The organism is Noviherbaspirillum sp. L7-7A, from assembly GCF_019052805.1.
Lineage (GTDB): Bacteria > Pseudomonadota > Gammaproteobacteria > Burkholderiales > Burkholderiaceae_D > Noviherbaspirillum_A.
The window spans coordinates 168,312-283,654 of the sequence record NZ_JAHQRJ010000002.1 but is presented as its reverse complement, the minus strand read 5'-3'; the positions used below and the strand labels follow the sequence as shown (position 1 = coordinate 283,654).

The following is a 115,343-nucleotide window of genomic DNA, read 5'->3' as shown; positions in this document are numbered from 1 at the left end:
GCGTGATTGATGGGGAAAACTCATTTTCTGGCTACTGTGAAGCAAGTGATCTAGCTGAAACCTCAGGGGAAGTAGGATTGCCTCTGAGTCCAGAGGTCGCATCTGCAGATAACGAAACGGGCAAACAGGACATTCGTGCATTGGGCATCCCCGAGCAGCACGAAATGGGTACCGCAGTTCAAGATGTTCCCAAAGACCCTGTCTCAGATTACAAGAAACAAAAGCAGGCAGACCGTAACAGCAAAAACCTTGCACAACTGCGCCAAACAGCCAAGCCGGCAGAATTCCTGGAGCTTCTTTCTTCCTCGAAGGCCAAAAAACAAGCTGGCAGTGGCTTGTCGGCTTATCTCGGCGCAGGAAATGACCTGCGGGCGTTAGTGAAGGCCAAAGCAACTGGAAACGGTTTACATTTAGATGCTGCTGCGTCCGACGCAATGAAAGAAGTTATACAGCAGAAGGCGTATCTGGTTTTTCAAAAGCTGATACAGCGCGCAGTTGAGAGCGGCACGCTACATTGTCTTGCCACGATCGATGCCAAATACTTCATTCTCGAATCAATGATCGAAAAAGCTTTTCCAGAAGCGGATATCAATGAGCGCTTACCTACTACCTATGTTGAAAGACGAACCACGAGTGCAGGGACAGTGCTGATTATTCCCGTGGCTACAACGACATATGGCTAATCAATCTACGCGGTCTTCGGCCAGGTGAGATGGCCACATGAGGGGCAAGATGCCCGGCGTGACTGCATGGATCGACTCGTTGCGCGAAGCCTTCGGCAAGGAAATGATCGACAGACTGAAAGCGGACTTAGCAAAAATCTTGTAAAACACTGCAACCGGCCAATTGCAGTCGCTCGATGCAGAGAGACAGAAACAGCTAACGTTTAAAAGGTGGGCATTCAGACTTTATATGTTCTTGAGAAAGTTTGTCAGTAGAGCGTTAACGGTTGACGCACGCTCGCGTTGAATCCAATGCCCGGCGCCTTTAATCAGGTGACAACCTCGCATGCCGGGCAACACCTCTGGCAGTTTTTTCAGACGTGCCTCGCTGCCTGGGAATCGCATTACATCATCGCGCGTTCCGGCGATGAAGAGGGACGGTTGGCGGATCACAGTCCCTTTCCACGCGGCGAGCAACTCAGTGGACCAACGCATCGCGCGATACCAGTTTAGACCTCCACGAAAACCAGTGCGACGAAATTCGCCGGCCACGTAGGAAATGTCTTCAGCCGATACCCATTCTGGCAAGCTTTCCGGCTCCACAGTGGCGTCCAGGAAACCCGCACCGGGTGGCAAAACACCCGCAACGACGCGGCCAGGGCCGTCACCTGACATACTGAAGGTTATGCGCCGGATTGTTGCTTCAATGTCGGCTTCGAGTTCGGCTTCCGCTACGCCCGGCGTTTGGAAATACTGCATGTAGAATGTGCTTATGCCTTGGCGCTCTAACGCCGTCAGCAAGTCTACGCCAGATGGGGGGCTGTAGGGGACGCTCATGCCCGCGACAGCGCGAAAAATGTCCGGCCGCAGCAGTGCGGCATGCCACGCGACCGGCGCGCCCCAATCGTGGCCTACAATCACCGCCTCGCGCTCGCCTAGGGACTTTATGAGGTCCACCATGTCAGCTACATGATGGAGCATGGTGTAGGATTGCGGGTCAGTCGGTGCGTCGGTTCCTCCATAACCGCGCATGTCGGGCGCCGCGGCTCGCCATCCGGCGTCAGCCAGTGCCTTCATCTGGTAACGCCATGAATGCCAGCTCTCCGGGAATCCATGGCATAGGAGTACCAGCGGGCCATTGCCCTGCATAGCCACACGCATCCGGATGCCGTTGACCTCCAACGTTTGCAGCGTAGTTTCACTCATCAGTTGCTTCCTAGGTGCCATCATTCCACCCGGCGAGAAGCGCCTGCAGCTTGGGCACCGCCCCTTTGCCCTTCAGGCCATTAGCCTTGATCAAAGCCATTCGAGCCTCATCGTCAGGTGCCACGCCGCGCATCATCACGGCTGCGCCGTTCAGACGGCATTGCTTTAACCAAGATTGCATTGCCAAGTCGCTGTTCCAGCGCCCCAGGTTGGCCAGTGTCACAAGCCACATGCGTAGCCAGTCGGTCGGAAGTTCCGGGCTTGGCACCACGGCGCACATGGCATTCTGTTGAGCCCGATCACTGAAGTGGCTCTCGACGTAAGCGATTACGGCCCCGCTAAACGTGGGTTGGCAGGTACGCACCATGAACAGATTTATTATGTCATCGTCGAAAACCGGCAGCTTCGGCGGCATCTGGATCGCACCGGCGCTGCAGTCCACGTACAACGTGTCTGAATCGGCGGGCACTGTCCCCCGGTCTAACACCATTTGCCCCGGCTCTAGCGTCTGTACACGGCCGAGCCGCACGACATTGCGGATCCTGCGAAGTTGTGCAAGTTCGCCTCGCGACATGGTGGCGCAGCGGAAGGTACTGGGGGTGATACCGAGATCGAAGCGCAGCAGCGCACCTCGGGCCTCAAGGCAATCGAACAAATGCCCTATGGATTCGGCCTCGGCGATTGCATCGAACTGATTTGCTACGTACCCCATGTTGTGCTCGAAATTCTCGAGTCCCGGTTGGAAGTTTGCCCTATCGAAGTACCAGGCATCGCGCGGCATTACCCAGCGAATGCGTTCGGGTGGCACACTATGCTCCAGTAGCCAGAGACAAGCGTCAATACCAGTCTTGCCCGAACCGACTACCGTGTAAGCAGCATACGGGCGACTGATAAATGGCAGTTGATTCACAGAAACGCAGTGCACGCCGTTGTCCACTGCGTACTTCGGTGGATGCGTAGCTGGTACCTCGGTGCGTGCATGCCGGCCGTCGACAAGCTTGCGTCGCACGGTAACCTCAGATACTTTTCCGGTAGTGAGCGACATGACTTGATGCCCACCATCGCTGCTGGCGGTGTACTCGCTCATTGGCAACCAGCGTACGCGACCCGAGGGCAGAAAGCGGTCGCGCATGACCTGGTCGAAATACGCCAAGACTTCCGCACCGGAGGCAAGCCTGTACATTCCGACATTGGGGCCACCCTTATCTTTAGTGCCGCTACCGAGTTCGCGCGAGGCCACGCCATACCACTCGGCCGGCTGATGCAGGCGCACGAAGGGGTATGCGACGTTCCAGTGTCCACCAGGGCGGTGATTGCGGTCAACGATCATCACCGTGGCGTCGAGGTTCTCGGTGAGCAGCGTGTCGACAAAGGCCATAGCGGTGGCGCCGGCACCGACAACAAGATAGTCTGTTTCGTTAGGGCTGGAAATCATTTGCTTCGGCTCCAGTGGTGTGAATTAACGCCATGGGATGCTGGAACGCTCCCATGCTCCGGTTGCAGCTTCCTTAAAAGAGACCATGAACGTGTTCAACTGCAAATTGAAGCACTCAACTCAGACTTTTTAACTTAAAGTATAGGCACCATTTTGGTGCCTCATATTCCTCAACCGAATAAACGCACATCAAATGCATATCAAAATGTGAGCAGACTAACTACATGCCTTGCATCTTTATACATCGTCGCTATACGGAAAATCCCTGAGCTATCTCAATAGCTCACTGCTTTCGCAATTGATAATCTGAAAATCGACTGCCGGATTATTGGTTTGTTGGGGGTTGGTATGGAATCAACCGGATTTATTGTCAGCCATACTTATCGACCGCTGACCTCGCTACAGTCCTTACCAAGCCCTCGCGGCATTCCCGTTTTTGGCAATGCCCGCCAAATCGTTCCTGAAAAGATGCATCAGCAACTCGAGGAATGGAGCCATGTTTTTGGTGATCGTTATAGGATTAAATTGGGATCGCGGCAAGTTCTCGTTTGTTCCAATCCGGACGATATTGCTACCGTGCTTAAAGACAGGCCCAGCCGGTTTCGCAGATCAACCCGGATTGAAATGGTCGCCAAGGAATTGCAGATGGCAGGCGTGTTTGCCGCCCACGGGGAGGATTGGCGTCGTCAACGTGCATTGGTCATGCAAGCATTCAACCCTATCCATGTCAAATCCTATTTTCCCTCTTTGCAAAACGTTGCTGAAAGGTTCCGAAAGCGACTAGCAAGGCAGGCAGATACGGGGATCCCGTTTGAACTGGAGCCGGATTTGATGCGCTACACGGTAGACGTCACTGCAGGATTGGCTTTTGGCACTGACATGAATACGATTGCATCGAACGGTGAGATTGTTCAAGAGCATCTGAGCGATATTTTTCGTATGCTACAGAAGCGTTTGTTTGCTCCGTTTCCGTATTGGCATTGGTTCAAGTTACCGGAGGACCGTGCCCTTGACCGTAGTGTCCAGAAAGTAGGCGAAACAATTGCCACCTTTGTCCACGAAGCGCATGAGCGGATGGCTAAGAACCCAACCCTTTATGAGCAACCCGAAAATCTGCTCGAAGCAATGATAGCTGCGCGGGACGAGGATAATGCGAAGCTTTCCCAGTCGGATCTGACCGGTAATGTCATGACTATGCTCCTTGCCGGTGAGGATACAACTGCTCACACGTTGGCATGGACGATTTACCTGCTTCATCAGCATCCAGATGTCTTTTTGCGCATTCGGCAAGAGGCCGACGATGTGATGGGGACCAATGCCATAGCTTCGAGCCATGAGCAGCTTAGGGAAATGGATTTTATTGAAGCGTGCATCAACGAGTCCATGCGTCTACGGCCCGTTGCCCCAGTCATTGCGGCAGAGGCTACTCTGGACACCGAAGTTGCCAACGTTTCCGTACCTAAAGGCACGATGGTGTTACTGTTGTCCCGGGTTGGTGCCACAGATAAGCGACATTTTTCAAATGCTTTAAATTTTTATCCGGGTCGCTGGTTATTGCCGGCATCTGATGAAAACAATCGTAAAGTGTGTTTCCCATTTGGGGCAGGGCCTCGGCTGTGTCCCGGACGATTTCTGGCATTGGAGGAAATGAAGATAGTGATCTCTCTCATCGCCAAGAACTTCGATATTAAAAATCTTGACACGCTGGACGGCGGTCCTGTCCAAGAGCGAATGCGATTTACCATGGCACCCAACGAGTTATGCTTGACTCTGCGCCATCGAACCCAAAGCCTACGCTAGCTTTTAACCATGAAGTTCGTATATCTGTTCCAGACTGATAGCGGACGTTGCCCCTGTGCAACAAAGGGCGCATGACGGCCAGAAGCGGACAATTCGACATTGTCGTCTAGGCACCTTAAATAGATTTCGATCTTTGTCGAGGTCCGATATCTATCATAGATAAAGATGCCTATACTGAATTCTTTTTTATCGGCAAAAAATGAGTCTCTGGGTTAGATTATTGGTGATTTTGCCGTTCCTAGTATTTGGCGGGATTTCTCTTTTCTTTGTGATACAAGGCGACTATAAGGCGGCCGCGGGCGGATTGGTCATAGCAGCATTAATTTCTCCGCTGCTGATTGAGGTAATTTGGCCTGGCAAATATGGATTGCGAAAGCCAGATGATGAAGTATCAGACAATTTCCTTAATCGATTAAGGCAGTTCCGCATCGACCATCCCGGTGCGGACGGCACGTTCTTCCTACTGATATTCGCGTTTCTTGGCGTCGCTCTGCTCGCCGGGGCTCTTGCTCGGCTCACTCATTCACTCGGTATCCGATAGCTATTATTCTGCCACCGGAAGATTTGAAGACGGCCCTCGATAGGTCAGTTTTGGGTCGATTTTTCTCGTTTGCCGTGCTACCGCGACTGTCTGCTTCCGAAAATTAGAAATTAGACCGCACAGCGGACTTTCCAGATATCAGCTTGACCGGCTGGTTAGAGTCGAATAGAGAAATTCGAAGACTCGACGAAGCGTAGAGGAAATGGCACCTCGCTGTTGCTCGACGCCGACCGATCTCATAAACTTGAGATCGGCCGCCGATGCTCGTCGCTGTCATGAGGACTCCAGACGCACCTTGGCATTGCATTACACGCCGGAAATCGTCCTACTGACTTACAGACGACGATGCGCCTCAGCCCGCGCATGCGTCTGCGTCCGCGTCTATCGCCATTTCACGACAGGGCGGCACAACAGAAATAAAATCTCGCTCTTTAGCAGTCGCTACGACGCATTTTAAGGCGGATATCAGTCTTTAAGATCTGCTGGCACTTTTCCGCCGTTTGCAGCCAACTTGTTCATCACTTGGCGGTGAAGCCAGATATTCATAGAAGCCGAATCGTTAGTGTCGCCGCTATAACCCAGCTCGCCGGCAAGCTCCTTGCGTGCTTGCAAACTGCTGTCAAGGCCAAGCAACTTTAGCAGGTCCACGATGGAGGTGCGCCAGTTGAGCGTTTGTCCTGCTGACTGCGCCATTCCATTCAAAATTTGCTCGACATCGACTTCGGGCATGCTTTGCGTCGGCGTGGCAGCCGGTGCGGGAGTAGTTGGCGCAGCGTTAGTGCTCGTTGTACTGGAAGACGGTGCCACGGGCGCATTGGCCTGAGCGACTGCCGGATGCGACGAAGGAAAGATCTTGTGGAATATATTGCTGAGTATGCCCATATCCGCCTCTATTCAAAAAGTTGAAGTCGTGTCACCGAAACAGTGTGCTTCGGATTCACCTGTCTTTTCATGATCTGCCGATCAACCTACCATCGGCCTATCAAATTGACAAGTTATGAGCAGCAACGTTCAAAAACATTCCTGGCAATCTTGTTTCTGAACGATAACGTAAAGACGCGCAGCACTGATATCGTTCACAGTTCAGCGCTCATGAGGCTGCAGTCGGCCAGAACCCTACCATTATAGGAACTGCTCAGACCTAAACTTGCCGCTCGGCGAGCCGCTATGATTATCCGTTTTCAACGGCATCCAAACTGGGAGCGGACCTTCGTCGCTATCCTCTAAACGGGGAAAATCGGCCAAAACCAGCCATCCATACTTACCTCTGGAAAATCCGCAATCCCGGCGAAAGCAGCTGGTCAGTTTTGGCACTGAGGATTTCGATGGCCGCTAGGTTTGCCCTTGCCTCAAACCGCATCCGGCTGCATGACCAGCGCTGCTAGCCGGAAAGCATCAAGTACGGCACAGGCAGAATCTACATTACAGATGTGCGGCCACGGCGCTAGGTCAATCTGGAAGCGCCGTGCGCTCTCGACCTGCGGCACCAAGTAGACGTCAGCAATCGTCGGCGCGTGGCCGAAGCAGAAATCTCCGCGCTTCTTATCAGCCCCCAGCAGCGCCTCCAACGCATCGAAGCCAGCAGTGATCCAAGTCGCACACCATGCATTGACCGCCGCATCATCGCATCCAAGTTGATGGCGCAGGTATTCGAGGATGCGGCGATTATTGATTGGATGGATGTCACAGCCAATGATTGCTGCCATGGCGCGTACATGGGCGCGATCGTCCGCATTTGCAGGTAGCAAAGCCGGCGTAGGATAGCGCTCTTCCAGCCATTCGATGATTGCGGGCGACTGAGTCAGCACTTTGCTGTCATGCGCCAGCACTGGCACCATGGATTGAGGATTGATTTCCTTAAATTGTGCCTCGAAGTGCTGCTCGGTGCGAAGGTTCACTGGCAGGTATTCAGTCTCCAAGCCCTTCAGCCGCAACGCGATGCGCAGCCGGTGGGAACTGCCGCTGCGAAAAAAACTGTAGAGTTTCATATGAACTCCACTGTTCATTGAGGTGCAGCGATATGTAGCACGATCTCGCCGACGCCAGCGATCTTGCCGTCAATGCGGTCGCCTGCCACCACCGCGCCCACACCTTCGGGCGTGCCAGTGAAGATGAGGTCGCCGGGCTGCAGGTGATAAAACTTTGACAGGTCGGAAATCAACTCCCGAATGTCCCAGATTAGCATCTTCAGGTCGGACTTTTGGCGTGGCTCGCCGTTGACCGTCAATGCAAGTTCCCCTTGGTCTAGTACAACGGCTGGCATTGGTACCACCTCGGAAACCACTGAGGATTGCTCGACATCCTTGCCCAAGTCCCATGGACGGCCCTTGTCACGCGCGGCCAGTTGCAGGTCACGGCGGGTCATGTCCAGCCCACAGGCATAGCCATAGATCAGCTTATGGGCATCGGCCTCGGCGACACGAAAGCCCGGCGCGCCGATGACCACGACCAGTTCCATCTCGTAGTGGTAATTCCCGGTTTCTGGCGGGTATTCGACAGTAGCGCCTGATTGCACCAACGTCTGCGGCGCCTTGGTGAAATAGAAAGGACGTTCCGCAGCCTTATCCACCGGCTTGCCCATTTCCACCGCATGAGCGTGATAATTACGGCCGACAAAAAACAGGCGGTTAATTGGCAGGCGCTCGCTGTTGCCCCGCACGGGCAGCGATAGGACGGCGGGCGGATTCCAGAGATACGTGACTTGGCTCATTATTTTTCCTCAAAGTGGGTTTAGTCGCGGCCTTAAAATACGCCTAGCTTGCGATGCAGCGGCGTCTCGTCGGCAATAAAGAAGAAGGCAGGTGCGTCGATGGATGTATTGCGCAAGGTCACAGCGCTGTAACCGGGCGCGCAGCAAGTGTCGGCCTCAGTTATTACATTGGATTGGTCTTCGATGCGAACTTCTGCACCGCCTTCGATTAAGTGAAACATTATTGCCGGCGAGCGCACCGGCAACTTGAGGGTCTGACCGGGACGCAACATCAGTGCGTAGTAGCCAAGGATGTGCTGCGCGTCGTCACCGGTCTCTGGGTTGACGTAAGTGACCTGCACCGCCTCGAGTTCTGGTTGGTCGACAGCGAGCGCCTCCAGCGCGGCGCGTGCCTCCCCCCATGGATAGCGAAGCATTGGATAAGACTTATTGCGGCGCTGGAAAAACGGTGCCGGAAGCAAGCCGCCGTGAGCGCAGATCCTGTCACCGCGGCTAGTCTTGACAGCTTGGCGCTCACCGTCGACGTGGTACGACGCCTCCATGTAATACACGAGCGGCAGATCCAGCACGTCGAGCCATATCACAGGCTGGTCGCCGTCGTGACCATGTTCATGCCATAGACCGGTCGGCGTGAGAATCAGGTCGCCCCGACTCATCGGACATTTTTCCCCGTCTACTGTCGTGTAAGCGCCTTCGCCCTCGACAATCATGCGTACTGCATTGGGGGTGTGACGATGTGCGGGTGCCCACTCCCCTGGCAGCAGTAGTTGCATGCCGAGGTACATTGCGGGACTGGCCTGCATCTTTTCCAAGCCATGACCAGGATTGGCCAGTACGAGCACCCGTCGTTCAGCTTTTTCGATCGGCGTCAGGTCGCCCGCCTTCAATAACAGAGGCCTTATCGCTTTGTATGACCAGAAGGTGGCTTGGGTTTTGGCAGATGGCCTGCCAGGCGGCAGCATTGCGCGCAGGCTGGGCCACAACGGAACCAGATTCTGTTGAGTAAGGGCTTCGCGGTAGTCTGCGGGCAGGTCTGCAAGGCGACCGAGTTCGTGCATGATGTTATCTCCAGAATACGAATGCAGGTCTAAGATTCAAACTCAGGTAACGAGGCAGGTTTCCACTTTCCAACCGTACAGCCAATCCATCGCGTCGTAAAACCGCTCAGGCGTACGGCCTTTCCACAGGTCGTTGCGCACCAGACGCTCCACGCCCTTGGCGTGGAAGATGCGGCCCATCTCGCGCGCCGACAGCACGATGCGGGCGGTGCGGGATACACGCGAGCGCTGATACAAGTCAAAGGCTTTGGCAAAGTCATTGTTGCGGACACGTAGCGCCTCGCCCAGTGTCACCGCATCCTCGAGCGCCATGCAGGCGCCTTGTGCCAGGTACTGCAACGTTGGATGTGCGGCGTCACCCAGCAGCGTGGCACGGCCGAATGTCCATTGCTCGATCGGCTCACGGTCGGCGGTGGCCCACCGCTTCCAATCCTTGGGCAGATCAATTAACTGGCGAGCGCGTGGACAAATCCCTGCAAAATAGCTCTGCACTTCTTCGCGACTACCTTCGCGCACACTCCACTCTTCCTTCTCGCGGCTGTGAAACGTGACGACTACGTTGTACTGTTCCCCACCGCGCAGTGGGTAGTGCACCAGGTGGCAGTCTGGACCGACCCAGATACTGGCTGCGTTCCATCGTAGATCGGCTGGAAAGTCATTTTTGTCGACTACAGCGCGATAGACGACGTGTCCGGACACGCGCGCATCATCGCCGACGTACTGGTGGCGCACCGCAGACTTGACGCCATCGGCACCAATGAGCGCGATGCCGCGGTGCTTGCCGCCCTTAGTGTCATGCACCGTGACACCGTCATCGTCCTGGTCGACGCCTTGCACAGTGGTCGAAGTCAGGACTTCCACCAGACCGGTCTCCTGTGCGCCTTCGAGCAGCGACCTATGCACGTCCGCGCGATGAATCACGGCGTAAGGATTGCCAAAGCGCTGGCGAAAGGCTTCGCCAGTCGGGATGCGGCCGACCAGCGTCTCGTCGAGCGCATCATGCATCACCATCTCATCGGTGTAGACGGCACGGCTACGCGCTTTTTCGCCAATGCCCAAGGCATCAAACGCTGCAAAGGCGTTCGGCCCGAGCTGGATGCCGGCCCCAATCTCGCCGAGCTGGGGCGCCTGTTCAAGCACCTTGACTGAAAAACCCTGGCGAACCAGGGCGAGCGCAGCTGCCAAGCCACCGATACCACCACCGGCAACAAGGATGGGAAGCGAATCAGATTTGAGGTTCATATTGTCCCCGCATGCCGGATAGGGCCGGCTAGATAAGTAAATGAAGAATTGCCGCTTTGCAAATTAATGCACGTTTGTTTGTCCGCCGTAATGGTGGAAACATGCACTAATCTCGACGACACAGGCAGCATCGTTAGCCAAGAAACACGCCCTGCCGCGTCAGTGCTTCTTGGAGTTTGCTGGTCTCTATGTCATGAACCGAAATATTGGCTTCCAGCGCTAGCGCAGCCGCCGTTCCTGCCGCTTCTCCCATGACGAAACATGCGCCGGTTACGCGTGCGGCGGACTGTCCGTCGTGCGTCATGGATGCGCAGCGGCCGGCAACCAGCAAATTCGACACCCGGTTTGTAGTGGTCCGGCGTGGAAGCAGCATGCGATACGGCAATTGGTTGTATCCACATGATTCTGGGATTGGTGGCCATTCCCAAACTACATTCCCCGCAACATGCTTTTCCAGCGGCCAGCCATTTACGCCAATACTGTCCTCAAATCGCGCACACCCAAGCACATCGTCTGCGGTTAACATGTATTCGCCTACCATGCGGCGGGTTTCCCGGATGCCCAACTGCGGTGGAATATCCAGCACGTAAGCCTCTTCAAAGCCGGGAATTTGCTCGCGCAGGAATCGCAAGTAATCCACGATCTGGCGGCGGCCTTCTATTTCGCCCGCGCTTAGCGCCTTTGCATCTGTACCATCAATGGCAGAGCCGTCAGATGCAGTTAGCTGCGTCACGTTCACTCGCCATTCATAAGGATTCTTCATCGGGCGCACTACTGCACCGTGCCGCGGAAACTGGTAGGCACCGCTTGCCTGTACCTCTTCCATCTTTTTGGGAATGGTGCGCCATGCCTCTCCCGCTTTTTCCGCGTCCACTTTCCCAACCTTGAACATCAAGGTCGGATAAAGCATTTCACCTACAGTATTGCCTTTTTCGTACTCGACACCGGACCAGTGCACTATGTCAGCGTCACCGGAGCAGTCAATAAAGGTGCGGCCCTGTACGGCAACCCGTCCGGATTTGGTCTCAAGGAGCAAGGAGTCAATGTCGCCGTCGTCGGTCATCGTCACGCCGGTGCCGAGCGCATGAAATAGCAGGTTAACGCCAGCATCGAGCAACAACGCATCGGCAGCGCACTTGAATGCCGACATGTCATAGGCCTGTGCACAGATCTTCCCTAAGACCACATGTGGAGGATTCAGGCCATCCAAGGCTTGGATTCGCTCAAGCAAGTCGCTTGCAACGCCGTGTACCACCTGCTTGATTTCTCCAAACACGTTTGCATGAAGACCACAGAAGTTAGTCACTCCGGCAGCCGTACCCATGCCACCTAGAAAACCGTAGCGCTCAATCAAAAGTACCGCGGCGCCGTTTCTAGCAGCAGTTGTCGCAGCGGCGAGCCCCGCCGGGCCGCCGCCTAATACCACAACATCGTATTCCCCAAAGATGGTTATCTTGCGGGCAGGTTCTTGCACTTCAGTGCGGAAGGAGTCGTGCGGCATGATGCACCCTTTGAGTAACAGTTAATCCAATGTGATGTTGTTCGCCTTGATCACCGGTTGCCAGCGTGCCAAATCGGACTGTACGGTAGCGCGGAACTCTGCAGGGGTTCCTCCGACCGGTTCCATAAACTGCATTTTCAGTTTCTGTTTTATGTCCTCGGAGTTCACAATTTGAGCAATTTCCGTTTGTAACTTCGTCACAATCGCAGCGGGCGTTTTTGCTGGCGCAACAAATCCGATCCATGCATCTCCTTGGATGTCTTGCACTCCGGCTTCGGCCAATGTGGGCAAGTCTGGAAGCACAGTGGAACGTTTTGCCGTGGCAACGGCCACTGCTTTCAGTTTCCCTGCACGCACATGCGGCATGACGGCCGCTGCAGGCAGCACGGCCATTTGGGTCTCGCCGGAGAGAATCGCGGTAACAGCTTGTGCGGAACCGGGATAAGGGACGTGTACGATTTCTGTCCCGCTGCGAGAGGCGAGCGCGGCCATTGCCAGATGCGAGATACTCCCCGTTCCCATTGACGAGTAATTGTATTTACCTGGATTGCTGCGCAACTTTGCAAGAAGCGCGGATACATCATTGACGCTTGTCTGCTGTGATACAACCAGCACGCTCGGCTGGGTGGCGGCAATGGTCACAGGCTCGAGATCGGTCTGAGGGTTATACGGCAATTTCTTAAAAAGCAAAGTGTTTGCTGCAAGCGGCCCAGAGATCGTCACACCAATCGTGTAGCCATCCGGAGCTGCCTTAGCTACGGCATCGGTACCAATATTGCCTGCGGCGCCAGCTTTGTTTTCTACAATCACCGGCTTGCCGATACGTTGGGCCAATTTATCCGAGACTAGGCGAGCAACAATATCCGGCGTTGAAGCAGGCGCAAATGCGACGATGACGCGAACTGGTTTGGTAGGCCAATCTTCTGCAGCCGCAACTCCAGAGGTTATAAGTAAGGAAGTAGCAACGACGCTTCCTGTGATCTGCTTGAGTTTCATGCGGGTGTCTCCTGGAATGGGAATTGATCAGGACTGAAGGATCGAAATTCTGCCGATCGGCGTCATCAGCCTCTGTAGAAAAGCCGTCCAGCAGCTTGGCTGTGAGGCATGGCTGCATCATAGTTGATCTAATTTGCACCTAGTTGCGCTATATTGGAGCCTCAGTTATCGCGATTTGGAATAGATATGGACGTGCTATTAAACTTGCGTGCCTTTCTGGCCGCAGCCCGACATAAAAGCTTTTCTGAGGCCGCACGACAGCTACATGTCGTCCCCTCCGTAGTGGCCAAGCGAGTGAACGATCTGGAATCGACTACTGGAACACAGTTGTTCAATCGCACGACGCGCAATGTGACCCTGACTGAGGCGGGCCAAAAATTTCATCCCAGCGCCACTGCCCTGGTTGCCGAATTTGATGAAGTGATTTCGAGCCTAAAGCGCAATGAAGGCAAGCTTGAAGGACATATTCGCCTTAAAGCTCCAACTTCATTGACGGTGCTATATCTGGCTGACGTTTTTAGCAGCTTCCAGCACAAACATGAACGCATTACGATGGAAGTGCTGCTGGTCGACCGTTCGGTCAATCCAATTGAAGAAGGATTCGACGTTGTCATCACCGGTCTTTCGGAAAGTTACGAGGGCGTCATTGATATACCGTTATGTCCCCTACGTCAGATAGTCTGCGCAGCGCCGACCTATCTTGAGGGCCGGGCCGTTCCTGAACACCCACGCGAGTTAGCCGATCATGATTGTCTGGTGTTCAAACCAAAGGGAGCAACTTGGCAATTCGAAAGTAGCCGTGGACCAATCAGTATCGATGTTCCTCAAAGACTTATTGCTAATGACACATCAGTGTTGTTTGCGGCCGCCTGTGCCGGCAATGGGATCGCAGTGCTTCCAACATACGTTGCCAAGGATGCATTGAACAGCTTTACGCTGTTGCCTTTGCTGCAAGATTACCAACTTCAGCCTACCTGGCTCAAAGCGCTTGTACCGCGTAGACGCCAGGGCTTGGCTCGTATCGAGGCTGTAATCAGTTGGCTGAGGCTACACCTTGAGGACGTGCCGCATTGGGACAAGCGTTGAAGCGCATTTTGGCATCTTCGCAAGCAAAATAATCTACTGGTAAAAATAATCTAGGAATAAAAATGCCCTCGTCATTCCACGAGGGCAATCCATTTCTATTTCATTTGCAGATTAGGAACATGTGTAGCTGGAGGCGAGGTTCACATCGCCACTGACATAGGTTGCCTTCTGTGGATACACGCAGAGCGGCCGGCTTTTCTGTACCGGATTAGCCGTTGTTACTGCAGTCTTAATGTCAAATCGGCTCGGTGCAGTTGCCTTTTCAACCCAGTCAGTAAGCAATGCATAGAGCTGTGCATCGGTAGGCAATGGCGGATTGGCATTCGGATTAGCGGATCCATTAATCAGCCCATGGTGCATGCCCGGTACCGTGTAGAAACGGTAGAAGGATTGGATCGCGTTGATGCCGCCCATTTTAGTGGCGACCTGATTGTAGTAATTGATTGAACCGCCTACTTTCATCAGTGGATCAGCCAAGCCATGATACATGACCAGTTTCCCGCCGCGATCGCGGAATGCCGACAGGTCTGGATTGTCGGTATTGATATTCGCAAAAGCAGCCTGTAGCGCAAGTCCACGGTCTTGGGCATTGGCGAGTTGGCTGTAGGTTAGGGTCTTCCACCGATCAACGCCATTGCCGGTGGCGTTAATAAAGTCAGGTGTCGCATAGGCCGGATCTTGTAATTCCAGAGCGACTTGTGCAGAACTTGTAGTAGTCGTACCCGGAATAAAACTAGAGAGATCCGCTCCGCGCGGTGGTCCATAGAATCGCTGGCCAGTAGCCAACGTGGTATTGAACCCGTTGTCTGCAGCGGGAGAAGGCACACTGCCATTATCGGTTTGCCCATACCAAATCTTATTGAATGCATTCGCCTGGGGCGGGGTGACGCAATCCGCTGTAGAGTTAGTGCCGCCATTAGCCACGCAAAGTACGCTGGTGTCTGTTGTTGGGTCATATCGGCATTGGGCAGGATCGGGGACATAGCCCAAATGCTGGCCACCAACTACATCGCAGGCGTTGACCGCAGCATTTGATACCAGACGTTGCTGCCCTGCAGTGAGCCGAACATCTCCCAAGTCGACATGCATCACCACTTGCGGCTGTACATGACTCGTGGTGAACCGCGTCCAGTGAATAGCCGGCGCACCCGCCAGGATACCGTCGAAGTCGTCAGGGAATGCCTGCGCTTCCTTCAGCGCTTGGCGGCCACCGGTAGAGAAGCCGTTGAAGTAAGCGTATTTGGCATCCTTGCCGTAATACGCTTTAGTCAGGGCTTTGGTCTTAATAGCCATTTCGTGAATGCTGCGTTCGGAAAAGTCTTTCCACAGCGCTGTATTGATGGTGCCGTCCGGGTTCATCGCAAATGAGCCACTGTTTGCGGTATTGGCGTGACCGGTGTCAGTCGACGCCGATACCGCTCCCTCGATACCGGCCGTCGCTGCTGGAGAGGTAGAACCCGACGCGCCGCCCAGCGCGGTGAGCGAACCCTGGTTGCCGCCAGCCCAGCCACCGTTGCCTTTCACATGAATCCGGTTATTCCAATTGGCCGGTGTTGGCAACCAGACTTCGATGCCAATACCTGGTGAGGTCGATGGCGCGTTCGCCGGACCTGGATTGCCAGGGCCAACGTTGAGCTTGACCATGCAAAGATCGTCTCCGGCAATCGGCGTAGTGGCTGTTGCGGTCCCGGATAGCAGTAAAGGATCACCTTTCTTGAAAGCCTTGACCATCAACACCGTAGTATTGGCATCGGGTTTAAATCCGGCTTTCAAGGAATCGTCACAAACCAGAGTGGATTGTGCGGCAACAACATTCTGTTGGCCGCTGTTATTGCTGTCATTATTATCACTTCCACAGCCTGCTAGCGCAGCTATGCCGGCAATGGCAGCAATATTGACTACAAAACCTCTACCGGGTGTATTTCTCACAGTGTTTTTCATCTAAGTCTCCTCACTTTTTAGCTATGCTGAGCTGGGTGTAGAACGGGTCCTTTAAAAAGGTGTTTGGATGATAGCTGATCGAAATCGTGATTATTTAAGCTATATCGGAGCCTCAGTTTTTGCGATTTGGAATAAGTGAAGAGGTACTAAGCAGTCTTGTTACGATGTGTTTGAGAAGTGCCGATTTTGGATAACTAGCGGACCTTTCAGCAGTTCGATTTAATGTCTGTGAAGGGTCGATCTTTCCCTTTCGCCAAGCAACCGCGACAGTCTGCTTTCGAATCGGAAGTAAGTCGTAAGCTTAGTTTCCTAGACCCCAGTGTCGGGCTGCGCTCAAAAAGGGAACCGGCTGGGTTGTGTCATCGGCCGGCTAAAACAACATGCGTGACTGTCGATAGATAAGAATTTTCAGAAGGCATCGGTCATCTCGAGTTTTATTTGGCGAGCCCGGCGCAGAATGGGATTCCTTTCACTCCTGTGAGGAGACCGTCATGGAAACGTCTATTTCTCTTAGCCACTCAACAGTTCCTTGGAACAAAGGCAGGTTGATCGGCCAAAAATTACCATTGAAGTTGAAGGACATCTGGGCTATTCGTATCCGGCTGCAACTCGCTCAGCATGTTCGTGATCTTGCCTTGTTCAACCTTGCGATTGACAGTAAGCTGCGCGGCTGTGACCTAGTGCAGCTGCGCATTCAAGACATTGCGCTTGGCAGCCGTGTTCTGCCTCGCGCTATCGTGATGCAGCAAAAGACCCACCGTCCTGTGCAATTCGAAATCACGGAACAAACGCGGACGTCCATAGCTGCCTGGATCGAGAGAGCCCGTCTGACGCCTAAAGACTTTTTATTCCCGAGCCGGGTAACCGATTGCGGCCATATCACTACCCGTCAATATGCACGGATTGTGGCTGCCTGGGTCGAATCGATTGGCTTAAACCGCGCTGCGTACGGAACACATACAATGCAACGCACGAAGGCAACGTTGATTTACCGCCAAACGAAGAACCTGCGTGCCGTGCAGCTATTGTTGGGGCACTCAAAAATGGAGAGCACGGTGCGTTATCTCGGCATTGAGGTGGACGACGCACTGGAAATTGCAGAGAGGATCGAAGTTTAGTAGCGCGAGGGTGTTTCCGTAGCGGCGTTCCAGTGCAGCAAACTGCACAGGGGAGGGCGCCGCTTCCGCAGACTGTAAGCCGACGTTTGCTTTACGTCAACAAAGAGCGTATGTCGGCCAAAAGCAGCCAGTAACCTTTGTGAGACCAGCGTCTGCTTTCGCCGTATTACGGACCTTTAAGCAAAGTTAGCGAACACCTATTATTTATGTGTGTATATAATTTTCTCGCCCGCATTCGTTACCTTTCAACAATTCCATTGCTAACTCGATAGCTTGTCAGTTGGCAATAAAATGTGGTCACATAAGCCTTATACGGGTTTTACAAGCAGGGCAGTCACACCGACAGCTTCTAAAGATGATGTGCGGTCTCAATTCATAATTTGAGGCCGTACATGGCACCAACGCCGGTAGTGAAGCGAGTTGTCTTTCCATCTCCTGTGGCATGCATACCGCTCACTGTTTTGAACCAACAAGGTGACGGCGTTTTCCGCTATTCGTTGCGAAAGTGAAACTTGTTACAAAATGTAATTTACTTTACTCTACGAAACGTTGACAATAATTTATCTTTTCTTAACGAACTTAAGGCAGTCGCGAAAGCCATGAGAATTGCCATACTCGACTTCCACTTAAGCGAAGCCAAGTCTATCTGCGAAGTCTTAAGTAGCGTCGGCCATGAATGTGACCCGCTTACTTCCAGTACAGATCTGTTAAGTCTACTTCATGACCAGCCCTATGATGCGTTGGTGATAGGCCTACAGCACCCCGAAGAACAACAGGACCTGGTCAGGGCAGTGCGTAAGCAAGCGTCGGCAGCCATGCCCATTCTGATTATTACCAGTTCCACGAGCGAAGATGACATCATTGCCACCCTCGACGCCGGCGCCAACGATTACATGTTCAGGCCAACCCGACGCAGGGATCTCATTACCAGAGTCTTAGTACTGTTGCGTCGCGCATACCCATCGCAGATCGATAATGAAAAACTGGAAATCGGCCCCTATATCTTCGAGCCACGCCGAGGTCGACTCATTGCGATGGGCAAGCCAGTGGACGTCACCAGAAAAGAGTTTGATTTGGCACTGCTGTTTCTGCGTAACCTTGGCCGGCCGCTTTCAAGGGCACTCATCCTGGAGACAGTCTGGGCAGGACATTCGCAGGCAATCTCGCGCACGATGGACACCCATGTATCTCGCGTACGTAATAAGTTGAACTTAATTCCAAGATATAGCTATCGCCTTTCGCCCGTGTACGGCTATGGATATCGGCTGGACGAGATCAAACCAACGTAACGATAACGAGCAGGAGGACGGGCAGTCTGAAGGTGATTAGGTGACTGTGCTGACGCTCACGTTGCGCGTAGCTAAACGCCAGTTTTTAGCCCTACGATGGGGCTCACATACTGCTACCGAAGCTTGCCCGGAACACTCCATCGCAGCGGCTATGCCGATAAAAACCGCTATTTCATACTGATCGACATTTTCCTCGCTTGATACAGAGTGCACTGTTCGGCCAAATGAGGTGAGGGCAGGGAAGGCAACGCAGTGAAGGCCGAATTTAACAGCTCGAACAAGCGCTTCGGCCGCGTCTAGATAACCGTGTTCTCTGCTGGAATAAAATACTGGGCAGTTGGCAAGGGCAACAGGAACGCCGCAGTGGATTAAGAAGAAGTTGAAATATTAAATGTGTTCGTAAGGTGACGCAAATCATGCCGGTGTAAGTGATGCTTGCGTGTGAGATGGTACGATGATCAAAAGATAGGTATGTCGTCGATCAATGAGGAAAAACACCTAGTGACCGAACTTTATCACCTGACCGTCCACATCGGACACCTGCGCATGTTGCCGCGCGGGGAAGTCGACGATTCCAGCATCCAGGCAGTGAGCAAATGGATCCGGAATGGCACGGAAACGAACTCGATCTTTCCCGGGTACACGTTCGCCTACAAGCCGGCTGGTGCCAATCTGGTATCCCATCACCTCCATAACGGCCAGCGCGTGCTTTCCTCTGTCGTCGGTGTCGATGATCAGGCGCAGCAACTGGTCAAGACCGTGGCGGCGGAGCTGGCCCCGTACTGGCACGAGGAGACCCTGCCCCTGCCTTTTTGTGCCGTCTTCTTCGATGCCGACTTCAATCGCAGCCGGACAGAGCACAAGCTCTGGTTTGGCGATTACGAGCGGGTGGCTGCCTGGGCCTGGATTGAAAAACGGGCCGAGATCGGCGACCAGCAATGAAGCTGGCCAAGCCCATCGAGATTCCAGTCGATATTAGTTTCGAAGACCTCCAGTTGTCGCGGGATCCGGTGACCGGAGTGGTTGCATTCGATCTGGAACCGATTGAACGGGTATGCGAAGCCAACGACATTGATGCCGATACCTTTCTCACGGATGACAACATCGGCGCACTGTTAAGTGCTTGGTACCAGGCGCACCGCGCAAGCGGTGGCGCACCCGACTCAGTACAGGAGCAACTTCTGGCCGAAGTAGAAGCCGAAGAGGAGTTCGGTCGGATTAATGTGCAAGAGGGGCCGGGAACGCTTCAGTAAGGACAGGAGCATTGTTTCCCGCTGACTGAGGCTGGCAGGCTCAGTCGGATTTGGGGAATAGTGGATAATAGGCGCCGATTTAGACTGACCCACGTTGTGGAATGTAGCGCCGGTCTAATCTGAGTTGAACTGTGCCGATTGCAGATCTATTCATATTCCACCCCCATATCTCGAAAATCAGACTGAAGCTAGGTGCTTTCCACCGGCAAAAGCAACCCGGTCTAGCCGGAGACGCTCAATGGTTTGTTTAGCACGTAGGCTGAACTGTGCCGTGGGCGAACGGTTAATCGGAGCGGGAACAATTTCTTGCAATTAATCCACCTGTCGGCAGTTCGTCCTGTCAACTACTTGCTGCCACATTTCTGCAGCTCCTACCCGGTAAAACACAGCGCTAGACAAGCCACACGCAAAACGTTGGCAGGGCTGTGAAACCAAGGATGGCGGCACCTGGAAATCGTGTTACGCAAGGCCTGCACGAAGGATACCGCGTCGATCGGCTCGGTGTATGTAATCGCTATCTTAGTTCGCCTTGGGCCCGGTTCTATGTTTCCAGAAACACCACAGTACCGCTTCAATAGTGTAACGTTTGGCGCGTATAGAATTGACTATTGCACTGCGGGAATGATTTGGCGCTGTATATTTGGAACGTTGCAGCCAATACCGCTATGTGCTTGTGTATAAATTATTAATGCATGTGGTGCCTTAGAAGTACGCCGCATCGTGAATGAGCAAAGTTCGACAATAAATTTTATGATCGCCACATCTCAGCTTTTCTCGTTTCGCCAAAAAGTTGGTTTCCTACGCAGTCATGGCCGCTCGCTGGCGCCCTGGCCGGTAGCCTGTGGCGCACTTATGACAGGCCTTTGGCTTTGGGCGGTACCCTCGATTTATCAGGAAAAAAACCATATCCGGGAGCGCGCCTATATCATGGCCGCAGCGCAAGCCCAGACCTACGCGGACCAGATCGAGAGAACAATTGGCCAACTGGATTACATCCTGTTGAGCCTAAAGTTTCAGTGGCAAAAAAATGGTGGCGTCTTGAACCTGGAAGAACAGGTCAATGCTGGTCTCGTACCCAAGGCGGCTAAAATTTCCGTGACCGTTCTCGACCGCACGGGCGTACCCGTCACCACAACTAACCCCAAGATTAAAGCCAGGCAAAGCGTGGCGTTGCTCGAGTATTTTAGGCTTCATGCAGCCAGTCCAAGTCAGGACCTGGCGATTTCCAAAACGGTACGCAGCGCCCTAACTGGCCGGGAGGTGCTCCTGTTGTCACGCAGGCTCAACGGAGACAAAGGCGCCTTTGCCGGTGTCATCGTACTTGCCGTTGAGCCGGCCACTGTTATTTCGTTTGTAGATGAAACCAAGCTGGGCAACGATGATTTCGTTGCCGTTCGGAGTACTGATGGCGACCTTTTTTCCGTCAAAACGAAAAGGGGTGTGCAAGCGCAATCCCAGAGCCTCTCCGCTAAAACGGTTTTTGATACGCCAAATGGGAAGATGTATCGCCCTGCATCGTTCTTTGCGGACGGCAAGGCGCGTATTGTTGCGTGGAATGCTGTTGGCAACTATCCCATCGTGACCATCGTCGGGCTGGCTGAGGCGAATATTGAGGCGGATTACGAGCAACGATATCGACAAATACTTTCCATCGCGACGAGTGGGAGCCTGGCCCTCTTTCTCGTTGCTGCCGCTGGCATGCGCCAAGCCGCCTTCCGTATCTGGAAGGCGCAATACGCCCGCGAGGTTCACGAGGCTTACCGCACTGCGACGGAGAATGCCAGAGAAGGCTTTTATATTCTGAGGCCACTGTATGGCCAAGACAAGGACATCACTGACTTCCTGATCGAGGATTGCAACGAGCAGGGCGCTGCCTATCGTGGCTTGCCGAAAGAAAGCCTGATCGGTAAGCGCTTGTCGGTAATGCTACCAATGCTCTTCGAAAGCCACATGCTGGCTGCCTGCCGGGAAGCTATGAACACCGGTTTTATTGAGGATGAAATGCTGGTGCCGCAGCATGGCACACGTGCGGCGCAATGGCTGCAGCGGCGGCTGGTCCGAACCGGCGCCGGCCTTGCAGTGACACTCAGAGACATTACTGACATCAAGCGTCATGAAGAAGCCCTTGTTCAGTCTGCGAATGTCGACCCGTTAACCTCCCTGCGAAACCGCTACTGGCTGATCAATTACCTGCCTGCAGCGGTTGATCTTGCCCGGGACAGTCAGAAAGTCTTTGCCATCCTGTTTGTGGATCTGGATGACTTCAAGAATATCAACGATACCCTGGGCCATGCCGTTGGCGACGAACTGCTCAAGGCAGCAGCATCGCGTCTGAAAGCGGCGATCCGTCCGGATGACAAGGTTGCCCGCCTTGGTGGAGATGAATTCACCATTATTGTCGAGTCAGCACAATCGCGCAACGAAGTGGCCACGATAGCCGAGCGGATTATCAGCACCCTACAGAGTCCTTTTGTCCTTGGCGACGGAGACCGACAGTATTACGTCCACGCTTCGATTGGCATTAGCATGTTCCCCGAGAACGGCACTGACGGGCAGTCGCTGCTCAAACATGCCGACATTGCGATGTACGCGGCCAAGGAGTCGCAAAAGGGAAGCTACCGCTTCTTCGAGGCGAGCTTAGAGCGTCGCCTGGTTACCCGGATCAACAGGGAAGCAGAATTGAAGATCGCCATCGAGCGACGTGAACTTGTCCTGCACTACCAGCCAAAGGTGAGGAGCGATACTGGCGAGATTACTGGCATGGAAGCACTCGTGCGGTGGAATCATCCCGAGTTGGGCTGCCTGCCGCCAATTGAATTTATCCCGCTAGCCGAAAAGGCTGGCCTGATTGTCCGACTCGGAAATGAAGTCGTCCGCATGGCTTGCGAGCAGGTGGCGCTTTGGCAGGAACAAGGCTTAGCAGTCGTACCCGTCGCGATTAATGTATCGGCGCAGCAAATCAACGCAGGGAATATCAGTACGGTCTTGGCCAATGCGTTGCGAGCGGCTGGGATCGGTGCCGGGTTGATCGAGGTGGAAATCACCGAGTCAGCAACGGTCACGGAAGGGGGCGGGGCAGTTGCTGAGCTTGCGGCGATCCAGGAAGCCGAGACCAAACTGTACGTTGACGACTTTGGAACCGGTTACTCGTCCTTGGCGCAATTAAAGCGTCTGGATATGGATGGACTGAAGGTCGACCGCGCTTTTACCGCCCAGTTGTTGGATGGCCCAGACGAAGCAGCGTTATTCAAGGCGATTGTCTCAATGGCCCATGCATTGCGAATGCGAGTAGTTGCTGAGGGTGTCGAAACCGCCGAACAAATGGCTGCGCTGCAAGCCTTATCCTGCGATGAGCTTCAAGGCTATTTCATCTCAAGGCCAATGCCAGCCGCGGATGCAGCGCGGTTACTCCAAAAACGGTTTCTCTTTTCCGATCAGTCAATTCGTGAGCAGGCGTTGCTGGATGCGTCCTCAAGAGGCGGGGAATCCAGCATTGTGCCGCCTGCGTGATGGCGTGGTCACCAAGATAGGGTAGCGAGCACGACGATTATCTGGGCCAATCAGCAACACAGTGTGTCTATATAGCAACATCAACTTTCCGATAAATTTATGTGTGTATATAATTCGATACCGCTGCTTTTTCTGGATTCAAGGCACTTTCATGTCGCATTCACACTATCTCATTAAGAACTGCAGCACGAAATCTGGCGGGGGTTCTTGCCCTACGGTCTGGAGCGAACTCAAACCAGCATTTTCAGATATGGTGCGTCACTGCGATCACTGCAGCAAGAAAGTCTATCTGTGCGAAACAGATGAGCAGATCAAGTTTTACAGCTCCGTAAAGTTCTGCATTGCAGTAGCGACTCCAAAGGTGACCGTTAACGTGGTAGAAAATTCCCCCTTGGACGGGATGTCTGCCACCGACGAAGTGGCGACTGAACCAAATCAAGACGTCGCGATGGAGAAAAGCCGTCCTGTACCGAACGTCTGGCGCAGGACACCGTTGCCAAAGCCCGTGCACGAACTGCAACACAAAGATATCCCCGCATTCCTTCGGAAAGCGCAGCACAGTCGATAAGAGGATGAAATCCCCGCCCAGATGCGCAGTCAAAAAGCTATAAGGCACACATTACTTTAAGCAGGTTTGGAAATGAGCTACCGCGTCTATCTGCAAATTCCAAATGGCAGCGCCTTCGAGCGTACGGAAACCGGTTCACGCACCCTTGCCCAATCCGTCTTCCAGTCATTTCTCGACCGGGATGAACTGGATCGGAAAGAAATCAGCGTCCACCTTATGTACCAACGCACGACGCTGGCTGTTCATCGGTTCGATGCCGAGAAGGGGACCCCGAACAATTGGCAGGGAAGGGTAGATAAAATTCCTTGGCCGGAAGGACATGGGCAGGTTGGCCGGCCGACAGAACTGGAAGGTGGCTCCCGGCGCAATGTGTATTTGGATGCAGCCAGCATCGCCCGAGCCAAAAAGCTTGGCAAGGGCAATATCAGTGAGGGCATCCGGATTGCGTTGAGCCGGTTGTAACTGGCCCCGTAGGATTGTTGCTTGCCGGCACAGCGGCAGCGGTGAGCTTTAAGCGTCAATTAGCTCCAACTTGACTGGAACTAACCGTCCTATACCGCGTTACGTACCCGATCAACTGAATTTAAAGGGAAAGGCATGCCCCGCTGGCGCTAGAGCGAACGACACACTACGCTCTCACCGCTCATCTTGCTCAGTGCATAGTACGACTGTTTCCACAGCAAGTTTTGTATTTCTTCCCGCTTCCACAAGGGCAGGGATCATTGCGACTAATTTTTGGCCCAACTCTTCTGAACGGTGTCGTGCCTTCCATCGACCCCTGGTGCGCGAACGCCTCCCGGTATGGCTCGAAATAACTAAATATTTGAATGACCCCAGCTGTCATTAATGCAAGGATGTCTTCCCGCTTTTCCGGCGAAATCGGCGGCGGGCGCATTTCTGGGTCGGCATGATGTTCATTGGCGAGCATCATCATCGGAACCAAGCTGCCGCCATGGTTTTCATCATCGAGCAACATGGTCCAATCGCTATGGGACATGCGCGTGCCGTGCATAAATCCGCTTGCCCATTCATTTCCGTATGCGATGCCATCCGCATTCTGATAAAGCAGGGGAAGATAAAGGACGTCGTTCTGCTCAATCGACCTTTGCAATTGGTCAGTCATCGCATTCCAATGCCGAAATAAAAGCCCGATGATGCGTTCTGCTTCCTGATTGCTGGAGAACGAAAAATCCTCACCCAGAATTTGGGGGAAGTATTCGCCCATGGAAATATAACGCGGGCCCGCAAATCAGCGCAGCAAAATAGCCGTCGAGCTCTTCCATCGTCATAGCAGCGTTGTCACCGAGGAAGGTGGCGAGTTCGTCGACTTCTGGATCAGCGAGTGCATCGATGAAAGACATAGAAGCCGTCCGCATGAAAAATTAGGTCAGAGAAGCGAAAGAGGTCGAGTGCGGAGAATAGCCCACATTTATTTAAAAGTACATTGACAACACCTTATGATTCAATAAGGAAAATATGTATCGCTCAATGGAATTCAAAGATGCAATATGAAATGGCTGGCTAACTATTGCAAAATGTCAACTGTGTTTCAAAGCAGTCATGAGGTGTACCAAGTTAAGACAACCGAGATGCATTTTAATAACTTTTTCAGCAACAAATCCACATTGGGCGAACCCTTTAGTCCGCTATGACGCTCGAGTACTAAACGGCAATCCGAAAGCTAGCCTTGACCAAATAGACGCTCAGGAGTACGTTCAATTAGTGTCATAGTGGTACGGATTGATAGGAGCGGCTGTTGATTTAGGTGTCGAGCGACCCAGCCTCAAGTGTTGCCAAGTGTCATTCGCATGACGCTTAATGAACATGCCTTTGACAATGCGTAACGATGGAAGCAAAGATGGAGACCCAGTCTACCACGCCATCAAACGGTCTGATTCCTACCTTGGACGACATTACCGACGCTTTCTTTACCGTCGATCAGGCATGGCGATTCACATTCATCAACAAGAGCGCTGAAGTTGTTTTGCAGCAGACACGGCACGTTCTCCTGCAAAGTGAGCTTTGGGACGCTTTCAAAGAAACCATTGGAACAGATTTTGAACGCGAATGCCGCCGCGCGATGACCAAGCGTCGAGCTGTCGAATTCGAAAATTATTATGCCCCTTGGAAACAATGGTTCGAAATCCATGTGCACCCGTTCAGTGACGGATTAGCCGTGTATTTTAAAGACATCACTAGCCGTCACCGACGTGAGGCGTTTACCAATGCGCAAATGCACATAATGGAGCGCATTGCAGCTGGTGCGCCCGTCGATGAAATCCTCAATGCTGTTATAGACGTTGCTGAATCGCAAGACACACGCATTCGCGGTTCGGTTCTGTTGCTCAATGCCGAGACGCGCCGTCTCTACCACGGCACTGCTCCGAAGCTTCCCCAAGAGTTTATTGAAGCAATCAATGGAGTAGAAATAGGTCCCGCCGTGGGGTCATGCGGAACCGCAGCCTATTTGGGCGAGCCCATTATTGTTGAAGACATCAGCAGGGACCCGCTTTGGGCGAATTATAAAGACTTAGCGTTGCGCAATGCCTTGTACGCCTGCTGGTCAATGCCTATTATCGGCAGCACCGGGCAAGTTTATGGCACGTTTGCTGTGTATTCGGATGCGCCTCGATCACCAGACTTGGCGGAAATGGAGTTGCTCAAGGCTTGCTCTTACATGGCGAGCGTTGTGATTGAACGAGAACGAGCCGTCGCAACGCTGAAAGAAAATGAACAGCGGTTTCGTGAACAAGCTTCGCTGCTCGATAAGGCACAGGACGCGATCTTTGTCGTCACAATGGATGAATCCATCATTTTCTGGAATAAGAGTGCTGAGCGGCTCTATGGCTGGACAAAGGAAGAAGTCCTCGGCAAGTCTGAACGCGAACTATGTTGCGGCAACGCTTCCGTGTTTGACCTAGTCGTGACTGAAGTATTAAATGCTGACGAGTGGCGCGGTGAACTGACTGTACGGCGCAAGAACGGTACCTGCTTCATGGTCGAAGGCCGCTCGACGCTGGTCAGAGATGACAATGGTGCACCACAATCAATTCTTTCGATCCACACCGATATCAGTGATCGAAAGGCGGCGCAACGCGAGATACATCAGCTCGCTTTTTACGACGCTCTAACCGGTTTGCCTAACCGGCAGCTGCTACTGGATCGATTAGAGCATGAATTACTCGCTAACAACCGTCGCGGAAGCGTGGGCGCTGTAATGTTCATTGATCTCGATAATTTCAAAGTACTTAACGATACGCTGGGACACGACATGGGCGATTTGCTTTTACAACAAGTCGCGCAGCGCTTATCGCAAGCCGTACGTGAAGGTGACACCGTGGCTCGATGGGGAGGGGACGAATTTGTTGTTGTTGTGGGGCAGCTTGGCATGCACGTTGCAGAAGCCGTTGGCCATGCCGACCACATTGCAGAACAGATACGGACGTCGCTCAATTCGCCATACGATTTAAATAAGTATGAACACCATACCACGCCGAGTATTGGTATTGCCCTGTTCCAGGGACCCGTTGTAACCGTAGAAGAACTGCTGAAACATGCCGACCTTGCCATGTACCAAGCGAAAGCGGCCGGCCGAAATACGATACAATTTTTTGATCCCCAGATGCAGGCAGCCATCAAAGCACGAGTCACAATGGAAACCAATATGCGTCGCAGCCTTCTCGACGAGGACTTTCTTCTATACTACCAGCCTCAGATGGATCGTAACGGGCAAATTGTTGGTGCAGAAGCATTGCTGCGATGGTTGCATCCGCAGCACGGCGTGATTGCGCCAGTTGAGTTCATTCATCTGGCTGAAGATACTGGATTGATTCTGCCCCTTGGCGAGTGGATACTGGATACGGCGTGCCGTCAATTGGCAAAATGGGCCACGCGGGCAGAAACGTCACAGATTAGCCTGGCAGTCAATGTCAGCGCCCGGCAATTTCGCCATCCCGATTTCGTGAATCACATCTTACAAGCCATTGATAAGCATCGCGCCAACCCTCGCCGTTTGAAGCTGGAGTTGACCGAGAGCCTTCTGCTTGACGACGTGGGAGATACGGCAGAAAAAATGAATCAATTGCGAACCATTGGCATTGAATTTTCATTGGATGATTTCGGCACCGGCTACTCATCGCTGTCTTATCTCAAGCGTTTACCTTTTGAGCAACTGAAAGTAGATCAATCGTTTGTAAGGGATATACAAGTAAACGAAGAGGACGCTACGTTAGTAAAAACGATTATTACCCTAGGTCGCAATCTAGGCCTGAAAGTCGTTGCAGAAGGCGTGATGACCAAAAGCCAATTTGATTTTCTTGACCAATGCGTATGTGATGCATTCCAAGGTTATTTTTTTAGCGAAGCGTTACCAGAAGAGAACTTTGAAGAATTCATTGCCACCGGCCCGCGTTCCCGATCTTTGGATCAACAGTGGTCTGCTTCTAAGTAATTCATATTCGCCGTCATTCAACCTGTCAAAGAGCAAAATTCGAACAGCCCCGTTTCTACTTTCTCTGGTATCTCCGTTGCTGGGAAGGCGAGAACTGCTGCCGCATACAAAAAGACGACTAAACTTGGGCGGGCAACGACGGCGGTAGGCGATTTGAGCACGCGAAAATTTCCCGTAACGCGCGCACCGCGCCACGAATCAACGTAAGGACATTTTAACTTATGGTAAGATATAAGCTTCTACTTAATTTTACATAACACGGATTATCAGTTTTTTTCTTGTCACGGCAAAGTTGTAATGTCCGCTTCTAGCAAAGTTGAAATGTCCGTTTTTCCCTGAAGCAGCGCATTCTTGCGGCTCACAGGGAGATCGCGATGAACAACGCTGGGAGTATCACGATGACGATGCGCGCGCTGGATCAGCTCAAAGTAATTCAGCAAGTCGTTGATGGTGGCCTAAAGCCTGGACAGGCCGCCAGCCGACTTCAGTTGAGTGTGCGCCAAGTCCGGCGATTGGTACGACGCTACGAAGCGCAAGGCGCTATGGGTTTAGTGTCGCGACGCTACAATCGGCCCAGCAATAATCAAATCGACGCAGAACTCGCGCAAGTTGCCCTGATGATTGTCCGGGAACGCTATGCTGATTTCGGGCCGACCCTCGCATGCGAGAAGCTGCGTGAGCTACACGGCATTGATCTGTCGAAGGAAACCGTCCGCAAGCTCATGTCCGCCGTCGGTCTGTGGGTTCCACGCAGCCAGCGGCCGGCACGGATTTACCAGCCGCGCAACCGCCGGCATTGTTTTGGCGAGCTAGTCCAGATTGATGGCAGCGACCACCACTGGTTTGAAGATCGGGGACCGGCGTGTACTTTGCTGGTCTACGTGGACGATGCCACCAGCCAGCTCTTGCAGCTGCATTTCACCCGGTCGGAATCAACCTTCAGCTATTTCGAGGCGACGCGTGCCTATATCCAACAGCACGGCAAGCCGCAGGCATTTTATAGCGACAAGTACAGCGTCTTCCGCGTCAACCAGAATAACGCCGCTGGCGGCAATGGCCATACCCAGTTTGGCCGAGCGCTGTTTTAGCTCAATATCGAGGGTGGTATGTTATGTCGAGCAGTTAAAGGCTGTGCGAGCTCACGCCTAACCGTGCCGCTACCTCCGTAGCCGGGTAACCGCGCTCCGTTACCTGCTTAACCGCTTCGATCTTGAATTCCGCGGTGTGCCTCTTGCAGCTCATAACTTCTCCTTGAACCTAAAATTGTAGACTTAGGAGTGTCTAGTGAACTCGTGGCGATTCAAAATTATAATACGCCAAGCTTGGCACCTCTGACTTGGGTTGAGCTATTCAAGCGTCTCCAGGCAGAAGCGAAGAAGTACGGCGCCTATATCAGCATCAACATCAACATCAATAGCCCGGGCCGCACGGGCAAGTCATAGTCGACCCGGAAGACGCCGTTACCCTCCCCTGCCCCATCCCGACCAAGTTGCGCTTCGTCTGGCATAGCCGGTTCTATACCGCAGTGCTCGAGCAGGACATGTTCGGGCAGTGGATAGTGACGCGCAGTTGGGGTAGTACAAGAATTGGCCAGGACGGCGGCCGAATATCAGTGGTTAAAAGCGCTAAGGCAGGCTTAGCACTGCTGCAGACGATCCAGTGCCGACGCTATCGGCTTGGATATAAATCAAAAAATAACTGAACAGCTGATTTTGTTGGAACGACTCGCTTAGTCATGGAAATGCATTTAAAAATTCTTTTCCCAAAAATGTTAGACAATTTTTACGCACTTCAAAAAACCACACATAATTTATCAAACAACTATTTCTATTCAATAATATTGACTATAGAAAATTCGATAAAATTCTATATAGGATTTATACGCCATACCAGCAACGAATATCTCAGGATAATTTTAAAATATTTTCTTTACCAATCAATGGGTTATGTGCTAATTATATTTTAAAGGCAGAACACACCAAAAATCTATAGATCAAATAGTCGCACAAATTGTTAGATAATTTCGGTTGGAATTATCACCAATATCCATATCAGATATATATATAAAAACATTTAAATATGACTAATATCTGAACTTCAAAGAATGGCTGCACTCGAACAACGGCAATCACTCTGCAATCAATTGATTCAGAGAATTTAGTGCAAGGAATTACTAATGTTTTATTTTAATCAGCCCTCCGTTTCTCCTGCAGTCAAATCCCAAATTGATGCACAATTTGCGTTCTTTTCGGAAATCTCAAAGAAAATGTTTGAAGGCGTCCAGAAAATGAATGAACTGAACGTGCAAGTCGCAACCACTGTCATGGAAGAATCGCTGACAAGCACTAAGCAACTGTTCTCTTCGATTGACCGCAATGAGGCTCTTTCCATTGTGGCCGGCCAAGCCCAGCCCACCGCGGAGAAGATTCGTGCCTATCAGCAACACGTTCAAAATATTCTGGCTGAAACGCAAGCAAGCGCTGCGCGTACGCTCGAGTCCCATGTTCCGAAAACGGTTCGTGCGACGGAAGCCGTAGTCAATGAGGTGGCGCAGAAAGCCTCCGAAGAGACAGCAAAGGCAACGCAGCGCCAGCAAGAAGCCATGGAAAAGCTGACGACGCCTATCAAGTCGAATAACGACCGCGCTGGCCAAAACAATGGCGTCAAGGTTACGCAATAATTAAGCTTCAGTAACACGGCCTTGTAACAGGCGAGTCAGAGCCGCAGAGACCTCCGCTGCGGCTTTTTTATAGTCTTTATTCCTGTTCGGCATCTTGGCGAGTTCCATGAATGATGACAATAAGCACTGAACTCCTTTGTATTAGGTAGTAGCAGTGAGCCGTTTTCAATCACTTTATGGAGTACCTATGTTCAATGTCCTACCGACTTCCCCGCTTCTCTTTGCGCTTGAACCGTTTCAGGCGATGTGTGATTACGTGGCTGGCCATACCCACTGGCGTGACCTCTCCCAGCGAGGTGACGGTCATCCAATATTGATATATCCGGGACTGACTCTTAATGGCAGTTCGACCGCCGATCTGCGAGTAAGACTGCAACAGCTTGGCTATGCTGTTTATGACTGGCGGCAAGGTTATAACTACGGACCGGGAATTGATTTTGACCAGTGGCTTTTGCTACTGAGCAAACAACTGGTGGAAATTCAAGCCCATCACCAGTGTTCTGTTTCCCTTATTGGCTGCAGCCTAGGGGGCACTTATGCGCGCGAACTAGCAAAATTGTATCCTCACCTTGTACGACAGGTCATCACCTTGGCTACGCCGTTTGTCAAACCAGATGTCATTGCAGCAGAAAAGATATTTGGCAAGTTCACCGGCAGTCAATTTTTTATTGACGAAATCCTACTTCAGCGCTTGAGTGAAGAGCCGCCAGTACCTTCCTCATCGCTCTACTCGCAAACTGACGGCATCATAAATTGGCAAAGTTGTCTAGGAAGAGAAGCGCCTGGATACCGCAACATTGAGGTGAAGGGGGTGAGTCATCTAGGGATGTCACACCATCCTGAAGTGTTAAAGGTTGTGAGCAGCCTTTTACAAGCTCATACTACAATGAGCAATACCGCTGACGTTGGTTCGTCGCATAGTGTGCGTGCCATAAGCTGATGCATCCAAACCAGTTCACCCCACTCAGCAGGCAAAAATACGTGCGTACTGATGAGGCAACAGATGCAGCGGCTTGGCTACCTTGCTTCGATAGAGATACTGGCCGGAAGTGAGATGCGCCTTCTCGATTCAGGTGACGACCGACTGTCGAGTCTGCTCGGTGAGCTCAAACTGGGTTGCGTCGCGTTAGCGGGAGCCAGGCAAAGTGGTACCAGGTTTCACCAGCGACTTCTTATGCCAGCCGGAATTGTCCTGCCAATGTGTAGAACTGGTCGGCAAATGACATACCGTCGACCTTTAGTAGGAACTGGCCTTTGCGAATCATATGCATCAGTTCGATGCCGGCCAGGATCGCACGCGCCGCTCGAAACGATTTGAAACCGAGCATCGGCCGCGTGATGCGTTTGATCGCACGGTGATCCTGCTCGACAATATTGTTGAGATACTTTACCTGTCGAATCGTGATCGGTACTTCCCGCTCGTTGCTCAGCTGCTCCAGCGCTGCCTGGTTGGCGCCGCTCTTGTCCATTGTTACCTTGTCGGGCACCGTGTTGTGCTAGATGGCCTTCCCGAAGAAGCGCTTGGCGGCTGCATCACGCTCAGCCGTCAACAGGAAATCGACCGTCTGGCCTTGCTTGTCGACTGCCCGATACCGATACTTCCAGGCGCCCTTGATCTTGATGAAGGTTTCATCCATCCTCCAGCTGGTACCGACGGCGTGCTTGTGCTTTTGGAAGGCTTTTTCCAGCAAAAGCAAAAACCGGACCGCCCAGTGATTGATCGAGGAATGATCAACCACCATGCCGCGTTCCTGCATGATTTCTTCGAGATGCCGGTAACTCAAGGGATAAGCCGCATACCAGCGAGTGCAAACCAAAATCACGTCGACCGGAAATCGCGTCCGTTTGGTATTCAGGATGGCCGCCTGCCCATTTTACAAAGACAACAGTCTACCGGATAGCGCGAGCCGCCTCGCTCAATGCGACATAACCGCATAGACCACCTCCTGATGCAAGTGAGATCCGTCGGCAGCTTCAATAGCGTTTATTGGAGGAGAAGGGCTTTGTTGCACAAATAAGGTAAAGGCAGAGTTTGCTTTTCTGTCGGCGGAGTTATGCCATCGTGACCGTAGTAGGCGTGCCAAGACGCGTGAAGCGATTCAAGACGGCGGCACGGACCTGCAGCTCAGCGACCTAGCGGTCGAAGTCACGGGCCATGATGGGTTCGCCAAGCAGCTTGAAGCAGCGCATCTTGGTCTCGACCAGACTGCGTCGGTGGTAGCCGCTCCATGTTTTCCAGATTGTTCGTCCTAGCCAGCGTGTCGCCCGCAGAATCTCATTGCGCGCCACGGCACCAGTCCGATTTGCCTTCCATGGCTTGGCATTCTTACGGGTCGGAATGATGGCATCCGCCTGACGCGGCGCGATGGCCTCATGGCAGCCCTTCGTATCGTAAGCGCCATCACCGATGCTGTTGCCAGTCACTTCCATGGCCCGGATCTCAAGCGTGGCAGCATCGATGCCGAGATGGACCTTGCGCCATTGGCGGCGGTAATCGGCGCCATGCCTTTTGGTCTTCCATTCGCCTTCGCCCAGCATCTTGATGCCGGTGCTGTCGACTAACAGGTGCAGGCCGGTCGTGGTCGGCACGACTTCGATAGCGACACGCAATGTCTTTTGCCGGCGGCTCACGGTGCTGTAGTCGGGAACACCCCAATCCAGGCCTGCCAGCCCAAGCAGGCTTTGCGTCATGCCCATCGCCTGGCGTAGCGGCAAGCTGAACAGACACTTGATGCTCAAGCAGAACTGGATCGCCTCGTCACTAAAGCTCGGACTGCGGCCACGCTTGCCATTGGCCTGGCCGTGCCAGTTCATGGCGGGGTCAAGCCAGATAAGCAACAAGCCGCGCGCCTTTAATGACGCGTTGTACGCCTTCCAGTTCGTCGTTCGGCACTTCTGAGGAGCGGGTTTCATACGCTCAGCCTATCTGAGCTGCCGCAGATGTGCTGGACTACCTGATTTTTGCAACAAAGCCGAGGAGAAGTATCAAGAGTGGCGCCTGCGACTACTTTAGTTTGACGCCGAGTATAAGAAGAATCGCAAAAAGGGGTCCACGCCCCTAAAGTACCCATGGACCTCTTTATAATAGTGATAGCGCACTACCTTCAGCATTGACACGCTGAGTTTGCGACTCCGACACGCATGCTATTAGGCGGTCTACTGCACTACGGCCACGCAGGTTAATCCTGAGGGACCGTGCCGCGCCAAGCGCCGGTTTCCTGACCTCGCTGTTCGAGTAGCTCCTTGAATCTCTTCAGGTTGCCTTTCAGCTGCATTTTCACCAGACCCAGTGCGTCGCCGACCTTCTCGGTAATGGTTTGCGGGTCATAATCCATCTGCAGCATGACGCGGGTGGTGTTGTCTGAGATCTTGTGAAAAGTGACTACGCCTGCATTTTTCACGCCACTGGTGCTGCGCCAGGCAATCCGTTCGTCAGGAATCTGCTCGGTGATCTCCGCGTCCCATTCTTCTGGTTTGCCAGCGACATCAGCGCGCCAGTGCAGATGGGTATCATCAATCTGGCGGATCTCATGCACGCTATCCATGAACTTGGGAAAGTCTTCAAATTGTGTCCACTGGTTGTAAGCGGTGCTGACCGGCACGTTGACATCAATCGATTCGGACGTTGAGGAAGGCATCCCAGAACTACGAGATTTACTCATTTGCTTGGACAGTAACATCCCACCCACGGCTAGAGCGGCTACTGTTATCAATCGGTTCACCATCGTCATTCTCCTCGACAGGGATTCTTAAAACGTCGCTGCGCATGCCACTCGTGCATTGCTTTGTAAAGCGCTGGTCGACCGTGTCAGCCAGCGGCAATAAAATATTGACAAGCGCACAGGTTCAGTGGTTCTTTGAACGAGAGCTAGCCTTTGCACCCGATCAAACCGGCGTCCGGTTCATCAGTTTCCGTTATGCCCTTTGGCATGTCGGCCGTTCCACATAAAACTTCTTAAATGTAATTGCTGCTGGCAAGTTTTTGACGTACTTTGTGTGCGAATGGTCGCTGCAGCTTGATTACTATCATCACACTTCAAACCAGTGGAACGAAACGGCTTGGTATGGATAGTCCGCTTGGTATGGATAGTCCAACTGGGCTTTGTCCCGCCTTACTTGCCGCGTTCGACATCACCTTCTTCCCCAGCCAGAGCTACTCTCACGTTGATCCAGTTTATTAAATGGGAGGGTCTATAAAAGTGCGCTTACCTCAGTCGAAAATACGACCGGCGTTAAGCACATTGTTGGGATCGAGCAGCCGCTTTAAGGCACGCATCAGCGCCAGCTCTTCCGGCGATCGGCTGAAGTGCAGAAACTCTTTCTTGATCACACCTATGCCATGTTCGGCCGAAATCGATCCTTTTACCTTGCCCACGGCCTGGTACACGATTTCCTCGACCTGATGCAGCGTTGCCGGCGCCGGATATGGACCAGACAACAGATGCAGATTGCCATCGCCAAGATGGCCAAAAAACAGATGGCTCTGCTGCGGAAACTGCTGCTGGAGGATTAGCTGCACCGATCGAACGAACCCATCCATCGCGGCAACCGGTATGCCCACATCAAACGCCGCATGGGGTTTGAGTCGGGCCAGCATCTCGCCTATGGACTCGCGGTATTCCCACAGCTGCTTCGCATGCTCGATGGACTGGGCCACGATTACATCCTGCACAAGCTCCTGTTCCAGCGCCTGCGCCAAGAAGGCTTCCAGTTGCGCGCGGTCCTGCTCGTCCGACGCACCCAGCAGTTCCACTAGCACATAGACCGGATGCCGTTCAGTAAAAGGCTGCCTCGCGCCGGTGATTTCCACGGCCTTGTCGATAAAACCTTGCCACATCAGCTCGAATGCCGAGAGCGTCGGCAAATGCAGCTGCATGTCTTTTAGCAGCGCCGCCGCGTCGTCAAATGAGGTTAGCGCGCACAGCGCGGTGACGGTCGATGACGGCTTCGGCGCAAGCTTGAGCACCAGCCGGGTGATCACGCCCAGTATGCCTTCGGCGCCGATGAAGAGATGCTTCAGGTCGATACCGGTCGTGTTTTTTGTCACGCGATTGAGCATGGTCATCACGGAGCCGTCCGGCAACGCCACTTCCAGTCCCAGGACCAGGTCGCGCATCGTGCCATAGCGGATTACACGGTTGCCGCCTGCATTGGTGGCAGCGTTGCCGCCGATCTGGCAGGTGCCGCGCGCGCCGAGGTCGAGCGGAAAGAACCATCCTTCCGCCTCCACGCAGGTCTGCATCTGCTCCAGTGTCACGCCAGCCTGTACAGTGACCGTGCCGCCGACACGGTCGAATTCTTCGATCTGGTTCAGCTTCGACAACGACAGCGCGACTTCCCCGCGATGAGGCGTAGCCGCCCCTGCTAAGCCGGTCAAACCGCCCTGTATCACCGCTTTTGGTCCAAACCGACTCAGGACGGCTAGCGCCGCGGCAACCTGAGCCGGGCTTCTAGGGAAAATGACCAGCGAGGGTGGTTCCTTCGCAGTTTCGCTCCAGTCGCCGGCGTGTCTCTGAGCGATGTCGGCATCGCTGGATACATTTTCTGCGCCGAGTTCGGAAATGAGCGCTGCGTATAAGTGCGATGTCACGATTGAGAGTTGCGAGTCCATGTCTGCTGACCTTTATTCAATGTATGGATGACGGCTGCAACACTGCGATGGCTGGCCAAAGCCATTGCACTCTCCCATCACCAAGATTCGAAGAGCCGCTCAGGGCGTTTTGGCGTCGCTTGCCTGATTGACCGTGACGCCTTATTTCTTGGGCACCGGCGTGGCGGCCGGGGTACCGGTGCGCAGTGCGAGGTCGCGGCCGCCGAAAGCATCAACCAGCTTTTGCTGGTCGGCCTTGGCCTGGCGGTTTACCGCTTCCGGGTCAAGCAGCGCCTTCAGGCGCGCCTCGAAAGCGGCCACGATAGCTGCGTACTGCGGTTCGCCGGCGAGATTACGTGCTTCCTCCGGGTCTTGCCGCAGGTCGAACAGTTCAGGTTCGAGCTCGACATAGTAGTGATACTTGAAATCCGTGCTCGCCAGCATGTAGGCAGCGTTCTCGGACCCGACCGCGTGGAACTCGCTGAATGCCAGGCGATCCGGCATGTCAAGCTCACAAGCGATTTCAGCGATGGAGCGGCCCGGACCCTGGATCAGCCCCGGGTTGCAGCCGGTGCGTTCCAGTATCGTGTTCTGGATATCAATCAGCGATACCGGCGTGGCGCTCACCTTTTGCTCCGGAATGCCTGGGCCCGAGATCATCATCGGAACGCCGGTGGACTCGCGGTACATCAAGCACTTGTTCCACATGCCGCGCTTGCCGATATTATCGCCATGGTCGCTGCTGTAGATGATGGTGGTGGACTCGCACAATCCCTGCCGATCCACCGCGCTCAGGATTTTGCCGACTTGATGATCCATGAACGTAATCAGACCGAAGTAGCTGGCAAGCGCCAGGCGCCGCCGCTCGTCCGAGCCGATCGCGGCATCATGGTCCATGAAATGGGCCTGCCTTTCTACCCACGGATGCCTGACATAGCCGCTTGACGGATGCAGCATCGGCAGCGGAATGCTGTCGACCGGATACATGTCCAGGTATTCCTGCGGTACCACCAGCGGGAAGTGCGGCGCGACCATGCCCACGAACAAAGTCCATGGCTTTTCATCCTTCGCGTGCTCTGCCAGCCATTCGACAGCGGTGTCGGCCACGCGGGCATCGAATCGGTTGTAATCCGACTCCCCGGCGCCGATCTTGTTATACAGCGGCGACGGACCAATGGTCTCGGGCATCGGATCGCGCACCGAGCCCCATACCTGGCCTATGCCCTCGTGAATATGTACCGCATGCTGCTGGCGCTGAAATCCGACCGGAGAGGAAGGACTTTTGTAATGCAGCTTGCCAATGGATTCCACCACATAGCCGGAATCCGACAGATACCGCGCCCATCCTGCCGGCTTGCCATCGTAAGCGATGGCGTTGTCCCAGCAGCCGATTTCGTGAACATAGCGGCCCGTGGCAAGGGAGGCACGCGCCGGCACGCAAATCGGCGATGGCGTATACGCATTGCTGAAGCGGGTGCCTGTTGCCGCAAGCGTGTCTAAATTTGGGGTACGGATGAAGGGGTGACCCGCGCACCCCATCAGGTTGTGTACATGTTCATCGGATAGAATCAACAAGACATTCGTAGGCTTCATAGCAGGCATCCAGGGAAGGCAGATCATCAATGAGGCGTGGATTATTGTCCTTCACGATATAGATCACAATTGACATTTTTTTTAATGTTAATAACCAAATGGTTATCTAATGTCGGGATAGGTATATGGTGTGCAAAGATACAACACGAGCCTGCTAAGGCCCTAGTATCGCCTGGGAACCTGCGGAAACAGCAGCGGCGCGGATGATTAGCTCGGGCCCGGACCCGCATAGATCTGCCCGCAGTACTCGAAACATTCCCGCATCAGTCTGACTGTCGGGTTACTGTTTTCTACCAGCGAAATGATGTGCACCTTTTTCAGAATGGCCGACGTGTCCAGCGGAATAATGGCGTGACTTCCTTCGGCGACATAGCGGTTTGCTAGGGTTTTCGGAAGCAGGCAGATCATCGAGGTCTGCGCTGCCAACGCCGCGTTGGCGTACAGCGACATCGACTCGACGCAATTGTCCGGCAAAGTAATGCCATAACCCTTGAGCAGCGTATAAAGCGCCAGGTAAACGGGGGAAGAGCGGCTTGGAACAATCCAGGGATTGCCTTCCAGATCCTGCCATGTCGGCGCGATGCGGAATGCTAGGGGATGATGCTTAGACACGACTAGCACCAGCGGATCGTTAGCGATTTCCCTGTCCAGCAGATGCGGGCTGTTCAACGGCGCCGGCGTCCGGGTAATAATCAGGTCGACGGTCCGCTCCGCCACCATCGGGAACAGCCGGTCGGCCGTTGCTTCGGTCAGCGACACCGCTGCATTCGGCGCACGCTGGTGAAATGCCGCGATGGCTTGCGGAACCAGCACCGGCGTCACTGTCGACACGGCGCCGATGGCCACCTTGCCGGAAGATCCAAACAGCAGCGAATCAAAGTCCTTGCGGGCATTGCTGATCTGATAAAGGATTTCACGGGCACGGTTGGTCAATGCATGACCGAACACCGTGAATTCGACCTGCTGACCGACCCGCCTGATCAGGTCCACGCCAAGAATGGCCTCCATCTCCGCGATCTGCTTTGAAATCGCGGGCTGGGTCACATGAAAGGCGTGCGCCACAAGCTTCACCTGCTTCAATTCCGACAGTGCCAGCAAGATCCGGAGTTGGTTGAGCTTCAATGTCGATTCGAAGAAGCGTTCGAACATCTTCCTCTTTTCCTGTTCAAGACCGCTGGGGTCGCTCATTGCATCGTTCCCTTGGGTTAATGGAGGCAGCTCATCGGTGATGAATGAACGAATGCTGCGCGCTTAATTTATAACTGAATTGTAATTTATATAAAATAAAAAGTAATTTTTAAGTTATATCTTAATTGCTTATAGTACGTTCAAAATTGTTGGCATTGATGAGCCATTCAGAACCATGGAGACGACTTTGATTACACGCAGAAAGTTTATTTCGCTTGCATCCTGTTCCATCGCGGCGCTCGCCGGCGGCTTGGTCAAGCCGGTATTTGCCCAGTCGGGCATGACGAAACTCTTCGTTGGATTTCAGGCGGGCGGCGGCTTCGACGCTATCGCGCGCGCACTCGGCGAAGGGCTCAGGACACAGTTGAACAGCACGGTCATTGTGGAGAACAAGCCCGGCGCGGCAGGACGTTTGGCGGTGGAAACGGTGGCCAGAGCTGCGGCGGATGGCTCGACTTTGCTGGTGACGCCGTCCTCAGTGCTGACGCTTTTCCCCCATACGGTATCCAAACTGCCCTATGATCCGCTGCGCGACTTGGTACAGATTGCACGACTGGCTTCGTTCGACTATGGCTTCGCCGTCAACACCAGCAGCAATATCACCACGCTGAAACAATACCTCGATGCAGTCAAGGCCAACAAGGACCTCGGCGCCTATGGCACTCCCGGCGCTGGCTTGACGCCGCATTTCATTGGCATGATCTTGGCGCGCGAGACCGGAAGCAGCCTGCTGCACGTGCCTTACAAGGGCACCGCGCCGGCAATCCAGGATCTGATGGGCAACCAAGTGCCAGCAGTATGCGCCACCGCACCAGCACTGACCGCGGGCCACAAGAGCGGGCGCTTGCGTGTGCTCGCCACCACCGGCGCCAAGCGCAATTCGGATCTGCCTGACGTGCCAACCTTCGCCGAGGCAGGTGTCAACAATCTGCTTATCGAAGAGTGGGCTGCGCTAAGCGCGCCTGCCGGCACGCCGAAAGATACCGTCGAGAGGCTCAACAAGGCGGTGCTCGCTTCTCTGGCCGACTCTAGGCTGCAATCGCAGTTCAAGCTGCAGGGCTTCTATCCGGCGGGGTCTTCTTCGAACGAGGCGGGTCGACTGTTGAAGTCTGAGTATGACAACTGGAAATCGGCGGTAAAGACCCTGGACTTTAAACCGGAATAGCGCTTGCCTCTGTGCTGGTTTGGCCCGGCCGTAAGGCAAGCGGTCCGGCCGGACCGGTCGCAATGCAGTTCCTAACTGGCGCCCAAAGACAAGTCCCGCGGGCCCTGCACGCGGCGCCATTCCTTCATCAAGAATCATTCAAGAGACGACATGACCTCACGCAGAAAAATCATGCAGGCACTTGCCGCCATTGGCTTCGCGGCCTTGTTGCCCCTCGACGCAGGCGCGCAACCGAATGGTTCCGCAAAGCTGATCCTGATGGGCACCAAAGGCGGCCCCGCGGTGCGGGACATCACCCAGGTGCCGAGTTCCAACGTCATCATCATCGGCCAGGACAGCTATGTCGTCGACGTTGGGTACGGAGCGACCATGCGGCTGGTGGAAAAGAAGGTCCCACTCGCCTCGATACGCAGCATCTTCATTACCCACCACCATTCCGACCACAACCTTGAAGCCGGCCCTCTTCTTTATTCGACCTGGACCGGCCAGATGACGCAACCTGTTTCGGTTTACGGACCGGAAGGGGTGCAGAACCTGATTGCTTCGTCGCTGAAAGCGCATGAATTCGACCTGACCACGCGGATGGCGGATGAGGGCCGTCCCGATCTCCGGAAAATGGTGAATGTGCATAAGTATGATGAAGGCCTGGTGATGGAAAACGAGCAGATGCGCGTGACCGCGTTGCGCAATCTGCATCCGCCCATTACCGAAAGCTATGCGCTGAGATTTGAAATCAAGGGTGGAAAGACCATCGTCTTCTCTGGGGATACTGCTTACTTCCCGCCATTGGCGAAGTTTGCCGAGGGCGCCGACTACCTAGTGCACGAAGTCATGTACGTTCCTGCCCTAGAGCAGATCATCAAAGGTTCGAATGCGAAGACGTTGCTGAAGCACCTGATGGATTCCCATACCAGCACCGAAGATGTCGGCCGCATCGCATCGGCTGCAGGCGTGAAGAATCTAGTGCTGACGCATTTCGTTCCCGGCGGTATCCCGACGCTGACGGACCAGAATTGGCTTGAAGGCGTGCGCAAGAATTTCAACGGCAATGTCATCGTGGGGCACGATCAATTAGAAATTCCACTGCAATAAGCGACCAAGCCAGCACGCTGCTCCAAGTGGGCTGCAGTGACTTACCTCTATCTTGATCGGGCTGACGAAACTGACCCGCCCCAACTTGTGGGAAGCCGGGTTAGTATGGGTCGAGCTGTTTCTGCCTGGCCGTTAAGTTATCGGTAGTGGTTAGGCTTTGCTGCTGCAGCGACGTATATAGTAATAAAAGCCTTCACATATAGCCTTCACATAAAGAAGATTCTTTCCCGCGATTTGAAACGATGGGGGAGAACATCAATTTTGGCATGGACAAGGAAACTTCCTTGTGCAAATGAATCCCTGCTTTATACTTTTACATACACTGTATTATCTTAGTCGATCGATGTGGCGATTTGTGCCTGGGAGGGTTGGGATGAAAGGGCTGGAAAACTCGATCTCTCCGAGTCCTGTTGCGCCGATCACCTCATAATGGGACGCAAAACGTCTTTGCCAATTAGTGGCTGGATCATTTTCAACAAACCAAAGCAAGGTAAGGCGCCTGTTTGCCTCATCTCCGTACATCGCTGGAACGCGGGACGTTTTTCGCGTTACGGTGTCGGGCAAATCGGCGTCAAGGCAGATTAAACACATCTCGGCTTCAGTAGGCCCTATTTGCGTTGGAATAAATTCCTTGGCCAGCCATTGAAGGAGCACATCTCGAGTTGTATTGGGAGAAGCTTTTAAGATTTCTACGACGACGCCATCGAATGGATAGCTCAGCGCTTGAATATCAAGCGGGCCGTTCTCCTCCGGATTAGCGTACACTGTCCCCACATACGGTTGAAGCCGGCTAAATACGTGACGTCTGAGAATAGTGTCGACATACATACGGCCCTCTTTGGCTAGAGAAGCGATAGTGTCACCTAGCATCGTTGTTGCTTCCTCCATGTGTCCTTGAGCAAAGAAGTTCAAGTGGAGGAAACAGCCTGCTTTTAACGGCTCAGCAATGGAACTGCTCGCTGGTAGCCGCAGCGCTTGGTATTCGCGCGGGCAGATCCATCGTCTCCCAGCGAAGATCCAAGGTAAATTCATACCGCCTGCGTAAAAATGGTCGTCGGCATACCACTCATTGAAGGCAACTTCGCATCCAACCGACGGCTCCATAATGCTAACCCAAACTGACCCAATCTTCACACGTTGGCTTAGAAGCCGTCCACGGACAGGAACATCAAAATTAGTAAATCCATTCACTCAAGTCTCCTCAACAATCACATATGGTTGGTATTTTCGATCCTTTTGACTGAGCACTTGGGGAAGCAGACGGCTCCTGTTGCTGCCAGCTACTATAAATATAGCGAACGCCAGTTCCCCATTTTTACTTGCAATATTATGTGGGCACTCCACGTCGGAAGCTCACTACAAATTTAGTGCTGTCGTCCGAAGGATTGTCAGATTCGCTCCGGTATTTGTCAATCAGATGGGTAGATTTAGAAAATCCATCTCATGGATAAAGATATTTCGTATTTAATCGTGTTATGCGGGTCCACGGGCTACTGCTGCAATTGCGTGCAAAGTCGAGGCAGCTTGAACGCAAACATAATGGCCAAGTCGCCGTCACCAATAGCAACCAACGTTGGTCTTTTAACGGCTTTGAGTTCCAGTGCGAGAATGGTGAGCCGCTGCGGGTGGCATTTACCCTGAACTGCTGCGGCCCGGAAGCCATGACTTGGGTAGTGACGATGTAGCGCTTGCTGTGATGTTGACAGCCCTGCAAAACCGCTTCGGCAATTTACTCGAGCAAACATCACAAATCAAACGGCTACGCGATAAAGGTTCTGGCCATATTGCAAAGAAAACCTAAGAGTTTGCAACGTAGATAGGCTTGAAGCCGCTGGAGACGCCGGTCTATAGTCCGCAGAGCAACGGGATGGCCGAAAGCCTCGTCAAGACCATGAATCGTGACTATCTTGCCTTCATGCCGAAGTCGGATGCGGCAATAGCGGCACTCAATCTAACATTGCATTTGAACATTTCAATGAGCGGTATCCTCATAATGCGCTGAACTGCCGTTCACTAAGCGAGTTTCAACGCAATACTCATTTATGAAGCATAGTGTAAAGCGGCGTCCGCTATTACAGGGTTAAATCCAGATACCTTTTCGTACTCTTAAGCAAGCAAGAACATCCTAACCTATACTCCGAGAATCCAGTTTGAAAACCATGATGCGGCTTTTTTACTACCTGCTAACAAGATCATTTCCTTAGCAAATGGCCGCAGGAAAAGTTGAACTGATAAACATTGACGCGGAGCGCAATGACAAAGAAATTATTGCCATTGATATTTATAAAAGGTCTCGTAAATTACACGACGCAGCCATTGGTTTGCTGCATCACGGTGGTAGCGAGCGTGCCAATGCTGCTTGAGATCGAAGGTTGGGGATTCTATCGGAAGGGGTAAAATCTTTAGTTCACCATGCTTTGCAAACATTTGTGCTATCGCTAATGGCAATGTGACAATCATGTCTGACTCTGCCAATAGATAGGGAACGCTCATAAAATGAGGAATGCTTAAACCAATACGCCGTTTTATGCCTTGCTCTTCGAGATAACGCTCGAAGATTTCCTGACTGCGTCCCTCGGGTCGAATCACGATATGGCTAGCATCAAGGAACTGCTTCATGGTCAACTTGGTTTTAATAATTTGATGACCGATTCGGACTAGGCATGCGAATGGGTGCGAAAACAAGTGCTGCTGATAGAAGTTAGCTTTATTAATATCTGGAAAATATCCAACAGCCAAATCGACATCTCCGCACCTCAAAGCTTCTTCCAGACGTGCTGGCATCATTGACACTGATTTAATAGCTATATTCGGTGCATCTATCCGCAATCGCTTAAGTAAGGGGGGTAAAAACACCGTTTCACCGACGTCGGAAAGGCTAATGGTAAAAGACTTATTGTTCGTCCCTGGAACAAACTCATCGTGAAGGAATACGTCCCTTTTGACCATTTCTAGAATTTCTCGCACGGGAAGTGCCATTCTCGCTGCACGAGGAGTAGGTTCCATTCCCCTCGGAGTGCGCACAAACAGCGGGTCCGCAGTAATCACCCGTAGCTTGTTGAGAGCATAACTCACTGCAGGTTGGCTTAACCCAACCAGTTCTCCGGCCAACGTTACATTCCGAGCCCGAATCAGCGCATCAAATATGCGTAATAAATTTAAGTCAATGTTTTCAATATCCATGGCATAAATACGCATTATCTGGCTATCTAGTTGACGGATAGTACCACAGACCACAAAATGACTTAAACAAACAGTTATGAATTAGCACGTAACGTATCCGGATGGGAAACGGAATGTGTCCGGAGTTCCGGGCAAGCCTTGGTTAGAAGATAGCGGCTACCTGCGAGAAGATGCATAGGAAAACATTATCATTTGGAAGCCGAATTACTTTGGTAAATTGACTGAAATCTGGTTGACGGAACTTTACAACCGAGATAAATCAAGTCCATGCCGCATAAAATGACTTTAACACTTAAGAAAGTATTACTTATAGCAACGTGAGATCAACTATGAGAGATAAGTGGATGCCAGTCTGTGAATGTCAATGTTGGCGCGTACTAAACTTAATGATGAACTTTTTGCAGCTATAACCTTATAAGTAGCCGTTGTCAAAATGAAGATACGTCGAGAACCAATAGATTACATGCTGGGCTATCCTCAAACGTTAGTGGTACGTAGCGAAGTGCAGGCCAGTGCAAAAATTAATACCAACGGAGCGTACCTGGCTACATAGAAATTAAAGGGCCAATCTGCGAACGTCAATCGCAAAGGTTTATGTCATTTTCCTCGTAGGCAACCCCTTAAAAGCATAACCGCCGCTGTTATTAAAAAACATCATCGCTATCTACAGATGGCTTTCATTTGCATGTAAAACATGCAAATGAAAGAACATTGTTCCAACTGCTGATGCTATTGACCCGTAGCGCCCCGGTGCTCTTTTCGGTGTTGTATAAAGCGCTTGTATGACATCCGTAAGTGCAACTGCATTACTTGACGGGCCAATTCTCCGTCGCGTAACTCGATTGCCAAAGTGAGATCCTGATGATGATGTAGGCTTTGCTCAAGTTCCTCCGGAGTGCTCAGGTAAAACGATCGAACGATAATCGGTATGTCAATCAATGTTTCGAGCATTGACCGCAATCGTGACGACCCCGCACTTTCGAGCAGAGTGTGATGGAAAGTTCGGTTCGCCTCTTGGATCTTGATAATGGCCTCTACACCGCCTTCTTTGATAGCAGCCGCCATCTGCTGGTTGCTTGCACGTAAACGGGCCAGCGTGGCGTCGCTAGCTCGCTCAGCCGCCAAACTAGCTGCGTACGGTTCCAGCAGCATGCGGAGTTGGAATGTTTCCTCGATCTCCCAGTCGTTCCACTCAGCAACATGAATGCCTTGTCCGACATCGGCGGTTGCCAGCCCATCCTCGACCAGCCGTTTCAGCGCTGTGCGCACTGGCGTACGACTCAAGCCTAACTCTCGCGCTAGAGGCTCTTCTTTTAGTTGTATGCCGGCTTTGTAGTATCCGCTGATCACTCGGTGCCTAAGCACCTCATATGCCATATCCCTTCCACGTTGCATCCGGTCGCGTTCCTTTAGGAAATTGTCTGCGTTGGAACATCTTAACCTGCGTGAACTTTGTCATCAAGTATAAGTGGAAGCCTTACACTGCTAGTTAGTATTTTATTTGTATTATAAATATACATTTATGGTATATTTATAAAGAGTTTGTGATGTTTGTATTTTTTATGTATTCTGTGCCGCACTACTGACGATAAGGGACTACATGCATATCGCGATTATTGGCCTAGGAGAAGTTGGTCGCTGCTACGCGAAGCCACTGTACGAAGCAGGTTTTGAGCTGAGTCTATGTGAAGCACGGCCGGCGAAGGCTGCTGTCGAACTTGCTTCCTCATGGGGACTGCCGATTCACGAAAGGCCAGGCGAATGGCTTGCACCCGCACAATGGGTTCTATCGTGCGTAACCGGTGCTCAGGCACTTCTCGTGGTTGAGCAATCTGTGCCATATATGAATGCTGGTACTTCTCTTGCCGACCTGACGACGGCAAGTCCCAACATCAAGCGCCGAGCAGCGCATTACGCCGCTGAGCAGGAGATCCGCTATGTTGACGCGGCTATCATGAGCGCCATCTCCCTGAATTGGGTACGGACGCCCCTGCTTGCTTCTGGTGAGGGTGCCGAGGAATTTCAGGCTCTTCTCGAGCAGGTCGGTGGGCGCGCCCAGGTGCTTCAAGACGGTGCTGCCGGCGATGCCATCTCTTTGAAGATTTTGCGAAGCGTTTTTACCAAGGGCCTAGAAGCGCTCATCATCGAAACGCTGATGAGCGCCGAGACGCAAGGCCTGCGCGAAAAACTTTACGAACAGCTCAGCGACATTGATCAAATGCCACTTCGAACCTTATTCGACATATCCGCGCGTACCCACGTCATCCATGCGAAGCGCCGCGCGCACGAAGTGTATGACGCGCAACAAGAGCTCGCGACACAGGGTCTGACCTCACTCATCCTGCCGGGTGTCGAGCAACGATTTCTCGCCACCGCGAGTGCGCTAGAACGTCGCCCATTTGATATTGCCGACCCGAGTGTTGATCAGGCCCTGCAATGGTTGCTTTCCAATGCAACACAAGCGTAACAGGCCTCTATTTTTAACTTTAACCAGGACATTGCTATGGCATCGCTAGGACAGATTACTGAACTGCGCAACTTCGGCGCAGCAACCATTCACGAGGCACAAGGCGCAAAAGGCGCCCTCGATAGCGGCATGAAGCCAATCGATCCCACTTCATCCCTTGCGGGACCGGCCTTGACCGTGGACGCACGTCCTGCAGACAACCTGATCCTGCACTATGCGTTGCTAAAGGCTAAGCCCGGTGACGTGCTGGTGGTTGATGCAAAAGGCTTCATGGAGGCAGGTCCTTGGGGCGACGTGTTGACCTTACAGGCAATGAAGGCTGGCATCGCGGGGCTCGTAATTAATGGGTGTGTTCGCGATGCCAACTCCATAATCGGAATGGGTTTCCCCGTATTCTGCCGAGGTCTGTCCATCAAGAGCACGGCTAAGAACCAACCCGGTAAGGTCAACATACCAATCATGATGGGTGATGTTTTTATTCACCCAGGAGATATTATCGTCGGCGACCGCGATGGTCTTGTAGTCGTTGCGCAGGATGAGGTGGATTCCGTCATTGCCAGTAGCCGCGTGCGCGAGCAAAAGGAAGACCAAATACGGAAAGCAATAGAACACGGTGCGACTACGGCTGAGTTAATGAAGCTCGCGGATACGTTTCAACGCCACGGCTTGGATTGACTGCCCAGGAAAAGAAATTGATAGCTGCAGCAGCCAAACTCCGCGCTAAGCCTAAAGACATCGGTTCTATCGGTGTCAATATGAATTTCAAGCCATTTCTAGTATTTCTTGTTAATCATTAGGCATAGACTGCCGACCTCTGCTTGACGTTTAAGCATGCACGTGCCTTGTGAATAAAAAGCCGTATCAGCTGACTTTCGAGACAATATGACAATTCTTCGCCGAATCCTTGCCGTCACCTCTCTGGTTGTGTGGAGCACCTGCGCATTCTCTCAGGCCTATCCAAGCCGCCCCATCAAGTTCGTTGTTCCCTTTCCACCCGGGGGAGGTACGGATAACCTAACCCGAATTATTGCAAACGAGCTTAATGAATCGCTTAAATGGACGATCGTAGTTGAAAACAAACCTGGCGCCGGCGGCAACGCTGCTCTCGACACGACCGCGAAAAGTGCACCAGATGGCCATACGTTAGTTATGGCCCAGACGGATAATGTAGTGCTTAATCCTCTTCTCTACAGCAAACTCACCTATGATCCTGTGAAAGACCTAGCGCCCGTCGTTATGGTTGCGCGGGGTGCCGCCGTGCTCGTAGTGAAAGGCGATTCTCCCTATAAAACTTTGGCAGATCTGGTAGCGGCCGCGAAGAGCAAACCGGGCCAGTTGACCTTTGCAATTCCAGGCATCGGCACGACGCCTCACCTACTCAGCGAAATGTGGCAGAAGAGTTCTGGCATTAAACTTACAAACGTCCCCTATAAGGGCCTTGCCCAGGCAGTTCCCGACCTGATAGGCGGCCAGGTTGACATGTACATGGGCTCCATCCCGACCCTTCAGGCATACATTAAAAGCGGTAAGGTCCGCGCACTTGCAGTGACGACGGCCCAGCGATCGCCCGTCCTTCCCGATGTGCCGACCTATATCGAAACCGGGGCTTCGAGCGTGGAACTTTCAAGCATATGGGGCGTCATGGTACCAGCCGGCACGCCAGCTAATATTATCAGCCGACTGAACGCTGAAATTAATAAGGTACTAGAGAAGCCCGTGGTGCGTGAAAAGATTGTCGCAAGCGGGGCAGAGCTGATGGGCGGCACTCCTAAAGCTATGGCTGACCAGTACGCAGCAGATCGCGCGAAGCTGGCTCCCGTCGTGCGCGCTTCGGGCACGAAGCTTGACTGATCATCACACCATCTTCGCGTTCGGGGAGGACATCCTGATCGGAATTCGAGCCTCAGGGCGGCGGCATGCAGGACGTTGCAAACTGGCGCGGCAACATTTTCCCGTGCCGACCGCCAATCTTGGTTGCTCTATCTGAGAAATAGGACAAAATCAAGCAAATGCCGAGGAATACGGCATGAGCGCGTGGCTGCGAAAAGGACTACTAATAATATGCTGATGAACGCATTAAACAAGATTAGGTGAATGGTCCCGGGATGAGGTGACGGGGGGCAGTCTTGAATATAGCTGGAGTTTTCTGCCAAGTTTCAACAATGGTTTGGTAAGGCGTTTTCCACCTCAGGCCCTTTAAACGCTTGGCAAAGTTGAAGGCGCAAATAAAAGCGAGCACATGCGCTCTCAAGCTCTCCAGGTCAGGGTAGTGAAACACTTTGACGGTAGCGTCCTTGATGGTCCGGTTCATCCGTTCGGCTTGTCTGTTCGTCCACGGGTGATAGTGCTTGGTCAGTTTGTGGACGATGCCGTTTTCATTGCAAACCCGGCCAAAGATATGCATGCCTAATAGGGCATGGATGGGCTTGTTACGGTTCTTGGGCAAGTCAGCAAAGGCCATGCCGTTGTCCGTCAAGACAGTGTGAATCTTGTAGGGGAAAGCATTGATTACGCTGCGCAGAAAGTCAGCTCCGTTCATCTTGCCAAGGTCATCCCGGAACTCGACATAAGTAAATTTGGAGACCCGGTCAATGGCCAGGAACATGTTGAGCTTGCCTTGGGCCAGGCGCAGCTCGGCAATGTCGATATGCACGTAGCCAATGGCCGTCGGTGCAAACTGACCCCTGTCAGCGGTTTTAATATCGGTGGCTGGCAAGCGGGAAATGCCATGGCGAAGCAAGCACCGATGCAGGCTCGAACGGCTGAGCTTCGGGATGCTTTTACGAAGACAGCCCATTACGTCATCCAGCGGCAGCAGTGTTCTTCTTCGGAACTCCACGATCCCAGCCTCCTCGGCAGCTGAAAGCACTGTGCTTTTGGGCTTCGTCGGGCCCATGGGCGCATCTGCAGTCGTGGTGCGGGAGCGCTACTTTGTAACAGTCGTCCGGCTCAGCCCGTAACGCTGGGCTAGGACACCGGTCTTTTCTTGCGACCTTTGGAACTCGGCTCGAATTCGCGGCGTTGTGCGGGCGCTGCCGTGAAGCGTGTCTGCCATAACGATCTTTCCTCCTCAGTGGATAGAATAATGTCACGACTCTCCGGGACCAAACACCTAGTAAAATGCGTGTACTTGACGATGCGTTAGGGGCTGTCGCTTGGGTAAACGCGGGCGGAGGTCTTTATCAGACATATCGCTTTGCAGTGGGCGACGCGCTGCGGCGTGGTGACCTCGTAGAAGTCCTTAAAAAATACGGCGGCCCTTCCCGCCTGTTTTCGATCCTCTATCCCCAGAACCGCCACCTATCGGCGAGAGTGCGTGCATTTGTCGATTTCTTGCGCTCAGCAGTGAAGACGTAAATGATCTCAACCTTATCAGGACTCCCGTTTCCAAGCGCGGTTGCAACGTCCGCTTCTGGCCGCCTGATGTACTTAGATCAGACTGCGTCGTCGTCGGCTATAGGCCAGGTACCGGACCTTGTCCGCGTGGACCTAAACTTCCGTCTCCGACTGACACCGGAAATTGTCGTTTCCCAAAAGCAGCCGCTCAAATACTTACTCTGTTCGCGATGATAAACATCATCATTGAGCTATCCATCATCGCCGTAAGCATGACCGCCTCCTGACGAGAGCGCTGTTTTACACAGACATTCAGCCCACACATGCGTTCGTTAAATTTGGAATTGGTATAAGAGTTGGGCGCCTAACAAAAGCGCTTCACTTACCATGAAAGGAACAGTTTACTTACACTCAGTCTTCCCTAGGATTTTTGACTAGCCTTGGCTGCGCGTTTGCTTACGTACAAGCGCTGCAGCCCCATCCTGTTAGTTCTTGTGCTTGCTGAAGCGATAGCCTTGGTCGAATAGTGTGGCCACGGCTACTATCAGGCCTGCGCCTGCAAGGATCAGTACCACGCCGCCGGTCGGATGCGACGCGCTGCTGGCCACCATTGACAGCGCCCAGAGTGGCGCCAGGCCGCCAGCGATCGCGGTCCCGATCTCGCGCGCGGTGCCTACCCCCGTCGAGCGGCTCTGCACTGAGAACTGACGGCTAAGGTAGGAGCCCTGCGGGGCGAACATCATCGGCGCCAGGATGCCGGTGCCGATGATCAGGGCAGTGTAGATCAGTGCGTTCTCGCCGCTGCCCAGCAGCGCTATGAACGGATAGGCGAACAGGGCTGAGAGGACGCCGCCGGTGGCTAGAATCTTCTTGCTGCTGTACTTATCGCACAGCCAGCCGAATGTGGGCACGGCGACGATGGCAACCATACTGGCGAGGGTGACCGAAAGCGAGGTGACGTTCGCCGTTACGCCCTTGAACTGGGTGAGGTAGGCCAGCGAGAACGTCTTAAAAATATAGCTCATGGCGTTGTAGCCAACTGCCACGAAAAACACCACGCCGAGGCCCATAATGTTCGTGCTGAACAATTCCTTGAACGGCTTGGCACCCGCGCCGCTGCCTTCCACGCGGTCGAACTGGGGCGTTTCGGGCAACTTCTTGCGCACCCACAGGCCGATTATGACCAGCACCGCGCTCAGAAGGAATGGGATGCGCCAGCCACCGGAGATCAGGAATTCGTCGCCGCCAAGTGTCAGCAGGTAGACCGTCACTGACGACAGCAGCAGGCCGAGGTTAAGGCCCAGCGCCGGCCACGAACCCTGGCTGCCGCGTTTGTTGGCGGCCGCGTGCTCATAGGACGTGATGGCGGCACCGGCCAGTTCGGCGCCCGCGCCGAGGCCCTGCACGATGCGTATGGTGACTAGCAGGAACGGCGCCCAGACGCCGATCATTGCATACGAAGGAATTAGTCCAATGGCGCAGGTGCAAATGCCCATCAGGCAGAAGGTCACGTACAGCATCTTCTTGCGCCCGAAGCGGTCGCCGAAATAGCCGAACAACATGCCGCCGATTGGGCGCGCCACAAAGCCGATAGCAAAGGTCGCGAACGCCGCCATCGAGGCCGCGGCAGGGTCCGAGGCATCGAAGAAAATTTTACTGAACACAATCGAGGCCATCGTCGCGTAAAGGTAGAAGTCGTACCATTCAAGCATCGAGCCGACGATGGTCGCGGCTGCCACCTTTTTCAGGCGCTTGGCGGCCTGTTCAGTAGTTTCAACATCGGGTTTGCCAATATTCATGAAGTCTCCAGGTAAGGCGTCGTTGTTTTGTATGAAAAGTTAGGCCGCGCAGCGCGGCTACTGTTTGGGAAGCACTTCGCGCACGATGTACTCGGCGATGGCCATCGACGATGTCGCCCCGGGCGAAGGCGCATTGCGGATGTGTGTGATGTTGCCTTGGCGACGGATGACAAAATCGTCGACCAGTGAACCGTCGCACTGCATGGCCTGGGCGCGGATGCCGCGCGTAGACGGCGTCACCGCCACATCAGCCAGCGTTGGCACATACCGGGCAGCTTCCCGCACAAACACCGATTCGCTCAGAACCGTTTTCAGTTCGCGCATCGTGGTCGCGACGTTACGCGAGGCGAACTTCCAGAAGCCAGGGTATGTCAGGAAATCGGCCACGTCGCGCAGGTTGGGGCGGCGCCCGTCGTAGTTTTCCCGGCCCAGCGAAATGAAGGCGTTCGGCCCAATGGTCATCTGACCATCGATGCGCTTGGTGAAATGCACACCCAGGAAGGGGAAGCGCGGGTCCGGCACCGGATAGATCAAGCCCTTGACATGCGACTTGAACGTTTCGTCGATAACATAGTACTGGCCGAAGAACGGCACAATTTTCGGGGTCGCCTCGTCGCCGGACTTCACGGCCAGCCGGTCCGATTGCAGGCCCGAGCAGGCGATGGCGAAGTCAAAGTGCTCGGAGTGCACTTCACCGCTATCGAGTTCAACATGGATTCGGCTCCCCAGCTCGATCAGGCGAGCTACTGGCGCGGAAAGACGGATGCTGCCGCCACGTTGCTCGATATCTTGTGCGATGCGGCACGCAATCTGGCCATAGCTGACGATCGCCGTGTGCGGTGAGTGTAGCGCGCGGATGCCGACGCAGTTCGGTTCAATCTCGCGCAGTTCGCCCGCGTCAACCAGTCGCATGCCGGGCACGCCATTGGCTATCGATTTCTTATAGATCGCGTCCAGACGCGGCAACTCTTCCTGGTTCAGCGCCACCACTACCTTGCCGCACTCGTCAAAGGGAATGGCGTTTTCCAGGCAGTAGTTCCTGACCAGCTCCACCCCGCGCCGGCACAGGCGCGCCTTGAGTCCGCCCGGCTCGTAATACAGCCCGGCGTGCACGACACCGGAGTTATGGCTCGACTGGTGCTGCGCAACCGCGGCTTCCTTTTCAAATACCGTTACCGACACGCCTGGGTCGTCGAGCAACAATTGCCGGGCGACGGACAGTCCATTAATGCCGCCGCCAATGATGGCGTAGCGCTTCTTGTTCATGCAAACCTCTTGCTCATTCAAACCTGTCAGGACCGCAGCAACCTGTCTCGCAAAGGTGAACAGATACATAGCGGCTTAGTAGGAGCATATTAATCTTCACCATTTCAAAGAAAAGCGATTAATTTAAGATAGACTTATTTCGAAAAAGGAAAGAAGAGGCTTGGCGTGACGCTTAAACAACTAGAGGCTTTTTACTGGGCCGCGACTTGCGCGACCTTCGCTATTGCCGCAGAGCGGCTGCATCTGTCAGTGTCGTCGCTGTCGAAGCGGGTTGCTGAACTCGAGGAATCGCTTGGCGGCGCCCTTTTCGACCGCACCGGCCACCGGGCGACCCTAACAGAGGCGGGGCAAGGCTTGCTGCCGCGGGCACTAGCCCTGCTCGACGCCGCTGCTTCCATCCGCAATGACTTCGGCCTCACCGCTGGCCTGATTGGCCGCTGTGCCTTTGGCGTGGGCGAATTGAGCGCATTGACCTGGCTGCCCCGCTTCATCGCGCAGGTGCGCACCGAGAATCCAAGGCTCGTGCTAGAGCCCTACATCGACGTCGGCGCGGTATTAGAAACACGGGTGGACAACGGCGAACTTGATTTCGCAATCTTCGCCGGCCGCTCGTCGCGCCAAAGCGTGCTGTCCCAGCCGGTCACGCAGGCCCAGTTCGTCTGGGTGACGGCACCGGCGGTCGCAGGCAAGTATCCGGACTTGCCAAGTATGGTTGCTGGCAGCCAGCCGATCATCGCGCTGCCGCGCTCTGCCGGGACCACCCGCCTGATCGACGACTGGCTACTGGCAAACCGGATTGCCGCAGTTGAGCGCATCAGTTGCAATAATTGGGGGGCGATCGCCGGCATGTTAATTGCGTCGGTCGGTATCGGCATCCTGCCCGAAGGCTGGGCAAGGAAACTAGTGCGCCAAGGTCTCCTTTGCATGCCGGCGGATGAGGTCACGTTGACTCCGCTCACCTATTCTTTCCAATGGCGGCGCGGCGACTCGCGGCCGCTGGTCAACCAGATGTTGGCCCTGACATCGAACGTGGTGGACTTCCAAGTGGATGCGCAGACACCGCTGCTTATGTAATTGACCTTGCCCCGGTTCCACGTATTGCAGAATTTAATTTGATTTCTGTGTACACAAAGAGCGACCTGGGCAAAGAAATCGTACCGACGAGGCAATACACCGTGCAGTTCAGGCTGCAAGCGGTTCGACTGACTGAGTGCGTTGGCGGTCGCGGGGCAGCCCGGCGGTTGGGTATTCCGGTTGCCATGCTAAGCAACTGGCACCGACGCAGGAGTAAAGCTCCTGGCGAGGAAACTCCAGAGCCGTCACCAAACGGGCAGGCGCGCCGTTCGTCAACAGAGCTGGAAGCGTAGAACAGCCGGCTTCGGATGGATCTGACCAGTGACAGGCTGCACGTCAATGCGATCGGTGAGCCCGAACGCTAATCCAGTTATGCAGGCGCAGTTCAACTATTTCGCCGAGGAAGTGCAGGCTGCTCTGCTGCCTGATGTCCTTCATAGACGACTTCATTAATCCTCCCAAACAAATCGATTATCGATCTATTGGCGATGGTATGAATAATGGTGCCTACATGCTATCAGATGGAGTGCAATCACGACCCACCGCTACTGGCCGAAATTTGCCCTTCATTGGCTCCGGGGAAATACCCGCTTTCAGTAAAAAGCAGTCGGTTAAACATGTACGTTTAAGGACCGTTCCTGGCCGACTGTCGCCATAGCCAGAAGGCAAGCAGGAGAAAAAAAGGACTGTGTGCGCGTCTATTATAGATACGCGTCGGGCTTCATTCCTTCTTCTCGTGTACCTCAACATCAATGATTCCTGGATCGCTTGCGCTCCGCCTTGCCGGGCCTCGCATGGAGCCTTGTAGGAACGACCGAATGTGATGAAGCGCCTTTTGTCGCAGCCATGGATATGCAAGCAGAAAGGCGGCCGAAAACCCGGGAAACACTGCAGGCCCGATTTCGCTACGGTAAAGCAGGCTCGCTATGCACCACATGAAAAGGACGAGCATTACAGGCCGCCGAGCACGCCGTGGTAACAGGCCGACGGTTCCCAATTTGCCCTGACTTATCCAAGGCAATCTGGCAAACAGTGCTCCGAAAAGCAGGCCGGCCGCGAATCGGCCGGTGTTTAGGAAGTCGGCGATGACGCCAAGCAGGAGGTAGCCGGCATAGCTGATGCAACTGGATAGAGCTGCCAGTGCCAGCAGAAAAACTAAGGCTGCGAACCTTGGCATGCGGACCATCCCCTGTACGATCAACCGTAAAATTTTTTTGCTCCTGAAGAGGTGTGGGTGGGTGGTGGCAGTGCCGTGAAAATCTATCGCATGGTATCTGCTATGTAGCTTAATCCAAGTAACGCCGAGTGCCGGCGCGCTGGCGATGATTTGATCGTGATGCCATGCATACCGCTGTGCCTCAAGCATGCCTTCGCGCCGCCTGTCGAGATCGCGGTCAAAGTACCAGGGCCTGCGGCGCTCAGCAAGCAGCCCTGTTTAATCTTTAAATTCCATCCGCAAATACAAAGGGGCGCTAGGTTCGGCCTGCTCCGCCTTCCATCCACAACGGATGGAAACTCCCACGATCACAGCAGACCAAGCACAGCCTGCAATACACCAACCTGTTGACTGCTTATCCTCCACAGGTTTTTTTGAATTCAGTAAAGTCTGCAGAACGCGCAACGGCTCGCGCAGTCAGCTTTATTGCCCTAGAAAGCGCCGCCTTTTCAATAAATGCTGCACTGCACACCCCGAATAGGCGATTGATAACCGGTATTATCAATCGCCCATTTGTAGGAAAGAACCTCGCACTGACCACGGGCAGCACAGATTAACGCTGTCTCTCACCCATAATTTTGTCCAATTCTATTTCCGCCTCGACTGCTATTGCGATAACTTTTCTTATCACAATAAGGGTGCAATGTCGGAAAAGGTGGACAGAGAAAATCGCTTCGTAGCGAGTTCTGTTGCGAATGCCAGCATTCCCAGGCTAAGTCTTAGCCAACCTGCCGGCAAGCTTGCGGGTGCTCACGAGCTACCTCAATGCCAGAATGGTGGCCTACACTATCCGTAGCGGCGGCCCTTAGTGAGCAGCGGTGCCGGCTTGCTCAGCGCTTGCACTCTGCTTCGAGTTGAACAGCCAATGGCGCGTTTTACTTGCGCAGTTCGACAACGCGGCCATTGAGGGGTTGAACTGGCCGGGCATTCATTGCATACAGCCTGCGAAAGACTGCGATTTGGGCCACTGACGGCTCCACCGGCGACTCCAGAACGTGCCAGCTTACATCCTCGCTGCAAGGCGTCGTCAGCGAGCTTGTGAATTTGTAATAGGCGCGGTTGGCAGGCAACATGGCATCGAGATTAAAGGGCGCATCGAGCTTGCTCACTTCACCCTCCTTGGCGGGCAGATTGTCGAAGACTGTCTTCATCGCCGCATTGTGTTTTCCCTGCTTGAAAAGCACGGCAACCACGGCCAGTTTGCCTTCAGCATTCTTGTGCACAACGTGCGCAACCATCGGATAGGTCTGGCCGTTGATCTTTTCCTCGCTGGGCGTATGAAAATGGAACTGCACAGGGGTGTAATCCGAGCTGGCGAAGGCTGTCTTGCCAGTCTGCTCGAGGTTGACCTGAATCGTATGGCCGTTGTTGACCACTTCGGCGTCGGTATCCTGGTAAGCGAAATTAATCGGCTTCAAAGGACCGGGCTTCACTTTCCTGGCTTCGATGTTGATTGGTGACTGATTAGTGCCCGTTTTGCAGGCCAGAAGGTCCTGTTCCAGTTCCGCCCAGTGGGCCGCTCCCGCATGACCCCAATAGGTCCAGTGAGCACCATTTCCGGCAAATGTCGTGGACATGGTGGTAATACTTGCTCCAATAGCGGCGATCAGTATTGCGTTTTTAATAAGGGTTGCCCTTCTCTCTTATCCTTTCGCAGTGGACTACGCGATGGGGCGGTACGCCTGGGGGCGAAAACTATAAGCTACAAAATTAATTCTTGAAAGAAATTATTTTTGCTGAAAAAGAGAAGAAGGAAGGAGAAAGCAACAATGCTGGACTGCTGCCACAGGGAACTTCGGCTCATCGTGCAGCAGTATTTTCTGTGAGGCTTGAACGGAGAAAACGAAACGCTGCAAGATCAACTGCAAATGCCCTGCGTGAGCCACCCGCAGGATGCCATGCATACCAAGTACTTCGGACATCGTTAATTTTGGTTACCTGACAGTGCACGATTGATATTGCGGAAACTGCAGCTTGGCGAACTCATGAAGCGCGGCTCTGAAGCCAGCCCCATCTAGGCACAGCGCGTTAATGGAAAAGGCGCTGCCCGACAGGCGACACGGCTAGGGCTTGTCCACCCCCTGGCGGCCTGCCTTCATCGCTTCCTTTTCGGCCTGCTCCTTCAGGAAGGATTTGAAAAACTGCAGAAGGTTAACGTTCTTCAAATCTTGCGGACGCTCGCTGTGGCAGCGGGGGCAGCGGCATACAAAGCCCATGCGACTGACCAGCGTGACATTACGCACCAGGAAATTACGGCCAAGGAAGCCGCTGGCGTCATCGATGTAGGTTCTGGTGATTTCCTGGCCGGGCTGGATGTCCTTAATGGCACGCAGGCCCTGTTCGCCGTTGGCACTGTCCATTACCACTAGTTCAGCGCACGGGTCGCAGGAATGATTGACGCGGCCAAGGGTCTGGTAAAGGCCATAGCCCTGATGCCCGCCCTCACTGGGCGCATAGCCGACATGATAGGCACTGACGCCGGCATGAAGTCTGCCGATCATTGCTTGCGGCGTGCCATAACGCTTTGCCATCAAGCGCTCGATTTCCCGGTCGTCGCGGCTATGCTCACGCGCGTCCGTGCTGCGCAGCTGCCAGGCGTAGTAGGCGTCACGCAGTCGGGTATCGGCAATCAATTTATGCGTCAGGTCCCAGGCGGGGCTTCCCAATTCCAGATCGCTGCTGGCCACTGTTACAAGGGGCATCTCCCGCAGGATTTCCTCGCCAGCGGCAATCGGCGCAGTTGCGAGCAATTGCACACCGCCTGCGTTATCCCACTTCACTACGCTCCACTTGTCCATCCACATCCCCTGCCCGGAAAAAGCCGTGATTCTACGCTGATTGAGCCTAATGCACCGAAGCGCCGACACCGGGAAAACACGCATGCAAGGCATGCAGCCGGCCTTAGTGCTGACTGTGCATGACAGCCGTCGATGGCGAAGGCTTGATCAGAGGGCCAGCGCAGGCGCAAGGTCCTCTAGCGCCCAAGCCACCAGGTCCCGCGCTTCCATCGGCTTGCCATACAGGTAGCCCTGCCCCTTGTCGCAACCGAGTTGCATGACAACGGCGGCCTGGGCCGTGGTCTCTATGCCTTCGGCGACCGTATCCATGCCCAGGCTGTGCGCCACCATCACGGTAGCCTCGATCAGCACCCGGTGATGCATGCTGGTGTCTGCGTGGCAGACGAAGGAACGGTCTATCTTTACCGTATTGACGGGCATCTGGTGCAGACAGGCGAGCGATGAATACCCGGTGCCAAAGTCATCCAGCGCAAGCTGGATGCCTAGGGATTTCAGGCTCAGCAGGCAATCACGCACTTCCGCATCCTGCGCGGCCAGGCTTTCAGTCACTTCGAGCTGAAGCAGGTCGGCCGGCATGCCGGTGGCCTGGAGCACTGCCGCCACACTGTCAGCCAGGTCCGGCTGCGCCAGTTGTGCCCGCGACAGGTTCACTGCCAGACGGCGTGGCGCGCGCGGCCCAAGCTTGGCTTGCCAGCGCATGAATTCCTGGCATGCAGTGGCAAGAACGAAATGCCCGAGAGCACCTATCAGTCCCGACTCCTCGGCAATACCAATGAATTCCACAGGTGGCACCAGGCCGCGCACCGGGTGCCGCCAGCGGACCAGCGCTTCCACACCGGCACACTGCTCGATCACGCCGTCAGGCTGTAACCCGACCACCGGTTGATAGACGACAAACAGCTCGTCCTCTGCCAGTGCCCGCCTCAGCGCAACTTCAATATCGCCGCGCTGTTCCGCGCGGCCACGCATGGCATGGTCGAATAGCACATAGGTCGCGCCGCCGGAACGCTTGGCTTCACGCATCGCAATGCTGGCATCCTGCAGCAGTCTTTCAGCGCCGCCAGCCTGGCCATTCAGAACAACAATGCCCGTGCTGAAATGACAGACGATTTGTTTTCCACCCACGCTGTAGGGCACCGAAAGTGCCTTCTGCAGCCGCTGCGCGACGCGTTCGGCGACATCCGGCGTGCGCACGCCATCCACCACAACCACAAACTCATCGCTGCCGATGCGTGCCACCAGATCGCCGGATGCTGCGGCGTCGCCATCGCTCAACGCATGCTGACGCAATGCGGTGCGCAGCCGTTCTCCCATCAACCGCAGGATGTCGTCGCCGACGGCGGAACCAAGCATGTCATTGATTTGCCGGAAGCGGTCGCAGTTCATGAACAGCAATGCGCCGCCTCGCGTAGCTACCGCACCGCCGTCCATCATGGACTGCAGGTGTTCGATCAGTTCGACCCGGTTCGGTATGCCGGTCAGGGAGTCGATCCGCGCCGCATGACTGAGTTCCCGGGCCAGCTGGTCCTGCTCGCGCCGCATTTCCAGCGTGACGTCGGTCAACGAAACCATCAGCCGCGTGCTGTCGACCTTGAGAACGCTCAGCGCAAGTACCGTTGGCGACCGTTCATGCGGCAGGCCGCCGCCCAGCTCGACCTTTACTGCCTCGCAGATGATGCCCGATGGCAGCGCAAAGTCGCGAATCATCAGTTGCAGCTGCGGCGCATAAGGCGCCATCACCGTGAAAAGATTGTCAAGGTTACCCTGACTTGCCAGGGGCATCAGCAGCTGTGACGCCATGGGGTTAAGCATTTCCACATCACCGTTGCTGGCGGTCTGCATCAGGCCAACCGGGGTCCGATATAGGAATTGCAACAGTGTTTCGTAATCGTCAGTAGCCTGCTCTGCCATAACTGGTATCTGTTCGTGTGCCTGATAGGCTCGAAGGAGGAATTATCAGGGTTTTCTTTTATATCCATAAGGAAATTTTTCACGCTGTGGGATTTTCCCCGCAGATTTCGCCGGATTTTTGCGTAAAAGCAAGCGTTTGGTTGGGAGCCGCTCGGTACCGCTCCGGATTTGGCAGCCTGCATCAGGCTTCCCTGCCCGGCCTTTTTCACAACGTTGGGGCTCCCCAGAGCTGGTCATATTGAAGCAGGGACATCGGCCGACTAAATGGCATGGCAAGCCTTGGCCGGAACCTGCCTTGCAGAGTCACGCTGTACCAGGTGCAGAAAAAGAGGCACTTGCGTGTTCGCGCGCAACACTTTTGTCAAATACGCCGGTTATACCGACAAGGTGCTCGACCGCGCCGTGGCGCGCACTGCCAGCAGGAACAGCGCCAAAGATTGCTCCGACGGCCATGCGTCGCAAGCCACTGACAGAAACGGAAATGAACTGCATGGAAAAGAGACCATTTGATATCGGCCTGGCGCTGGAGCGCATACGCGAGGCCGTCCGCCCGTGGCCGAAAGCAGCCCTGTTCCAGCTGGCTGAGGAAGGCTACCGCTCAACCTTCGAGCAGTTGCTCGCCTGCATCATTTCGATACGCACCTATGATGAGGTAACGCTTCCCGTGTCGCGCAAGTTGTTCGAGCGCGCCCGTACGCCGGAAGAGGTGGCACGGCTAAAGTACGAGGAAGTCGATGCACTGATCAGCCCTTCCACCTTTCACGAACGCAAGGCAAGCCAAATGCTAGCCATCGCGCAGCAGGTGGCGGAGGAATTTGGCGGCCTGCTTCCGGGAGACCGCGCAGTACTGCTTTCCTTCGCCGGTGTTGGCCCGAAGTGCGCCAATCTCGTGCTGGGCATAGCCTGCGGCACGCCCTTCATCAGCGTGGATGTCCATGTGCACCGGGTCAGCGCGCGCTGGGGCTATATCAGTGCGGCCACGCCCGAGAAGGCCCTGCTCGCGCTGGAGGCCACGCTGCCGCAGCAGCACTGGATTGAAATCAATGAACTGCTGGTGCCTTTCGGGAAGCATGTCTGCACCGGCAAGCTGCCGCATTGCTCCACCTGCCCGGTACACGACATGTGCCAACAGGTCGGCGTCACAGCCCACCGATGACGTTAAAGCGCACTGCGGCTGGCGGCGCCCGAGCGATTCAACCAGCCCTTCCACGCGCCGGATAAAGCCGGCGCATACAGCAGGGACATCAGCGCAAAGCTCGTCAGCACGGCGGCAAGCAGGGGAATCTTGTCGGCCTGATAGAACGGCCCTTTCAAAAAGGCCAGGTACACGGCCAACGAAGCACCCTGCATGGCAAGCGCAGCCAAGCGATACCTCGGCGCCACGACCGCCAGCAGAATGGTGAAAAGATCAGCCAGGAAAAAATAGCGGTCATGCATCTTGGGCAGCAGGTAAGGGCTGACCAGCGTGGTGGAGGCCAACAGCAGCAGCTTGGTCTCGGCCGTATTCTGTCTTGCATGCAGTGCCTTCCACACCAGGCCGAGATTGACGGCCGCAGCGATCAGCAGGCCCACCAGTACCGCCGGCCGGTAAGCCAGCAAATGGTATTTCTCGACAAAGGCCCAGGGATTGGGCGCGTTCGCAGCAAGCACACGGTAATAGCTGCCCTGATCCAGATAAATGGATGCCAGTGCCAGCGCCGGCCGTCCCGCCAGCCAGGCCGGCACCATCATCGCGGCATACACCAGTGGCACCAGCACGGTGTACTTCCAGGGCATTTCCTTTTTCAAAAGCAGATACAGCAGGTAAGGCGCGAAGAAGATGGCCTGCGCCTTGAAAGCAAAGCCGATGGAGAAGAACAGCATTACCCACAAGGGTATGCGCTTCAGGCTGGCCCAAAAGGCGGCCAGAAGGAAAAAGGCATAGATCACGTCGCACTGGCCCCACCACGCGGCATTGACGGCTACCGTGGGAATCAGCGGAAACAGGCAGGCGCAGATGAACGCCTTTTGTCTGCTAGCGGTAATTTCAAGAACGATCAGGCCGGCTACCACGGCAGCGAGCAAGCAGAAGAGAATGCTGACCGCCTTAATGAGGACGATGGGCGGCGCCAGTGCATGAAATGCCGATGCCAGCCCAAGGAGATAAAGATAAGGCGGGGAATAGTTGGCATAGTCGCCCGCCATTGAGGGAAAGCCGTTCTGCACGATGGTGGCAAACCACGGCTCAAGGAAGAAATGCATGTCACGCGATTCCTGCGTGAGCATCATGCGGTAGATGATGAAGCCTGGCACCATGGGCAGCAGCCAGCGGGCTGTACGCCATTGCGCGCTATCTATTGGTGCATGGGTCATGCCGGTCATGGGCGGTTTATGTGGTCGGGTTCCGGGATGAGTTCGGTGTATTGCTGACGCGAAGAATAACGTCACTTTGCCGCAGCGATCGCTCATCTAAGCAGAGCCCTTGACCTGCCTCATCAGGAGCGACAGACACTTCGCAAAGGTAAGTCATCGGAATTGAACCCGGCGGCGCACCCCTGGCGCGGGTGCGCCTGCTACTGGCAATGCAAACCGTCGTACCGTGCCCGCCTTATCCTTCCTGCTGCGGCTCCGGGCCGCGGGTATTGCCAGGCGCATCGAGCCTGATTACTCTGCCGGCCTGCGCGGAAGCATAGATTGCCTCAATGATGCGCTGGTCCTGAAGCCCCTCCTCGCCCGGCGTATGCGGCAGTCGGTCCTGCCGGACACATTGCGACATGTGATCGATTTCCAACATGAACTGGTCTGACGCGGCAATCGACGGCTCGTGGATGACTTCGCGTCCGTTTTCCAGCAGGCCGTAGCGTAGCCGATTGCCTTCGTATGCATAGCCTGGATCGAGTTCGGCCCAGCCCAGTGTGCCCTGCAGCCGCAGGAACTGCGACTTGTGGCTGTTGTAGCCGCTGCTGCAGGTAGCGGTGAAACCCGAAGGAAAGCGCAGGGTGAACTGCACGCTTTCCTCGACTTCTCGAAATCGCGGATCAGCCTGGTTGTTGACGATGCCGCCCTGCACTTCGACCGGTTCCTCACCCGACAGGAAGCGGGCGGCATTGATGCAGTAGATGCCGACATCGGGCAATGGCCCGCCGCCTGCCAGTGCCTTCTTCAGTCGCCACTGGGCCGGATCGCCCATGTTCTGCGAATTTGCGGAAATGAATTCCCTGAGATCGCCCAGTTTCTTGTCCCGCGCCATCTTTAAAAGCGCTCTTGCCAGCGGCTCATACTGGCTGCGGTAGGCAATCATCAGCTTCCTTTGCGCCTGCTGGCAGGCTTGTATCATCTGCTGGCATTCGGCCACGCTGTTGGCCATAGGCTTCTCGCACAGCACATGCTTGCCGGCTCGCGCGGCGCGTATCGTGAATTCGGCATGCATGCTGTTGGGCAGCACGATATAGACGACCTGCACATCCGGATTGGTGGCAATGGCGTCGAAGTTGCCATAGTCGTAGATGGACTGCTCGGCCAAGCCGTACTGCCGCGCCAGCTTCTGCGCCTTTGCGCGGTCGCCGCTGACCAGCGCGCTGAGTCTGGAATACTTGCATTGGGCCAGCGCGGGCAACAGGCGCCCTACCGTCAGCCGGCCCAGGCCAACCACGGCGTAGCCAATGCGCTCGGCGGGCGGCAGGCCGGGATCGGGCATTTTTTCAGACGCTTCGGACTGCGCATGGTCGGGCGGAAAGTCCACCTTGGCAGACCCGGCCGTCGACTGGGCGTGAGCCGCCGCAAGAGGTGCAATGCCGGCCGCGATGCCGCCTGCGTATTTCAGGAAGGCGCGGCGGCCGGAACGTTGGTCGGAAGGGAAAGAGGATTGCAGCGGAGCAGACGCGTCGGATGGAGGCATGGTTTATTCGGCAGACAGGAGATGCGTGGTCTGACTGCGCTTTCCTGCCTTCGTTGCGCCGGCGTGCCCCTTGTCCGTTGCGCATCGACAAACATTGCTCCCATGCGCCAGCCATGCCTGGCATGCCGGTGCTATCCGCCTTATTGGATGGTGGCGTCCGCGGTTTCGGTGAGCGTCATCTGTGGCAGCGCCTGGTCTATCCCGGCCTGCTCCATGGTCTGCCTGGCATCCGGGGCGGTCACGGCCTGCAGGGTGGAACGGACCCATTTCAGCGCCGGGTCGCGGGCATCGCGTTCATGCCACAGCATGTCGATCTTCAGGCCCGGCAGGGCGAACGGTAGCGGCTTGGACACCAGCACCGACTCCATTCTGCACAGGTCGATCAGGTGTATCGGCATAATGGAAAGCAGATCGGAAGAGCCGACGATCTGACCCGCGGTGGCGAACTGGTTCACGGTCAGCACCACGCGCCGCTCGCGTCCCATTTCCGCAAGGATCTTGTCCGCCTGCCCCTGCAGCCGTCCCGAGAAATTGACCAGCACATGATCGGCCGCGCAGTAGTCGTCCAGAGTCAGCTCCTGCTCCGCCAGCGGATGCCCCTTGCGCATGATGCAGACATATTCGCTGCTGTACAGCGCGGCATGGCAGACGCCCGACTCTACTTCCTGATCCGTAGTCAGCTGCGCCACAATGCCTGGGAAGGAGCCGACTGCCAGGTCGATTTCGCCGCGCAGCAGCGCGGGACGCGGGTCGCGGCTCAGCAGCGGCAGGGTCTGCAGCGTGAGCCTGGGTGCGACTTCCTTGAGTAGCCTGATCAGTGGTGGCAGCACCAGGGAAGCAGTCGAATCGGCCATGCACAGCCGCAGGGTTTTCTGGATGGTCGACAGGTCCCGGGACTCGGAACCGAGCGCGGCTTCCAGCGTTGCCAGCGCCAGCCGCACCGCCGGCCGCAAATCCTCGGCACGCGCCGTCGGCTTGACGCCGTGAGCGGTCCGAACGAACAGCTCATCGTCCACCACCGCCCGCAAGCGCTTGATCGCATTGGACACTGCGGGCTGCGTCGTGGCGAGCCGGTCGGCTGCGCGGGTGAGGTTCAACTCGGTCATGACCGCGTCGAATACCCGGAGAAGATTCAGATCAAGATTCAGGAAACTCATGGTGTGCTCTGGACTGCGTAACAATGTTGGTCTGGCGGAAACGAAACAGTACCACGCTATTTCCATTTCGACTTACGCTCCAACTATACTGCACTGCACCATAAAATAAAGCCTTACGCATGATCATGGCGCGAATCCGTCAATAAAGTTCGAAGAAAAGACGCCGCCTGTCGGCCAAATGTTTCTTGAAATGCAACTGTTTCCGTCATGCGTGCAGCTTCCTAGCTACCGCCCGGATTTAGAGTGGACCTGATGCTGGTACCAGCACAGCTGCGCTATCGAACGCGCCGGTGCGCAGCGCATCCAGCGCCTGGTAGGCCTGGTCGAGCGGAAAACCTACGGACCGTGCCTGAATGCGTTGGCCGGCGGCGCGCCGGAAGAAAGCCTCTCTATCCTGCCGGGTCAGATTGGCAACCGAGCGCAGTTGACGTTCCCCCATAGCAGGGAATAGGGGAAAGATGGAATGTCGGACATATCGATGCCGGCGCAGATCATGTCCCCCTTTGCGCACCTGGGACAGGGCAGCAGGCACCAGCACGCCGTTCTGCGCGAAGAGCCGGGGTCGCATCCAGCGGCACCGGCGGCAGATGCAGCGCATCGCCCGCCGATGCCGCGCCCAGCGAGCGGGCAAACTGCTGGCTGCGGCTGTCGCTGGGGCGGGTGCGCGCCGGGTTGCAGCAGCACCATTGCGGACAGTTTCGGCGCATCCTGGCCTGCGTTTTTCATTGCCCTCTCCTTTCTTTCAGTCTGCCGGCTGGCATACCCTAAGCACCCTGCTGCCTGCCGGACAAATCGGAGTCAGACTGAGGCTGTCCCTGTTGCCCAACTTGATCGCTCTCAATCGCGGGCAACGACATATCTACCAGCAAAAAGTGGACTGCCATGTGCAGATCCTGTGCATTACCCGTATTCATTGCTTGTGGATGGATTGAAGGAAATAGCTGTGGACAAGTTATTGACGACGATTTTTGAGCAGTGAAATATTTTCTAACTGAATCAATGTAATACGAGTTATCCACCCAAGATATCCACAAGCTTACCCACGGATTTTGTGCGTAACTTTTGCTATTTATTTCAGCAGTAACAGGAAGAACCGGTCTGCGGAACGTGGTCACTTCTGGTTGCGGATCGTTAAAGGACACAGGAGCTTGTCCATTGGAATTTCTGATAGAGCTAGTTCATAGAAATTCGCACACATTCAGCATGCATATGGCCGACATTGCGGAATGAAATGCCAGGACTCAACTATTCCGTTTATACTGCACCGCAACAATAAAGTTCTTTGCATCAACAAATTCATGCTTCCGGCGAGCTGTCGACAGACAAGCGCCGGTTCCAAAAGGAAAATTCCATGAAACGTTTTATTTCTTCGCTCGCCTTGCTGGCCACCGCTCTGTTTGCCGCCCCCGCGTTGGCTGCCAGCGGCGCCAGTTGCGCCTCGCTGTCCCAGCAACTGCAGAAAAAAACCGCCGAATTCGTCAGGGTCAATGCCGATGGCCGCAATCCGGGCCAGTCGGTCAAGGCGACGCCTGCCGACTTCCACCGCGGCGTCAGCAAGCGCGACACCACGCTGCATACCATCGTCAATGACGTGTGGACCGTGCGTGCCGATATGGCGAGCCGCGGCTGTGCCCAGGCCGACGCATTCACCTATTAAGACCCGCTTGCGCGGCGCAATCGCGCCGCGCATTGCTCCACCTCGGCTCTCCTTACCGCTGCGCTTGACAGGCCGGTGCCGGCCGTTACCCTAGTCTGCAGCAGGCGCCATCCCGGCATCCTGCCGAGACGGGGGTGACATGCCAGATCTGGCAACGTTGGCGGGCAGTCGGCAATGGACACGCGGCCTGAACTGCTGACTGCCGCGCCGGCGCAACAGTCCGGCCCGCAGCTGCCAGCGCATGAGTTGGCATCGGAGACCAGGCGCATCCTTGGCAGCTATGCGGCCAGCGTCGCGGTCATTTTGGCCGGCCTTATCTTCTACACATCCCTCAGTCCCTATTACCTCTGGCTGTACCGCCTGAGCTGGCGGCCCATGCTGGGCGGCCATGTATCGCCGGTGACCATCGATCTGAAGCTGGCGCTGTGGTCCTGCGCCGCGGTGTATGCCGTCGCGCTGCTGCCCTATTACGCATGGCGACCGGGGCGCTGGAGCAATGCGGCCACCATGACGATCTGCTTGCACCGGCGCTGGAAGGCCCGGGGCGATGGCAACCCGACTACTTGCGCCTCGGAGGCCGAACGGCAGGCCATGCTGTGCCTGCTGCTGAAGTGGATCTTCATGCCCTTCTGCATCCACGGCCTGCTTGCCTATCTGGCCTACAGCAATGACCAGCTGCTCGACCTCGTGGGCCTGTTCCGCCAAGGCAGCGACCATGAATGGTTCGCGCTGTACAACAGCCACCTGCATTACTTCATCCTGAACCTGATCTTCCTGGTGGACTTCTTTCCCTTCGTGGTGGGCTATCTGGTGCAGGCGCGCTGCCTCGGCAATGAAGTGGTCAGCGTCGATCCCAGCCTGCGCGGCTGGGTGGCTTGCCTGGTCTGCTACCCGCCCTTCAATGTCGCCATGGTGGCCCTGCTGCCGTGGCAGGTGGTGGAACTGGCGCCGGCCTATCCGGCGTTCTCGCAGGCCACGCATCTGGCGCTTAATGGCCTGCTGCTGGCGCTGTTCGCCTGCTATGCATCCGCCAGCGTGTCGCTGGGCTTCAAGAGCTGCAACCTAATGCATCGCGGCGTGGTGCGCAGCGGGTTTTACCGGCGCATCAGGCATCCGGCCTATCTGTTCAAGAACCTGGCCTGGTGGACCGGCGCGCTGCCACTGCTGGCCAGCCTTCTGCACACCTCGCCCAGACAGTTCTTCTGGACGCTGTTCTGCATGGCCGGCTGGAGCGCCCTCTATCTGCTGCGCGCCTTCTGCGAGGAACGGCACCTGTCCAGGCATGCGGACTACCGCCTCTACATGGCGCAGGTGCCTTACCGCTTCATCCCCGGCGTCTGCTGAGGCGCCGCGGCAAGCCGTACCCCCTGCGGGGGTCTATTTGCTGCTGCCGGCGCCGGTGCCCGGAACACCGGTTTCCGGCGACCCGGATACGCCCGGTCCACCCGAGGTGCCGGTCTTGGGCGCATTGCCCGAAGTGCCGGACGATGTGGCGCCGCTGCTACCAGTGCTACCCGTGCCGCTGGCGCCAGTGCTGCCGGGCATGGCGCCCAAGCCCGGTGCGCCGGAGGTGGCGGTACCGACCGAGCCGGAACCGGAGGTGGAAGGCCGGTCGGCGCCATTGGTCACCGAGCGGTCGGCATTGCTGGTCGCATTGGCCTTGGACTTGGATTCCTTGCCCGACTCCGAGGAAGTCGATGCGCTGCCGCCCGTGCTGTTCTGGGCCTGCACGCTGGCGCTGATTCCAAAAGCCGCAGCGCATGCAAGCGCCAGGCCGATACGCGATAAGGTTGGCTTCATGATGCGCTCCTGATAAAAGATGAAAATTCGATACGGGTTGAGGGCCGAAGTTCCTGCTGTCAAAGCAGGGCGTGTCGCGCCGGTCAAGCCAGTTGCCCGGCATGGTGCCGCAGATGGTCCTCGATGAAAGTGCTGATGAAGTAATAGCTGTGGTCATAACCCGGCTGCATGCGCAGATGCAACGGCACGTCGGCCTCCTCGCAGGCGGTGCTGAGCAGCTCGGGCTTGAGCTGTGAAGCCAGGAACTGGTCGCTGCTGCCCTGGTCCACCAGGATGGGGCCGCCCTTCCAGCCCCGGCTCTGCACCAGCGCGGTGGCATCGTAGTCGGACCATGCGGCGCGATCAGCACCGAGGTAGCCGGTCAGGGCCTTTTCGCCCCAGGGGCAGCGCATCGGCGAGGAGATCGGCGCGAAGGCGGAAATCGAGCGGAAGCGCTCCGGATGCTTGATTCCGATGGTTAGCGCGCCATGGCCGCCCATGGAATGGCCGGCAATGCCGGCGCGCGACAGGTCAAGCGGAAAGTGTACGCCCACCATGTCGGGCAGTTCCTGCGCGACATAGGAATACATGCGGTAGTTGGCCGACCATGGCGCCTCGGTGGCGTCGACATAGAAGCCCGCGCCCAAGCCAAAGTCATAGCTGGCATCGTCACCCGGAAAGCGCACGCCGCGCGGGCTGGTGTCGGGCGCCACGATGGCCATGCCCAGCTCCGCCGCCACCCGCTGCGCGCCTGCCTTCACCGTGAAGTTCTCTTCGGTGCAGGTCAGCCCGGAAAGCCAGAACAGCACCGGCACCCTCGCCTGGCGCGCCTGCGGCGGCAGGTAGATCGCCACGCGCATGGGGCACTTGGTCACGGCCGAGTCATGGCTGAACACGGTTTGCATGCCTTCGAAGCTTTTGTTTTCCGAAATCGTCTTGATGCTCATAAAGGGTCTCTGTTTCTCGCGCTGGTTGATGCAACTTGGTGGTAACCGGGCTGATTGAATCTGGTTGTGGACGAGGAATACTGAAATCCAAAAGGGCCGGGCCGCCGCGGCAGCCCGGCCGGCATGGCTCAGGCCGCGAGCTTACCCGAAGCCTTGGCGATATGCGTGGCGATCGCATCCATCAATGGCGGCGACAGCGCGTCATACGGCTCCAGGCCCAGTTCCTTCAACCGGGCCCTGACCGCGCCCATGTTGGCCGGATCGGCGCCGGACTCGATAATGGACGACACGAAGGCGGCGAACTCGGGCGCTGCCCAGCCCTTGTCCGGCGACAGCTCGGTATGCACGAAGTCCAGGCCATAGAACGGATGCGCCTTGTTCTCGATGCGACCGAACATGTGCACGCCGCATTCCTTGCAGGCATAGCGCTGGATGGTGGCGCTGGGGTCGACCACCTGCAGCTTCTCTTCGTGGGCCACTACCTTGACCTGGTCGCGCGACACCACCGCTACCTGCGAGAACAGCACGCCTTCCGGTTTCCAGCACTTGGTACAGCCGCAGACATGGTTGTGCGCGGTCTGGCTGCCGATCTCGACCTCCACCTTGTCCTGCGCGCAATGGCACACCAGCCTGCCGCCGGAAAACGAGGGCGATGTCGGCTGAATGCCGTTGTCGACCGCTGGATGGATTTTCACTTCACTGCTCATATTGGTCTCCTCATTGTTGATGAACCGGCGCCGGCGCCGGGCCGCGGCACAGCCCTGCCAGCCTTTCAGGAGCTCCGGCCGCGCGCGTCCGGATTGCCGCTCGCAAGCCGTATCAGAAAGTGACTACCGAGCGGATCGACTTGCCTTCATGCATCAGGTCGAAGGCATCGTTGATTTTCTCCAGCGGCATCACATGGGTAATCAGGTCGTCGATATTGATCTTGCCCTCCATGTACCAGTCAACGATCTTGGGCACATCGGTGCGACCGCGCGCGCCGCCGAAGGCCGAACCCTGCCAGACCCGGCCGGTGACGAGCTGGAACGGCCTGGTGGCAATTTCCTGGCCAGCGCCGGCCACGCCGATGATGGTGCTCTTGCCCCAGCCCTTGTGGCAGCATTCCAGCGCCTGGCGCATCAGGTTCACATTGCCGATGCATTCGAAGGTGTAGTCGGCGCCGCCCCGGGTCAGGTCCACCAGGTAGGGCACGATATCGCCCTGCACTTCCTTGGGATTGACGAAGTGGGTCATGCCGAACTTGCGCGCCAGTTCTTCCCGCGCCGGGTTGATGTCGACCCCGATGATCATGTTGGCGCCGACCATCTTCGCGCCCTGGATCACGTTCAGGCCGATGCCGCCCAGGCCGAACACCACCACCGTCGAGCCTGGCTCCACCTTGGCGGTATAGATCACCGCGCCGATGCCGGTTGTCACGCCGCAGCCGATGTAGCACACCTTCTCGAAGGGCGCATCCTCGCGGATCTTGGCCAGCGCGATTTCCGGCACCACCGTGTAATTGGCAAAGGTGGAAGTGCCCATGTAATGGAACACTTCCTTGCCGCCCAGCTTGAAGCGGCTGGTGCCATCCGGCATCACGCCGCGGCCCTGGGTGCTGCGAATGGCCTGGCACAGGTTGGTCTTCTGCGACAGGCAGTATTCGCATTGCCGGCATTCCGGCGTGTAGAGCGGAATCACATGGTCGCCCGGCTTCAGGCTCTTGACGCCTTCGCCAACCTCGACCACGATGCCGGCGCCTTCATGGCCGAGGATGGCCGGGAAGATGCCTTCGGGATCATCGCCCGACAGTGTGAACAGATCGGTATGGCAGATGCCGGTGGCCTTGATCTCCACCAGCACTTCGCCTGCGCGCGGTCCGTCCAGCTGCACTGTTTCGATCGTCAGCGGTGCACCCGCCTTGTGGGCTACTGCGGCTCGTACATCCATGTAAAACTCCTCGATGATTGATTTGAAAAAAAACAGCCAGCCGGAAACGGACTTAAACTGGGCATAAACTCGACTGCAAGGCTGGGCCGACATGACTGCGATTGAGCTGAATCCGGGACATCTGCCGCCTTCGTGTCTTGTTTATTGAACAGTTCAAAAAAGCAAATTAGGTGTTTACACAAAGACGCCAGTTCATCTAAGCTCAGCACAGCCTTACAGCCTGTATCAAACGCCGTTGTAGGGGCCTTGATCGGCACCATCAGCAAAAACCGAGCCATAGAGCGCGGACAAGGTCAGGGGGGCGAAAAAAAACAGGGCGTCCACAAGGACAGCTCATGGAGACAAGACATGTTGACGCAAGAGCATCATCGCAGCCGCATTCAAGCGGCCGTTGAACGCGTTTCGAGCGCGCCCGTCGCAGTGCCCAACCACATTACCGATTCCTGGATGCGCTGCATGCGGGATTACCAGCTCGATCCCACCATCGTGGCTGAACCCTACATCGTGGAAAAGGTCGAGCTGCAGGAACGACAGCATCGGCTGTCCCATGTGCTCAGCGCCGCCAAGGCGGAGATGACCAACCTGTTCCAGCAGATCGCCGGCTCGGGCTACGCCATCATGCTGACCGACGCCGACGGCGTGCTGATGAACTACTTCGGCGATCTCGGCTTCACTCATGCCGCCTCCAAGACCGGCATGATGCCCGGCGCGGTCTGGTCGGAACGTTACCAGGGCACCAACGGCATGGGCACCGCGCTGCTGGAGAAACGGCCGACCATGGTGCAGCAGTATGATCACTTCCTGTTTCGCAACACCGGCCTGACCTGCGCCGCCGCGCCCATCTTCGATACCACCGGCGAGGTGCTGGCGGTGCTGGACGCCTCGGGCGAGACCCACCTGGCGCCCAAGCATGTGCTGGACCTGGTCAACATGTCGGTGCACACCATCGAGAACCGGATCTTCCTGAAGTCCTTCGAAGGCCGGCGCTTCATGCACTTCCACAGCCGGCCTGAATTCGTTGGCACCGTCTACGCCGGCATCCTGGCGCTGGACGAGGAAGACCATATCGTGGCCGCCACCCGGCATGCGCTGCTGCAACTGGGCGTGAAGTCTTGCGAGCTGCTGCACCATCCGCTGGAAGAGTTCTTCAATGTCTCGTTCGACTCGCTCAGCCGCGAGACCAGCAAGCTTGCCAAGCCGGTCGCGCCGGTATTCGACGCCCGCTTCGGCCGGCGTTTCTATGCCTATGGCGTAGCGACGGCAAAGAATTGCGTCACGTCCTGCGCCAGGCTGGCCTCCAGCGGCTGCGACCTTGATACACAGGTCTGCCGCACGCCGCTTGAGCGCCTGCGCTATGGCCCCGAAGGGTCAATGGCCCGCAATATCGACGCCGCCAGCCGCGTGCTGGAACGCGATGTGCCGATCCTGCTATATGGCGAGACCGGCACCGGCAAGGAAATGTTCGCCAAGGCGCTGCACCAGTCCAGCCAGCGCGCCAGCCAGCCCTTCGTCGCGATCAACTGCGCATCGATACCCGAGTCGCTGATCGAGAGCGAGCTGTTCGGCTACAAGTCGGGCGCCTTCACTGGCGCCAGCAAGGAAGGCCAGCGCGGCAAGATCTTCCAGGCCAACGGCGGCACCCTGTTCCTGGACGAGATCGGCGACATGCCATTCGCCTTGCAGGCGCGCCTGCTACGGGTGCTGGAAGAACGCGAGGTCGCGCCGCTGGGCAGCGAGACGCCGGTGCGCATCGACATCCGGCTCATCAGCGCCACCCATTGCGACCTGCTTGAAAAGATAGAGCGCCGGGAATTCCGGGAAGACCTGTACTACCGGCTGCAGGGCCTGACCCTGACCATGCCGCCACTAAGGGAGCGCGGCGACCGGCGCCAGCTGATCGAGCATCTGCTGCGCAGCGAGCAGACCGATTGCGGCGAGCTGTCAATGACGGCGGACCTGCTGGACGCCCTGGACCAGTATCGCTGGCCCGGCAATGTGCGTCAGCTGCGCAACGTGCTACGCACCATGGTGGCACTGCGCCGTGCCGACCTGCTGACCCTGGCCGACCTGCCGCAGGAGATCCTGCGCGCCCGCCAGGCGGTGCCGGCACCGTTGCAGGAAGCCATGCAGCAGCAGGAGTGCCAGCTCAATCCGCTGAAGTCGGCCGAACGCGAGGCCTTGCTGCAGGTGTTGAAGCGCGCGCGCTGGAACATCAGTACCGTGGCGAGGGAGCTGGGCGTGGGCCGCAATACGCTTTACCGCAAGCTGGAGCGGCTTAACATCGATCTGTCGGATGGGAAGAAGCCGTGCGGCGAGTTGGATAGCAGGTAGGGTGGGGCGATCGTTGCTGGCACTGGCAGTCGCCCGTAACTTTGCAGTTGATGTTGCGGCTGCTTTTGAACTTCCCGCTGCGGGCGTTGCAGCAGGCGCTACAAGCGTTGCAGGCGTCGGCGGAATGGCGCGATTGACGGGCAGTGACACCTGACCGCAACTACGGATACGCCCGCATTATTTTGCATCATCCCTGATGGCGGCCTGGTGCAATGCCCCTTCGAGGTATTGCACCCTACAAAAGCAGGGAAAGCTTTGCTTTGCAGGTTTGCGAATTCGATGAACATCCGCGCGCCCGATGTCATGCCCAGGCCCTGACCAGCGGCGCCGCCTCCTCTACCAGGAAATTCTTCAGCGCCTCGGCTGCCGGCGACAAGCGTCGCGCGCCCAAGTGGGTCACATACCATTGTCTTATCACCGGCAGACCTGCAATGTCGACAAGGACCAGGTGGCCCGAGGCCAGCTCATGGCGCACCGTGCGCAACGACAGGAAGGCCATGCCCATGCCGGCCATCACTGCCTGCTTGATCGTTTCATTGCTGGGCATTTCCATCAGCACGCGTGGCGTCACGCCATGTTCGGCAAACACCGCTTCCATTGTGCTGCGGGTGCCCGAGCCCTGCTCCCGTACCACGAAGTCCTGGCCATTCAGCACTGACATTGCAGCACTTCGCCGCCGCGACAGCGGATGGTCGGGCGCGCAGACCACCGCCATCGGATTGGTGGCGAACTCGGTGGAGCAGCAGTCCAGCCCCTGCGGTGCCCGCCCCATGATCACCAGGTCGATTTCATTGCGAGCCAGCAGCTTCATCATGCTTTCCCGGTTATGGATCTGCAGCGTGATGGCGATGTCGGGAAACTGCTTGCGAAAGCGCATCAGCAGCATGGGCATGAAGTACTTGGTGGTGCTGACCACGGCAAGGTCGACCTTGCCGTGCTTCAGGCCGCGCTGGGCGGCCACCAGATCATCCAGTTCCTTCAGGCGCGCGAGGGCGGCCGCCGCGCAGCGCTCCACCTCGCGACCGGCATCGGTCAGCTGCACCCGGCGGCCGATGACTTCCAGCAGCGGCAGGCCCAGGCTTTCCTCGAGCTGGCGCAGCTGCATCGAGACCGCCGGCTGCGTCACATGAAGACGCTCCGCGGCACGCGAGACCGATTCGCTGCGTGCGACTTCCATGAAGGTGTCGAGTTGTCTCAGGGTATAGCGGCGCATGATGTATCAGCTTTTCCTGATGCTTTGACGATCATTGTTGATTAGACCTTATCGAATACCCCTTGTACATTGGCTTCAACGGGCCTGCGTATGAATCGGCGCAACGGTTGTGCTGCCGCAAGCCCCGGCCCCGAAACATTCACAAAAGGCGCAAGCCGCGTACAGGAGATGGCAATGGGTGCAAACGAACTGCAGCAAATTACGGACCAGAAGAAGCGCTACTCGGCGGGCGTGCTGAAATATGCCCAGATGGGTTACTGGGACAGCGACTACCAGCCCAAGCAAACCGATGTGCTGGCGCTGTTTCGCATCACGCCACAGGATGGCGTTGACCCGATTGAGGCCGCGGCAGCGGTGGCCGGTGAATCCTCCACCGCCACCTGGACCGTGGTCTGGACCGACCGGCTGACCGCCTGCGACATGTACCGCGCCAAGGCCTACCGCGTCGATCCCGTGCCGAACAACCCCGGCCAGTTCTTCTGCTATGTCGCCTACGACTTGTCGCTGTTCGAGGAAGGCTCTATCACCAACGTAGCCGCCTCCATCATCGGCAACGTGTTCAGCTTCAAGCCGCTGAAGGCGGCGCGGCTCGAAGACATGCAGTTCCCGGTGGCTTATATCAAGACCTTCGCCGGCCCGCCGACCGGCATCGTGGTCGAGCGCGAGCGATTGGACAAGTTCGGCCGGCCGCTGCTGGGCGCCACCACCAAGCCCAAGCTCGGCCTGTCTGCCCGCAACTACGGCCGGGTGGTGTATGAAGGCCTGAAGGGCGGCCTGGACTTCATGAAGGATGACGAGAACATCAATTCGCAGCCTTTCATGCACTGGCGCGACCGCTTCCTGTGCGTGATGGACGGCGTCAACAAGGCATCGGCGGCCACCGGCGAGATCAAGGGCAGCTATCTCAACATCACCGCCGGCACCATGGAAGAAATGTACCGGCGCGCCGAATTCGCCAAGGAACTAGGCTCGGTGATCGTGATGATCGACCTGGTGGTGGGCTATACCGCGATCCAGTCGATGTCGCACTGGTGCCGCCAGAACGACATGATCCTGCACCTGCACCGCGCCGGCCACGGCACCTACACCCGCCAGAAGAACCATGGCGTGTCGTTCCGGGTGATCGCCAAATGGATGCGCCTGGTCGGGGTCGACCATATCCATGCCGGCACCGCGGTGGGCAAGCTGGAAGGCGACCCAATGACGGTGCAGGGCTATTACAACGTCTGCCGCGATGCGAAAACCACGGTCGACCTGCCGCGCGGCATCTACTTCGACCAGGACTGGGCCGCGCTGCGCAAGGTAATGCCAGTGGCCTCGGGTGGCATCCATGCCGGCCAGATGCACCAACTCGTGGACCTGTTCGGCGACGACGTGGTGCTGCAGTTCGGCGGTGGCACCATCGGCCATCCGCAGGGCATACAGGCGGGCGCCACCGCCAACCGGGTGGCGCTGGAAGCAATGGTGCTGGCGCGCAATGAAGGCCGCGACATTCGCAACGAGGGGCCGGACATCCTGCGCGAGGCCGCCAGGTGGTGCAGCCCGCTGAAGGCGGCGCTCGATACCTGGGGCGACATCACCTTCAACTACACGCCGACCGACAGCTCGGACTTCGTGCCCACCGCATCGGTCGCCTGATTGGCGCACCGGATAACGCCAGGAACCTACCGAAAGAGGACATTATGCGCATCACCCAAGGCACCTTCTCCTTCCTGCCCGATCTTTCCGACGAGCAGATCATCAAGCAGCTCGACTATTGCCTGTCACGGGGCTGGGCGGTCGGCATCGAATACACCGACGACCCGCATCCGCGCAACGTCTACTGGGAAATGTTCGGCAACCCGATGTTCGACTTGCACGACGCGGCCGGCATCATGCTGGAATTGAACAGCTGCCGCAAGACCTACCCGTCCCACTACGTCCGCGTCACCGCCTTCGACTCCACCCATACGGTGGAGAGCGTGGTGCTGTCCTTCATCGTGCAGCGGCCGCGGCAGGAGCCCGGCTTCCGGCTGGTGCGGCAGGAAGTCAATGGCCGCTCGATGCGCTACAGCATTGAGAGCTATGCAACCCAGTCGCAGCCGGAAGGCGCGCGTTACCAATAGGCGAGGGAGGCATCATGACCGTGATCGACACGCCCGTGGAAGAGCACAAGCCAGCACCGGCGGATGCCGCCGGCGCTGGCTCGCTGAAGTCCGCACTCGCTGCTTCCGGCATCGCCGACCTGCTGGCCCAGCTGGAACGCGAGCTGGTGGGGCTGGCGCCGGTGAAGTCGCGCATCCGCGACGTCGCCGCCCTGCTGCTGGTGGACCGGCTGCGCCAGGACCGCGGCCTGTCGGCTTCCCCGCCCAGCCTGCACATGTGCTTCAGCGGCAATCCCGGCACCGGGAAGACCACGGTGGCCATGCGCATGGCGCAGATCCTGCACCGGCTGGGCTATGTGCGGCGCGGCCATCTGGTGGCCGTGACGCGCGACGACCTGGTGGGCCAGTACATCGGCCACACCGCGCCCAAGACCCGCGAGGTGCTGAAGAAGGCCATGGGCGGCGTGCTGTTCATCGACGAGGCCTATTACCTGTACCGCCCGGAAAACGAGCGCGACTATGGCCAGGAAGCGATCGAGATCCTGCTGCAGGTCATGGAGAACCAGCGCGACGACCTGGTGGTCATCCTGGCCGGCTACAAGGACAGGATGGACCGCTTCTTCGAATCTAACCCCGGCATGTCCTCGCGCATTGCCCACCACATCGACTTCCCGGACTACGGCGCCGGCGAGCTGGAGCGCATCGCGGAGCTAATGCTGAAGGACATGCAATACCGCTTCGATGACCAGGCCAAGGATGTGTTCCGCCAGTACCTGGAACGGCGCATGACGCTGCCGCATTTCGCCAATGCGCGCAGCGTGCGCAATGCGCTGGACCGCGCCAGGCTGCGCCATGCATCGCGCCTGCTGGCCGCCGGCGGCGACGTCGACGACGATGCGCTGGTCACCATCACCACGCCCGACCTGCTTGCCAGCCGGGTGTTTTCGAACAACCCCGAGCCGCGCCACGGCGCCCTGGAGCCATCATGCTGCAAGCCCTGATCTTCGACGTGGACGGCACCCTGGCCGACACCGAAAGCGCGCACCGCGCCGCCTTCAATGCCGCATTCGCCGAGGCCGGCCTGGACTGGCACTGGTCGGAAGCGCTGTACACCCGGCTGCTCGACGTGGCCGGCGGCAAGGAGCGCATCGCGCACTACTGGCGCACGGTGGACCCGCTGCATGCGGCCCGCCGCGGCGAGATGGTCGAACGCATTCATGCCCTCAAGACCCGCCTCTATGAAGAACAGGTCAGCGGCGGCCGGCTACCGCTGCGGCCCGGCGTGGAGCGGCTGATTACCGAGGCGGCACAGGCCGGCCTGCCGATGGCGATTGCCACTACTACCACGCCGGCCAATGTAGACGCGCTGCTGCGCGAGCCGCTGGGCCACAACTGGCGCCGCCTGTTCGCCGCGGTCTGCGACGCCGGCACCACGCAGCGCAAGAAGCCCGCGCCGGACGTGTATCTTGCCGCGCTGCGCGCACTGGGCATGCCGGGCTATGCCTGCATCGCCTTCGAGGATTCCGCCAACGGCCTGGCTGCCGCCAGCGCGGCCGGCATTCCGGCCATCGTCACACCCACGGCCTACACCGCGCTGCATTCCTTCAGCGACGCCATGCTGTTGCTGCCGCATCTGGGCGACCCCGAACATCCGCTGCCGCAGCGCATTCCCGGCGCGGAGCATCGCTGGGTCGACCTCCCGGCGCTAGCACGCTGGCATGAAGGCACCCTGTTCGAGGCTTGCTGACATGGGCGCCCGGATCCGGATTGCGCCTTCCATCCTGTCGGCCGACTTTGCGCGGCTAGGCGAGGAAGTGCGGGCCATCGAGAGCGCCGGCGCCGAACTGGTACATGTCGATGTGATGGACAACCACTATGTGCCCAACCTGACGATAGGCCCGCTGGTATGCCAGGCCATCAGACCGCATGTGGCGATACCGCTCGACGTGCACCTGATGGTGGAGCCGGTGGATGCGCTGATTCCGCTGTTCGCCGCCGCCGGCGCCGACATCATCACCTTCCATCCGGAAGCCAGCCGGCATGTGGACCGCACGCTGGGCATGATTCGTGAATGCGGCTGCCGCGCCGGGCTGGCATTCAATCCGGCAACACCGCTGTTCTGGCTGGACCACCTGATGGACCGGCTGGACCTGGTGCTGATCATGAGCGTCAATCCCGGCTTCGGCGGCCAGTCCTTCCTGCCGGCCAGCCTGGCCAAGCTGGCCGAGGCACGCATGCGCATCGACCAGCATGCGGCCGGTGGCGGGCAACCGATCTGGCTGCAGGTCGATGGCGGCGTCAAGGCCGACAACATCGGCCGCATTGCCGCGGCCGGCGCCGATACCTTCGTTGCCGGCAGCGCGGTGTTTGGCGCCCCGGACGAGGACGGCGGTTATGGCGGCATCCTGCGCCGGCTGCGACGGCAGGCGCTCGAGCGATAAGAATTCGAGAAAAGACCAAAGGAGACAGACGATGAACCCGGACATGCGCATCACCCTGACCCAGTTCCTGATCGAGGAACGGCGCCGCTTCCCCGGCGCCAGCGGCGACTTCAACAGCCTGCTGCTCAATGTTGCGCTGTGCTGCAAGCGCATCGCCCGCAAGGTCGCTGCCGGTGCCCTGGGCGGCGTGCTTGGTGGTGCCGGCGCGGTAAATGTGCAAGGCGAGTCCCAGCAGAAGCTGGACCTGATCAGCAACACCCTGTTCATCGAAGGCAATAACTGGGGCGGCTATCTGGCCGGCATGGCCTCGGAGGAAATGGATGCGCCCTACCAGATACCCGACTGCTATCCCAGGGGCCGCTACCTGCTGCTGTTCGACCCACTAGACGGCTCGTCCAACATCGACGTGAATGTATCGGTCGGGAGCATATTTTCGGTGCTGCGTGCGCCGGAAACGGAACAGCCCGTGACAGAGCAGGACTTCCTGCAGTCCGGCACCCGGCAGGTCGCGGCCGGCTATGCGATCTACGGCCCGACCACGATGCTGGTGCTGACCGTGGGCAATGGCGTGAACGGCTTCACCCTCTGCCCGCAGCTTGGCGAATTCATGCTGACCCATCCGCGCCTGAGCGTGCCGGCCGACACCAGCGAATTCGCGATCAACGCATCCAACAGCCGCTTCTGGGAAGAGCCGGTGAAGCGTTATGTGAATGAATGCATGGCCGGCCGCACCGGCAGCCGCGGCCGCGACTTCAACATGCGCTGGATCGCTTCTATGGTGGCCGAGGCGCACCGCATCCTGATGCGCGGCGGCGTCTTCCTCTATCCGCGCGACAGCAAGGACAGCCGCATGCCCGGCCGCCTGCGGCTGCTGTATGAAGCCAATCCGATCGGCTTCGTGATGGAGCAGGCTGGCGGCCGCGCCAGCACCGGCCGCCAGCCGGTGATGGATGTGGCGCCGTCCTCGCTCCACCAGCGCATCGGCCTGATCTTCGGCTCGCGCCACGAGGTGGAACTGATCGAGCGCTATCACAACGCGCCGCCGCCGATGGACCTGCCCGAGCCGCTGTTCTGCGAGCGCAGCCTGTTCCGCACCCCCGCCTGAGACGACCTGGAGGCACCATGTCAGAACGCTATCCCATCATCGCCATCACCGGCTCCTCCGGCGCCGGCACTACCTCGGTGACGCGCACCTTCGAGAACATCTTCCGGCGCGAGAACCTCAGCGCCACCATCATCGAGGGCGACAGCTTCCACCGCTACAACCGCCAGGAAATGAAGGAAAGACAGATCGAGGCGGAAAAGAGCGGCGACCGCAACTTCAGTCATTTCGGACCGGATACCAACCTGTTCGCCGAACTCGAGGGCCTGTTTCGCAGCTACGGCGAAAGCGGCACCGGCCGCCGCCGCAAATACTTGCACGATGCCGAGGAGGCCGCGCCCTATGACCAGAAGCCCGGCACCTTCACGCCCTGGGAAGACATCGAGCGCGGCACCGACCTGCTGTTCTACGAAGGCCTGCACGGCGCGGTGGTGCATGGCGACATCGACATCGCCAAGCATCCGGACCTGCTGATCGGCGTGGTGCCGGTGATCAACCTGGAATGGATACAGAAGCTGTGGCGCGACAAGTCCAAGCGCGGCTACTCGACCGAAGCCGTAACCGACACCATCCTGCGGCGCATGCCCGACTATGTGAACTACATCTGCCCGCAATTCGCCCATACCCATGTGAACTTCCAGCGGGTGCCGTGCGTGGACACCTCCAATCCCTTCATTGCGCGCGACATACCGGCGCCGGACGAAAGCTTCGTGGTGATCCGCTTCGCCAATCCCAAGGGCATCGACTTCCAGTACCTGCTCAACATGGTGAAGGACTCCTTCATGTCGCGGGCCAACACCATCGTGGTGCCGGGCGGGAAGATGGAACTGGCGATGCAGCTGATCTTCACGCCCTTTATCTGGCGGATGATGGACCGCAAGAAGCGCGCAATGAGCCAACTCTAGGAGACCGCGATGAACGCACCCGACAAAGTGGCCGCGAACGCGGCCGACGCAATCCGCTTCCTGGCTGCCGACGCGGTCGAACAGGCGGCCTCGGGCCATCCCGGCGCGCCGCTGGGCATGGCCGATATCGCCGAAGTGCTGTGGCGGCGCCATTTGCGGCACAACCCGGCCAATCCGCACTGGCTGGGGCGCGACCGCTTCGTGCTGTCCAACGGCCATGCCTCGATGCTGCTGTATGCGCTGCTGCACCTGTCCGGCTATGACTTGCCGATGGAAGAGATCCGGCGCTTCCGCCAGCTGCATTCCAGGACACCCGGCCATCCGGAACATGGCATCACGCCCGGCGTCGAGACCACCACCGGGCCGCTCGGCCAAGGTCTGGCCAATGCGGTCGGCATGGCACTGGCGGAGAAAATGCTGGCCGTCCAGTTCAACCGGCCGGGCTTCGACCTGATTGACAACCATACCTATGTGTTCCTGGGCGACGGCTGCCTGATGGAAGGCATTAGCCATGAAGCATGCTCGCTGGCCGGCACGCTGAAACTCAACAAGCTGGTCGCGCTGTATGACGACAACGGCATATCCATCGACGGCGACGTGGCCGGCTGGTTCACCGACGACACGCCGCAGCGCTTTCGCGCCTATGGCTGGCACGTGATCGCCGATGTCAACGGCCATGATGCGGCAGCCATTGATGCCGCGCTGCATGCGGCCAGGGCGCAGCGGGACGCGCCAACGCTGATCTGCTGCAAGACCACGATAGGCCATGGCGCGCCGGGCAAGGCCGGCGGCCACGACGTCCATGGCGCCCCGCTCGGGCCGCAGGAAATCCAGGCCATGCGCGACCTCGGCGGCTGGACCCATCCGCCATTCACGATCCCGCAGGAACTGGCTGACGCCTGGGATGGCCGGGTTCGCGGCGCCGCGCTGGAACAGCAATGGCAGGCCCGCTTTGTTGCTTACCAGGGGGAGCACGGCGCGCTGGCGGCAGAACTGCTACGGCGTATCGACGGTGAACTGCCGGCTGGCCTGGATGCCTGCTTCGACGCCCTGTTGACCGACAACGCGCAACTCGCCGGCAAGCTCGCCACCCGCAAGGCGTCCCAGCTGGTGCTGGAAGCCATCAGCCCGATGCTTCCCGAACTCTTCGGTGGCTCGGCCGACCTCACCGGCTCCAACCTGACCAATGTGCAGGCATCGGTGCGGGTCAATGACCACGGCGCCGGCAATTACCTGAGCTATGGCGTGCGGGAGTTCGGCATGGCGGCGATGATGAACGGCATGGTGCTGTATCGCGGCTTCATCCCTTACGGCGGCACCTTCCTCACTTTCTCGGATTACTCCCGTAATGCAATCCGGATGGCCGCGCTGATGAAACAGCGGGTGATCCATGTGCTGACCCATGACTCGATCGGTCTGGGCGAGGACGGCCCGACGCATCAGCCGGTCGAGCACCTGGCATCGCTGCGCCTGATTCCGGGCAATCGCGTCTGGCGGCCATGCGACGGCGCCGAGACGGCTGTCGCCTGGCGCGCCGCCATTGAACGTCATGACGGCCCAACCTGCCTGGCCCTGTCTCGGCAGGCGCTGCAGCCCTTTGCCCGCAATGCCGCCCAGCTTGCCGGCATCGCCCGCGGCGGCTATGTGCTGCAGGACTGCGATGCGCCGCAACTGGTGCTCATTGCCACCGGCTCGGAAGTCGGCATAGCCGCCGAGGCTGCCGCGCTGCTGCGTGAACGTGGTTATCGGGTGCGACTGGTCTCGATGCCTTGCGTTGAACTCTTCCATGCGCAATCGGCAGATCGGCGCGATGCGGTGCTGCCGCCTGGCGTGCCGCGGCTGAGCATCGAGGCCGGCGTCACCTGGCTGTGGCAGGCAACGGTAGGCGACAGGGGCCTAGCGATGGGCATCGACCGTTTCGGCGAGTCAGCGCCGGCCGGCGATCTCTACGGCTATTTCAGGCTGACACCGGCCGACATCGCGGCCAGCGCGCAAGCACTGCTGGGAGGCTGAGATGGTGGCCATCACAAAGCGGCCGCAGGCCGTACTGGTCGACCTGGACGGCACCATGATAGACAGCGCGCCCGATATCGCCGCGGCGGTCAACCGGATGCAGGCGCAGCTTGATGGGCCGCCGCTGCCGCTTGACACCGTTCGCGGTTTCATCGGCTGGGGCGTGGCGCATCTGGTGCGCCAAGTGCTGGGCCATGCACCAGGCATGCGGCCGACCGATGAGGCCACCGCCCTTGCCCTGTTCGAGCGCCACTACCTCGACTGCAACGGTCGCCACAGCACGATCTATCCGGGCGTGCTGCGGGGCCTGACGATGCTGCGCGGGCTGGGCTATGCGCTGGCCTGCGTGACCAACAAGCCGCGTCCCTATGCCGAACCGCTGCTCGATGCACTGGGCCTGTCGCCCTGCTTCGACACGGTGGCCTGCGGCGAACCCGCGCTGCCGCTCAAGCCGCACCCTGCCCTGTTGGTGGCCGCCTGTCGCCGCCTTGGCGCGCAGCCTGTGCAGTGCGTGATGGTGGGCGACTCGGGCGTCGACGCCACCGCGGCGGGCCGGGCCGGCATGCCGGTGTACCTAGTGCGCTACGGCTATCACAATGGCGCCGCGCCGGATGCGGCCCCCTGCAACGGCTACATCGACGCGCTCGACGAATTGCCGGCCCTGCTCGGTCACGCGCCGGCGGCTCTCAGCGCAAGCGGCTAGCCACCCAGCCGTCGCCATCCCTGGCGATGCGCAGCAGCACCGTGCTGGACCGGAAGCCGCCATTGGGCACGGTCATTTCCATCTGCACCTCGCACTGCCATGCCTGCGGTTCAGCTGCAGGCTGGCAGGCTTTCTTGAGCGCCGCATGCAGCTTCACCAGCATGTCCGGCGGCACATCGCCCTTGTCCAGGCGCCGGTGGTATTCGACGATGGGCATGTTGGCGCGGGCGACATCACGCTGGGCCAGGGCCAGGATGTCGGCCTCGCCTGGCTCGCCGGCCTGTGCATGGGCCGGCGGCAGCAGCGCATGCGAAGCGATGATCAGTGCAACGGCGAAGATAAGTGCCTTCATACATTTTCCTCTTGAAATGCCGGTACCAAGGTTCGGCGGCAGGATAGCCATGCAAGGTCCGCGCCATGTTTCCGGCAGGCTGGAACGCGGCATGCCGCGCCAGCGTCGCAGCAGCCAGGCTTGACTGGACCATCACGCCGTGAGCGCGGTGCGTGTGAAAACCGCGTTTCTGGTCTACATTGCATTGACCATACCCTCATGCCGGGAATAGCCATGGATCCCACCTCGCAACTCCTGACCCAGCTACTCAGCGTGGCAATCAGCCTGTCGGGGCTGCCCGGCATCCATGTCAGCGAACTGCCGCCGGTAGTGCTGCTGCCGCGGGCCGAACTCAACAAAACCGTCTGCAGCAGCGCGCCCGTGCGCTGCGCCGGGTTGGTCGCGGCATTCGACACCCAGCGCTACCGCATCGTCGCCGATGACAAGCTCGACTTCGACGACCCGGTGGATGCCTCCTTCCTCGTTCATGAAATGGTGCATGTGCTGCAGTTCAAGCAAACCGGCAGCGCCGGCTTCACCTCCTGCACCGCAGTGCTACAGAGCGAGGAACAGGCCTATGACGTGCAGAACCGGTATCTGCGCCAGAACAACCGGCCGGCCCGGCAAGGCAGCATGCTGCGGTTTTCACGCTGTCCGCGCGAACCGGAGCCGGAGTCGCCGCCCGAGGCGCCTGCGCGCCTAAAGGGTGAATGATAGCGGCTTTTCGCCAGCCTCCTGGTCCGCACCCCCCGATCACATTGAGCAGTGCCTGCAGGCCAGCATCGAGCCTGGCCCGGTCGGTGGCGCCAACCCTCCCCAGCGCCCGGGCAGCAGGCCGCGTGCCGGCTGCGGCGCCTTGCGAAGCGCCCTGGCGCGGCGGGGCGTCAGCGTCAGGTTGACGACGCGCTGGTCGCGCTCGTCGCGCGACTTCAGCACTTCAGCACATAGCCGTTCTTTTCCAGCGCGTCGAGCAGGTTGCTGGTGGCGGTCTGATGGATGGCCATGCGCGTGGCCAGCTCCCCCCACCGGCAAGCCGGGCGCTTCGCCCTCTTGCGTCAAGAAGTAATCTATACAGCACCATTTCCACCAATAGCTGAACTAACGCAAGCTCGTCGGGTTGCGCGTCTGACTATTTCATCGCACCGAATGCCTTGCGCCAGCTTCTGGGACTAACCTGAAACCGCTTTTTGAAATGTTGGCGGAACGAGGTCGACGTCTGGAACCCCGCCATATCTGCAATCCTATCGATCGACAGCGACGTCGTTTCCAGAAGGTCGCGCGTCCGGCGCAGGCGTTCGTTGACTAGCCAATCAACCAGCGTCATGCCAGTCGCCTTGATGAAGTGCCGCGTGAAGGTCCGTCGGCTCATGGCGATGCGCTTGGCCAAGGCGTCGATGCTGTGTGGCTGGTCTAGATTGTTGCGTAAATAATCGAGCAGGATGTTGAGCTGCGCATCCTGCGTGGATGCGGCTACCGGCTGCTCGATGAACTGGGCCTGGCCGCCTTCGCGGTGCGGTGGTATGACCATGGTGCGAGCTACCTTGTTGGCCACGGGGGCACCATAAAATTCCCGCACTAGGTACAGGCAGCAGTCGAGTCCTGCGCCAGTACCTGCCGAAGTGATCAGCTTGTCTTCGTCGACATACAACGCATTCATATCGAGCTTGATACGCGGGAAGCGCCGGCAGAAATCCTGCTCAGCCATCCAGTGCGTCGAGGCGCGCTTGCCGTCCAGCAGACCTGCATACGCCAGTGGATAGGCGCCATAGCACAGGCCCACCACGTGTGCGCCGCGCGCATGCGCACGCGACAGCACCTCCACAAGTTCGTCACTTGGACGAGCGTTCAGATCGTGCCACCCAGGCATGATCAGAATGTCCGCCGTTTTTGCCAGTTCCAGCCCGCCATCGGGATGCACCGTCAAGGCACGCTCGGCGTTGAGCGTGCGCGCCCCCGATGAAACGATTTGCAAATCAAATAGGGGTCCTTCAGGCTGCTGGGCGCTGAAGACCAGGTAAGGCACGGAAAAGTGAAACGGGCTGAAATCAGGATAAAGAATCAGTGCGACGACAGGAGGCTTTTTTTGCATGATGAACCGAGCATAGCCGATATTGGCCCAAAAGTTTCGATAGATGGCATAAGGGTCGATGTCACGATTTCGCCAATACACCCACACTGTTGATCCCCGCTACTTACTCAACAGAGCAACAACATGAAATCAATCAAAACGTTAGTGAGCGCATTGGCCCTCGCCACGGGAACCGTGAGTTTCCCGTTCTACGCTGCTGCAACGGCTGCCGTAAGCGCTGCAGCACCCGTACAAGTCCAACAGATACGCAACGCCACGGCGAAAATCCACTATGGGGGCAAGACCTTTCTGGTCGATCCTTTCCTGGCTAAGAAGGGGATCTACGCCGGCTTTCCTGACACTTTCCACAGCGAATTGCGCAACCCCACGGTCGAACTGCCGCTGGCGGTAACGGACATCATGAAGGGGGTGGATGCCGTGATTGTCACGCACACTCACCTCGATCACTGGGACGGTGGCGATCAGACATTTATTTCGAAAGCGACGCCGCTCTTTGTGCAGCATGAAGCCGATGCAAAGCTAATACGTAGCCAGGGCTATACAAATGTCCATATCCTGACCGGCACTACGGAATTCGAAGGCGTCCATCTGACAAAGGCCGGCGGTCGGCATGGCACTGAAGAGATGTACAGCAAGAAGCCTTTGGGCGATGCCTTAGGCGAAGCGATGGGCGTGGTCTTCCAGGCGAGCGGCGCCAAGACAATTTACCTCGTAGACGACACCGTGTGGAATGCGACAGTTGATGACACGTTGGCAAAGTTCAAGCCAGACGTCATCATCCTCAACGCCGGCGATGCCCGCATGAAGAGTTATACCGGGTCCATCATCATGGGTAAGGACGACGTTCTGCATGCTTACCAGGCCATGCCTAGCGCCACTATCATCGCCGTCCATATGGATGCGATCAATCACATGACGCTAAGCCGCAAAGAACTGCGCGAGCATGTAAAGCAACACAAGATTGGCGACCGCGTGCGTATTCCGTCTGATGGCGACATATTGAAGTTCTGAGCCCCACTTTTCCTGCGCTCTGCAGCGGTCCCGTTTGCGTAAGACACGTGACGACTTGCAAGGGCGCCACGTCCGTGCCGACGGTGGTGCTCCAGAAACAACGGAAGGCACCGATAGGTGGCAGGGCGTGAAGCCTTGGAAGCGTGAGATGGACATGGCCCGATTACATCGAAAGTCTGCCCGCGGGCCGGGCAAGCTGCCTGACATAGCGTCCACCGCGTTTATACGAGAAAGAGATTCTGCATGCAATTCGTTTCCCCATCTGGCACAGCGCCTTTCACTTTGTCCGTGCTGGCGAACGGAGGCACCGGCGTCGGGAGGACCGCAGCACAGGGGCTAGCGAGCACCATCTCGCTGGCCCGGACGGCGGACAAGCGCGGATACCACCGGTTTTGGATGTCCGAGCACCACGGGATGGGCGCCACTTCAGTCTCTTTGCCACCGCTGATGGTAGCCCGGTTCATCGCAGAGACGGCCCGCATCTGCCTCGGCGCGGGCGGCGTGGTGCTTCCAAACCATGTGCCGCTGCTGATCGCCGAGCAGTTCGAAATGCTCGAGGCCCTGGCTCCGAACCGCATCGATCTTGGCCTTGGCCGCGCTCCAGGCACCGATGGCGCGACCGCAGCGGCGCTGCGGCGCAGCGCAAACGCCAACGACGGATTTCCGCACCAGGTGCTTGAGCTGCTCGGTTTCCTGGGGGATGAGTTTCCATCTAGCCATCTGTATCGGCATGTCCACGCAGTGCCCGGTCCCTGGCAGGCTGCTCAGAACCGCGTGCCCTCGGAATCTTTTGGCACCGAGATCTGGATACTAGGCTCTTCACCCTATTCGGCGCATTTGGCAGCGCAGCTTGGTCGACTGTATGCGTTTGCGATGCGGTTCGGCGACGCCGACATCGACACGGCCTTGCGCATCTATCGGGAAACCTTTAAGACTTCTGACGTTCTCGACAAGCCCTACATTCTTGTCAGTATTCCTGTTGCGATCAGCGATGACAGGACCGCGGCAAAGCGACAGGCCAGGACGTCAGCGATGGCCATGCTGCGTATGTTCAAGCGCGAAGGCTACTTGCTGCTGCCGCCAGACGAAGTCGAGGCTTACCCGGCGACAATGCAGGAGGATCAGATCATCGCCGCCTACACCGATCAAACTTTCCACAGCACCCCGCTGCCGTCGCAGATCCTCGCGAAGCCCTGCACGAACGTACAGGTGCCGACGAAATTATGCTCGTCGTCAGCGGACATTCATCTGCCCCAATGAGCGCGGCATCACCCTCATTGTTGAGCACTACAACACCCCGCACGTGAAATCCACCCCGTCCCAACCAACCTTTTAAACGGAGAACGACATGACTGCACCACGCCGAGCCTTAATCGTCATCGACGCCCAACAGGAGTATTTCGAAGGACTTCTTCCCATCCAGTATCCAGCCCGTGAGGAGTCCATCTCACGCATTCGCAAGGCGATTGAAGCCGCTGTGCATGCCGCTGCTCCGGTCGTTCTTGTTCAACATGAACTACCGGACGGAGCCCCTGTGTTCGGCTCCGGATCAGCCACCTTCCTGAACCATCCCAACGTTGCCGTACACGAAGGCAAGGCGGCCAAACGGATCAGTAAGCAGTTCGGCAGCGTATTCGCTGACACCGACCTTGACGCATGGCTGCGTGACCAAGGCATCGACACGATTACCCTCGTCGGATACATGACCAACAACTGCGTACTCGCTTCCGCAGTCGACGCGGAACCTCGCGGCTTCACCGTCGAGGTTCTTTCGGACGCGACCGGCGCGATCGACCTTGCCAATGAGGCAGGTCGTGCGTCTGCCCGGCAGGTCCATGACACTCTCATGGTCCTGCTTCATTCGAACTGGGCCGCGGTTGCTGACACCAGCACCTGGACCACTGCGTTACAAGCTGGTGAGCCGTTAGAAAAGAGCAACCTCATTACGTCAGCGGCGCAGGGTCGCAACGTACTCTGACGCAATGCCCTGAGACAAGACTGACTAACCGACAGCCGGAGTTCACGAGCTGGGGATCTGCTTTCGATCGATTCCGGAAATACCGTTCTCGGTTCAAGACTTTATTGCCTTGGTAAAGTCTTCAGTGTCGCAAGACATTCGGCGCATCGCCATGCCTGGCAAGCGATGCGCGGAATTTCATTTCCTAGAATACAAATTTTTCGATCTCGATCAGGAAGGCAATGGACAATCGGGGCTCGACGCGTGCAAGGTTGCGCAGCAGCGCGGTAAGCTACTGGCACAAGGGCTGGGCCTGGCTGATGGTACACAGCAGCGCCAGCCTGCCGGGCCGCGCCGGCCGATTCGCCCACTCCCGGCCCTATGCCTGGGCGGCGAGCTGCGGCCTGGGTGTCGCGATGCTGGGCGTTGCCACCGATGGCCTGGTATTTGGCACGGGTTATGACCCGACCCGCTTGACCCTGGAACAGAGCGGCGCCCTGCCCTGGCACTTTGGCGCGGCCAGGTTCCTGGCCACGCTGATGTCATCCGCCGCCGGCGTCCCTAGCGGCATCTTTGCGCCGTCGCTGGCTGTCGGCGCCGGCATCGGCGACAACGTGGCCGCGCTGCTGCCGGCATTGGCGCCGCGCAGCGCAATGGTGCTGCTGGTGATGGCGGCCTATCTGGCGGGCGTGACCCGCGCGCCGCTGACCTCCTTCATCATCATGATGGAGATGACCGACAGCCACCACATGCTCATGCCGTTGATGGCGGCAACACGGATTGCCAGCGCGGCTTCCAGGCTTGTATGCAGGACGCCGCTCTACCATACGCTGGCCGAGCGCATGCTGCCGGCGGCCGGCACCGCAGTCCCGCCAGCACACTGATCTGCCGGGGCCAGCGCTACGCTGTCCCGAGCCTACGGCGCCCGATAGCCGCCGCAATAAACTTGCAACAAGGCATGCGCTTGCAGATGCACAGACAAGGCGTGCAAGAAAACCCATCGTGTTACTACGGAAATCGCGCCTTTACACGGATGCAATCAAACCCTGCGCCAAAATTCCTGCGTATATTCGACGAAGCATCAAAGATCGTGACCCTGTGGCATCCACGAATTCCAACTTGAACGGAGACAACCATGTTGAAGACCCTGATCGTCGGCGCCTGCGCCACCCTGATCGCCGGCGGCGCTTTCGCTGCCGCCCACACTGCTGCTCCTGCGGCGCCAACCACCAAGAGTGAAAAGAAGGCTGAAGCGGCAAAGGAAAGCGCCAGCAAGGACGCCACCGGCAAGACACAGGCAAACCGCGAGGGCAAGATGAGCCCGACCGGCCAGAACGAGACCAGCAGCACCATGACGAAGAAGGAAGGCGCCAGCAGCACGACCGGCACCACGTCGAAGTAATCCAGCCCTTGCACCACGTGGGCCAAGGCTTGCCTGCCCGCCAGTGACATGGCGGGCAGGCAGGCCTTTCTTGTTTGCCTTACAGCGCCTTGCAGCGCCTCAGTCCGTGCTGATTTTGGCGCGCTTGATCACGTCGGCCCAGCGCACCAGGTCATTCTTTACCATCATGCCCAGGGTGTCGGCCTTACCGGGCGTTGGCACCATGCCCTGCTTGTCCAGCGCTTCGGTCACATCGGGCATGGCCAGGATCTGGTTGATTTCGCTGTTCAATCGCGCCACCACCGGCGCCGGCGTGCCCGCTGGCGCCAGCAGACCGTACCAGAGGTCCACATTGGAATTGGCCACGCCCTGTTCGGCAAAGGTCGGCACGTCGGACGCGCCGGGGACCCGCTTGTCCTGCGCCACCGCGAGCAGGCGCAGCTTGCCTGCCTTGGCATGAACCAGCGCCGAATGCACCGGCAGGATCATCGCCTGCACCTGGCCGCCGAGCAGGTCGGTAATGGCGCCGGCCGAACCCTTGTACGGCACATGCAGCAGGTCCGCGCCGGTATTGAGCTTGAACAGCTCCATTGCCAGATGCTGCGGCGTGCCGTTGCCGGGCGAGGCATAGGTGTACTTGCCGGGATTATCCTTGAACAGCCTGATGGCTTCCGTCAGCGTCTTTGCCGGGACAGCGGGATTGACCGCGAAGGTCAGCGCGCCTTGGGCGGTGGGCGCGACCGGCACGAAGCTCTTTACGGGGTCGTAGGGAACGCTCTTGTAGAGGCTGGCGTTCATCACGAAGGTATTGACGGTCATCAGCAGCGTGTAGCCGTCCGGCGCGGCGCGGGCAGCCGCTTCGGTGCCAATGTTGCCGGAAGCGCCGGCTTTGTTTTCCACGATGACGGGCTGGCCGACCCGCTGCGACAGCTTCTGGCCCAACGTGCGCGCCAGCACATCGATCCCAGTGCCGGGCGTGAACGGCACGACGATCGTGATCGGCCTGGACGGCCAGGCTTCCTGGGCCATGCCAAGGCCGGGCAAGGCAAGCGCGGCCATCGCGCCGGCAAGCAGCATGAACTGGCGGCGCCCGCGGCGCTGCGACATTGAAGCAGTGTTTTGTGACATGACGGTCTCCTTGAAATTGTTATCCATTTTTTTAGCTTGCTTCGCGCCGCAAGCGCAGCGCGTCATTGTGAACGATAAGCCGCGTTCTGGCTTTGCGGTCTTGCGGTGTCAGCCTGACTGCGTTTCTCCCGCCGCCATCTGCGGCAGCATCGCGATCAGCATGTCGGTGAACTCGGCCATGTAGAACGGCTTGCCGCGTCCCTTGCGAGAGATCTGGTGAAAACCGGCGGTGACCTGTGGCTGCACCAGCGGCGCGGCGCTGACCCGATGGCGCCGGCATGCGGGCATGGCAAACGACGGTATCACCGCCGACCCGAGGCCAATGGCCACCATGGCGATCAGGGTGTCGAAATGGTTGAACGATGCCCGCTCGGCATCGGCGCGGCCGGTCCTGGCAAGCTGGCGGTCGATCAGCTGCTGGATCGGGTTGTCAGGCGGCAGCCCGATCAGCATCAGTTCATCCAGGCTCTCCCATGGCACCGGCATGCCGGGCGCGGGCATGCCGGCATCATCGCCCTGCGCCTGCAGCGGCCCGACCAGCACCAGCGGAAAGTCATACAGTAGCCTGCGCTCGATGCTCTTGCTGCCTTCGAAGAAGAAGCCCAGGCCAAAGTCGGCGCCGCCGCTTTCCACCAGAGCCTGCACCTGCTTCAGGTCGGTATCGACCACCCGTATCGTGACATCGGGATAGTGCTGCCGGAAGCGGCTGATCACCAGCGGCATCAGGGTCGACGACACCAGCGGCGTGGCAGCCACGCGCAGCAGGTAGCGCGCCTTGTCCGACATGTCGTCCAGCTGCGCGGCCACCTGCTCGAGCCCTTCCACGGCGACCTGCGCGATCGGCAACAGCTTCTCGCCGGCCGGCGTCAGCGTTACCGAGCGGGTGGTGCGATCGAACAGCCGGCTGGCAAGCTGCACTTCCAGCTCGCGCATCATCACGCTCAGGCCGGCCTGTGTAATATGCAGGCGCTCCGCCGCGCGGGTGAAATTCTTCAGTTGCGCAATCAGCAGGAAAGCCTTGAGCTGGCGCGTCGATATGTTCATGCCGGCACTGCGGTAACCTACACTAGCGCGCCGGCGCGGGCTGGGACAGTGCGTTCACGCTGAAGCCAGCAACCTGCTTGTAGCGGTTCGACACTGCCTGCAGTTCTTCCCGGCTGATGACGTCCTCGATGCGGTCGAAGGGCTTGCCGCCGGTCAGTTCATGCACGGTCTGCAGGATGGCATCCGGCGGCGCCACCCGGTTCATCAGCACCACTTCGCTGGTGGCCTTCAGGCGAATGCGCTCGTATTCCTCCAGCGCCTTACCGGTCACGCCGAAGGCACGGATCTGCTGGGCCAGGCTGGGGCCGTCGAGTATGGCCTGACCGGCGCCGTTGGAACCGCGCGGCACCATCGGATGGGCGGCATCTCCCAGCAGCGTGACGCGGCCGAAACTCCACTTTGGCAAGGGGTCCTGGTCCACCATCGGATATTCCAGGATGGTCTCGGTGGCCTGCAGCATAGCGGCCACGTCCAGCCAGTCGAAATGCCAGTCGGCGAAGGCGGGGAAGAAGTCTTCCAGCCGGCCGCCGCGGTTCCAGTCGCGCCGTGCCGGCTGCGGCGCCTCGATCTCGGCAACCCAGTTAACCAGCTGCCTGCCCTGGCCATCCACATCGTTGCGGATCGGGTAGATCACCATCTTGCCTACCGACAACCAGCCGGCGCGCACCATGCTGGCGCCCGAGAGGAAAGGTGGCAGCACTGTGGTGCCGCGCCACATGTTGACGCCGGAATAGCGTGGCGCGCCCTCGTCGGGATACAACTGCTTGCGTACTGCCGAATGGATGCCGTCGCAAGCCACCGCCAGCGCGGCGCGGGCGGGCTCGCGCTCATGTCCATTGCCGTCATCGAAGCGCATGGTCACGCCGGCATCGTCCTGGTCCACGCCCAAGCAGCGCCAGCCGAGCTGTACCGCATCCCTGCCCAGCCGCTCGTGCACGGCTTCCAGCAATACCATCTGCAGGTCGCCGCGATGGATCGAGAACTGCGGCCAGGCATAACCGGCGTCACGGCCGGCCGGCTCGCTGTAGACGAACTGGCCAAACTTGTTGAAAAAAATCGATTCCTTGGTCGTGACCGCTACCTCGGACAGGCACCCGGCCAGACCCAGTTCATCCATCACCCGTACTGCATGCGGCAACAGGTTCACGCCGGCACCCAGGGGGCGGATTTCCTGTGCCGCCTCGAAGACACGGCAGGAAATGCCCTGCTGATGCAGGCAAAGCGCCAGTGTCAGGCCGCCAATGCCGGCGCCGATGATGGCGACATCGTACTGATGAGAGTGCATGCTGATTCCTTTCGTCCGTGCCGGCGCCTCAAAGCAATGCCGGGAAAGCGCCATTAGACATCAAGTCACCACATTCGGAAAATTCATATTTCATATCAATTAAAAAGAATTGCTTATGAATGGCGAAGCGAACGTGTCACGGGTTTGCGGACAATGGAAGACAGATGCTGGTCGGGCGCGGATGGAAGGAATATGTGCAGCGAAGCACAGGGCCTTTCATTAGGCCCCGAGCCCAGTCATTCAAGCGGCAGGCGGGCTGAATGGCTCCAAGGCCATGCCTGCTCCACACTGCCTTAATCCTTCGAAAACTGCTTGCCTGCAAAGTCGACGGTAACAAGCTTGCCATTCATCTTGCCCATGCCGGGCGAGTTGGCAGGCATGCCCGGCACGGCGACGCCTTTCACCGCCGGCGCGGCAATCAGCTTGGCCAGCGCGGTGGCGGGCACGTGGCCTTCGACGACCTGGCCCGACGCATCCACCACGCCGGTGTGGCAGGACTCCAGGTTCTCCGGCACGCCGAGGCGCTTTTTCACTGCAGCCATATCGTCCGAATCGACCGCTTTCACCTTGTAGCCTGCTTCGCGCAAGTGCTCGACCCACGCGCCGCAGCAGCCGCAGTTCGGGTCCTTGTAGACCGTAATGGCTTCGCCTGCGGCGTGGGCAAGGGTCGAGGCGGCCATCAGCAGGCCAGCGATCAAATAGCTTTTCATCCTGTACTCCATTCAAGGCTGCTTCATCAAAAGTGGTCTTACTTTAACCCTTACTACTGTGGGAAGGTCAAGGCATGCTTCGTGCGGTTCGTTAAGCCGGGCCCGTCATCTTCGCGCAAATCGCCGGTGCGTGCTCGACATGCCTGAAACCTGGCGGCCCTGGATAGCGATTGCCCGTTGTCCTTAAATGCAGTCAGGAACTTTTGCATCGGAGCAGCAGTCGAGAAACGGCTTACCTCGCTACTGCAAGAGGTTTACAATGCAGCCCGGCACGGCAGCAACTGTAGAAGCCATGCCGCATGGAATGCTAAACTAAAAAAAATGAACCGTTTCTTGAAGACTCTGCTGCTCTGGCTCGTGCTGCTTGCGCTTTCCTTCCAGGGGATCGCTGCCACTATGCAGACCGTCTGCGCGCCGATGGCAGGGAATGGCTCAGCCGGCATGCCGGTCTCCGCGGCGGTTCACCATCACGATGGCCAGGCGATGAACATGGCGCATGCCGATGCAGGCCATCACGGCGCCGCGGTCAAGCCCAACGCGGCTCCAGACAAATCCCACGACGGCAAGCACAAGCATGCCACCTGCAGTCTCTGTGCCCACTGCTGCGTGGCCGCCCCTGCGCTGATGTCAAAGTCAGACCCGAATAATGCCTGCCGCAGCTCCCTGCCCGTCACCGCTGCTCCCCTGCCCTGGCTTGCCGGCATCGTGCCAAGCGGCCTGGAACGTCCTCCCAAACGCATGACCGCCTGATCGCGTACCGGGATTGGCTACGCCGGACAGAACTTGTCCTGCGCTCCGGGTCCTGGTGCAGTTTGCGTGCCCTGGCACGCCTGCCTTATCGATTTCGAGGTAATCATGTTCTTATCCTATTGGTCCAGGGTCTTAGCCCTGGCGCTTCTGCCTCTTGCCGCCATGGCGCAGCAAGGCCAGCAGGCCAGCCCGGCCGATCCTGATGCGCCCGTGCCGGCTTCCACCTACATCTCTGTTTTCAAGGAGTACCGTTCCGCCACGGATGCACAGGGTACGCCCGACCAGACTTGGCGTGGCGCCAATGAGGCGGTGCCCGGCAAGGATGCCCATGCCGGGCATGGTCCGACGCCGGCATCTCCCGGGAAAGACATCACGCGGGCGCCCGCTGCGCCTGCCGACCCGCATGCCGTCCATGGCAGCCATCATTAAGGAAAAAGCATGTCGACAAACCGCAATGCAGCGCGCATGAAGCCGCTCGCCATCGCGTTTTCAAGCCTGCTTCTGGCAGGCTGCGCGAGCTTTTCCAGCGACGGTGGCCTGGACACCGTATCCGCGTTCACCAGGGAACGCACAGGCCAGGCCGTGCAGCGTGACAGCTCAGCCGAAGATACCGCCGCAAGCGCCTCGGCCGTGAAGCAGTTTCTGACACAACCCCTGACGCCAGACGCCGCAGTGCGGATTGCCCTGGCCAACAACAAGGGGCTGCAGGCGGCATTCGCCGAACTCGGCATTGCCGAAGCGAACCTGGTGCAGGCGGGGCGCCTGCGCAACCCCGGCTTTTCCTTCGGCCGGATACGCGGCGGCGACAATATCGACATCGATCGCAGCATTTTGTTCGACTTCGTCGGGCTGCTGACACTGCCGCTACGCACCGGCATCGAAAGCCGGCGCTTCGAGCAGGCCAAGCTCCAGGCCGCCGCGCAGGCGGTTCAGCTGGCCACCGACACCCGTAAAGCCTACTTCAACGCCGTCGGCGCGCAGCAGGCGCTGCACTATGCCGGGCAAGTCACTACCGCGGCCGAAGCCAGCGCAGAGCTAGCGCAGCGGATGAGCAGGGTCGGCAACTGGAGCCGGCTGGACCAGGCCCGCGAGCAGGCCTTCTATGCGGATGCCACTACCCAGCTTGCACGCGCCAGGCATAACGCCGTGGCGGCGCGGGAACAGCTGACCCGCCTTCTCGGCCTGTGGGGCAGCGCGCTGGACTACGCCATCCCGGAGCGCCTTCCTGAGCTGCCGGAGAGGCTGACCGACGCCAACGACATCGAGGCACAGGCGATGCGGCAGCGGCTGGATGTGCAGATCGCCAGGCAGGGCGCATCGGCCACGGCCAGCGCGCTGGGCCTGACCCGCGCAACCGGCTTCATCAATGTGCTGGAGCTAGGCTATGCCAACAAGAGCCAGACCGGCGAGCCACGACAGAACGGCTATGAAATCGAACTGGCGCTGCCCGTGTTCGACTGGGGCACCGCGCGCCGCGCCCGGGCCGAGGCGATCTACATGCAGTCGTTGCAGCGAACCGCGGATACCGCAATCCGGGCGCGCTCGGAGGTCAGGGAAGCCTACTCTGCCTACCGCACCCGGCATGACATCGCCAGGCATTACCTCGATGAAGTGGTGCCGCTGCGCAAGCGGATTTCCGATGAGGTGCTGCTTCGCTATAACGGCATGCTTGCCAGCGTGTTCGAGCTGCTGACCGACTCGCGCGCACAGGTCAGCAGCGTCAATGCTGCCATCGAAGCGCAACGGGACTTCTGGATCGCCGAGACCAACCTGCAGGCAGCCATCAATGGCAACGGCAGCGGTGGCGGCTCGACCGAGATACGCGGCCAGGCAGTCGCTGAAGCGCAGCCGCAACATTAAGCAAAGGAACAGCAATGGTTTCACGCAGAAATTTCCTGGCCAGCGCCGCCACGATGGTGGGCGCAGGCGTTGTCACCCGTGTTGGCGCGGCTTCCCTGCCGGAAGCGGTCATCATGGAGACCGCCGCCACCCAGGCGCCGCTGGCGCCACCGAACGGCCGGCCCTACCATCCGGTCGTCACGCTTAATGGCTGGTCGCTGCCCTGGAGGATGAACAACAGCGTCAAGGAATTCCATCTGGTCGCCGAGCCGGTGGTGCGCGAGTTTGCGCCGGGCATGAAGGCCAATCTCTGGGGTTATAACGGCCAGTCGCCAGGGCCGACGATTGAAGTCGTGGAAGGCGACCAGGTGCGCATCTTTGTCACCAACAAGCTGCCGGAAGAGCACAGCATCCACTGGCATGGCCAGCGGCTGCCCAACGGCATGGACGGCGTGACCGGCCTGACGCAGCCCGGCATCCCGCCCGGCAAGACCTTTGTCTATGAGTTCACTGCCAAGCGCCCGGGCACCTTCATGTATCACCCGCATGCCGATGAAATGGTGCAGATGGCAATGGGGCTGATGGGCTTCTGGGTCACGCATCCGAAGAATCCCGACTTCATGCGGGTGGACCGTGACTTTGTCTTCCTGCTCGGTAATTACGACATCCAGCCGGGCAGCTATACGCCCAAGGTCAGCACCATGCTGGACTTCAACCTGTGGACCATCAACACCCGGGTCTTCCCGGGCGTAGACTCGATGAATGTGCGGCAGGGCGACCGGGTGCGCATCCGCATGGGCAACCTGACCATGACCAACCACCCGTTCCATCTGCATGGCCATGAATTCGCCGTCACGGGCACGGATGGCGGATGGATACGGCCGGAAGCGCGCTTTCCGGAAGTCACGATGGATATCGGCGTGGGTCAGATGCGTGCCCTCGAATTCATTGCGGACGAGCCTGGCGACTGGCCCTTTCACTGTCACAAGTCGCACCACACGATGAATGCGATGGGCCATAACATCCCGACCATGATAGGCGTGGACCAGAAGGGCATCGCCGAAAAGATCAACCGCCTGGTGCCGGACTACATGGCGATGGGGGAACGCGGCGGCGCCATGGGCAGCATGGAAATGCCGCTGCCGGACAATACCCTGCCAATGGCCACCGGCGAAGGCCCGTTCGGCAATATCGAGATGGGCGGCATGTTCACTACCGTGAAGGTGCGCAAGGAACAGAAGCCTGGTGACTATTCCGACCCCGGCTGGTACAAGCATCCTAAGGGGTCCGTGGCCTACGAATGGACCGGGAACGTCCCGGCTGCGACCAGGGCGCCGGGAGCCAGTCTCTCCGCTGCCGGCGTCGAATACCGGGCCAGGAAGCCACAGGGCCATCAACACTGAAACAGGATAGAAAGGAATCTCTCATGAAGCTGCCACGAATCGGCATCACGGCGATGCTGCTCGCCGCCATGGCCATGCACGGTACGGTCCGGGCACATGCCACCCTGCAGGGCGCCACGCCCGCGAAGGATGCCGTTGTCGCCGCGCCGACGGAAATCACGCTCCAGTTCAATGAAAAGCTGGAAGGCGCCTTCAGCAGCGCCAGGGTGATCGACAGCGCCGGCAAGGCAGTTGGCACGGACAAGGCCGCCCTGGATCCCGCCAACCCGGCCATTCTGAAGCTGGCCGTGCCGGCGCTTGCAGCAGGAAAATACAGGGTCGAATACACCGTCGTTGGCCATGACGGCCACCGGCGCAAGGGCGACTATGCCTTTACCGTAAAGTAAGCGATGGAGTCAACGCCTGCCCAGGTCGCCGCAACTGCGGCCATTAACATCAGCTTTGCATGGGCCATGGGCGTGCTGGCATGCCGGCTCTGGCTGATCGGGCAGGCAGCGCCGTGGCAGCAGGCAGTCGCCAGGCGCCTGTCCCGGGCGATGCTCGCGGGATTGGCTGTTTGCACCGCCGCCGTCTTCCTGTCCTTGTGGACGGAGTCCGCCATCATGGGCGACGTCGCCTGGCTCGATGCCTGGCCTGTCTGCATGCAGATGATTACCGCGACCCACTATGGCCACGCCGGTGCCGCAGCCCTGGCCCTGCTTGTCGTTGCCATGCTGGCGCATCCGTTTCTGTACCGACGCGGCTTGGACAGGCACTATGTGGCAGGCATGGGCGGCCTGCTGATGTCGGTGGCGGCAGCGCGGGTGGTAATCGGCCATGGGTACGAGCAGGGTCCGTTCAGTGTCGCGGCATTAGCGCAGTGGCTGCACCTTTTATGCATGGCGTTATGGGCCGGCATCGTGTTCGTCGCCGGCGGGCTGGTGCTTCCCCGGGTGCTGCTGATGGAACCGGCGCCATCCACGGCGCGCGCCGCGTACCTGGGCGCCATGTCGAAGTGGGCGACTGCGGCCCTGGCAGGTGTCCTGGCAACCGGCGCCTGTAACGCCTGGCGCCTTCTCGACGGTCCCGGGGACCTTGTCAGCGTGGCTTATGGGCAGGTGCTGCTGGCGAAGCTTCTGCTGGTAGCGATTGCAATCGGGCTTGGCGGCTACAACAGGTTCCTCGGCCTGCCGGCATCGCTCGCGGCAAGTTCTCTGCAGGCAGCGCAGCGAGGGCTGCGCAACGTGATCGCGGTGCTGAGAATCGAAGCCATTGCGCTTCTGCTTGCTCTGGTGGCAGCAGCGATCCTCGTCACCAACGCGCCGCCTGGTCATTGAGAAAAAATCCGATCAATCCCATCAAAATGGAAAGGCATAGCCTATGAAAACAGTGGTACAAGCAGCATTTCTGGCGGCACTCGCTGTGTCGTCGCTATCGACAAGCCATGCGCAGCCCGCTGAACCCGGGACGACCGCAGCCGACACGATGTCTGCCGGCGAGATAAAGAAGGTCGACAAGGCCGCCGGCAAGATCACCATCAAGCACGGCCCACTGAGCAACATCGGCATGGACGCGATGACCATGGTGTTTCGCGTCAAGGACCCGTCCATGCTGGACCAGGTGAAGGCGGGCGACCATATCCGCTTCATCGCTGAACAGCCGAATGGCCAGCTCACTGTGACGCAGATGGAAAAGCAGCAATAGGCCTTATAGCCTTATCGCCTCGCACCGAAAACCTTCTTCATACTGGCGCTTGACCTTCCCATTGCAGGAAGGTCTGGATTGGACTCTGTTTTGGCAAAGGAGATGACACCATGTATGAACTGCAAGTGGAAAGCATGAACTGCGGCGGCTGCGTCAGAAGCGTGACCAGGTCTGTGAAATCGATCGACAGCAAGGCAAGAGTCGATGTCGACCTGGCTGCCAAAATGGTCCGGATCGCATCCGAGGCCAGCCTGGATGCCGTGAAATCAGCAATTACTGAAGCCGGTTACCCGGTGACGGCCAGCGCCGCCGTATGAAGACAGGAGGTCCAACGGAATGGCTGCCATGGCGTTCGCCACTGGCGCGTCCGCTTCTGTTTTCTCAACGACCGTAGGCACGGCAGCCCTTCCCGCTTGCCGATGTGGCATGACAATGCGAAGTCAATGGCAGCCATGCTGCGCGGTCGCCAGCTCATCCAGAATCGGGCAGTCCGGACGAAGGTCGCCGTGGCAGCTGTTGGCCAGGTTCTGCAGCTCATTGCGTATCGTCTGCAGCTTTTCGATATCCCGGTCCAGTTCGGCAATGTACTGACGCGCCAGCTTCTTTACATCGGCGCTCTTGCGGCCGCGGTCTTCCCAGAGGCCGAGCAGGGTCCTGATGCGCTCGAGGGAAAAGCCCAGCTCGCGCGAGCGCTTGATGAAGCGCAGCGTCTGCACGTTCCTGTCAGTGTATTGCCGGTAGCCCGCATCGGTTCTGCTTGCAGCCGATATCAGGCCGATGCTCTCGTAATACCGAATCATCTTTGCAGTGACGCCAGAGGCTTCTGCCGCCTGTCCTATATTCATTGCCGTTCTCCTTCGATGAATGCCGGCTTCCAGCGCCTGAGCAGCAAGGCGTTCGACACCACGGACACGCTGGAGAATGCCATGGCGGCGCCAGCGATCACCGGGTTTAGGTAGCCAAGGGCAGCCAGCGGAATGCCCACGATGTTGTAGATGAAAGCCCATCCCAGATTCTGCTGGATCTTGCGATAGGTCTTCTTCGAGATGTCGATCGCTTCCGCCACCAGGGTTGGCTCGCCGCGCATCAGGGTAATGCCGGCCGTATGCATGGCCACATCGGTTCCGGTCGACATCGCAATGCCCACGTCCGCGGCAGCCAGCGCCGGCGCGTCGTTGATGCCGTCGCCGACCATGGCGACCGTCTTGCCATCCTTCTTCAGGGCGGCGACCACATCGGCCTTGTCGCCAGGCAGCACCTCGGCGCGGAAGTCGCTGATGCCCACGGCCGAGGCCACGGCGCGTGCGCTGCCCGGATTGTCGCCTGTCAGCATGACGGATGCCACGCCGATTGCCCGCAGGCGCTGCACGGCCGCCCTGGCGGATGGCTTCAGGGTGTCGCCGAAGGCCAGCAGGCCGGCCAGTTCGGTGGCGCCATGGCCCCGTATCGCCAGCCATGACACTGTGCGCCCGGCGCTCTCGTGCTGTGCGGCCGCTTCTTCCATTGCAGCCGTATCGAGGCCGATCTCATGCATCAGGCGCTTGTTGCCCAGGTGGACGGTGGCGCCATCGACATCGGCGCGCACGCCACGGCCTGCAAGCGCCTGGGCAGCCGTGGCCGGCCGCAGGGCAATGCCGCGCCTGATGGCCTCAGCCTGCACGGCCCTGGCCAGCGGATGCTCGCTGTACTGCTGCACGGCGCGGGCCATTTCCAGCAGCGCGTGCCAGGAGCGGGAGCCGGCCTCGACCGCCACTACCGCCGGCTTGCCTTCGGTCAGCGTGCCGGTCTTGTCGAAGGCAACGACATTGACCGCATGCGCGGTTTCCAGCGCTTCGGCGTCCTTGATCAGGATGCCGTACCTTGCCGCCACGCCGGTTCCCGCCATGATGGAAGTCGGTGTGGCCAGGCCGAGCGCGCAGGGGCAGGCAATGACCTGCACCGCCACGGCGTTAAGCAGGGCCTGCTGCCAGTCGCCGGTCATCAGTCCCCAACCAAGCAGGGTGACCAGGGAGATCAGCAATACCACCGGCACGAAGACGGCGCTGACCTTGTCGACCAGGCGCTGGATTGGCGCCTTGACCGCCTGCGCATCCTCCACCAGCCTGATGATGTGCGACAGCATCGTATCGCCGCCGACCGCGGTGGCCTTCACCACCAGCATGCCGTCCGCATTGACTGCGCCGCCGGTGACGGTGTCGCCCACGTTCCTGGTCACCGGCAGGCTTTCGCCAGTCAGCAGGGATTCATCCAGGTGGCTGCTGCCCTCGGTCACTTCGCCATCCACCGGCACCCGGTCACCGGGGCGCACCACGATCATGTCGCCGACGCGCACCTGCGATACCGGAATCTCGTCTTCCCGGCCATTGCGCCGGATGATCGCCGTGGTGGCTTTCAGGGACTCCAGCGCGCGCAGCGCGGCGACAGTCTGATGCTTGGCCCGTGCCTCCAGCCATTTGCCGAGCAGCACCAGCGTGATGACCACGGCGGAAGACTCGAAATACAGATGGCCCATGCCTGCATGGTCGCCGTGCCCGAGAAGCAGATACAGCGACAGCGCATAGGCAGCGCTAGTGCCCAGCGCAACGAGCAGGTCCATGTTGCCGGAGCGTGCCAGCACGGCTTTCCAGCCCGCCTTGTAGAAGCGGGCGCCAAGCCAGAACTGCACTGGCGTTGCCAATGCAAGCTGCAGCCATCCCGGCAATGCCCAGTGAACGCCGAATGGCATGACCAGCATGGGCGCAACCAGCGGCGCACTGAGCAGTGCAGCCACGGCAACCGGCCACCAGCCAGGCAGAACGGCTTCCGCCTTGCTTGCAGACACGCCGTTACTGGACACCGGCGCAGCCTCATAGCCAGCCTTCCGAACCGTGGCCAGCAGCGTTTCAATTGGCACGCCAACCGAGGTGACCTGGGCCTTCTCGGTAGCCAGGTTGACCGAGGCGCCAGTCACGCCAGGCACTTTCTTCAATGCCTTCTCGACACGCCCGACACAGGAAGCGCAGGTCATCCCGGAGATCGTAAGCGACACCGTATTGCTCGGGATGTTGTAGCCCGCCTTGTCGACCGCAGCCGAAAGCGCATCGACCGGGAGCGCGGGACTGGCGCGCACCGTCGCCTTTTCGGTGGCAAGGTTGACCGAAGCGCTCTCCACGCCGGGAACGGCCTTCAGGGCTTTCTCGACGCGCGCAACGCAGGAAGCGCAGGTCATGCCTTCTACGCTGAAGCTCAGGTCGATCGGCGCAACGGCAGGTTTGACGGCGGTATCCATGACATCCTCCAGTTTCATGCCTGCAGGATAAACCTTCCCGTGATGGTAAGGTCAAGCGGCCATGGAGGATATTTTGGTATCAGTCGCTCGTCTGCGTCCGGGCCGGGAGGCACCGCATTGGCGTGCGCCTGGCTCGATATAAAGCCCTTGTCGGATGGCAAGCCTTAGTTTTGCTGCATTGGAATTATTCGCAGGCCTTGTCGTTTGCACGGCAAGGCGCCAGCCACTGCGTTCAGTCCAGCATGCCCGCCAGGCGCTGGCGGATGATGGCCTCGGCCTGCGCCATGATCCTGTCGAGCAGCGCCTGCACTGTGGGAATATCGTCGATCAGGCCGGCCACCATGCCGCAGCTCCAGGCGCCGGCATCCATCTGGCCTTCGCGCATGATGCGGGGATAGACGCCGGCCACTTCGGGCAGGATGTCCTTGAACTCGATCCTGTCGCCCAGCGCGCGCTCCTTTTCCAGCAGGCGCTCCACGCCCGCATTCACCAGTACCCGTTCGGTGTTGCGCAGCGGGCGCATGACCAGGCGGGTGTCGAGCTCGCTGGCTTTCAGGATGGCGTCCTTCACGTTCTGATGCACCGGCGCTTCCTGGGTGGCGATGAAACGGGTGCCCATGTTCATGCCGTCGGCGCCCATGGCCAGCGCCGCCACCAGTGAGCGACCGTCGGCCATGCCGCCCGAGGCAACGAAGGGGATCTTCAGTTCGTCGGCGGCGCGGGGCAGCAGGATCATGTTGGGCACGTCATCCTCGCCAGGATGCCCGCCGCATTCGAAGCCGTCGACGCTGACCGCGTCGCAGCCTATCGATTCGGCTTTCAGCGCATGCCTGACCGAGGTGCACTTGTGGATCACCTTGATGCCGGCGTCCTGCAGCCGCGGCAGCCATTTCGCCGGATTGTTGCCGGCGGTTTCAACCACCTTGACGCCGGCATTGATGATGGCGTCGATGTAGCCGGGATAGTCGGGCGGCGTCACCGCCGGCAGGAAAGTGAGATTGACGCCGATGGGCTTGTCCGTCATTGCCTGGGCACGCCGGATCTCTTCGGCCAGATGCTTGCCACTGGGCTGGGTCAGCCCGGTGATGATGCCCAGGCCGCCGGCATTCGACACCGCTGCCGCCAATTCGGCAAAGCCGACATAATGCATGCCGCCCTGGATAATCGGACGCTCGATGCCGAACAATTCGGTGATTCTCGTTTTCATGGTCTCTCTTCCCTTGTTGGTCAATGTGGCTCGCCGGTCACCGCAGCCGACCGCGAATGGCGATGATAGGGCCTTTGCGGGCTGGAGTGTTTTCCAGGGCCTTGCCGTGGGCTGGCGAAACAATAGACGAACTTGTCCGGATGGCATGGAAACAAGGAGCAGCGCATCCGGATTGAAATATTTTCTGTTCCGTCCGGCACTTTTTCCGATCAAGCCGGTCCGAGGCCTAACACGTTCAACATGGCCATTGGAGAACTCATGAGCGCCCAGCCGCAAGCCAATTCCAGTCAGTTCGATGATGCTGACATCCTTGGCGGCCTTTACGGCGCCGGCATCATCGCTTGCAAGGGCGGATTCGAGCGGGCCTGGGTGCAGCGCCTGCGCGAGGATGTCGACGCGCTTTTTGCCGAGGCGCTGCAGCGCCCCGGCGGCGCGCTCAACCGCGGGCCGAATCGCTATTACGTGGAGGTGCATCCGGAACGGCTGCGCGGCTTTGTCGATATCGCCACCCATCCGTGGATCGTCGCGGTCAGCCAGGCGGTGCTTGGCCCGGACTACCGGATTGTCGAGATCGGCTTCGATGTGCCGGGACCGGGTGCGGCCAACCAGCCCTGGCATCGCGACTTCCCGACGCCGGAAGCCACGGCGCGCGGCCGCCGGCTCAACTCGCTGGCCTTCAACATGACGCTGGTGGATGTGACTGAGGAGATGGGGCCGCTGGAGATCGCGCCAGGCACCCAGTGGGACGACATCAACGGGTGCAGCGACGCCAGCGGCATGTTTCCCGACCAGGCACTTTATCCCCGTTATGAAGCGCGGATGCAGCGCAAGATGCCGGCCATGGGCGACATCTCGGCGCGCTCAGCGCTGACCATCCACCGAGGCACCGCGAACCGCTCCAATGCGTCGCGTCCCATCCTGGTGCTGGGCGTGGATGCGCCCGACGCCGGCAATGCGGCGCGCCATGATCTTCAGGTGACACATGCCTACTGGGAAGCCCTGCCGCAGCAGGTACAGCAGCATCTGACCTGCCGGGTGGTAGAAACGCTGGAGCCCATTGTGCAGTTGCACACGATCGAGGGATTGAAGATGGGGGTCTGAGAATAACGCCTCTGTTCATCCCGGGTAACTGTGAGCGGGGCCAACCGTAGTAGGGTGGAATACCCGAAGGGCATTCCACGGTTGTTGAACAGCGCATGGTTTTGACTATGTCTGTCGTCCCACCGCTGATCGTGAAATCCCCTTCGGGGTATTCCACCCTACTCATTCGGCTGCCTATACATTGGCCGGCAGAACCGTCCCCCAACATTCCCCAAAGCCGATGCGCGCCGCGCCGGCCTTTTCACACCAGCCACGCAGCACGACGGCATCCTCGTCCTGCAGGTAGGTGCGTGCCTCGCCGTTGGGCAACTGCAGCGGCTGCTTGCCGCCGACTGTCAGCTCCACCAGCGCGCCAGCCTGGTCCAGCGTCGGTCCCGACAGGGTGCCGCTGCCGAACAGGTCGCCAGGCTGCAGGTTGCAACCATTCACGGTGTGATGCGCCACCATTTGCGCCACTGTCCAGTAGGCATGGCGGTAGCTGGTGCGGCAGATGGTGGCGTCGCCCTGCCCGGCCTTGCGCATTGTTGGCGTCTGGATGCCGACCTGAAGCTGGATATCGAATGCGCCGGCGCGGCGGTTGTCTTCCGAGTCCAGGTAAGGCAAGGGCTGCGGCTCTCCGGCCGGCCGCTCGAACGGCAGGCGGTAAGGCGCCAGCGCCTCCAGCGTCACGATCCACGGCGAGATAGTGGTGGCGAAATTCTTCGACAGGAAGGGGCCGAGCGGCTGGTACTCCCAGGCCTGGATGTCGCGCGCGGACCAGTCGTTGAGCAGGCAGATCCCAAACACATGCTCCTCTGCCTCATTCATCGCAATACGCTCGCCCTGGCTGTTGCCGATGCCGACGAAGATGCCCAGTTCCAGTTCGATATCAAGCCGCTGGCAAGGACCTACCGTTGGCTCGGTCGCACCGGGCGGCACGGTCTGTCCCACCGGGCGGGGAAAGGCGCGCCCGGAAATGCCAATGCTGGAGGCACGACCGTGGTAGCCGATCGGCACCCACTTGTAGTTGGGCAGCAGCGGATTGTCCGGCCGGAACTGCTTGCCGATATTGGTGGCGTGATGAACCGAGGTGTAGAAGTCGGTGTAGTCGCCGATGCGTGCCGGCACGTCGTATTCGGCTTGCGCCTGCGGCACCAGGCAGGCTTCCAGCTTGGATTGCTCCGCAGCGCCCTCGCGCAGGGCGCGCGACAGCGCCAGGCGCAGTGCGCTCCATTTGCCGGCGCCTAGCGCCATCAGGGCATTGAGCTTGTCCTCGCCGCCGGCCTGCAGCGCCACTGCGGCGTCGCCGCTGAAGACGGCGGTGCCGGCAGCGGCGGCCAGGTCGAGGATCTGGTCGCCGATGGCCACGCCGCCGCGGAAGGCTTCGCCGCTGCCCTTGCGGCGAAATACCGCGAAAGGCAGGTTCTGGATCCGGAAGTCCGAGACCGGCAGGTTGGCGGAGGCAACCCAGCTGCGCAGTGCCGGGTTGTGGGTTTCATTCAGATTGATCATAAGCGTATCGGGCCTGTGGTTGTTTGCCTGTCCACACTGGACAGGGGCGGCATGTCAGCGCCGTTCATTTGCTGGTCGGAGAAAAGTGCTTCTTCAGGTTCTGCCAGCACTGGAAGTATTCGCTCTGCAGTTGCGAAGTCTCCAGCGCGAATTGCGTCGGCTTGATCGCCACCGGCGTTTCGAACATGAAGGCCATGGTATCGCTTACCTTGCCTGGCCTGGACGTGTCAGAGCGGCTGGCCTTCTCGAAGGTGTCGGCATCCGGGCCGTGGCCGGTCATGCAGTTGTGCAGGCTGGCGCCGCCCGGCACGAAGCCTTCGGCCTTGGCATCGTATTCGCCATGGATCAGGCCCATGAATTCGCTGGCCACATTGCGGTGGAACCAGGGCGGCCGGAAGGTGTTTTCCGCGGCCAGCCAGCGCGGCGGGAAGATCACGAAGTCGATGCTGTCGACGCCCGGCACCGCGCTCGGCGCCTGCAGCACCAGGAAGATTGACGGGTCCGGATGGTCGTAGCTGATCGAGCCTATGGTGTTGAAGCGGCGCAGGTCATATTTATAGGGCGCGAAGTTGCCATGCCAGGCCACCACGTCCAGCGGCGAATGGCCGATCGGTGCGCTCCACAGGCGGCCGCTGAACTTGGTCAGCAACTCGAAGTCGCCTTCCTTGTCTTCATACCAGGCCGACGGCGTCAGGAAATCGCGCGGATTGGCCAGGCCGTTGGACCCGATCACGCCGAGGTCGGGCAGGCGGAACAGCGCGCCAAAATTCTCGCAGATATAGCCGCGCGCCTGGCCGTCCGGCAGGCTGACCTGGAAGCGCACGCCGCGCGGTATCACCACGATTTCCTGCGGCTCGACATCGATCCGGCCCATCTCGGTGGCGATCGAGAGCCGTCCCTGCTGCGGGACGATCAGCAGTTCGCCATCGGCATTGTAGAAATAGCGGCTTTCCATGTCGCGGTTGGCTGCATACAGATGGATCGCGCAGCCGCTGCCGGCATCGGGCGCGCCATTGCCGGCCATCGTCACCCAGCCTTCGATGAAGTCGGTGGCGATATCGGGCATCGGCAGCGGGTCCCAGCGCAACTGGTTGGGCGGCGTTGGCGGGACGCTGGAAAAGTCCGATACCAGGCTCTGGGAAGGCAGCAGCTGGAACGGCTTATGCACCGCGCCCGGACGGATACGGTACAGCCAGGAGCGGCGGTTGTGGCTGCGCGGCGCGGTAAAGGCGGTGCCGGAGATCTGCTCGGCATACAGGCCATAGGGCGCGCGTTGCGGCGAATTCTGGCCCACCGGCAGGGCGCCCGGCAGTGCCTCGGTGGCGAACTCGTTGGCGAAGCCCGACATATAAGGTTCGGGAGACGAAGCGGGTCTGGCATCGGTCATGGCGGACACTCCTTGTGATCATGGCTGCGGCGGATCGCCACATGCGAAGAGCCACACTATAGGCACAGGCGGCACCGTTTAAAATACAAATGCAAAAATGACGACTATTGACCATATCAATAATGGGTAAAGCATGCGCGACGTTGCCGACATCGATCTGAACCTGCTGGTGGTGTTCCACCAGCTTTACCAACTGCGCCATGTGTCGCTGGTAGCCAGACGCCTCGGCCTGTCGCAGCCGACGGTGAGCAATGCGCTGGCGCGTTTGCGCAAGACCTTTGGCGACGAGTTGTTCGTGCGCACCGCCCATGGCATGCAGCCCACGCCGGGCGCGGACCGGATTGCCGAGCCGGTCGGCCATGCCCTGGCCAGCGTCAGCGCGGCGCTGAACCTGGAGGAGCCGTTCGACGCCGCCAGCAGCGAGCGCCGCTTCGTGATTGCGATGACCGATGTCGGCGAGATCCATTTCATGCCGCGGCTGGTGGAATACTGCGCGCGGCTGGCGCCGCATGTCGGCATCAGTTCGGTGCGGGCCAGCGCGGTGGACTGGCAACAGCAGATGGAAGCTGGCCGCATCGACCTTGCGCTGGGCGCCTTCACCGATGTGGCGGAACGGTTTTTTCATCGCCGCCTGTTCAGCCAGAACTATGTCACCATGTTTCGCCGCGGCCATCCGTTCTCGCAGCGCAAGGTTGGCCTGAAGGAATTTCTGTCGGCCCGGCACCTTTTCGTCGATTCACGGGAGAGTCCCTATGACCAGATCAATGCCCGCCTGGAAAAGGCCGGCGTGACCCGCTCGGTGCAGTTCCAGGTGCCGCATTTCACGGCCGTGCCCTACATCATCAGCAATACGGACATGGTGGTGACGGTGCCAAGCAAGCTGGCCCAGCAGGCTTGCGGCCCGTTCAACCTGGATTACGCCGCGCCGCCGCTGCGGCTGCCGGCGCTGCATACCCATGTGTTCTGGCACCGCCGTTTTCACCAGGACAGCGGCAATCAGTGGCTGCGCTCGCTGATTGCAGAATGCTTTGTGGAAGATCAGGCATTGGCCGACAGGCCATCCGGCGCGTTGCAAGCTGCGCCATCCTAGCGAGGCATCCGAAAGGCCACGATATACCCATATCGCCATCAGGCTTATTGATTAGAAATAAGCCGCCTGCTAAAATATTTCTCTCAGGAAAATAAATCAGCAGGCGACGTCACATGCTCAATACCAAGGAAGCGTTTCTCATCGCCTCGCTGTTCTGTTTCGTCATTTTTCTGCTGCTGTTTTCCGTCAAGCAGGACCGCATCCACGGCGTGCGCCAGCTGTTGCTGGCCAGCGTGCTGGGCATGGCTGGGAATATGCTTTATGCATTCGGCCGGGAGTTGCCGACTGTCTTTGCCTATGAAGTGGCGAATGCAGTCTATGCGGCGTCATCGGTCGCTATCTTGGTCAGCTACCGGCAGTTGTTCGGTAGGCGCTTTTCGGTACTGCTGATGTCCGGCAGCATTGCGCTGCTGACGGGGGTGACCGCCTACTTTCATTACGTGGCCAATTCCTTCGACGCCCGGACGATTGCCGTGTCGGGCTTCCAGGTTGGCATCACTGTCATCATTGCCGCGACCGTGCTGAAGTCGCGCGACTACAAGGGACGCTCCCGCTATCCGGCCATGTACGCGCTGTGCATGTGCGCGCTGATCGGCGGCGGCCATCTGGCACGCGTGGTTCGCCATGCCCTGATGTCGGATGTACCGCATTCGCTGCTCGAACCCACTGGGATCAACTTGCTGTTCGTGTGGGCCAATGCCTTTGCCCTGCCCTGCCTGATGCTGGGCGGCCTGCTGATTGCCCACTGCCGTATCGTTACCAGCATTGAAAACGCGGCCAACTGCGACTTCCTGACTGGCGCATGGTCGCGGCGGGCCTTCCATGAAACCGGCCCGAGGTTTCTGGAAAGAAGCCGTTACGACAGGCAGCCACTGGCCCTGCTGCTGATCGATCTGGACAATCTGAAGCCAACCAACGACACCTACGGCCATGCTGCCGGCGACGCTGCGCTGACTGACTTCGTTCGGCTGTCCCACACTGCCCTGCGGCCGGTCGATTTCCTGGCCCGCATCGGCGGCGATGAATTTGCCCTGCTGCTGCCGGACACCGACCTGATTGCCGCCGTTGCCATCGGGCGGCGCTTGCAGGCCGTGATCGCCGCCGCACAGTCCGGCGAGGCGCTGCAAATCACGCTGAGCGTCGGCGTGGCGGTGCTGCGTGCCGACGATACGCTGCCTGCGCTGGTGAAGCGGGCTGACGAGGCGTTGTATGGCGCCAAGGCGGCCGGCCGCAACCGGGTCGTGACTGAAGCCGGCGGACGCATTGCCAGACTGGTGGCCTGATACCAATCCCTGAGAACTTCGCTGCGTGCGCGACATCCAAATGTGTCCACACTACTCTGGCGAGGAGTAACAGATGAGCACCACGCACCCCAACCGCAGCCGTGGCCAGGAAACCGGCAGCGAAGAGATCCGCCGCAAGCAGTCCGGCGACCAGCATGACTTGATCGCCGATGAAAATGCCGCCATGTCGGAGCGGCCGCACCGGATGGACCGCGGCAACCTGCAGCAAGATCAGGGCGGCGGCGACAAGAAGCGGGACGACAGTTCCACCTGAACCGCCCCGGGCGCCGCAGATGCGGCACCCGGCAATGCATCAGTCGACGGTGACGCCGGCGTCCTTGACCAGCTTGCCCAGCTTGGCCGACTCGGAACGGATCAGCTCGCCGAAGGCTTCCGGCTTGCCGCCGACAATCGGCGTGCCCAGTTCTTCCCAGCGCTTCTTGAATTCAGGGTCGGCGAAGATCTCATTGATGGCCTGGTTCAGTTTGGCGACCACGGGCTTGGGCGTGGCTGCCGGCGCGACGATGCCATGCCAGCCTGAAAAGTTATAGCCCGTCAGGCCCGACTCGGCCAGCGTTGGCACGTCTGGCAGGGCGGGGCTGCGGGTAGCGGTAGTGACCGCCAGCGGACGCAGCTTGCTACTTTTGATGTACTGCACCGAGCTGCCAAGGATGTCGAACATCACCTTGACATGGCCACCCATCACATCGGTCAACGCGGGACCGGCGCCCTTGTAGGGAATGTGCTGCAGCTTCAGGCCAGTGGCGGTATTGAAGAGTTCGCCGGCCAGGTGCTGTGGCGTGCCGTTGCCGGCCGAGGCAAAGCCGAGATCGGCCGGCTTGTCCTTGGCCAGCGCCAGGAACTGCTTGATATTGGTTGCCGGCACCGAGGGATGCACTTCCAGCACCAGCGGATATGCCGAGATCTGGATGATGGGCGCGAAGTCCTTCAGCGGATCGAAGGGAATCGAGCGGTAGAGCGTCTTGTTGACCGCCATCGGGCCGCTGGCGGCAAGCAGGATGGTGTAACCGTCGGCCGGCGCCTTGGCGACGAAGTCGGTGCCGATATTGCCGCCCGCGCCAGGACGGTTGTCGATGATCACCGGCTGCTGCAGCTTGGCCTGCAGCGGCACCTGGATCAGGCGCGCCATCGCGTCGGTCGGGCCGCCCGGCGGATACGGGATGATGAACTTGATCGGCTTAGATGGATAGTCGCTGGCGCCGGCGGCAAAAGCCTGTACCAGCAGCACGGATGCGAAAAGCGCTTTTTTCAACATGTCTTGTCTCCTTGGTTGATGTCGCAAACAGGCGCTAGGCGAGCCGCCGCTTCAATGCGCTGACGGCGCTGTGGACTGTGGTCAATACCGGCAGGCCGGTGGCCTGCTCGCAGGCCTCGCGGGCGCGGGCCATGCTGAACTGGGCCAGCGCGATGGTCTTGCAGCCGGCTGCCTGCAGCATGCGCGCCTGGGCCACGATCAATTCATCGTGGCGCCCGGCGTCGCCGCGGTTGAGCGCATCCAGCGCGCCTTCGGCCAGCGCGGTCAACAACTGCACCGACGCGGGAAACTCCGGCGGCATCGATGCCAGCGTCGGCCCGAAGGTGGCGATCAGTCCGACCGGACCGGCCGCGTTCGCGGCATCGGCGACCATGGCCTCGTTCGGCTTCAATACCGGCAGGTTGGCATAGCGCCGGGCAACGGCCTCAATGCAGGGACCGAAGGCGGAACAGGTAAACAGGATGCCCTGGGCGCCGGTGCCGACTGCGTATTCCGCCAAGTCCTGGAAGCGCTGGTGCATGGCTGCATCCAGGCCGCGGCCGGAAGCGGCGAGATCGGCCGACAGGGAATCGTCGAGCAGATTCATGCGCCTGGCCTGCGGCCAGTCATGCGCCAGTGCCTGGTTGATAGGGTCCACCGAATGGTTCAGCGCGTGGATCAGCGCGATGCGTGGCATGGAGGAAGTCGTATTCATGGTGAGTGGCGGTAAAGCTTCAGTTAATGGGCCGGCAAGCCGACGTGGAGGGCTGTGGAGAGCCGGCTGCGTGCAGACTACTTCTCGATCTTCGGCAGTTCCGGCGCCAGCAGCCGCAGGCCCGCTTTCAACAGGTCGTCATAGCGCTTGCGCTCGGCGGCGATGCTTTCCGGCGTCCATTTGAAAAAGCCTTCGCCGGTCTTCATGCCGAATCTGCCGCTTGCCAGCCGATCGGAGAGGGCCTTGGCCGGCACGGTGTTGGCGGCCAGCGACGGATACATCGTGGCCGCGGCTGGGCAATGCACGTCGATGCCGGCATGGTCGCGCTGCAGCACCGGCCCGGCGGCCAGGAAACGGAAGCCAAAGCCGAAGCGCACCGCGGCATCCACATCCTCCGGCGTGGCGATGCCGGCATCGATCATGGCGAATGCCTCGCGCGCCAGCGCATGCTGCAGGCGGTTGGCGAGGAAGCCCGGCAAGTCCTTGCGCACCAGGACCGGCACCATGCCGCAGGCCCGCATGAAGGCAGACAGCGCTTCGCCAAGCGCGGCGGAGGAGCGCTCGCCCAGCACTACTTCGACCAGCGGCACCAGGTGGGCCGGCATGAAGAAATGCAGGCCCAGCATGCGCTGCGCCGATGCCAGTCCTTCGGCGATGGCTGAAATCGGGAAGCTGGAGCTGTTGCTGCAGAACAAGGTGTCGGGCCTGGCGCGCTTTTCCAATTCGGCAAACAAAGCCTGCTTGGGCGCCAGCCTCTCCGGTATGCATTCAATCACGAGGTCAACCGCCTGCCAGTCCACCTCGTCCAGCGATGCGCAGGCGCTGAGGCAGCCGCGCATGTCTTCGGCTTCCAAGCCACGCAGGCCGCTGGTGAAATAGTCGTCCAGCGCCGCACGTCGCCCTTCTCCCGGTTCGAGCACGATGGTGCGGCAGCCGGCGCGGGCCAGCACCAGCGCGACGTCGGCGCCCATGGTGCCGCCGCCGGCGACGAGCGCGCAGGCGCGCGACGGTTTGGGCAGGCTGGCAACCTGGGAGGAGGAAATGGAAGTAGTAGGAGCGTGATCGGTGTTCAT

General features: G+C 58.1%; 101 protein-coding genes and 7 pseudogenes (1 of these 108 only partly in view). 56 read left to right on the top strand and 52 right to left on the bottom strand.

Annotation, left to right across the window (positions count from 1 at the left end):
* Positions 1-683: the 3' end of an HD domain-containing protein gene (locus KTQ42_RS19540; protein ID WP_217347283.1), read on the top strand. It extends 2,014 nt beyond the left edge of the window; 683 of the gene's 2,697 nt are visible here — the last part of the coding sequence; its start codon lies off the left edge, out of view; its stop codon occupies positions 681-683.
* A 225-nt stretch (positions 684-908) separates the two neighbouring features.
* Here the strand turns inward: KTQ42_RS19540 and KTQ42_RS19535 are convergent, their stop codons facing one another.
* The gene (locus KTQ42_RS19535; protein WP_217347282.1) at positions 909-1,868 is read right to left on the bottom strand and encodes an alpha/beta hydrolase; all 960 of its coding nucleotides are present in this window, start codon (positions 1,866-1,868) and stop codon (positions 909-911) included.
* 10 nt (positions 1,869-1,878) lie between these two features.
* The gene (locus KTQ42_RS19530) at positions 1,879-3,303 is read right to left on the bottom strand and encodes a hypothetical protein (RefSeq protein WP_217347281.1); all 1,425 of its coding nucleotides are present in this window, start codon (positions 3,301-3,303) and stop codon (positions 1,879-1,881) included.
* A 348-nt stretch (positions 3,304-3,651) separates the two neighbouring features.
* Here KTQ42_RS19530 and KTQ42_RS19525 point away from each other — a divergent pair, with 348 nt between their 5' ends.
* Positions 3,652-5,103: a cytochrome P450 gene (locus KTQ42_RS19525; protein WP_217347280.1), complete on the top strand. Its 1,452-nt coding sequence runs from the start codon at positions 3,652-3,654 to the stop codon at positions 5,101-5,103.
* A 199-nt stretch (positions 5,104-5,302) separates the two neighbouring features.
* Positions 5,303-5,644, top strand: a complete 342-nt coding sequence (locus KTQ42_RS19520; RefSeq protein WP_217347279.1) for a hypothetical protein — start codon at positions 5,303-5,305, stop codon at positions 5,642-5,644.
* A gap of 465 nt (positions 5,645-6,109) precedes the next feature.
* On the opposite strand, the gene KTQ42_RS19515 is transcribed toward KTQ42_RS19520, so the two are convergent.
* From KTQ42_RS19515 to KTQ42_RS19485, 7 genes are all read right to left on the bottom strand, one after another.
* Entirely contained in the window at positions 6,110-6,526 is a 417-nt protein-coding gene (locus tag KTQ42_RS19515; RefSeq protein WP_217347278.1) for a DUF3597 domain-containing protein, read from the bottom strand.
* Positions 6,527-6,993: 467 nt separating this feature from the next.
* Positions 6,994-7,632, bottom strand: a complete 639-nt coding sequence (maiA, locus tag KTQ42_RS19510) for a maleylacetoacetate isomerase (protein ID WP_217347277.1) — start codon at positions 7,630-7,632, stop codon at positions 6,994-6,996.
* Between the two features lie 14 nt (positions 7,633-7,646).
* Positions 7,647-8,354 (bottom strand): fumarylacetoacetate hydrolase family protein, encoded by a 708-nt coding sequence (locus KTQ42_RS19505; RefSeq protein ID WP_217347276.1) that lies wholly within the window; start codon positions 8,352-8,354, stop codon positions 7,647-7,649.
* A gap of 32 nt (positions 8,355-8,386) precedes the next feature.
* Entirely contained in the window at positions 8,387-9,412 is a 1,026-nt protein-coding gene (locus KTQ42_RS19500) for a cupin domain-containing protein (RefSeq protein WP_217347275.1), read from the bottom strand.
* A 42-nt stretch (positions 9,413-9,454) separates the two neighbouring features.
* On the bottom strand, positions 9,455-10,654 hold the full coding sequence (locus tag KTQ42_RS19495; protein WP_217347274.1) for a 3-hydroxybenzoate 6-monooxygenase: 1,200 nt from the start codon (positions 10,652-10,654) through the stop codon (positions 9,455-9,457).
* A 133-nt stretch (positions 10,655-10,787) separates the two neighbouring features.
* A complete protein-coding gene (locus tag KTQ42_RS19490) occupies positions 10,788-12,155 on the bottom strand; it encodes an FAD-dependent oxidoreductase (protein WP_217347273.1) in 1,368 nt (455 codons plus the stop codon).
* 21 nt (positions 12,156-12,176) lie between these two features.
* A complete protein-coding gene (locus KTQ42_RS19485; protein ID WP_217347272.1) occupies positions 12,177-13,151 on the bottom strand; it encodes a tripartite tricarboxylate transporter substrate binding protein in 975 nt (324 codons plus the stop codon).
* Positions 13,152-13,337: 186 nt separating this feature from the next.
* Between KTQ42_RS19485 and KTQ42_RS19480 the strand changes: the two genes are divergently transcribed.
* The gene (locus tag KTQ42_RS19480) at positions 13,338-14,237 is read left to right on the top strand and encodes a LysR family transcriptional regulator (protein WP_217347271.1); all 900 of its coding nucleotides are present in this window, start codon (positions 13,338-13,340) and stop codon (positions 14,235-14,237) included.
* A 111-nt stretch (positions 14,238-14,348) separates the two neighbouring features.
* Here KTQ42_RS19480 and KTQ42_RS19475 read toward each other — a convergent pair whose 3' ends face one another.
* Positions 14,349-16,178, bottom strand: coding sequence for a tannase/feruloyl esterase family alpha/beta hydrolase (locus KTQ42_RS19475; protein WP_217347270.1), 1,830 nt, complete (start codon positions 16,176-16,178; stop codon positions 14,349-14,351).
* Positions 16,179-16,669: 491 nt separating this feature from the next.
* Here KTQ42_RS19475 and KTQ42_RS19470 point away from each other — a divergent pair, with 491 nt between their 5' ends.
* The 7 genes from KTQ42_RS19470 to KTQ42_RS19440 all read left to right on the top strand — a co-directional run bounded on the left by KTQ42_RS19470 (position 16,670) and on the right by KTQ42_RS19440 (position 24,378).
* Positions 16,670-17,296: a tyrosine-type recombinase/integrase gene (locus KTQ42_RS19470; RefSeq protein WP_217347269.1), complete on the top strand. Its 627-nt coding sequence runs from the start codon at positions 16,670-16,672 to the stop codon at positions 17,294-17,296.
* 599 nt (positions 17,297-17,895) lie between these two features.
* Entirely contained in the window at positions 17,896-18,585 is a 690-nt protein-coding gene (locus KTQ42_RS19465) for a response regulator transcription factor (protein WP_217347268.1), read from the top strand.
* 501 nt (positions 18,586-19,086) lie between these two features.
* Entirely contained in the window at positions 19,087-19,527 is a 441-nt protein-coding gene (locus KTQ42_RS19460; protein WP_217347267.1) for a hypothetical protein, read from the top strand.
* Positions 19,524-19,838 (top strand): hypothetical protein, encoded by a 315-nt coding sequence (locus KTQ42_RS19455; RefSeq protein ID WP_217347266.1) that lies wholly within the window; start codon positions 19,524-19,526, stop codon positions 19,836-19,838. The genes KTQ42_RS19460 and KTQ42_RS19455 overlap by 4 nt, the downstream gene beginning before the upstream one ends.
* 750 nt (positions 19,839-20,588) lie before the next feature.
* Complete coding sequence (locus tag KTQ42_RS19450) at positions 20,589-23,348, top strand: EAL domain-containing protein (RefSeq protein ID WP_217347265.1); 2,760 nt, start codon at positions 20,589-20,591, stop codon at positions 23,346-23,348.
* Positions 23,349-23,499: 151 nt separating this feature from the next.
* Positions 23,500-23,916: a hypothetical protein gene (locus tag KTQ42_RS19445; protein ID WP_217347264.1), complete on the top strand. Its 417-nt coding sequence runs from the start codon at positions 23,500-23,502 to the stop codon at positions 23,914-23,916.
* Between the two features lie 72 nt (positions 23,917-23,988).
* Positions 23,989-24,378 carry a hypothetical protein gene (locus KTQ42_RS19440; protein ID WP_217347263.1) on the top strand — a complete coding sequence of 130 codons (390 nt, stop codon included), beginning with the start codon at positions 23,989-23,991 and terminating at the stop codon, positions 24,376-24,378.
* Positions 24,379-24,568: 190 nt separating this feature from the next.
* Here the strand turns inward: KTQ42_RS19440 and KTQ42_RS19435 are convergent, their stop codons facing one another.
* Together KTQ42_RS19435 and KTQ42_RS24035 are read right to left on the bottom strand one after the other, a co-directional pair.
* A complete protein-coding gene (locus KTQ42_RS19435) occupies positions 24,569-25,141 on the bottom strand; it encodes a UPF0149 family protein (protein WP_249223004.1) in 573 nt (190 codons plus the stop codon).
* The gene (locus KTQ42_RS24035; RefSeq protein ID WP_249223003.1) at positions 25,110-25,277 is read right to left on the bottom strand and encodes a YecA family protein; all 168 of its coding nucleotides are present in this window, start codon (positions 25,275-25,277) and stop codon (positions 25,110-25,112) included. Before KTQ42_RS24035 ends, KTQ42_RS19435 begins: the two co-directional genes overlap by 32 nt.
* Before the next feature lie 485 nt (positions 25,278-25,762).
* Here KTQ42_RS24035 and KTQ42_RS19430 point away from each other — a divergent pair, with 485 nt between their 5' ends.
* Both KTQ42_RS19430 and KTQ42_RS19425 read left to right on the top strand, forming a co-directional pair.
* Positions 25,763-28,366: an EAL domain-containing protein gene (locus KTQ42_RS19430; protein WP_217347262.1), complete on the top strand. Its 2,604-nt coding sequence runs from the start codon at positions 25,763-25,765 to the stop codon at positions 28,364-28,366.
* 374 nt (positions 28,367-28,740) lie between these two features.
* Positions 28,741-29,451 (top strand): annotated as a pseudogene (locus KTQ42_RS19425) (ISNCY family transposase); the annotation flags it as partial.
* Positions 29,452-29,491: 40 nt separating this feature from the next.
* On the opposite strand, the pseudogene KTQ42_RS19420 reads toward KTQ42_RS19425, so the two are convergent.
* A pseudogene (locus tag KTQ42_RS19420) lies at positions 29,492-29,608 on the bottom strand (transposase); the annotation flags it as partial.
* A gap of 934 nt (positions 29,609-30,542) precedes the next feature.
* On the opposite strand from KTQ42_RS19420, the gene KTQ42_RS19415 reads away from it, so the two are divergent.
* Positions 30,543-31,046, top strand: a complete 504-nt coding sequence (locus tag KTQ42_RS19415) for a phasin family protein (RefSeq protein ID WP_217347261.1) — start codon at positions 30,543-30,545, stop codon at positions 31,044-31,046.
* Between the two features lie 187 nt (positions 31,047-31,233).
* A complete protein-coding gene (locus tag KTQ42_RS19410) occupies positions 31,234-31,986 on the top strand; it encodes an alpha/beta hydrolase (RefSeq protein WP_217347260.1) in 753 nt (250 codons plus the stop codon).
* Between the two features lie 232 nt (positions 31,987-32,218).
* Here KTQ42_RS19410 and KTQ42_RS19405 read toward each other — a convergent pair.
* From KTQ42_RS19405 to KTQ42_RS19380, 6 genes and pseudogenes are all read right to left on the bottom strand, one after another.
* Positions 32,219-32,905: pseudogene (locus KTQ42_RS19405) on the bottom strand (IS6 family transposase).
* 193 nt (positions 32,906-33,098) lie between these two features.
* A pseudogene (locus tag KTQ42_RS19400) lies at positions 33,099-33,959 on the bottom strand (IS5 family transposase).
* Positions 33,960-34,225: 266 nt separating this feature from the next.
* The gene (locus KTQ42_RS19395; protein ID WP_217347259.1) at positions 34,226-34,771 is read right to left on the bottom strand and encodes an SRPBCC family protein; all 546 of its coding nucleotides are present in this window, start codon (positions 34,769-34,771) and stop codon (positions 34,226-34,228) included.
* Between the two features lie 485 nt (positions 34,772-35,256).
* The gene (locus KTQ42_RS19390; protein ID WP_217347258.1) at positions 35,257-36,657 is read right to left on the bottom strand and encodes an FAD-binding oxidoreductase; all 1,401 of its coding nucleotides are present in this window, start codon (positions 36,655-36,657) and stop codon (positions 35,257-35,259) included.
* A gap of 141 nt (positions 36,658-36,798) precedes the next feature.
* Positions 36,799-38,229 carry a sulfatase-like hydrolase/transferase gene (locus KTQ42_RS19385; RefSeq protein ID WP_217347257.1) on the bottom strand — a complete coding sequence of 477 codons (1,431 nt, stop codon included), beginning with the start codon at positions 38,227-38,229 and terminating at the stop codon, positions 36,799-36,801.
* A gap of 207 nt (positions 38,230-38,436) precedes the next feature.
* Positions 38,437-39,417: a LysR substrate-binding domain-containing protein gene (locus KTQ42_RS19380; protein WP_217347256.1), complete on the bottom strand. Its 981-nt coding sequence runs from the start codon at positions 39,415-39,417 to the stop codon at positions 38,437-38,439.
* A gap of 175 nt (positions 39,418-39,592) precedes the next feature.
* On the opposite strand from KTQ42_RS19380, the gene KTQ42_RS19375 reads away from it, so the two are divergent.
* Both KTQ42_RS19375 and KTQ42_RS19370 read left to right on the top strand, forming a co-directional pair.
* The gene (locus KTQ42_RS19375; RefSeq protein ID WP_217347255.1) at positions 39,593-40,582 is read left to right on the top strand and encodes a tripartite tricarboxylate transporter substrate-binding protein; all 990 of its coding nucleotides are present in this window, start codon (positions 39,593-39,595) and stop codon (positions 40,580-40,582) included.
* Positions 40,583-40,732: 150 nt separating this feature from the next.
* A complete protein-coding gene (locus tag KTQ42_RS19370; protein ID WP_217347254.1) occupies positions 40,733-41,674 on the top strand; it encodes an MBL fold metallo-hydrolase in 942 nt (313 codons plus the stop codon).
* A gap of 327 nt (positions 41,675-42,001) precedes the next feature.
* On the opposite strand, the gene KTQ42_RS19365 is transcribed toward KTQ42_RS19370, so the two are convergent.
* Complete coding sequence (locus KTQ42_RS19365) at positions 42,002-42,865, bottom strand: hypothetical protein (RefSeq protein ID WP_217347253.1); 864 nt, start codon at positions 42,863-42,865, stop codon at positions 42,002-42,004.
* 278 nt (positions 42,866-43,143) lie between these two features.
* On the opposite strand from KTQ42_RS19365, the pseudogene KTQ42_RS24030 reads away from it, so the two are divergent.
* Positions 43,144-43,720, top strand: a pseudogene (locus KTQ42_RS24030) (integrase core domain-containing protein); the annotation flags it as partial.
* A gap of 219 nt (positions 43,721-43,939) precedes the next feature.
* On the opposite strand, the gene KTQ42_RS19355 reads toward KTQ42_RS24030, so the two are convergent.
* Entirely contained in the window at positions 43,940-44,857 is a 918-nt protein-coding gene (locus tag KTQ42_RS19355; protein WP_249223002.1) for a LysR family transcriptional regulator, read from the bottom strand.
* Between the two features lie 729 nt (positions 44,858-45,586).
* Complete coding sequence (locus tag KTQ42_RS19350) at positions 45,587-46,252, bottom strand: GntR family transcriptional regulator (RefSeq protein WP_217347251.1); 666 nt, start codon at positions 46,250-46,252, stop codon at positions 45,587-45,589.
* A 205-nt stretch (positions 46,253-46,457) separates the two neighbouring features.
* On the opposite strand from KTQ42_RS19350, the gene KTQ42_RS19345 reads away from it, so the two are divergent.
* From KTQ42_RS19345 to KTQ42_RS19335, 3 genes are all read left to right on the top strand, one after another.
* The gene (locus KTQ42_RS19345) at positions 46,458-47,324 is read left to right on the top strand and encodes an NAD(P)-binding domain-containing protein (protein WP_217347250.1); all 867 of its coding nucleotides are present in this window, start codon (positions 46,458-46,460) and stop codon (positions 47,322-47,324) included.
* 36 nt (positions 47,325-47,360) lie between these two features.
* A complete protein-coding gene (locus KTQ42_RS19340; RefSeq protein ID WP_217347249.1) occupies positions 47,361-47,999 on the top strand; it encodes a 4-carboxy-4-hydroxy-2-oxoadipate aldolase/oxaloacetate decarboxylase in 639 nt (212 codons plus the stop codon).
* Between the two features lie 207 nt (positions 48,000-48,206).
* Entirely contained in the window at positions 48,207-49,175 is a 969-nt protein-coding gene (locus tag KTQ42_RS19335; protein ID WP_217347248.1) for a tripartite tricarboxylate transporter substrate binding protein, read from the top strand.
* A 235-nt stretch (positions 49,176-49,410) separates the two neighbouring features.
* Here KTQ42_RS19335 and KTQ42_RS19330 read toward each other — a convergent pair.
* Positions 49,411-50,379 (bottom strand): annotated as a pseudogene (locus tag KTQ42_RS19330) (IS481 family transposase).
* Between the two features lie 59 nt (positions 50,380-50,438).
* On the opposite strand from KTQ42_RS19330, the pseudogene KTQ42_RS19325 reads away from it, so the two are divergent.
* Positions 50,439-50,681, top strand: a pseudogene (locus KTQ42_RS19325) (LysR substrate-binding domain-containing protein); the annotation flags it as partial.
* 464 nt (positions 50,682-51,145) lie between these two features.
* Here KTQ42_RS19325 and KTQ42_RS19320 read toward each other — a convergent pair.
* Both KTQ42_RS19320 and lhgO read right to left on the bottom strand, forming a co-directional pair.
* Complete coding sequence (locus KTQ42_RS19320; RefSeq protein ID WP_249223001.1) at positions 51,146-52,459, bottom strand: MFS transporter; 1,314 nt, start codon at positions 52,457-52,459, stop codon at positions 51,146-51,148.
* 57 nt (positions 52,460-52,516) lie between these two features.
* Positions 52,517-53,725, bottom strand: coding sequence for an L-2-hydroxyglutarate oxidase (lhgO, locus tag KTQ42_RS19315; RefSeq protein WP_217347247.1), 1,209 nt, complete (start codon positions 53,723-53,725; stop codon positions 52,517-52,519).
* Between the two features lie 165 nt (positions 53,726-53,890).
* Here lhgO and KTQ42_RS19310 point away from each other — a divergent pair, with 165 nt between their 5' ends.
* Positions 53,891-54,799: a LysR family transcriptional regulator gene (locus tag KTQ42_RS19310; RefSeq protein WP_217347246.1), complete on the top strand. Its 909-nt coding sequence runs from the start codon at positions 53,891-53,893 to the stop codon at positions 54,797-54,799.
* Positions 54,800-55,520: 721 nt separating this feature from the next.
* Here KTQ42_RS19310 and KTQ42_RS19305 read toward each other — a convergent pair.
* Positions 55,521-56,165, bottom strand: a complete 645-nt coding sequence (locus KTQ42_RS19305; protein ID WP_217347245.1) for a hypothetical protein — start codon at positions 56,163-56,165, stop codon at positions 55,521-55,523.
* Between the two features lie 725 nt (positions 56,166-56,890).
* Complete coding sequence (locus KTQ42_RS19300; RefSeq protein ID WP_217347244.1) at positions 56,891-57,592, bottom strand: carbonic anhydrase family protein; 702 nt, start codon at positions 57,590-57,592, stop codon at positions 56,891-56,893.
* Positions 57,593-57,732: 140 nt separating this feature from the next.
* On the opposite strand from KTQ42_RS19300, the gene KTQ42_RS19295 reads away from it, so the two are divergent.
* Complete coding sequence (locus tag KTQ42_RS19295) at positions 57,733-57,957, top strand: hypothetical protein (protein WP_217347243.1); 225 nt, start codon at positions 57,733-57,735, stop codon at positions 57,955-57,957.
* 121 nt (positions 57,958-58,078) lie between these two features.
* Here the strand turns inward: KTQ42_RS19295 and KTQ42_RS19290 are convergent, their stop codons facing one another.
* Positions 58,079-58,813: an SET domain-containing methyltransferase gene (locus KTQ42_RS19290; protein ID WP_217347242.1), complete on the bottom strand. Its 735-nt coding sequence runs from the start codon at positions 58,811-58,813 to the stop codon at positions 58,079-58,081.
* 147 nt (positions 58,814-58,960) lie between these two features.
* Positions 58,961-60,613 (bottom strand): bifunctional diguanylate cyclase/phosphodiesterase, encoded by a 1,653-nt coding sequence (locus tag KTQ42_RS19285; RefSeq protein WP_249223000.1) that lies wholly within the window; start codon positions 60,611-60,613, stop codon positions 58,961-58,963.
* A gap of 450 nt (positions 60,614-61,063) precedes the next feature.
* Between KTQ42_RS19285 and KTQ42_RS19280 the strand changes: the two genes are divergently transcribed.
* The gene (locus tag KTQ42_RS19280) at positions 61,064-61,234 is read left to right on the top strand and encodes a hypothetical protein (protein WP_217347240.1); all 171 of its coding nucleotides are present in this window, start codon (positions 61,064-61,066) and stop codon (positions 61,232-61,234) included.
* Positions 61,215-61,880 carry an endonuclease III gene (gene nth / locus KTQ42_RS19275; protein WP_217347239.1) on the top strand — a complete coding sequence of 222 codons (666 nt, stop codon included), beginning with the start codon at positions 61,215-61,217 and terminating at the stop codon, positions 61,878-61,880. Before KTQ42_RS19280 ends, nth begins: the two co-directional genes overlap by 20 nt.
* A 2-nt stretch (positions 61,881-61,882) precedes the next feature.
* Here the strand turns inward: nth and KTQ42_RS19270 are convergent, their stop codons facing one another.
* The 3 genes from KTQ42_RS19270 to KTQ42_RS19260 form a co-directional block, all read right to left on the bottom strand.
* The gene (locus tag KTQ42_RS19270; protein ID WP_217347238.1) at positions 61,883-63,076 is read right to left on the bottom strand and encodes a hypothetical protein; all 1,194 of its coding nucleotides are present in this window, start codon (positions 63,074-63,076) and stop codon (positions 61,883-61,885) included.
* Positions 63,077-63,311: 235 nt separating this feature from the next.
* Positions 63,312-64,601 carry a Gfo/Idh/MocA family oxidoreductase gene (locus KTQ42_RS19265; protein WP_217347237.1) on the bottom strand — a complete coding sequence of 430 codons (1,290 nt, stop codon included), beginning with the start codon at positions 64,599-64,601 and terminating at the stop codon, positions 63,312-63,314.
* Between the two features lie 140 nt (positions 64,602-64,741).
* On the bottom strand, positions 64,742-65,758 hold the full coding sequence (locus tag KTQ42_RS19260) for a LysR family transcriptional regulator (protein WP_217347236.1): 1,017 nt from the start codon (positions 65,756-65,758) through the stop codon (positions 64,742-64,744).
* A 1,351-nt stretch (positions 65,759-67,109) separates the two neighbouring features.
* Between KTQ42_RS19260 and KTQ42_RS19255 the strand changes: the two genes are divergently transcribed.
* The gene (locus KTQ42_RS19255) at positions 67,110-67,415 is read left to right on the top strand and encodes a hypothetical protein (RefSeq protein WP_217347235.1); all 306 of its coding nucleotides are present in this window, start codon (positions 67,110-67,112) and stop codon (positions 67,413-67,415) included.
* Positions 67,416-67,589: 174 nt separating this feature from the next.
* A complete protein-coding gene (locus KTQ42_RS19250) occupies positions 67,590-68,759 on the top strand; it encodes a DUF1295 domain-containing protein (protein WP_217347234.1) in 1,170 nt (389 codons plus the stop codon).
* A 33-nt stretch (positions 68,760-68,792) separates the two neighbouring features.
* Here the strand turns inward: KTQ42_RS19250 and KTQ42_RS19245 are convergent, their stop codons facing one another.
* From KTQ42_RS19245 to KTQ42_RS19230, 4 genes are all read right to left on the bottom strand, one after another.
* A complete protein-coding gene (locus tag KTQ42_RS19245; RefSeq protein ID WP_217347233.1) occupies positions 68,793-69,215 on the bottom strand; it encodes a hypothetical protein in 423 nt (140 codons plus the stop codon).
* A gap of 83 nt (positions 69,216-69,298) precedes the next feature.
* Positions 69,299-70,141, bottom strand: coding sequence for an S-formylglutathione hydrolase (fghA, locus tag KTQ42_RS19240; RefSeq protein WP_249222999.1), 843 nt, complete (start codon positions 70,139-70,141; stop codon positions 69,299-69,301).
* 128 nt (positions 70,142-70,269) lie between these two features.
* Positions 70,270-70,848: an S-(hydroxymethyl)glutathione synthase gene (gene gfa / locus KTQ42_RS19235; RefSeq protein WP_217347232.1), complete on the bottom strand. Its 579-nt coding sequence runs from the start codon at positions 70,846-70,848 to the stop codon at positions 70,270-70,272.
* A 112-nt stretch (positions 70,849-70,960) separates the two neighbouring features.
* Positions 70,961-72,070: an S-(hydroxymethyl)glutathione dehydrogenase/class III alcohol dehydrogenase gene (locus KTQ42_RS19230; RefSeq protein WP_217347231.1), complete on the bottom strand. Its 1,110-nt coding sequence runs from the start codon at positions 72,068-72,070 to the stop codon at positions 70,961-70,963.
* Between the two features lie 348 nt (positions 72,071-72,418).
* Between KTQ42_RS19230 and KTQ42_RS19225 the strand changes: the two genes are divergently transcribed.
* On the top strand, positions 72,419-74,401 hold the full coding sequence (locus KTQ42_RS19225) for a sigma-54-dependent Fis family transcriptional regulator (protein ID WP_217347230.1): 1,983 nt from the start codon (positions 72,419-72,421) through the stop codon (positions 74,399-74,401).
* A 301-nt stretch (positions 74,402-74,702) separates the two neighbouring features.
* Here the strand turns inward: KTQ42_RS19225 and KTQ42_RS19220 are convergent, their stop codons facing one another.
* The gene (locus KTQ42_RS19220) at positions 74,703-75,614 is read right to left on the bottom strand and encodes a LysR family transcriptional regulator (RefSeq protein WP_217347229.1); all 912 of its coding nucleotides are present in this window, start codon (positions 75,612-75,614) and stop codon (positions 74,703-74,705) included.
* A gap of 174 nt (positions 75,615-75,788) precedes the next feature.
* Here KTQ42_RS19220 and KTQ42_RS19215 point away from each other — a divergent pair, with 174 nt between their 5' ends.
* From KTQ42_RS19215 to gph, 9 genes are read left to right on the top strand one after another with little or no spacing between them, the layout of a single operon-like run.
* Positions 75,789-77,252 (top strand): form I ribulose bisphosphate carboxylase large subunit, encoded by a 1,464-nt coding sequence (locus KTQ42_RS19215; protein WP_217347228.1) that lies wholly within the window; start codon positions 75,789-75,791, stop codon positions 77,250-77,252.
* Between the two features lie 44 nt (positions 77,253-77,296).
* Positions 77,297-77,719 (top strand): ribulose bisphosphate carboxylase small subunit, encoded by a 423-nt coding sequence (locus tag KTQ42_RS19210; protein WP_217347227.1) that lies wholly within the window; start codon positions 77,297-77,299, stop codon positions 77,717-77,719.
* Between the two features lie 14 nt (positions 77,720-77,733).
* Positions 77,734-78,699 carry a CbbX protein gene (gene cbbX / locus KTQ42_RS19205; RefSeq protein WP_217347226.1) on the top strand — a complete coding sequence of 322 codons (966 nt, stop codon included), beginning with the start codon at positions 77,734-77,736 and terminating at the stop codon, positions 78,697-78,699.
* A complete protein-coding gene (locus tag KTQ42_RS19200) occupies positions 78,687-79,445 on the top strand; it encodes an HAD-IA family hydrolase (protein ID WP_217347642.1) in 759 nt (252 codons plus the stop codon). Before cbbX ends, KTQ42_RS19200 begins: the two co-directional genes overlap by 13 nt.
* Before the next feature lies 1 nt (position 79,446).
* Entirely contained in the window at positions 79,447-80,139 is a 693-nt protein-coding gene (rpe, locus tag KTQ42_RS19195) for a ribulose-phosphate 3-epimerase (RefSeq protein WP_249222998.1), read from the top strand.
* A 31-nt stretch (positions 80,140-80,170) separates the two neighbouring features.
* A complete protein-coding gene (locus tag KTQ42_RS19190) occupies positions 80,171-81,244 on the top strand; it encodes a class 1 fructose-bisphosphatase (protein WP_217347224.1) in 1,074 nt (357 codons plus the stop codon).
* A gap of 17 nt (positions 81,245-81,261) precedes the next feature.
* Positions 81,262-82,146, top strand: a complete 885-nt coding sequence (locus tag KTQ42_RS19185; RefSeq protein WP_217347223.1) for a phosphoribulokinase — start codon at positions 81,262-81,264, stop codon at positions 82,144-82,146.
* A gap of 9 nt (positions 82,147-82,155) precedes the next feature.
* Entirely contained in the window at positions 82,156-84,159 is a 2,004-nt protein-coding gene (gene tkt / locus KTQ42_RS19180; RefSeq protein WP_217347222.1) for a transketolase, read from the top strand.
* 1 nt (position 84,160) lies between these two features.
* The gene (gene gph / locus KTQ42_RS19175) at positions 84,161-84,862 is read left to right on the top strand and encodes a phosphoglycolate phosphatase (protein ID WP_217347221.1); all 702 of its coding nucleotides are present in this window, start codon (positions 84,161-84,163) and stop codon (positions 84,860-84,862) included.
* Here gph and KTQ42_RS19170 read toward each other — a convergent pair.
* Entirely contained in the window at positions 84,846-85,214 is a 369-nt protein-coding gene (locus KTQ42_RS19170) for a hypothetical protein (RefSeq protein WP_217347220.1), read from the bottom strand. The two genes, gph and KTQ42_RS19170, sit on opposite strands and share 17 nt — an antisense overlap.
* A gap of 213 nt (positions 85,215-85,427) precedes the next feature.
* Between KTQ42_RS19170 and KTQ42_RS19165 the strand changes: the two genes are divergently transcribed.
* A complete protein-coding gene (locus tag KTQ42_RS19165) occupies positions 85,428-85,907 on the top strand; it encodes a hypothetical protein (protein WP_217347219.1) in 480 nt (159 codons plus the stop codon).
* A 39-nt stretch (positions 85,908-85,946) separates the two neighbouring features.
* Here KTQ42_RS19165 and KTQ42_RS19160 read toward each other — a convergent pair whose 3' ends face one another.
* Together KTQ42_RS19160 and KTQ42_RS19150 are read right to left on the bottom strand one after the other, a co-directional pair.
* Complete coding sequence (locus tag KTQ42_RS19160) at positions 85,947-86,129, bottom strand: hypothetical protein (RefSeq protein ID WP_217347218.1); 183 nt, start codon at positions 86,127-86,129, stop codon at positions 85,947-85,949.
* Positions 86,130-86,322: 193 nt separating this feature from the next.
* Positions 86,323-87,282, bottom strand: coding sequence for a helix-turn-helix domain-containing protein (locus tag KTQ42_RS19150; RefSeq protein ID WP_217347217.1), 960 nt, complete (start codon positions 87,280-87,282; stop codon positions 86,323-86,325).
* 123 nt (positions 87,283-87,405) lie between these two features.
* On the opposite strand from KTQ42_RS19150, the gene KTQ42_RS19145 reads away from it, so the two are divergent.
* The 5 genes from KTQ42_RS19145 (at position 87,406) to KTQ42_RS19125 (ending at position 91,652) form a co-directional block, all read left to right on the top strand.
* Positions 87,406-88,293 carry an MBL fold metallo-hydrolase gene (locus KTQ42_RS19145; RefSeq protein WP_217347216.1) on the top strand — a complete coding sequence of 296 codons (888 nt, stop codon included), beginning with the start codon at positions 87,406-87,408 and terminating at the stop codon, positions 88,291-88,293.
* Positions 88,294-88,536: 243 nt separating this feature from the next.
* Positions 88,537-89,553 (top strand): MsnO8 family LLM class oxidoreductase, encoded by a 1,017-nt coding sequence (locus tag KTQ42_RS19140; protein WP_217347215.1) that lies wholly within the window; start codon positions 88,537-88,539, stop codon positions 89,551-89,553.
* 88 nt (positions 89,554-89,641) lie between these two features.
* Entirely contained in the window at positions 89,642-90,271 is a 630-nt protein-coding gene (locus KTQ42_RS19135; RefSeq protein ID WP_217347214.1) for an isochorismatase family protein, read from the top strand.
* A 221-nt stretch (positions 90,272-90,492) separates the two neighbouring features.
* Positions 90,493-91,134: a chloride channel protein gene (locus KTQ42_RS19130; protein ID WP_217347213.1), complete on the top strand. Its 642-nt coding sequence runs from the start codon at positions 90,493-90,495 to the stop codon at positions 91,132-91,134.
* 251 nt (positions 91,135-91,385) lie between these two features.
* Positions 91,386-91,652 (top strand): hypothetical protein, encoded by a 267-nt coding sequence (locus tag KTQ42_RS19125; protein WP_217347212.1) that lies wholly within the window; start codon positions 91,386-91,388, stop codon positions 91,650-91,652.
* 99 nt (positions 91,653-91,751) lie between these two features.
* Here KTQ42_RS19125 and KTQ42_RS19120 read toward each other — a convergent pair whose 3' ends face one another.
* The 4 genes from KTQ42_RS19120 to KTQ42_RS19105 all read right to left on the bottom strand — a co-directional run bounded on the left by KTQ42_RS19120 (position 91,752) and on the right by KTQ42_RS19105 (position 95,798).
* The gene (locus KTQ42_RS19120) at positions 91,752-92,759 is read right to left on the bottom strand and encodes a tripartite tricarboxylate transporter substrate binding protein (protein ID WP_249222997.1); all 1,008 of its coding nucleotides are present in this window, start codon (positions 92,757-92,759) and stop codon (positions 91,752-91,754) included.
* Between the two features lie 108 nt (positions 92,760-92,867).
* Positions 92,868-93,803, bottom strand: coding sequence for a LysR family transcriptional regulator (locus tag KTQ42_RS19115; protein WP_217347211.1), 936 nt, complete (start codon positions 93,801-93,803; stop codon positions 92,868-92,870).
* A gap of 22 nt (positions 93,804-93,825) precedes the next feature.
* Positions 93,826-95,088, bottom strand: coding sequence for a flavin-dependent oxidoreductase (locus tag KTQ42_RS19110; RefSeq protein WP_217347210.1), 1,263 nt, complete (start codon positions 95,086-95,088; stop codon positions 93,826-93,828).
* Between the two features lie 293 nt (positions 95,089-95,381).
* Positions 95,382-95,798: a DUF411 domain-containing protein gene (locus KTQ42_RS19105; protein WP_217347209.1), complete on the bottom strand. Its 417-nt coding sequence runs from the start codon at positions 95,796-95,798 to the stop codon at positions 95,382-95,384.
* Positions 95,799-96,131: 333 nt separating this feature from the next.
* On the opposite strand from KTQ42_RS19105, the gene KTQ42_RS19100 reads away from it, so the two are divergent.
* The 8 genes from KTQ42_RS19100 (at position 96,132) to KTQ42_RS19065 (ending at position 101,790) form a co-directional block, all read left to right on the top strand.
* Complete coding sequence (locus KTQ42_RS19100) at positions 96,132-96,548, top strand: DUF2946 family protein (RefSeq protein ID WP_217347208.1); 417 nt, start codon at positions 96,132-96,134, stop codon at positions 96,546-96,548.
* Positions 96,549-96,653: 105 nt separating this feature from the next.
* Positions 96,654-96,977, top strand: coding sequence for a hypothetical protein (locus KTQ42_RS19095; protein ID WP_217347207.1), 324 nt, complete (start codon positions 96,654-96,656; stop codon positions 96,975-96,977).
* 9 nt (positions 96,978-96,986) lie between these two features.
* Positions 96,987-98,408, top strand: coding sequence for a TolC family protein (locus KTQ42_RS19090; protein ID WP_249222996.1), 1,422 nt, complete (start codon positions 96,987-96,989; stop codon positions 98,406-98,408).
* Between the two features lie 14 nt (positions 98,409-98,422).
* Complete coding sequence (locus KTQ42_RS19085; protein WP_217347206.1) at positions 98,423-99,790, top strand: copper oxidase; 1,368 nt, start codon at positions 98,423-98,425, stop codon at positions 99,788-99,790.
* A 23-nt stretch (positions 99,791-99,813) separates the two neighbouring features.
* Complete coding sequence (gene copC, locus KTQ42_RS19080) at positions 99,814-100,176, top strand: copper homeostasis periplasmic binding protein CopC (RefSeq protein WP_249222995.1); 363 nt, start codon at positions 99,814-99,816, stop codon at positions 100,174-100,176.
* A gap of 66 nt (positions 100,177-100,242) precedes the next feature.
* Complete coding sequence (locus KTQ42_RS19075) at positions 100,243-101,106, top strand: CopD family protein (protein ID WP_217347205.1); 864 nt, start codon at positions 100,243-100,245, stop codon at positions 101,104-101,106.
* Positions 101,107-101,149: 43 nt separating this feature from the next.
* Positions 101,150-101,473 (top strand): copper-binding protein, encoded by a 324-nt coding sequence (locus KTQ42_RS19070; RefSeq protein ID WP_217347204.1) that lies wholly within the window; start codon positions 101,150-101,152, stop codon positions 101,471-101,473.
* A 110-nt stretch (positions 101,474-101,583) separates the two neighbouring features.
* Complete coding sequence (locus KTQ42_RS19065) at positions 101,584-101,790, top strand: heavy-metal-associated domain-containing protein (protein ID WP_217347203.1); 207 nt, start codon at positions 101,584-101,586, stop codon at positions 101,788-101,790.
* A 123-nt stretch (positions 101,791-101,913) separates the two neighbouring features.
* Here KTQ42_RS19065 and cueR read toward each other — a convergent pair whose 3' ends face one another.
* From cueR to KTQ42_RS19050, 3 genes are all read right to left on the bottom strand, one after another.
* The gene (gene cueR / locus KTQ42_RS19060; RefSeq protein WP_217347202.1) at positions 101,914-102,318 is read right to left on the bottom strand and encodes a Cu(I)-responsive transcriptional regulator; all 405 of its coding nucleotides are present in this window, start codon (positions 102,316-102,318) and stop codon (positions 101,914-101,916) included.
* Positions 102,315-104,741, bottom strand: coding sequence for a heavy metal translocating P-type ATPase (locus tag KTQ42_RS19055; RefSeq protein ID WP_217347201.1), 2,427 nt, complete (start codon positions 104,739-104,741; stop codon positions 102,315-102,317). The genes cueR and KTQ42_RS19055 overlap by 4 nt, the downstream gene beginning before the upstream one ends.
* Positions 104,742-104,973: 232 nt before the next feature.
* The gene (locus KTQ42_RS19050) at positions 104,974-105,948 is read right to left on the bottom strand and encodes a nitronate monooxygenase family protein (protein ID WP_217347200.1); all 975 of its coding nucleotides are present in this window, start codon (positions 105,946-105,948) and stop codon (positions 104,974-104,976) included.
* A 258-nt stretch (positions 105,949-106,206) separates the two neighbouring features.
* Between KTQ42_RS19050 and KTQ42_RS19045 the strand changes: the two genes are divergently transcribed.
* Positions 106,207-107,049 carry a phytanoyl-CoA dioxygenase family protein gene (locus KTQ42_RS19045; protein WP_217347199.1) on the top strand — a complete coding sequence of 281 codons (843 nt, stop codon included), beginning with the start codon at positions 106,207-106,209 and terminating at the stop codon, positions 107,047-107,049.
* A gap of 174 nt (positions 107,050-107,223) precedes the next feature.
* Here KTQ42_RS19045 and fahA read toward each other — a convergent pair whose 3' ends face one another.
* Positions 107,224-108,540, bottom strand: coding sequence for a fumarylacetoacetase (gene fahA, locus KTQ42_RS19040; protein WP_217347198.1), 1,317 nt, complete (start codon positions 108,538-108,540; stop codon positions 107,224-107,226).
* 64 nt (positions 108,541-108,604) lie between these two features.
* Positions 108,605-109,927: a homogentisate 1,2-dioxygenase gene (hmgA, locus tag KTQ42_RS19035; protein ID WP_217347197.1), complete on the bottom strand. Its 1,323-nt coding sequence runs from the start codon at positions 109,925-109,927 to the stop codon at positions 108,605-108,607.
* Positions 109,928-110,060: 133 nt separating this feature from the next.
* Between hmgA and KTQ42_RS19030 the strand changes: the two genes are divergently transcribed.
* From KTQ42_RS19030 to KTQ42_RS19020, 3 genes are all read left to right on the top strand, one after another.
* Entirely contained in the window at positions 110,061-111,017 is a 957-nt protein-coding gene (locus KTQ42_RS19030) for a LysR family transcriptional regulator (RefSeq protein WP_217347196.1), read from the top strand.
* A 113-nt stretch (positions 111,018-111,130) separates the two neighbouring features.
* On the top strand, positions 111,131-112,300 hold the full coding sequence (locus tag KTQ42_RS19025; RefSeq protein ID WP_217347195.1) for a GGDEF domain-containing protein: 1,170 nt from the start codon (positions 111,131-111,133) through the stop codon (positions 112,298-112,300).
* Positions 112,301-112,373: 73 nt separating this feature from the next.
* Positions 112,374-112,574 (top strand): hypothetical protein, encoded by a 201-nt coding sequence (locus tag KTQ42_RS19020; RefSeq protein ID WP_217347194.1) that lies wholly within the window; start codon positions 112,374-112,376, stop codon positions 112,572-112,574.
* Positions 112,575-112,613: 39 nt separating this feature from the next.
* Here KTQ42_RS19020 and KTQ42_RS19015 read toward each other — a convergent pair whose 3' ends face one another.
* The 3 genes from KTQ42_RS19015 to KTQ42_RS19005 form a co-directional block, all read right to left on the bottom strand.
* Positions 112,614-113,576 (bottom strand): tripartite tricarboxylate transporter substrate binding protein, encoded by a 963-nt coding sequence (locus KTQ42_RS19015; RefSeq protein ID WP_217347193.1) that lies wholly within the window; start codon positions 113,574-113,576, stop codon positions 112,614-112,616.
* A 34-nt stretch (positions 113,577-113,610) separates the two neighbouring features.
* Positions 113,611-114,252: an aspartate/glutamate racemase family protein gene (locus KTQ42_RS19010; protein ID WP_217347637.1), complete on the bottom strand. Its 642-nt coding sequence runs from the start codon at positions 114,250-114,252 to the stop codon at positions 113,611-113,613.
* A 95-nt stretch (positions 114,253-114,347) separates the two neighbouring features.
* Positions 114,348-115,343 carry a 3-hydroxyacyl-CoA dehydrogenase NAD-binding domain-containing protein gene (locus tag KTQ42_RS19005; protein ID WP_217347192.1) on the bottom strand — a complete coding sequence of 332 codons (996 nt, stop codon included), beginning with the start codon at positions 115,341-115,343 and terminating at the stop codon, positions 114,348-114,350.

Coding starts and splice junctions, on each gene's coding strand:
- KTQ42_RS19535 (WP_217347282.1), bottom strand. CDS start 1,868: ATGAGTGAAACTACGCTGCAAACGTTGGAGGTCAACGGCATCCGGATG.
- KTQ42_RS19530 (WP_217347281.1), bottom strand. CDS start 3,303: ATGATTTCCAGCCCTAACGAAACAGACTATCTTGTTGTCGGTGCCGGC.
- KTQ42_RS19525 (WP_217347280.1), top strand. CDS start 3,652: ATGGAATCAACCGGATTTATTGTCAGCCATACTTATCGACCGCTGACC.
- KTQ42_RS19520 (WP_217347279.1), top strand. CDS start 5,303: ATGAGTCTCTGGGTTAGATTATTGGTGATTTTGCCGTTCCTAGTATTT.
- KTQ42_RS19515 (WP_217347278.1), bottom strand. CDS start 6,526: ATGGGCATACTCAGCAATATATTCCACAAGATCTTTCCTTCGTCGCAT.
- maiA (WP_217347277.1), bottom strand. CDS start 7,632: ATGAAACTCTACAGTTTTTTTCGCAGCGGCAGTTCCCACCGGCTGCGC.
- KTQ42_RS19505 (WP_217347276.1), bottom strand. CDS start 8,354: ATGAGCCAAGTCACGTATCTCTGGAATCCGCCCGCCGTCCTATCGCTG.
- KTQ42_RS19500 (WP_217347275.1), bottom strand. CDS start 9,412: ATGCACGAACTCGGTCGCCTTGCAGACCTGCCCGCAGACTACCGCGAA.
- KTQ42_RS19495 (WP_217347274.1), bottom strand. CDS start 10,654: ATGAACCTCAAATCTGATTCGCTTCCCATCCTTGTTGCCGGTGGTGGT.
- KTQ42_RS19490 (WP_217347273.1), bottom strand. CDS start 12,155: ATGCCGCACGACTCCTTCCGCACTGAAGTGCAAGAACCTGCCCGCAAG.
- KTQ42_RS19485 (WP_217347272.1), bottom strand. CDS start 13,151: ATGAAACTCAAGCAGATCACAGGAAGCGTCGTTGCTACTTCCTTACTT.
- KTQ42_RS19480 (WP_217347271.1), top strand. CDS start 13,338: ATGGACGTGCTATTAAACTTGCGTGCCTTTCTGGCCGCAGCCCGACAT.
- KTQ42_RS19475 (WP_217347270.1), bottom strand. CDS start 16,178: ATGAAAAACACTGTGAGAAATACACCCGGTAGAGGTTTTGTAGTCAAT.
- KTQ42_RS19470 (WP_217347269.1), top strand. CDS start 16,670: ATGGAAACGTCTATTTCTCTTAGCCACTCAACAGTTCCTTGGAACAAA.
- KTQ42_RS19465 (WP_217347268.1), top strand. CDS start 17,896: ATGAGAATTGCCATACTCGACTTCCACTTAAGCGAAGCCAAGTCTATC.
- KTQ42_RS19455 (WP_217347266.1), top strand. CDS start 19,524: ATGAAGCTGGCCAAGCCCATCGAGATTCCAGTCGATATTAGTTTCGAA.
- KTQ42_RS19450 (WP_217347265.1), top strand. CDS start 20,589: ATGATCGCCACATCTCAGCTTTTCTCGTTTCGCCAAAAAGTTGGTTTC.
- KTQ42_RS19445 (WP_217347264.1), top strand. CDS start 23,500: ATGTCGCATTCACACTATCTCATTAAGAACTGCAGCACGAAATCTGGC.
- KTQ42_RS19440 (WP_217347263.1), top strand. CDS start 23,989: ATGAGCTACCGCGTCTATCTGCAAATTCCAAATGGCAGCGCCTTCGAG.
- KTQ42_RS19435 (WP_249223004.1), bottom strand. CDS start 25,141: ATGGGCGAATACTTCCCCCAAATTCTGGGTGAGGATTTTTCGTTCTCC.
- KTQ42_RS24035 (WP_249223003.1), bottom strand. CDS start 25,277: ATGTCTTTCATCGATGCACTCGCTGATCCAGAAGTCGACGAACTCGCC.
- KTQ42_RS19430 (WP_217347262.1), top strand. CDS start 25,763: ATGGAAGCAAAGATGGAGACCCAGTCTACCACGCCATCAAACGGTCTG.
- KTQ42_RS19415 (WP_217347261.1), top strand. CDS start 30,543: ATGTTTTATTTTAATCAGCCCTCCGTTTCTCCTGCAGTCAAATCCCAA.
- KTQ42_RS19410 (WP_217347260.1), top strand. CDS start 31,234: ATGTTCAATGTCCTACCGACTTCCCCGCTTCTCTTTGCGCTTGAACCG.
- KTQ42_RS19395 (WP_217347259.1), bottom strand. CDS start 34,771: ATGGTGAACCGATTGATAACAGTAGCCGCTCTAGCCGTGGGTGGGATG.
- KTQ42_RS19390 (WP_217347258.1), bottom strand. CDS start 36,657: ATGGACTCGCAACTCTCAATCGTGACATCGCACTTATACGCAGCGCTC.
- KTQ42_RS19385 (WP_217347257.1), bottom strand. CDS start 38,229: ATGAAGCCTACGAATGTCTTGTTGATTCTATCCGATGAACATGTACAC.
- KTQ42_RS19380 (WP_217347256.1), bottom strand. CDS start 39,417: ATGAGCGACCCCAGCGGTCTTGAACAGGAAAAGAGGAAGATGTTCGAA.
- KTQ42_RS19375 (WP_217347255.1), top strand. CDS start 39,593: ATGGAGACGACTTTGATTACACGCAGAAAGTTTATTTCGCTTGCATCC.
- KTQ42_RS19370 (WP_217347254.1), top strand. CDS start 40,733: ATGACCTCACGCAGAAAAATCATGCAGGCACTTGCCGCCATTGGCTTC.
- KTQ42_RS19355 (WP_249223002.1), bottom strand. CDS start 44,857: ATGGATATTGAAAACATTGACTTAAATTTATTACGCATATTTGATGCG.
- KTQ42_RS19350 (WP_217347251.1), bottom strand. CDS start 46,252: ATGCAACGTGGAAGGGATATGGCATATGAGGTGCTTAGGCACCGAGTG.
- KTQ42_RS19345 (WP_217347250.1), top strand. CDS start 46,458: ATGCATATCGCGATTATTGGCCTAGGAGAAGTTGGTCGCTGCTACGCG.
- KTQ42_RS19340 (WP_217347249.1), top strand. CDS start 47,361: ATGGCATCGCTAGGACAGATTACTGAACTGCGCAACTTCGGCGCAGCA.
- KTQ42_RS19335 (WP_217347248.1), top strand. CDS start 48,207: ATGACAATTCTTCGCCGAATCCTTGCCGTCACCTCTCTGGTTGTGTGG.
- KTQ42_RS19320 (WP_249223001.1), bottom strand. CDS start 52,459: ATGAATATTGGCAAACCCGATGTTGAAACTACTGAACAGGCCGCCAAG.
- lhgO (WP_217347247.1), bottom strand. CDS start 53,725: ATGAACAAGAAGCGCTACGCCATCATTGGCGGCGGCATTAATGGACTG.
- KTQ42_RS19305 (WP_217347245.1), bottom strand. CDS start 56,165: ATGCTTGAGGCACAGCGGTATGCATGGCATCACGATCAAATCATCGCC.
- KTQ42_RS19300 (WP_217347244.1), bottom strand. CDS start 57,592: ATGTCCACGACATTTGCCGGAAATGGTGCTCACTGGACCTATTGGGGT.
- KTQ42_RS19290 (WP_217347242.1), bottom strand. CDS start 58,813: ATGGACAAGTGGAGCGTAGTGAAGTGGGATAACGCAGGCGGTGTGCAA.
- KTQ42_RS19285 (WP_249223000.1), bottom strand. CDS start 60,613: ATGGCGTCACAGCTGCTGATGCCCCTGGCAAGTCAGGGTAACCTTGAC.
- nth (WP_217347239.1), top strand. CDS start 61,215: ATGGAAAAGAGACCATTTGATATCGGCCTGGCGCTGGAGCGCATACGC.
- KTQ42_RS19270 (WP_217347238.1), bottom strand. CDS start 63,076: ATGACCCATGCACCAATAGATAGCGCGCAATGGCGTACAGCCCGCTGG.
- KTQ42_RS19265 (WP_217347237.1), bottom strand. CDS start 64,601: ATGCCTCCATCCGACGCGTCTGCTCCGCTGCAATCCTCTTTCCCTTCC.
- KTQ42_RS19260 (WP_217347236.1), bottom strand. CDS start 65,758: ATGAGTTTCCTGAATCTTGATCTGAATCTTCTCCGGGTATTCGACGCG.
- KTQ42_RS19255 (WP_217347235.1), top strand. CDS start 67,110: ATGAAACGTTTTATTTCTTCGCTCGCCTTGCTGGCCACCGCTCTGTTT.
- KTQ42_RS19250 (WP_217347234.1), top strand. CDS start 67,590: ATGGACACGCGGCCTGAACTGCTGACTGCCGCGCCGGCGCAACAGTCC.
- KTQ42_RS19245 (WP_217347233.1), bottom strand. CDS start 69,215: ATGAAGCCAACCTTATCGCGTATCGGCCTGGCGCTTGCATGCGCTGCG.
- fghA (WP_249222999.1), bottom strand. CDS start 70,141: ATGAGCATCAAGACGATTTCGGAAAACAAAAGCTTCGAAGGCATGCAA.
- gfa (WP_217347232.1), bottom strand. CDS start 70,848: ATGAGCAGTGAAGTGAAAATCCATCCAGCGGTCGACAACGGCATTCAG.
- KTQ42_RS19230 (WP_217347231.1), bottom strand. CDS start 72,070: ATGGATGTACGAGCCGCAGTAGCCCACAAGGCGGGTGCACCGCTGACG.
- KTQ42_RS19225 (WP_217347230.1), top strand. CDS start 72,419: ATGTTGACGCAAGAGCATCATCGCAGCCGCATTCAAGCGGCCGTTGAA.
- KTQ42_RS19220 (WP_217347229.1), bottom strand. CDS start 75,614: ATGCGCCGCTATACCCTGAGACAACTCGACACCTTCATGGAAGTCGCA.
- KTQ42_RS19215 (WP_217347228.1), top strand. CDS start 75,789: ATGGGTGCAAACGAACTGCAGCAAATTACGGACCAGAAGAAGCGCTAC.
- KTQ42_RS19210 (WP_217347227.1), top strand. CDS start 77,297: ATGCGCATCACCCAAGGCACCTTCTCCTTCCTGCCCGATCTTTCCGAC.
- cbbX (WP_217347226.1), top strand. CDS start 77,734: ATGACCGTGATCGACACGCCCGTGGAAGAGCACAAGCCAGCACCGGCG.
- rpe (WP_249222998.1), top strand. CDS start 79,447: ATGGGCGCCCGGATCCGGATTGCGCCTTCCATCCTGTCGGCCGACTTT.
- KTQ42_RS19190 (WP_217347224.1), top strand. CDS start 80,171: ATGAACCCGGACATGCGCATCACCCTGACCCAGTTCCTGATCGAGGAA.
- KTQ42_RS19185 (WP_217347223.1), top strand. CDS start 81,262: ATGTCAGAACGCTATCCCATCATCGCCATCACCGGCTCCTCCGGCGCC.
- tkt (WP_217347222.1), top strand. CDS start 82,156: ATGAACGCACCCGACAAAGTGGCCGCGAACGCGGCCGACGCAATCCGC.
- gph (WP_217347221.1), top strand. CDS start 84,161: ATGGTGGCCATCACAAAGCGGCCGCAGGCCGTACTGGTCGACCTGGAC.
- KTQ42_RS19170 (WP_217347220.1), bottom strand. CDS start 85,214: ATGAAGGCACTTATCTTCGCCGTTGCACTGATCATCGCTTCGCATGCG.
- KTQ42_RS19165 (WP_217347219.1), top strand. CDS start 85,428: ATGGATCCCACCTCGCAACTCCTGACCCAGCTACTCAGCGTGGCAATC.
- KTQ42_RS19150 (WP_217347217.1), bottom strand. CDS start 87,282: ATGCAAAAAAAGCCTCCTGTCGTCGCACTGATTCTTTATCCTGATTTC.
- KTQ42_RS19145 (WP_217347216.1), top strand. CDS start 87,406: ATGAAATCAATCAAAACGTTAGTGAGCGCATTGGCCCTCGCCACGGGA.
- KTQ42_RS19140 (WP_217347215.1), top strand. CDS start 88,537: ATGCAATTCGTTTCCCCATCTGGCACAGCGCCTTTCACTTTGTCCGTG.
- KTQ42_RS19135 (WP_217347214.1), top strand. CDS start 89,642: ATGACTGCACCACGCCGAGCCTTAATCGTCATCGACGCCCAACAGGAG.
- KTQ42_RS19130 (WP_217347213.1), top strand. CDS start 90,493: ATGGACAATCGGGGCTCGACGCGTGCAAGGTTGCGCAGCAGCGCGGTA.
- KTQ42_RS19125 (WP_217347212.1), top strand. CDS start 91,386: ATGTTGAAGACCCTGATCGTCGGCGCCTGCGCCACCCTGATCGCCGGC.
- KTQ42_RS19120 (WP_249222997.1), bottom strand. CDS start 92,759: ATGTCACAAAACACTGCTTCAATGTCGCAGCGCCGCGGGCGCCGCCAG.
- KTQ42_RS19115 (WP_217347211.1), bottom strand. CDS start 93,803: ATGAACATATCGACGCGCCAGCTCAAGGCTTTCCTGCTGATTGCGCAA.
- KTQ42_RS19110 (WP_217347210.1), bottom strand. CDS start 95,088: ATGCACTCTCATCAGTACGATGTCGCCATCATCGGCGCCGGCATTGGC.
- KTQ42_RS19105 (WP_217347209.1), bottom strand. CDS start 95,798: ATGAAAAGCTATTTGATCGCTGGCCTGCTGATGGCCGCCTCGACCCTT.
- KTQ42_RS19095 (WP_217347207.1), top strand. CDS start 96,654: ATGTTCTTATCCTATTGGTCCAGGGTCTTAGCCCTGGCGCTTCTGCCT.
- KTQ42_RS19090 (WP_249222996.1), top strand. CDS start 96,987: ATGTCGACAAACCGCAATGCAGCGCGCATGAAGCCGCTCGCCATCGCG.
- KTQ42_RS19085 (WP_217347206.1), top strand. CDS start 98,423: ATGGTTTCACGCAGAAATTTCCTGGCCAGCGCCGCCACGATGGTGGGC.
- copC (WP_249222995.1), top strand. CDS start 99,814: ATGAAGCTGCCACGAATCGGCATCACGGCGATGCTGCTCGCCGCCATG.
- KTQ42_RS19075 (WP_217347205.1), top strand. CDS start 100,243: ATGGGCGTGCTGGCATGCCGGCTCTGGCTGATCGGGCAGGCAGCGCCG.
- KTQ42_RS19070 (WP_217347204.1), top strand. CDS start 101,150: ATGAAAACAGTGGTACAAGCAGCATTTCTGGCGGCACTCGCTGTGTCG.
- KTQ42_RS19065 (WP_217347203.1), top strand. CDS start 101,584: ATGTATGAACTGCAAGTGGAAAGCATGAACTGCGGCGGCTGCGTCAGA.
- cueR (WP_217347202.1), bottom strand. CDS start 102,318: ATGAATATAGGACAGGCGGCAGAAGCCTCTGGCGTCACTGCAAAGATG.
- KTQ42_RS19055 (WP_217347201.1), bottom strand. CDS start 104,741: ATGGATACCGCCGTCAAACCTGCCGTTGCGCCGATCGACCTGAGCTTC.
- KTQ42_RS19050 (WP_217347200.1), bottom strand. CDS start 105,948: ATGAAAACGAGAATCACCGAATTGTTCGGCATCGAGCGTCCGATTATC.
- KTQ42_RS19045 (WP_217347199.1), top strand. CDS start 106,207: ATGAGCGCCCAGCCGCAAGCCAATTCCAGTCAGTTCGATGATGCTGAC.
- fahA (WP_217347198.1), bottom strand. CDS start 108,540: ATGATCAATCTGAATGAAACCCACAACCCGGCACTGCGCAGCTGGGTT.
- hmgA (WP_217347197.1), bottom strand. CDS start 109,927: ATGACCGATGCCAGACCCGCTTCGTCTCCCGAACCTTATATGTCGGGC.
- KTQ42_RS19030 (WP_217347196.1), top strand. CDS start 110,061: ATGCGCGACGTTGCCGACATCGATCTGAACCTGCTGGTGGTGTTCCAC.
- KTQ42_RS19025 (WP_217347195.1), top strand. CDS start 111,131: ATGCTCAATACCAAGGAAGCGTTTCTCATCGCCTCGCTGTTCTGTTTC.
- KTQ42_RS19020 (WP_217347194.1), top strand. CDS start 112,374: ATGAGCACCACGCACCCCAACCGCAGCCGTGGCCAGGAAACCGGCAGC.
- KTQ42_RS19015 (WP_217347193.1), bottom strand. CDS start 113,576: ATGTTGAAAAAAGCGCTTTTCGCATCCGTGCTGCTGGTACAGGCTTTT.
- KTQ42_RS19010 (WP_217347637.1), bottom strand. CDS start 114,252: ATGCCACGCATCGCGCTGATCCACGCGCTGAACCATTCGGTGGACCCT.
- KTQ42_RS19005 (WP_217347192.1), bottom strand. CDS start 115,343: ATGAACACCGATCACGCTCCTACTACTTCCATTTCCTCCTCCCAGGTT.